The organism is Alteromonas gracilis (genome assembly GCF_002993325.1).
In the GTDB taxonomy this organism is placed as follows: domain Bacteria; phylum Pseudomonadota; class Gammaproteobacteria; order Enterobacterales; family Alteromonadaceae; genus Alteromonas; species Alteromonas gracilis.
In genome coordinates this window covers 1-115,343 of sequence record NZ_PVNO01000026.1, presented here as the reverse complement: position 1 = coordinate 115,343, position 115,343 = coordinate 1, and the positions used below count along the sequence as shown (strand labels likewise).

The 115,343-nt window shown below is 43.5% G+C and carries 95 protein-coding genes (1 of these 95 running past the window's edge); 45 read left to right on the top strand and 50 right to left on the bottom strand.

Annotation, left to right across the window (positions count from 1 at the left end):
• A protein-coding gene (gene glnE / locus C6Y39_RS12385) for a bifunctional [glutamate--ammonia ligase]-adenylyl-L-tyrosine phosphorylase/[glutamate--ammonia-ligase] adenylyltransferase (RefSeq protein ID WP_105931575.1) crosses the window boundary here: on the top strand, positions 1-971 show its 3' end. It extends 2,053 nt beyond the left edge of the window; 971 of the gene's 3,024 nt are visible here — the last part of the coding sequence; its start codon lies beyond the left edge, outside the window; the stop codon is at positions 969-971.
• Positions 972-1,148: 177 nt separating this feature from the next.
• On the opposite strand, the gene C6Y39_RS12380 is transcribed toward glnE, so the two are convergent.
• The 7 genes from C6Y39_RS12380 to C6Y39_RS12350 form a co-directional block, all read right to left on the bottom strand.
• On the bottom strand, positions 1,149-1,766 hold the full coding sequence (locus tag C6Y39_RS12380; protein WP_105931574.1) for a TcpQ domain-containing protein: 618 nt from the start codon (positions 1,764-1,766) through the stop codon (positions 1,149-1,151).
• Positions 1,767-1,949: 183 nt separating this feature from the next.
• A complete protein-coding gene (lpxL, locus tag C6Y39_RS12375; protein WP_105931573.1) occupies positions 1,950-2,885 on the bottom strand; it encodes an LpxL/LpxP family Kdo(2)-lipid IV(A) lauroyl/palmitoleoyl acyltransferase in 936 nt (311 codons plus the stop codon).
• A gap of 160 nt (positions 2,886-3,045) precedes the next feature.
• Positions 3,046-3,303, bottom strand: coding sequence for a DUF3081 family protein (locus C6Y39_RS12370; RefSeq protein ID WP_105931572.1), 258 nt, complete (start codon positions 3,301-3,303; stop codon positions 3,046-3,048).
• Between the two features lie 72 nt (positions 3,304-3,375).
• Positions 3,376-3,906: an outer membrane beta-barrel protein gene (locus tag C6Y39_RS12365; RefSeq protein ID WP_105931571.1), complete on the bottom strand. Its 531-nt coding sequence runs from the start codon at positions 3,904-3,906 to the stop codon at positions 3,376-3,378.
• A 13-nt stretch (positions 3,907-3,919) separates the two neighbouring features.
• Positions 3,920-5,104: a hypothetical protein gene (locus tag C6Y39_RS12360; RefSeq protein WP_205664198.1), complete on the bottom strand. Its 1,185-nt coding sequence runs from the start codon at positions 5,102-5,104 to the stop codon at positions 3,920-3,922.
• Positions 5,101-5,895, bottom strand: a complete 795-nt coding sequence (locus C6Y39_RS12355) for an outer membrane lipoprotein-sorting protein (RefSeq protein WP_105931570.1) — start codon at positions 5,893-5,895, stop codon at positions 5,101-5,103. Before C6Y39_RS12355 ends, C6Y39_RS12360 begins: the two co-directional genes overlap by 4 nt.
• A gap of 1 nt (position 5,896) precedes the next feature.
• Positions 5,897-8,191 (bottom strand): efflux RND transporter permease subunit, encoded by a 2,295-nt coding sequence (locus C6Y39_RS12350; protein WP_105931569.1) that lies wholly within the window; start codon positions 8,189-8,191, stop codon positions 5,897-5,899.
• 258 nt (positions 8,192-8,449) lie between these two features.
• Here C6Y39_RS12350 and C6Y39_RS12345 point away from each other — a divergent pair, with 258 nt between their 5' ends.
• Together C6Y39_RS12345 and C6Y39_RS12340 are read left to right on the top strand one after the other, a co-directional pair.
• Positions 8,450-10,699, top strand: coding sequence for an acyl-CoA dehydrogenase (locus tag C6Y39_RS12345; RefSeq protein WP_105931568.1), 2,250 nt, complete (start codon positions 8,450-8,452; stop codon positions 10,697-10,699).
• 137 nt (positions 10,700-10,836) lie between these two features.
• Positions 10,837-11,550, top strand: coding sequence for a hypothetical protein (locus tag C6Y39_RS12340; protein ID WP_240618886.1), 714 nt, complete (start codon positions 10,837-10,839; stop codon positions 11,548-11,550).
• Between the two features lie 77 nt (positions 11,551-11,627).
• On the opposite strand, the gene C6Y39_RS12335 is transcribed toward C6Y39_RS12340, so the two are convergent.
• Positions 11,628-14,138, bottom strand: a complete 2,511-nt coding sequence (locus tag C6Y39_RS12335; protein WP_105931567.1) for a TonB-dependent receptor domain-containing protein — start codon at positions 14,136-14,138, stop codon at positions 11,628-11,630.
• Positions 14,139-14,596: 458 nt separating this feature from the next.
• Between C6Y39_RS12335 and C6Y39_RS12330 the strand changes: the two genes are divergently transcribed.
• A complete protein-coding gene (locus C6Y39_RS12330; protein WP_105931566.1) occupies positions 14,597-16,615 on the top strand; it encodes a putative bifunctional diguanylate cyclase/phosphodiesterase in 2,019 nt (672 codons plus the stop codon).
• A gap of 5 nt (positions 16,616-16,620) precedes the next feature.
• Positions 16,621-17,208, top strand: coding sequence for a thymidine kinase (locus C6Y39_RS12325; protein ID WP_105931565.1), 588 nt, complete (start codon positions 16,621-16,623; stop codon positions 17,206-17,208).
• Between the two features lie 407 nt (positions 17,209-17,615).
• Here the strand turns inward: C6Y39_RS12325 and C6Y39_RS12320 are convergent, their stop codons facing one another.
• The 12 genes from C6Y39_RS12320 to C6Y39_RS12265 all read right to left on the bottom strand — a co-directional run bounded on the left by C6Y39_RS12320 (position 17,616) and on the right by C6Y39_RS12265 (position 30,425).
• Complete coding sequence (locus C6Y39_RS12320; protein ID WP_105931564.1) at positions 17,616-18,641, bottom strand: LacI family DNA-binding transcriptional regulator; 1,026 nt, start codon at positions 18,639-18,641, stop codon at positions 17,616-17,618.
• A 185-nt stretch (positions 18,642-18,826) separates the two neighbouring features.
• On the bottom strand, positions 18,827-19,456 hold the full coding sequence (upp, locus tag C6Y39_RS12315; RefSeq protein ID WP_105931563.1) for a uracil phosphoribosyltransferase: 630 nt from the start codon (positions 19,454-19,456) through the stop codon (positions 18,827-18,829).
• 213 nt (positions 19,457-19,669) lie between these two features.
• Complete coding sequence (locus C6Y39_RS12310; protein ID WP_105931562.1) at positions 19,670-19,891, bottom strand: helix-turn-helix domain-containing protein; 222 nt, start codon at positions 19,889-19,891, stop codon at positions 19,670-19,672.
• Between the two features lie 385 nt (positions 19,892-20,276).
• Complete coding sequence (locus tag C6Y39_RS12305; protein ID WP_105931747.1) at positions 20,277-20,807, bottom strand: WbuC family cupin fold metalloprotein; 531 nt, start codon at positions 20,805-20,807, stop codon at positions 20,277-20,279.
• A gap of 125 nt (positions 20,808-20,932) precedes the next feature.
• Positions 20,933-21,838 carry a hypothetical protein gene (locus C6Y39_RS12300; protein WP_105931561.1) on the bottom strand — a complete coding sequence of 302 codons (906 nt, stop codon included), beginning with the start codon at positions 21,836-21,838 and terminating at the stop codon, positions 20,933-20,935.
• Between the two features lie 11 nt (positions 21,839-21,849).
• Positions 21,850-23,484: a galactose oxidase early set domain-containing protein gene (locus C6Y39_RS12295; protein WP_105931560.1), complete on the bottom strand. Its 1,635-nt coding sequence runs from the start codon at positions 23,482-23,484 to the stop codon at positions 21,850-21,852.
• Between the two features lie 101 nt (positions 23,485-23,585).
• Positions 23,586-24,122, bottom strand: coding sequence for a hypothetical protein (locus tag C6Y39_RS12290; protein ID WP_105931559.1), 537 nt, complete (start codon positions 24,120-24,122; stop codon positions 23,586-23,588).
• A gap of 145 nt (positions 24,123-24,267) precedes the next feature.
• Entirely contained in the window at positions 24,268-25,275 is a 1,008-nt protein-coding gene (gene ylqF / locus C6Y39_RS12285; protein WP_105931558.1) for a ribosome biogenesis GTPase YlqF, read from the bottom strand.
• Between the two features lie 32 nt (positions 25,276-25,307).
• Positions 25,308-26,111, bottom strand: coding sequence for a TrmH family RNA methyltransferase (locus C6Y39_RS12280; RefSeq protein WP_105931557.1), 804 nt, complete (start codon positions 26,109-26,111; stop codon positions 25,308-25,310).
• Positions 26,112-26,239: 128 nt separating this feature from the next.
• The gene (locus C6Y39_RS12275) at positions 26,240-27,061 is read right to left on the bottom strand and encodes a transglutaminase-like domain-containing protein (RefSeq protein ID WP_240618885.1); all 822 of its coding nucleotides are present in this window, start codon (positions 27,059-27,061) and stop codon (positions 26,240-26,242) included.
• 39 nt (positions 27,062-27,100) lie between these two features.
• On the bottom strand, positions 27,101-28,336 hold the full coding sequence (locus tag C6Y39_RS12270) for a hypothetical protein (RefSeq protein ID WP_240618884.1): 1,236 nt from the start codon (positions 28,334-28,336) through the stop codon (positions 27,101-27,103).
• A gap of 58 nt (positions 28,337-28,394) precedes the next feature.
• Positions 28,395-30,425, bottom strand: coding sequence for an aminotransferase class I/II-fold pyridoxal phosphate-dependent enzyme (locus C6Y39_RS12265; RefSeq protein WP_105931555.1), 2,031 nt, complete (start codon positions 30,423-30,425; stop codon positions 28,395-28,397).
• Positions 30,426-30,719: 294 nt separating this feature from the next.
• Here C6Y39_RS12265 and C6Y39_RS12260 point away from each other — a divergent pair, with 294 nt between their 5' ends.
• From C6Y39_RS12260 to C6Y39_RS12250, 3 genes are all read left to right on the top strand, one after another.
• Positions 30,720-30,962, top strand: a complete 243-nt coding sequence (locus C6Y39_RS12260; protein WP_240618883.1) for a hypothetical protein — start codon at positions 30,720-30,722, stop codon at positions 30,960-30,962.
• Position 30,963: 1 nt separating this feature from the next.
• Positions 30,964-31,170, top strand: a complete 207-nt coding sequence (locus C6Y39_RS12255) for a hypothetical protein (RefSeq protein ID WP_105931553.1) — start codon at positions 30,964-30,966, stop codon at positions 31,168-31,170.
• Between the two features lie 106 nt (positions 31,171-31,276).
• The gene (locus C6Y39_RS12250) at positions 31,277-31,933 is read left to right on the top strand and encodes a crotonase/enoyl-CoA hydratase family protein (RefSeq protein ID WP_105931552.1); all 657 of its coding nucleotides are present in this window, start codon (positions 31,277-31,279) and stop codon (positions 31,931-31,933) included.
• A 72-nt stretch (positions 31,934-32,005) separates the two neighbouring features.
• Here the strand turns inward: C6Y39_RS12250 and C6Y39_RS12245 are convergent, their stop codons facing one another.
• Complete coding sequence (locus C6Y39_RS12245) at positions 32,006-32,521, bottom strand: Mpo1 family 2-hydroxy fatty acid dioxygenase (protein ID WP_105931551.1); 516 nt, start codon at positions 32,519-32,521, stop codon at positions 32,006-32,008.
• A gap of 266 nt (positions 32,522-32,787) precedes the next feature.
• Between C6Y39_RS12245 and C6Y39_RS12240 the strand changes: the two genes are divergently transcribed.
• The 5 genes from C6Y39_RS12240 (at position 32,788) to C6Y39_RS12220 (ending at position 39,682) form a co-directional block, all read left to right on the top strand.
• On the top strand, positions 32,788-33,609 hold the full coding sequence (locus C6Y39_RS12240) for an META domain-containing protein (protein WP_105931550.1): 822 nt from the start codon (positions 32,788-32,790) through the stop codon (positions 33,607-33,609).
• A 641-nt stretch (positions 33,610-34,250) separates the two neighbouring features.
• A complete protein-coding gene (betB, locus tag C6Y39_RS12235) occupies positions 34,251-35,717 on the top strand; it encodes a betaine-aldehyde dehydrogenase (RefSeq protein WP_105931549.1) in 1,467 nt (488 codons plus the stop codon).
• A gap of 21 nt (positions 35,718-35,738) precedes the next feature.
• Positions 35,739-37,391, top strand: a complete 1,653-nt coding sequence (gene betA / locus C6Y39_RS12230) for a choline dehydrogenase (protein ID WP_105931548.1) — start codon at positions 35,739-35,741, stop codon at positions 37,389-37,391.
• 158 nt (positions 37,392-37,549) lie between these two features.
• Positions 37,550-38,767, top strand: coding sequence for a choline transporter (locus C6Y39_RS12225; RefSeq protein WP_105931547.1), 1,218 nt, complete (start codon positions 37,550-37,552; stop codon positions 38,765-38,767).
• A gap of 192 nt (positions 38,768-38,959) precedes the next feature.
• Positions 38,960-39,682 carry a TorF family putative porin gene (locus C6Y39_RS12220; protein ID WP_105931546.1) on the top strand — a complete coding sequence of 241 codons (723 nt, stop codon included), beginning with the start codon at positions 38,960-38,962 and terminating at the stop codon, positions 39,680-39,682.
• 24 nt (positions 39,683-39,706) lie between these two features.
• Here C6Y39_RS12220 and C6Y39_RS12215 read toward each other — a convergent pair whose 3' ends face one another.
• The 3 genes from C6Y39_RS12215 to soxR form a co-directional block, all read right to left on the bottom strand.
• Positions 39,707-42,739, bottom strand: a complete 3,033-nt coding sequence (locus C6Y39_RS12215; protein ID WP_146128604.1) for a ligand-binding sensor domain-containing diguanylate cyclase — start codon at positions 42,737-42,739, stop codon at positions 39,707-39,709.
• A gap of 151 nt (positions 42,740-42,890) precedes the next feature.
• Positions 42,891-43,856, bottom strand: coding sequence for a 23S rRNA (adenine(1618)-N(6))-methyltransferase RlmF (rlmF, locus tag C6Y39_RS12210; RefSeq protein WP_105931544.1), 966 nt, complete (start codon positions 43,854-43,856; stop codon positions 42,891-42,893).
• Between the two features lie 6 nt (positions 43,857-43,862).
• Entirely contained in the window at positions 43,863-44,327 is a 465-nt protein-coding gene (gene soxR / locus C6Y39_RS12205; protein ID WP_105931543.1) for a redox-sensitive transcriptional activator SoxR, read from the bottom strand.
• 76 nt (positions 44,328-44,403) lie between these two features.
• Here soxR and C6Y39_RS12200 point away from each other — a divergent pair, with 76 nt between their 5' ends.
• The gene (locus C6Y39_RS12200; protein WP_420808486.1) at positions 44,404-45,741 is read left to right on the top strand and encodes a M24 family metallopeptidase; all 1,338 of its coding nucleotides are present in this window, start codon (positions 44,404-44,406) and stop codon (positions 45,739-45,741) included.
• 202 nt (positions 45,742-45,943) lie between these two features.
• Here the strand turns inward: C6Y39_RS12200 and C6Y39_RS12195 are convergent, their stop codons facing one another.
• The 3 genes from C6Y39_RS12195 to C6Y39_RS12185 all read right to left on the bottom strand — a co-directional run bounded on the left by C6Y39_RS12195 (position 45,944) and on the right by C6Y39_RS12185 (position 48,694).
• On the bottom strand, positions 45,944-46,411 hold the full coding sequence (locus C6Y39_RS12195) for a DUF3718 domain-containing protein (protein ID WP_105931541.1): 468 nt from the start codon (positions 46,409-46,411) through the stop codon (positions 45,944-45,946).
• Positions 46,412-46,732: 321 nt separating this feature from the next.
• Complete coding sequence (locus tag C6Y39_RS12190) at positions 46,733-47,845, bottom strand: hypothetical protein (protein ID WP_105931745.1); 1,113 nt, start codon at positions 47,843-47,845, stop codon at positions 46,733-46,735.
• A 48-nt stretch (positions 47,846-47,893) separates the two neighbouring features.
• On the bottom strand, positions 47,894-48,694 hold the full coding sequence (locus C6Y39_RS12185) for a PaaX family transcriptional regulator (RefSeq protein ID WP_105931540.1): 801 nt from the start codon (positions 48,692-48,694) through the stop codon (positions 47,894-47,896).
• Between the two features lie 235 nt (positions 48,695-48,929).
• On the opposite strand from C6Y39_RS12185, the gene C6Y39_RS12180 reads away from it, so the two are divergent.
• The gene (locus C6Y39_RS12180) at positions 48,930-50,609 is read left to right on the top strand and encodes an acyl-CoA dehydrogenase family protein (protein WP_105931539.1); all 1,680 of its coding nucleotides are present in this window, start codon (positions 48,930-48,932) and stop codon (positions 50,607-50,609) included.
• Positions 50,610-50,746: 137 nt separating this feature from the next.
• On the opposite strand, the gene C6Y39_RS12175 is transcribed toward C6Y39_RS12180, so the two are convergent.
• From C6Y39_RS12175 to C6Y39_RS12165, 3 genes are all read right to left on the bottom strand, one after another.
• Positions 50,747-51,898 (bottom strand): GGDEF domain-containing protein, encoded by a 1,152-nt coding sequence (locus C6Y39_RS12175; protein ID WP_105931538.1) that lies wholly within the window; start codon positions 51,896-51,898, stop codon positions 50,747-50,749.
• A gap of 270 nt (positions 51,899-52,168) precedes the next feature.
• On the bottom strand, positions 52,169-52,720 hold the full coding sequence (locus C6Y39_RS12170; protein ID WP_105931537.1) for a DsrE family protein: 552 nt from the start codon (positions 52,718-52,720) through the stop codon (positions 52,169-52,171).
• 28 nt (positions 52,721-52,748) lie between these two features.
• Positions 52,749-53,810, bottom strand: coding sequence for an L-dopachrome tautomerase-related protein (locus C6Y39_RS12165; RefSeq protein WP_105931536.1), 1,062 nt, complete (start codon positions 53,808-53,810; stop codon positions 52,749-52,751).
• 424 nt (positions 53,811-54,234) lie between these two features.
• Here C6Y39_RS12165 and C6Y39_RS12160 point away from each other — a divergent pair, with 424 nt between their 5' ends.
• The 6 genes from C6Y39_RS12160 (at position 54,235) to C6Y39_RS12135 (ending at position 63,561) form a co-directional block, all read left to right on the top strand.
• A complete protein-coding gene (locus C6Y39_RS12160; protein WP_240618882.1) occupies positions 54,235-54,825 on the top strand; it encodes a DUF4136 domain-containing protein in 591 nt (196 codons plus the stop codon).
• 213 nt (positions 54,826-55,038) lie between these two features.
• Entirely contained in the window at positions 55,039-57,024 is a 1,986-nt protein-coding gene (locus C6Y39_RS12155; RefSeq protein ID WP_105931535.1) for a class I adenylate cyclase, read from the top strand.
• A gap of 278 nt (positions 57,025-57,302) precedes the next feature.
• Positions 57,303-57,695 (top strand): BlaI/MecI/CopY family transcriptional regulator, encoded by a 393-nt coding sequence (locus C6Y39_RS12150; protein WP_105931534.1) that lies wholly within the window; start codon positions 57,303-57,305, stop codon positions 57,693-57,695.
• The gene (locus C6Y39_RS12145; RefSeq protein ID WP_105931533.1) at positions 57,688-58,929 is read left to right on the top strand and encodes a M56 family metallopeptidase; all 1,242 of its coding nucleotides are present in this window, start codon (positions 57,688-57,690) and stop codon (positions 58,927-58,929) included. Before C6Y39_RS12150 ends, C6Y39_RS12145 begins: the two co-directional genes overlap by 8 nt.
• A 314-nt stretch (positions 58,930-59,243) precedes the next feature.
• Complete coding sequence (locus tag C6Y39_RS12140; RefSeq protein ID WP_105931532.1) at positions 59,244-59,834, top strand: DUF2780 domain-containing protein; 591 nt, start codon at positions 59,244-59,246, stop codon at positions 59,832-59,834.
• 130 nt (positions 59,835-59,964) lie between these two features.
• Entirely contained in the window at positions 59,965-63,561 is a 3,597-nt protein-coding gene (locus C6Y39_RS12135) for a DUF748 domain-containing protein (RefSeq protein ID WP_105931531.1), read from the top strand.
• A gap of 114 nt (positions 63,562-63,675) precedes the next feature.
• Here the strand turns inward: C6Y39_RS12135 and gloA are convergent, their stop codons facing one another.
• From gloA to C6Y39_RS12120, 3 genes are all read right to left on the bottom strand, one after another.
• The gene (gloA, locus tag C6Y39_RS12130) at positions 63,676-64,224 is read right to left on the bottom strand and encodes a lactoylglutathione lyase (RefSeq protein WP_105931530.1); all 549 of its coding nucleotides are present in this window, start codon (positions 64,222-64,224) and stop codon (positions 63,676-63,678) included.
• Positions 64,225-64,256: 32 nt separating this feature from the next.
• Complete coding sequence (locus C6Y39_RS12125; RefSeq protein ID WP_105931529.1) at positions 64,257-65,204, bottom strand: alpha/beta hydrolase; 948 nt, start codon at positions 65,202-65,204, stop codon at positions 64,257-64,259.
• 93 nt (positions 65,205-65,297) lie between these two features.
• Positions 65,298-66,044, bottom strand: coding sequence for a YehS family protein (locus C6Y39_RS12120; protein ID WP_105931528.1), 747 nt, complete (start codon positions 66,042-66,044; stop codon positions 65,298-65,300).
• Between the two features lie 258 nt (positions 66,045-66,302).
• Here C6Y39_RS12120 and C6Y39_RS12115 point away from each other — a divergent pair, with 258 nt between their 5' ends.
• Genes C6Y39_RS12115 through C6Y39_RS12105 form a run of 3 tightly spaced genes read left to right on the top strand, consistent with a single transcriptional unit; the run spans position 66,303 to position 70,010 of the window.
• Positions 66,303-66,800 (top strand): (2Fe-2S)-binding protein, encoded by a 498-nt coding sequence (locus C6Y39_RS12115; protein ID WP_105931527.1) that lies wholly within the window; start codon positions 66,303-66,305, stop codon positions 66,798-66,800.
• Positions 66,800-67,825, top strand: coding sequence for an FAD binding domain-containing protein (locus C6Y39_RS12110; RefSeq protein WP_105931526.1), 1,026 nt, complete (start codon positions 66,800-66,802; stop codon positions 67,823-67,825). The genes C6Y39_RS12115 and C6Y39_RS12110 overlap by 1 nt, the downstream gene beginning before the upstream one ends.
• Positions 67,812-70,010 (top strand): xanthine dehydrogenase family protein molybdopterin-binding subunit, encoded by a 2,199-nt coding sequence (locus tag C6Y39_RS12105; protein ID WP_105931525.1) that lies wholly within the window; start codon positions 67,812-67,814, stop codon positions 70,008-70,010. Before C6Y39_RS12110 ends, C6Y39_RS12105 begins: the two co-directional genes overlap by 14 nt.
• Positions 70,011-70,115: 105 nt before the next feature.
• Here C6Y39_RS12105 and C6Y39_RS12100 read toward each other — a convergent pair whose 3' ends face one another.
• Positions 70,116-71,045, bottom strand: coding sequence for a dienelactone hydrolase family protein (locus C6Y39_RS12100; RefSeq protein ID WP_105931524.1), 930 nt, complete (start codon positions 71,043-71,045; stop codon positions 70,116-70,118).
• 294 nt (positions 71,046-71,339) lie between these two features.
• Between C6Y39_RS12100 and C6Y39_RS12095 the strand changes: the two genes are divergently transcribed.
• Positions 71,340-71,897, top strand: a complete 558-nt coding sequence (locus C6Y39_RS12095) for a PepSY domain-containing protein (RefSeq protein ID WP_105931523.1) — start codon at positions 71,340-71,342, stop codon at positions 71,895-71,897.
• Here the strand turns inward: C6Y39_RS12095 and C6Y39_RS12090 are convergent.
• The 5 genes from C6Y39_RS12090 to C6Y39_RS12065 form a co-directional block, all read right to left on the bottom strand.
• Positions 71,892-73,904 carry a TonB-dependent receptor gene (locus C6Y39_RS12090; protein WP_420808485.1) on the bottom strand — a complete coding sequence of 671 codons (2,013 nt, stop codon included), beginning with the start codon at positions 73,902-73,904 and terminating at the stop codon, positions 71,892-71,894. The genes C6Y39_RS12095 and C6Y39_RS12090 overlap by 6 nt on opposite strands.
• A 173-nt stretch (positions 73,905-74,077) precedes the next feature.
• Entirely contained in the window at positions 74,078-77,332 is a 3,255-nt protein-coding gene (locus C6Y39_RS12085; protein WP_105931521.1) for a VPS10 domain-containing protein, read from the bottom strand.
• Positions 77,333-77,582: 250 nt separating this feature from the next.
• Positions 77,583-78,470 (bottom strand): SDR family NAD(P)-dependent oxidoreductase, encoded by an 888-nt coding sequence (locus C6Y39_RS12080; protein WP_105931520.1) that lies wholly within the window; start codon positions 78,468-78,470, stop codon positions 77,583-77,585.
• A 340-nt stretch (positions 78,471-78,810) separates the two neighbouring features.
• Positions 78,811-79,503, bottom strand: coding sequence for an SDR family oxidoreductase (locus C6Y39_RS12070; RefSeq protein WP_105931518.1), 693 nt, complete (start codon positions 79,501-79,503; stop codon positions 78,811-78,813).
• Between the two features lie 162 nt (positions 79,504-79,665).
• Positions 79,666-80,220 (bottom strand): type 1 glutamine amidotransferase domain-containing protein, encoded by a 555-nt coding sequence (locus C6Y39_RS12065; protein WP_105931517.1) that lies wholly within the window; start codon positions 80,218-80,220, stop codon positions 79,666-79,668.
• 440 nt (positions 80,221-80,660) lie between these two features.
• Between C6Y39_RS12065 and C6Y39_RS12060 the strand changes: the two genes are divergently transcribed.
• From C6Y39_RS12060 to C6Y39_RS12045, 4 genes are all read left to right on the top strand, one after another.
• The gene (locus tag C6Y39_RS12060; protein WP_105931516.1) at positions 80,661-81,611 is read left to right on the top strand and encodes a YihY/virulence factor BrkB family protein; all 951 of its coding nucleotides are present in this window, start codon (positions 80,661-80,663) and stop codon (positions 81,609-81,611) included.
• 164 nt (positions 81,612-81,775) lie between these two features.
• A complete protein-coding gene (locus C6Y39_RS12055; protein ID WP_105931515.1) occupies positions 81,776-82,936 on the top strand; it encodes an MFS transporter in 1,161 nt (386 codons plus the stop codon).
• A gap of 132 nt (positions 82,937-83,068) precedes the next feature.
• The gene (locus tag C6Y39_RS12050) at positions 83,069-85,507 is read left to right on the top strand and encodes a marine proteobacterial sortase target protein (protein ID WP_105931514.1); all 2,439 of its coding nucleotides are present in this window, start codon (positions 83,069-83,071) and stop codon (positions 85,505-85,507) included.
• Complete coding sequence (locus C6Y39_RS12045; protein ID WP_105931513.1) at positions 85,500-86,063, top strand: class GN sortase; 564 nt, start codon at positions 85,500-85,502, stop codon at positions 86,061-86,063. The genes C6Y39_RS12050 and C6Y39_RS12045 overlap by 8 nt, the downstream gene beginning before the upstream one ends.
• Positions 86,064-86,188: 125 nt before the next feature.
• On the opposite strand, the gene add is transcribed toward C6Y39_RS12045, so the two are convergent.
• A complete protein-coding gene (gene add / locus C6Y39_RS12040) occupies positions 86,189-87,193 on the bottom strand; it encodes an adenosine deaminase (RefSeq protein ID WP_105931512.1) in 1,005 nt (334 codons plus the stop codon).
• A gap of 224 nt (positions 87,194-87,417) precedes the next feature.
• On the opposite strand from add, the gene C6Y39_RS12035 reads away from it, so the two are divergent.
• The 4 genes from C6Y39_RS12035 (at position 87,418) to C6Y39_RS12020 (ending at position 89,908) form a co-directional block, all read left to right on the top strand.
• Complete coding sequence (locus C6Y39_RS12035; protein ID WP_105931511.1) at positions 87,418-88,314, top strand: hypothetical protein; 897 nt, start codon at positions 87,418-87,420, stop codon at positions 88,312-88,314.
• 141 nt (positions 88,315-88,455) lie between these two features.
• Entirely contained in the window at positions 88,456-89,004 is a 549-nt protein-coding gene (locus tag C6Y39_RS12030) for a YaeQ family protein (RefSeq protein ID WP_105931510.1), read from the top strand.
• Positions 89,004-89,312, top strand: coding sequence for a hypothetical protein (locus C6Y39_RS12025; protein WP_105931509.1), 309 nt, complete (start codon positions 89,004-89,006; stop codon positions 89,310-89,312). Before C6Y39_RS12030 ends, C6Y39_RS12025 begins: the two co-directional genes overlap by 1 nt.
• A 185-nt stretch (positions 89,313-89,497) precedes the next feature.
• A complete protein-coding gene (locus tag C6Y39_RS12020) occupies positions 89,498-89,908 on the top strand; it encodes a hypothetical protein (RefSeq protein ID WP_105931508.1) in 411 nt (136 codons plus the stop codon).
• Positions 89,909-89,989: 81 nt separating this feature from the next.
• Here the strand turns inward: C6Y39_RS12020 and C6Y39_RS12015 are convergent, their stop codons facing one another.
• Positions 89,990-90,460, bottom strand: coding sequence for a retropepsin-like aspartic protease (locus C6Y39_RS12015; RefSeq protein ID WP_240618880.1), 471 nt, complete (start codon positions 90,458-90,460; stop codon positions 89,990-89,992).
• A gap of 326 nt (positions 90,461-90,786) precedes the next feature.
• Between C6Y39_RS12015 and C6Y39_RS12010 the strand changes: the two genes are divergently transcribed.
• The 3 genes from C6Y39_RS12010 to C6Y39_RS12000 all read left to right on the top strand — a co-directional run bounded on the left by C6Y39_RS12010 (position 90,787) and on the right by C6Y39_RS12000 (position 93,332).
• Complete coding sequence (locus C6Y39_RS12010) at positions 90,787-91,146, top strand: hypothetical protein (protein ID WP_105931507.1); 360 nt, start codon at positions 90,787-90,789, stop codon at positions 91,144-91,146.
• Between the two features lie 137 nt (positions 91,147-91,283).
• Complete coding sequence (locus C6Y39_RS12005) at positions 91,284-91,958, top strand: nitroreductase family protein (protein ID WP_105931743.1); 675 nt, start codon at positions 91,284-91,286, stop codon at positions 91,956-91,958.
• 201 nt (positions 91,959-92,159) lie between these two features.
• Positions 92,160-93,332, top strand: coding sequence for a sugar efflux transporter (locus C6Y39_RS12000; RefSeq protein WP_105931506.1), 1,173 nt, complete (start codon positions 92,160-92,162; stop codon positions 93,330-93,332).
• Between the two features lie 45 nt (positions 93,333-93,377).
• Here the strand turns inward: C6Y39_RS12000 and C6Y39_RS11995 are convergent, their stop codons facing one another.
• From C6Y39_RS11995 to C6Y39_RS11985, 3 genes are all read right to left on the bottom strand, one after another.
• Positions 93,378-94,310 (bottom strand): helix-turn-helix domain-containing GNAT family N-acetyltransferase, encoded by a 933-nt coding sequence (locus tag C6Y39_RS11995; protein ID WP_105931505.1) that lies wholly within the window; start codon positions 94,308-94,310, stop codon positions 93,378-93,380.
• Positions 94,311-94,406: 96 nt separating this feature from the next.
• On the bottom strand, positions 94,407-95,228 hold the full coding sequence (gene nei, locus C6Y39_RS11990) for an endonuclease VIII (RefSeq protein WP_105931504.1): 822 nt from the start codon (positions 95,226-95,228) through the stop codon (positions 94,407-94,409).
• A 210-nt stretch (positions 95,229-95,438) separates the two neighbouring features.
• A complete protein-coding gene (locus tag C6Y39_RS11985; protein ID WP_105931503.1) occupies positions 95,439-96,560 on the bottom strand; it encodes a zinc-binding dehydrogenase in 1,122 nt (373 codons plus the stop codon).
• A gap of 304 nt (positions 96,561-96,864) precedes the next feature.
• Here C6Y39_RS11985 and C6Y39_RS11980 point away from each other — a divergent pair, with 304 nt between their 5' ends.
• The 3 genes from C6Y39_RS11980 (at position 96,865) to C6Y39_RS11970 (ending at position 100,336) form a co-directional block, all read left to right on the top strand.
• Entirely contained in the window at positions 96,865-97,458 is a 594-nt protein-coding gene (locus tag C6Y39_RS11980; RefSeq protein WP_420808481.1) for a hypothetical protein, read from the top strand.
• Positions 97,459-97,619: 161 nt separating this feature from the next.
• The gene (locus tag C6Y39_RS11975; protein ID WP_105931501.1) at positions 97,620-98,345 is read left to right on the top strand and encodes a transposase; all 726 of its coding nucleotides are present in this window, start codon (positions 97,620-97,622) and stop codon (positions 98,343-98,345) included.
• Positions 98,345-100,336 (top strand): RecQ family ATP-dependent DNA helicase, encoded by a 1,992-nt coding sequence (locus C6Y39_RS11970; protein WP_105931500.1) that lies wholly within the window; start codon positions 98,345-98,347, stop codon positions 100,334-100,336. Before C6Y39_RS11975 ends, C6Y39_RS11970 begins: the two co-directional genes overlap by 1 nt.
• Positions 100,337-100,431: 95 nt before the next feature.
• On the opposite strand, the gene C6Y39_RS11965 is transcribed toward C6Y39_RS11970, so the two are convergent.
• Positions 100,432-100,872 (bottom strand): SRPBCC family protein, encoded by a 441-nt coding sequence (locus C6Y39_RS11965; protein WP_105931499.1) that lies wholly within the window; start codon positions 100,870-100,872, stop codon positions 100,432-100,434.
• 177 nt (positions 100,873-101,049) lie between these two features.
• Between C6Y39_RS11965 and C6Y39_RS11960 the strand changes: the two genes are divergently transcribed.
• From C6Y39_RS11960 to C6Y39_RS11950, 3 genes are read left to right on the top strand one after another with little or no spacing between them, the layout of a single operon-like run.
• Positions 101,050-101,895 (top strand): SAM-dependent methyltransferase, encoded by an 846-nt coding sequence (locus C6Y39_RS11960; protein WP_105931498.1) that lies wholly within the window; start codon positions 101,050-101,052, stop codon positions 101,893-101,895.
• A gap of 13 nt (positions 101,896-101,908) precedes the next feature.
• The gene (locus tag C6Y39_RS11955) at positions 101,909-102,112 is read left to right on the top strand and encodes a hypothetical protein (RefSeq protein WP_105931497.1); all 204 of its coding nucleotides are present in this window, start codon (positions 101,909-101,911) and stop codon (positions 102,110-102,112) included.
• A gap of 16 nt (positions 102,113-102,128) precedes the next feature.
• Complete coding sequence (locus tag C6Y39_RS11950) at positions 102,129-105,347, top strand: tetratricopeptide repeat-containing hybrid sensor histidine kinase/response regulator (protein WP_240618879.1); 3,219 nt, start codon at positions 102,129-102,131, stop codon at positions 105,345-105,347.
• Between the two features lie 131 nt (positions 105,348-105,478).
• Here the strand turns inward: C6Y39_RS11950 and C6Y39_RS11945 are convergent, their stop codons facing one another.
• The 3 genes from C6Y39_RS11945 to C6Y39_RS11935 form a co-directional block, all read right to left on the bottom strand.
• The gene (locus C6Y39_RS11945) at positions 105,479-105,931 is read right to left on the bottom strand and encodes a DUF3010 family protein (protein ID WP_105931496.1); all 453 of its coding nucleotides are present in this window, start codon (positions 105,929-105,931) and stop codon (positions 105,479-105,481) included.
• Positions 105,932-106,051: 120 nt separating this feature from the next.
• On the bottom strand, positions 106,052-108,706 hold the full coding sequence (locus tag C6Y39_RS11940; protein ID WP_105931495.1) for an ATP-binding protein: 2,655 nt from the start codon (positions 108,704-108,706) through the stop codon (positions 106,052-106,054).
• Between the two features lie 194 nt (positions 108,707-108,900).
• On the bottom strand, positions 108,901-110,097 hold the full coding sequence (locus C6Y39_RS11935) for a PQQ-dependent sugar dehydrogenase (protein ID WP_105931494.1): 1,197 nt from the start codon (positions 110,095-110,097) through the stop codon (positions 108,901-108,903).
• A 569-nt stretch (positions 110,098-110,666) separates the two neighbouring features.
• Between C6Y39_RS11935 and C6Y39_RS11925 the strand changes: the two genes are divergently transcribed.
• Together C6Y39_RS11925 and C6Y39_RS18765 are read left to right on the top strand one after the other, a co-directional pair.
• Entirely contained in the window at positions 110,667-111,545 is an 879-nt protein-coding gene (locus tag C6Y39_RS11925) for a hypothetical protein (RefSeq protein ID WP_105931492.1), read from the top strand.
• Between the two features lie 135 nt (positions 111,546-111,680).
• Positions 111,681-111,818: a hypothetical protein gene (locus C6Y39_RS18765; RefSeq protein ID WP_167390654.1), complete on the top strand. Its 138-nt coding sequence runs from the start codon at positions 111,681-111,683 to the stop codon at positions 111,816-111,818.
• A gap of 75 nt (positions 111,819-111,893) precedes the next feature.
• Here the strand turns inward: C6Y39_RS18765 and C6Y39_RS11920 are convergent, their stop codons facing one another.
• Positions 111,894-112,265, bottom strand: a complete 372-nt coding sequence (locus C6Y39_RS11920; protein ID WP_105931491.1) for a VOC family protein — start codon at positions 112,263-112,265, stop codon at positions 111,894-111,896.
• Positions 112,266-112,504: 239 nt separating this feature from the next.
• On the opposite strand from C6Y39_RS11920, the gene C6Y39_RS11915 reads away from it, so the two are divergent.
• Complete coding sequence (locus tag C6Y39_RS11915) at positions 112,505-114,022, top strand: serine hydrolase domain-containing protein (protein ID WP_105931490.1); 1,518 nt, start codon at positions 112,505-112,507, stop codon at positions 114,020-114,022.
• 97 nt (positions 114,023-114,119) lie between these two features.
• Here C6Y39_RS11915 and C6Y39_RS11910 read toward each other — a convergent pair whose 3' ends face one another.
• Positions 114,120-115,280 carry an IS30 family transposase gene (locus C6Y39_RS11910; protein WP_105929651.1) on the bottom strand — a complete coding sequence of 387 codons (1,161 nt, stop codon included), beginning with the start codon at positions 115,278-115,280 and terminating at the stop codon, positions 114,120-114,122.
• Positions 115,281-115,343 lie beyond the last annotated feature (63 nt).

The window sequence follows — 115,343 nt, the reverse complement described above, 5'->3', positions numbered from 1 at the left end:
AGCTTCGCATTGCAGCCAGCGACATTAGCGACTCGCTCCCTATAAATAATGTAAGTGATAAGCTTACCGTTTTAGCCGAAGTTATCCTTGAGCACGCCGTAAATGCTGCTTGGATGCAGATGCGTGAGCGCTATGGCGTTCCTTCACATTTGGAAGGTAACGAAAAAGGCTTTGCTGTTATAGGATATGGCAAGCTCGGCGGTTATGAATTGGGCTATGGCTCTGATTTAGACTTGGTGTTTTTGCATAACGCACCTCGTGGTATCAGTACCGACGGTAAAAAATCACTGGAAGCTCAGCAGTTTTATATAAAGCTAGCTCAACGCATTATGCACCTGCTCAACACAAAGACATTATTTGGGCAGCTTTATGAAACCGATTTACGCTTGCGACCATCTGGAAATGCAGGGCTGCTTTGCTGTCATATTGACGGATTCGAAAAATATCAGACAGAAGAAGCATGGACTTGGGAGCATCAAGCATTGGTTCGCGCTCGTGCTGTTTGCGGTGACGCTGAACTGTTAGAGGATTTCAATCGCGTAAGAAGCACGATTTTAACCCAAAAAAGAGACAAACAAGCGCTCGCGACAGATGTGTGTAAGATGCGCCTTAAAATGCGTGAACATCTACTCGCTAAAAACAACGAAAAAGTTGATTTAAAACAGTGCGTGGGTGGGATTACTGACATCGAATTTATGGCGCAATACTTCGTACTTGCCAATGCGCAGTCGGTAGAAAGTATGACAACGTATCCAGATAATTTGCGTATTTTTGATAGCGCTGTCCAGAGCAATATTATTTCTGCTGAGACCGCTACGAAGCTGCAACGGGCGTACTTAAAACTGCGGGAGCAATACCATCATCTCACGCTTGCAGATACAAAATATGCAGACCAAAGCGAAGAGTTAGACGCAATACGCGAGGAAGTCACACGCCATTGGGACAACCTTTTCGGCAAATGCAGTGAGTAAGTTAATGGATAAAAGGTTTGCGACTAATCGGTATTTTAAGAGCGGTGTTTATTAAGCTACCTTATAAACGCCGAATCGTTTCACACTTGGAGACTTCTACGGGTTCTTAATCAAGAGCGGTTAAGGTTAAAGTAACTATCCGTCGTATTAACCTTTTTACTTTAAGTCGTTTGGACCTTAAGCCCTCAGCAGTCGACAATTCTTAGAAAGGAAATCTGTTTCCTCTGCAGTGACAACCAGAGAGCGCTGTTCAGCACATAAGTAAGCTTTCACTTCGCCTTCAAAGCTACTATCGATAGCACTAGCGATTTTTGCTAGCGAGCCAGAAACCGTATTATCGAGCTGGAACTGATATTTGATAACAAAATCTTGCTCTAAATTCCAAATTACCTGCATGCCTTCAGCCTGGGCATACTGGGAAATTGCTTCGCGCAGAGTATTGCCTTCTCTAAACGCACGATTTTTGTACTCGCCTGTCCAGTTTTTCTCTACCGGACGGGTTTGACTCGACATTTTGGCTAACTTGCTATCTAAATTCGCATCCACACCGGCGATATCAATAACAAAATCGCCCTGCTCCTCTTCTTTAGGATCGGTGGCAGACATACGAAAATCGCGATAGAACTCGCTCAGCCCTTTTGACACTGATTTCTCTTCTTTCTGCGAAGCGGGCGCCGGCGCTTGTTCATTCGTTTGTAAAATATATATAAGAACACCTGCAGCAATAACGAGGACCACCGCAATACCGATTTGTTTAGCCCAAAATGACGAGCTTGAATAACTTGTTTGTCCCATAACGTACCAATCTGTTCCCGCAAAGTCCTCTGTCGCATTTGAACATGCGCATAAACCACTATTTTCGTACTGTTAGTTTAGTCTACCAACAACGAGTAATCCCATTATCCTATTTATCTATTTTTACCAGCTTTTATCAACCTTTGACCGCTCTGGGCGCACCAGTGTTCGCTTTCAAACAATCTACAATGATTTATACAGAGATTCAGGGTTACTTTCGGGCCTAGTTTTAAAACGCTTATGCATCCAAAGATAACTCTCTGGCTGCTCTTTTACTGCGGCGTCAACGTGCTGGTTAAGCAAGGTTAATGCTTCTGTATCATTCATCTCACCAAGCTGAGATAGCGGTGGATAAATTTTTATTTTATAGCCGCGCTTGGTGTATTGAGACGTTATGATCATAGGCTCTGAATGACTGCGCCTTATAAACATAAGCGTTGCTGTGGTGGTTGCCGTGTCTTTTACCCCACCAAAAGGCACAAAAATACTTTGTTTTGGGCCATAGTCTTGGTCCGGCAGGTACAAACACAATTCTTTATCGTCTAATGCGGCAAGCAGTGCTTTCGCATTGCGTTTATCAATCATGTATTTGTTCGAACGATTCCGCCCATGATACTGAAGATAATCGACCAGAGGATTATTGTGTTTACGATAAAACGCGATACTCGGGTGAAAAAAACCAATGCCCCGACAAGCAAACTCCAAGTTCATGTTGTGAAGCGCCATGCCGAAAACCCCTTTTCCATTAGCAAAGGCCGCTTCTACGTGTTCAGTACCTTCTATTTCGATTGCGCGCTTTACGCGCCAGCTTGGCCACCACCATCCCATTGCCGTTTCGAATAAAGCCATACCGGTACGACGAATATTTTCTCTGTATAGCTTTTCAACTTCACGTTCAGACAATGACGGGTTCCAAAGGGCAAGATTTCGTTTCGCAACTTTGGCACGTTTAGGCACGATTAACGCAATAAGCTTTCCCGTACCACTGCCAATAACGCGGATGACCGGAAGCGGTAACCATGTTATCGAATACAAAATGAATACGCCTAGCCACACAGGCCAGAACTTTGGACCTAAAAATGCCAGTTTGAACTTAGGTGCTTTGATTGCCGCCGCCAATGTTTATTTCCCTTGAAATGAATTGGTCGGCATTGTAGCAGAACGTTTTTTCTGGGGCTAATAACGGTATACAGCCAAGGAGACAATATGAAAGGGCAGTCTTCGAATATAACGGCGATGCACTGGTCATCGCCTTTATTTACTGATCGGCTGTATGCACTTAATACTCTTTATCGATTTCCTTCAGCTTTTTCTCAAATGACTCATATTGGTCTTTTGAGTCATAGTCGAAGTGATACTGGTTGTGAAAACCAAACTGCAACTTAACATGCACGTCTTCGATATAAAGCGTGTAGCCGTCGTGGTCGGTAAAAGCAGTAATACCGTTGAGTTTATACTGCTCATTTTCTTTAGCGCCGTGTTGACGAATCTTGTCGAAAACCTGAAGTAAGAACTTGCTGTCTAATTCGTTTTTCATTGTAAATCCATAATGGTGAATTTACTTGTTTTTACACGAATTAACGGTTTTTGGATTTCACGATTCCAAATATCAATTGAAGTTATACCTAAAACCGACATTAACCATATTTGTAGAGAAACTGTCTTCTCCTGTCATATGAAGGTATTCAATACGAATCATTGACCTTAAACCCACATAGTAATCAAACCCCAGGCCTACTAGCCCTGCCGCAAGAGATTCTGATTGGTCACAATCTGAAGTCACTCCCTCCGTGGCACATTGCGCTGATACATCTATATCAACTCTAGCCACGCCTAACTTGTAAAATAACTCACCTGTTCCGCCGCTCGCTTTTCCAAGCATTGCCAAATAAAGTGAATCTCCGTTAGCGTCAACCTGATTATTTGAGTAATCAAAAAGATTTAAGTACCCAACTTCAGCGTACCACTGTCTATGTATTTGCTTACCAAACGCTAAACTGTATGTGACTTTTTTGTCGCTAGCCTCTGCGTAATCAACGTCGTTGTATCCGACTGTTGCAAGTCCATAACTTTTAGGCGCAGCGACAGACTGAGACAGTCCACATATCATTACACCTGCTATCCATAAAAACTGCTTCATCTATTCCTTAACCTCAAAAATAATACTCTAGTGAAAATTGAATGTGGTCATCCCGCCTCAAAAAGAAAAAAGGGTCTTCTTCATCGTTGGATGAAAAAAAATATCCATCTAGTTTCCAGCGCCAATTGGCCGAAAGCCTGCTGCTCGCTTCAATATACGCTGAATAGGTAGACTCATTATCTAAGTCTTGAATAAAGCCAAACAACGTTTCCGTACCCGCTATATCGTTAGCCATAATACGCAGACCTAACATGATGTCGTTTTGCCCAATCGCAAAGAAGTTATTGTCTCTTTCATCATATTGATATTCAAGCAAATACCCTATTCCATATCTGCTGCCCAATATGCCTTCTTGGGTGTACTCGAAGCCGGTAACCAAAGCTGTAAAATCTTCAGACTGACCTTCGCGATAAATACTTTCTAATTTAAGTAGCCAAGCACCGCTGACTTTGAGTAGGTCAATACCCAGCTGATTTATTTGTGCATAGTAAGGATTGATCGACACGTTTCCGTCTTGTGAAATACTCGTGATTAATTCAGGCTCTCTTGTTGTTCCTGAAAAATAGGACAAGCCGACTTCCCAATCACCAATTGATGATTGCCACCTTAATGCATAATCAAGGTTACTCTGTTCACTAGAAGACTCGTATATAGCGTCAGAGATAGCTAAAGGAGGACGTAATCTACCTTCTACACTTTGGAAAGTTCGTTCTCGAAAGTAAGGCATAACAAATGCTGAAAAATTTCCATAATTTGAAAAGTAGGAAAAATTAAGCATTGGCTGACCTAACTTGGCCTCTCCATCAACAGACTCTACAGAGTCAGTTTGGTTAATTATATCTACAAGATGTATAGACTCAGTTTGACCCCAGAAGACCTTTCCTACACCAATTTTCGTTTCCCAATTGTCTTGATAATGCGCCCATTGTAATTCTCTAATATCACCATGAGATCTCTCTTTATCATGCTCATCGAATCGATAAAAAGGTTTAAAGATAAGGGTATCTTGCCCTTCATTGAACTCACTATAAATCTCTGGGGAAAGAAAAAGCGAACCGTAGGTACGCTCTTGCTCCGTGTATAAAGCATCTTGAAGGTAATAGCGTAACTCTGCGCCTGCAGAGCCCGTAATTTCAAAAGCACTCGCCGTTGAAACCATTACCAGAGAAAGCGAACTTAAAGCTACTTTTTTTATCATCTAACTCTCTTTAAGCTGTTTTTGTCGAAGTCACTCTCTTTTAAATCGGTATCGAATGTTATTTCTTCTGTAATAAGTGAGGTTGATTTGTTTGTCTGTATATTTCTCATCAAACTTTTCATAGGGCGCCAATATTTATCCTTAAATTGCTTATAATCTAATAACGTAAGTATTTTCAGCAACGATTCCTTGCGGTCGTAAAACTCCACTTTCTGCACGCGATAGTGAGCTTTATCAATCCAGACTTTTTGATAGGAATAACCTGAGAAGTCATATTCTGGTACTTGTTTTAAAACGAAACACTTTTCACCGTTCACTTCGTCTTCACCTAGCAAAGAGTAAGAAAATTTCTCCACTTCGTAAGATGTCATATCTTCAAACGCAAATTCACTTCCAACAAAAGGGCCGCTTTTGCTTTGTGATGAAATCCTTTTAACTCGTTTTAATGCAGGCAGAAATATCCACTGCTCATCGGCTTCCAGCGCATGAGAAAAACTTAGAAATGCCGTACCTTTCACGTCACGAGGTGATTCAAATACGGTAAGTGCTTTATCTCCATCATTCTCAACCTCAAGGGACTTTACGTTAAGTTCTCTCGTCGCTTCTCTCCCTTGAGAGTTTTTCAGTACCATGAGGACGTTAGCTTCATTTGTACCCCAGCCTTCATCTCTAGCCTTACGTTCTTTCGCTATAGTAATGGCTTCCTTGTCGCCTTTAATTTCTGCTGCCAAAACAGTGTTTGAAACCAAGCCTATTCCTACTAAGAAAAAAGCACTCAAAAAACTCTTCATATCAAGACTCCTTTTCGACCGTCTTTGCATCCCCTAACCAAATAAGGAGCGCAGGTAAGAAAATAAAATCAACCAGTAATGCAGCTAATATTATAATAATCGTCAACATTCCCATATGAGCATTTAAAACAAAGCTCGACGATGCTAGAACAGCAAACCCGATAGCAAGCACAAATGTTGTAGTTGTAAGCGCCATGCCCACGGTTTCAAACGCATAAGCCACGCTCTCTTTTACAGTGAGTTTTTTTGATTTTGCCACTTGATACTTCGTCAAAAAATGAACCGTATCATCGACAATTATTCCCATAGTCATACTGATCACCACAGACAGGGCCATATTTATCTCACCAGAAATCATACCCCAAACACCAAAACCAATAGCAGCAGGCAATAGGTTTGTAATCATGCTAACGCCGCCTAGTTTTATCGACTTTAAGGCGAATAGTATGAGTATAGATATAAGGATTAATGCGAGAACGCTTCCCCATACCATATTCTTCATATTTCGCTCTCCGATATGAGCGAACATTAATGGAGGACTTGCCGCTTCAATTCGGTAATCGCTTGAAAGACTAGTGAAATATGCTTTTGCTTCTCTCTCTAACGCAGTGATGTCGCGACTTCCCAAATTATCAATGAGGGCAATGACGCGAAGCGCTGACTTATCAATATCAATTTGATTACCTAAGTCTAATCCAAAAGGCAGTGACATCTCGTAGAGAAGTAAGTATTGGGACGCTAGGTCTCCATCTGAAGGAATAACAGAGAACTCTTCATTATCATTGTTCATGTTTTTATTAAGGCGCTTGAGCGTGTCGGTGAAAGTGAGAACATGATTGACTTCTTCTCTGTCTCGTAACCATTGAGCAAAAGTTTCAATTTGGTTTAAGAACTGGGGGTCAGTTATTCCGTATGATTTATCTGTGTATACAACGAAATCTATATTGGACATGCCACCGAGTTTGTCCTCATTTACTTCAACCGCCTGCCTAAATGAGCTTCGTTCATCAAAGTACTTAACAGCAACATCGTTTAACTGGTTATTCGTCGCGAATAAACTAATTGCAATAATAACCAAAAAAGATACAGGCAATAGCAAACGATGATGACGATTTATCATTGACGCCCAGCGCAAGAAAATAGTGTGATTAATAGCAGTGGTCGATTTAAGTGGACGAATGGTGAGTAACGAAGGCAGCATCGTAAGAGAGAAAACACATGCTAACATTACGCCCAAGGCCGTCATATTCCCCAAGTGAGCAAGCACGGGAACGGCTGAAAAATTCAGCATTATGAAACCTATTGCAGTCGTAATACTAGTGATGAATATTGGTTTTCTATTTACCTCTATACTTTTTTGTATCGCATCTTTATTGCTTAATCCCTTCCCGAGATAATATTTGACACCAACAATAATATGGATGCAATCAGCAACAGCAAGGGTAGTTATCATGGTTGGAGCATTCACTGTAGCGGTACTTAAATAAACGCCCAGCCATCCAGTTAGTCCAATGGTTATTGCAACAGAAACGATAACTATTCCTAGCGTGAAAATTGCAGCCCAAAGTGATCTCACAATGATACTAATTGCAATAAAAATAAGTAGGAACATCAGTGGAACTAGTGTCTCTGCGTCCTCTTGAGCCGCAACTGCAAACGCATCATTCATTACGACCATGCCGTTTAAATAAATTTTGTGCCCGGGGTAAAGGTCTTCAAATTTCCGTTTAATCTCTTTTGCTGCGGTCGCAATTTCAATAACTTGTTGGGTCTGATCTCCATCTGGTAGCTGAATAGTTGTATCGATTATCGTAACGTCCCATTCGCGAGAAACTAAACGACCGTAAACCTCTGGACTGTCAGAAAGGACGTCTTTAACGCTGTATATATTGCCTTCGTCCAACGTGCTAGCGGTAATCAAATCCTCGACAATAAGATCCCCGCCATCGTCATAGGTGTTTTGATAATTCGAGATAGATTCCACCCTAGTTGATAGGGGAAGTTGCCAAGCTTCTTCGGTAAGCTCAACGACTAGTTTGAGCGTGGACGCCTTTAAAATCTGTCCATCATCAGGGACCACCATAAATGCAACATTTTCGCTTTTATTAAAAATGTTTTGCATTTCTTCAAACGCTAATCTTTGTGGATTATCTGGTTCAAAAAAAACTTTATAGTCACCACGAAAATATAAATTCTGTGCTCCGAATACGGAGAGCACGGTGAGCAGGAAAACGAGTGCAATCGTAATAAACGGCGATCTTATCGCAAATGAGGTGGGGCTAAATTCGGGGTTCATCACTGCAACCTTTGTTTTGTATAAACAAATTCTACCTTCAAATGAATAAATAACATAACTCGCCGACAAATTTTATCATCTCCCCCCTAATGTAAGGATAAATACTCAAAGTATCTCTACATATTTATGGGCTCTATGACTTTGATATTTAATAACATTAACAGTTATTAATATTAAGCTTAGCGAATTTTTTTGATCTTTTGTAAATTTGTTGTAGTATTAACTCATACAACTGGTCAGATGAGCGGATGAGTTACTATGAGTATCAGAACTAGCTTAAAAAAAGTTTTACCCCCAATTTCAGTTACAGAACAAGAAGCCCTAGATGCGGGTGATGTTTGGATTGAATCGTCTATTTATCAAGGCAAGCCTGACATGCAGGCATTGCGCGACATTCCTCAGGCTAAACTGAGTGCTGAAGAGCAAGCGTTTATGGATGGCCCCGTAGCAGAGCTATTGGCTATGATTGACGACTTCGACTTAGGCAACGGTAAGCACATTCCTCAGGAAATGTTAGATTTCTTGGGTAAAAACCGTTTCTTCTCTATGATCATTCCAAAGAAATTTGGTGGTCTTGAATTTAGCCCATATGCAAACTCGACTATCGTGGCGACAATTGCAGCGAAAAGCGGTGCTATTGCTGTAACCGTAATGGTTCCTAACTCGTTAGGCCCTGGCGAGTTGCTTATGCATTACGGTACTAGCGAGCAACAAGATTATTGGCTACCTCGCTTGGCTGACGGCCGCGATATCCCTTGTTTCGCGCTTACCAGCCCAGAGGCAGGTTCAGATGCAGGTGCAATCCCTGACGCAGCGATCGTTACCAAAGGCGAATACAACGGTGAAGAAGTGCTTGGTCTACGCGTAAGCTGGGACAAGCGTTACATTACACTTGCACCAATTGCGACAGTACTTGGTCTTGCATTTAAGGTATTCGATCCAGACCAACTACTTGGCGAAAAGTTAGAGCTAGGTATTACTTGTGCCTTGTTACCTAAGTCACACCCTGGCGTTGAGCTTGGAAATCGTCACGACCCAATGGGCGTGCGTTTCTATAACGGTACTACCCGTGGCCAAGATGTGTTTATCCCAATGGACTTCATCATTGGTGGCCAAAAGAACATCGGTCGCGGCTGGCAGATGCTTGTTAGCTGTCTAGGTGCGGGACGTGGTATCTCGCTTCCAGCTATGGGTGTTGCGACAGCACAGTCTGCGTTTAAAGGTACGGTTGAGTATTCATTTGTTCGTGAGCAGTTTGGTCTTCCAATTGGTCGCTTCGAAGGTATTCAAGAGAAAATGGCAGATATCGCTGGTAAGACGTTCTTACTCGAAGCGATGCGCGTATTAACCACCGAAGGTTTAGGTTTAGGTGTTAAGCCATCAGTAGTAACAGCGATTGCTAAGTATCACATGACCGAGCTGGGCCGTGATGTAATGAACTCTGCTATGGATATCCAAGCGGGTAAAGCAATTCAGCGTGGACCTCAAAACACACTTGCGGGTGGTTATGCGGCACTTCCTATTGCAATTACAGTAGAAGGTGCAAACATCCTTACTCGTAACCTGATGATTTTCGGTCAAGGTGCAATGCGTTGCCACCCTTACCTTAAAGATATGGTTGACTTGATTCACAGCAACGAAAGTTCAGCGGATGCAGAATTCAACAAAGTCCTTCGTAAGACTGTGGGCTTCAGCGTTAAAAATGCATTCCGTAGCTTAGGTAAAAGCTACCTTCCTTTCCTACGTGAAAGTGAATCAGCACTACCTGAAGTACGTAAATACGAGAAACGTGTTAACAGCATCTCTGCAAAACTAGCGCCGCTTGCCGACCTTTCACTTGCGGTTCTGGGTGGAGACCTTAAAAAGGCTGAACTTCTTTCTGCGCGCCTTGGCGACGTAATGAGCTATCTATACGGCGCAATGGCAGCAATTCGTTTTTACGAGCAGCGCATTGAAGACAGAAAACTAGCTCTACCGTATTTTGAGTACGCAATGCAGTGGTCTTTACAACAAGCTGACCAGGCAATTGTTAACTTTATTAACAATTTCCCTAACACTGCTACACGCGGTCTGATGCGCCTACTTACCAACACCTACACAAACAGTGTTGCAGGTATTAGTGACGACCTGGTACGCGAGCTTTCAATTGCGTCAATGCAGGATAATAGCGTTAAAGAGCAGCTTACCCATCTTGTACGTGTTATCCCTGGTGATGGCAATGATATAAATGAGCAAGCATTTAAAGCTAAGCACGCTGTTGCACACCTGTTAGGCAAAGTGCAAAAAGCACTGCGCAAGGAGCCTGTTGTGCCGTTTATTTCTTTTGAGCATGCACTTAACAAGCTACAAGAAAAAGGCGTAGTAACAGCTGACGAAGCAGCGAAGCTTCATGATTACAATGAGAAGCGCAAGTTAGCAGTACGTGTAGACGAATACACATTCGATTTAGAATTGCTACCAGCTTCACAAACGCTAAAAGCGATTGACGGTGGTCAAAACGCCGCATAAATATTGAGTTTTTTAGCTTAACAAATTAAAGCCCTGTCAGTCGATGGGGCTTTTTTGTGTTATTTGCCATTTCTTTTCATTGTTCATTTTGTGCTCTACCATTAAGGGATTAGGATAATCGCTGAAAGGATCGCGCAGTGAAAAGAAAGTGTAAGTTTCTCGCTTCAAGCGCTAAGAAGATCTTTCCTCTTTTTATTACACTTCTATTCTCACCATTTAAAGTCGTTGCGGAACACGATGATTCGCATTTTGTAATTGGTGAATTAAATCATCCGCGCGTAAACAATTTTTATAAACCTCTTATTGAGCGCGCATATCGCAGTATTGGAATTGAAGTGACCTTCGAAAAGGTTGGAGGGGAGCGCGGCCTGCGGCTTTTAAATCAAGGTATGACTGATGCAGACGTCGTTCGTTTTGACGTTGTTGCTCAGCCTGATAACAATATCGTTATTGTTCCTCCCGCGCTTTCTCATGGCGCATCTTTTCTGCTGTGCATCAGGGGAGCGAAATGTAGTAAGGATGTTATTGAAAACCCTGACAACGCCATAGCAGCTACTACACGCTTTTTCTTTAATATGGGTAAGCAATCCCGTGCGTTAAAAGCCAATATCTTTGAATTTGACGACTTTCATCATGTTATTGATTTGCTGCTCAGCGGACGCTTTGATTATGCGATTATGCCAAGTGATCACTCTGAAGAAGACATTTTCAGACGATCAGGAATAGAGTTTATTCCCCTCGTCGAACATGAGATTGTGCATGTAATACACAAAAAGCATAGTCACTTAGTTGGCGATTTATCAGAAGCTATCGCAAAGCAGCTCGCACTTTTAGACCAACAGCAAAACTAAAAAAACGCCCACTTTGAAGAGTGGGCGTTTCAATACTGAGTATACTCTAACGTGCTTCCACGTTAAAACACTCGTTATTAGTCAAACATATACTTTAGAGAAAGTACTGTTGTACGACCGTTCAGAGGACGTGCACGTACATAGCTACCTACTGCAGCAGAACCTTCTTCTGATTCAGTAATGATAAACTCATCAGTCGCATTGTTCATGTTAAGTGACACTGAGAACTGGTCGTTTACCCAATAAGTAGCAAATAAGTTTACAAGCGTGTAGCCATCTTGCTTAAGGTCATTATTGTCTTGTACGAAGTACTCAGTAGAGCCTTGTAGTGAAGCACCAACAGACCATGTGTCAGTAACGTACTCTGGAGTAATAGTCCAGATCCAATCCGCTTGACGGCGCGGCGTGTTACCAACCAATGCAGGGTTATTAACGTCATCGCTAATTTCTGCATCTGTCCACGTTAAGTTACCAGACATGACGAAGTTATCCGTTGCATTCCAGCGACCTTCAAGTTCAAGACCTGTCGCTTCGTACTCACGCATAAACGTAAGACCGCTAGTTACCTCTGCTTGTGTATCTTCAGTGACGGTGTCGAACAAAGTTGCATTAACCATTAGGTCTTTTGTGCCGTACTTATAACCGATTTCAAACTGCTTCGTTGTGTCATAACCTGAGGTAGTGCTTGTTAAGCTACCATCAGCATTCAACGTACCACCGATCTGAAGTAAACGGTCAGCAATTGCACGGCCACCTTTTGAGTAGCGGGCAAAAAACGTTTGGCTATCAGTAAGCAGGTATGAACCACCGATAGAGTAAGACGTGTTGTTAGCGCTGTAATCTACGATTTGAGACGCTGCACCAGCACGGTTTAGATTAATCACACCACCTCTGATGAAACCACTGTTTGTAGCAGACGCATCTTCGATTTGCTCGATAACGCCGTTACCGTTTAAGTCAAAATCAGTATTACCGCCACAGCAAGAGCTGATTAGTTCACCAGACGCTTCAGTAGTGTCATGACGTACAGACGCATCAATAAGAATGTTGTCAGACAGTTCAAAACCAATGTTCATGTATGGCGCTTTAGTAACGTAGTTAAGATCCCATTCCCATGAAAGGAAGCTTGGAGAAAGCAAGCCATTCGACACTAGCTCAACACCGTCACCATCTGTGATAGTTAATAGCTGAGAGTTGTCGCCATCAAGCGTTTGAATAAATGTCTGCCAGCTAGACCAGCTTGTTGCGATGTCTTGGTTTGAGTAGTAGTAACCTACTGTTAGGTCGATACCGTTATCAAACTCTTTACGCAAGCTGAAATCGTTGATCATGTTGCCAAGGTCATTGATTCGCGTATCAAATTGTAAGTTAGTGAACGCTTGACCTGTATAAACTTCACCAGCACCTGGACCATTGGCTAAAGTAACCGTTGTACTGTCACAGTTTAGTGCATTGCCATCACCGTCTGTTGCGCCAGAGCAAAGTGCTGAAGCAAAGTTTGCAACATCACCAGGGCCTGCTGGGAAACCATCCGTGAATGGTGCGATGAAACCGCCAGAAATGTCTGAGATACGGAACTTGTTAAGTAAAAACAGGTTTTCCGCTACTTCTAAATCAACTTCTACACCGAAAGAGCTAACTTTAGACTCGATACCGTCACGTACGTCGCGGTTTTCAGGGTTTCCGAAGCTGTCAAAAGTAGAAATGTTTGTGTTATACGCAGAATTCAGCGCTTGTGAACTTGCATCATAGCCAGGTACTGGGCCGTACTCACCATCACCTTTTACAAGCACTGGTGAAGGAAGATATGTTGATACCTTGTCATCCAAGTTTTTGTAGTGGAAACGGATGTGGCCGTTATCTAGCATTTTAGTGATGTTAAATTTAACCTGACCGCCTTGATCTCCATTGTAACCAGTTTCACGAGGACCTTCACCGCCACGAGCGAAACCTGCAATGTGATAAAATAGGTCATCAGTGATTTCGCCACCGTAGCGGAAATCTAAACGGAACTCTTCATAGTCAACACCGAATGATGTACCGATAGCACCACCACCTACTTCACCCGTGTTGCTGATCATGTTGATAACACCGCCAGGCGAGTTACTTGCAAACGTTGATGCTGAACCACCACGTACTGCTTCAACATTCGCCACTGACCAGTCGTAACGTAGGAAGTTATCTGCGTTACCAAAGTTAATGTCACCATATTCTAGTACTGGTAAACCGTCTTCATGAAGCTGAAGAAACTTAGAGCCGCCTGTCGCTAGCGGAATACCACGAATTGTAATGTTTGCGTTACCGCCACCACCTGATGATTCAGCACGAATACCCGGCAAAGCTCGGAATACTTCAGCTGTTGAGCGAGGCGCTAGCTTAAGAATATCTTCTTCATCAAAAGCGCTAACTGAAACACTCGCTTCCTGCATTGTTGCGCCACCTGGCGCTGCAGTTACAACGATTTGCTCGAACTTCTCTTTAGATTTTGCTTCAGTCTCTGGTGTCGCAGATTCTTGAGCGAAAGCCGTGCCAGAAAGTGCTGTACAAACGGCTAATGTTAGTGCGTTGAGTGTGTGATGTTTTTTCATATTTTCTCCGGTAATGTGTTGGAGTTGTTAAATCCTAAGTAGCCGCTACCCTAACTACTAGGGTTGATGGCAACACAAACATACTTAATCGATTAAGAATGTATAACAAAAAATCAACATTGTAAACAACCTGTGAAAAAAATTACTTCGAAAGTATTACCTGACCTTTCGAAAGTGTTAATACTTAGGTTCCTTGTCGTTAAACACAAAGAACAAATACGACTGTAAAAAACTAAATATCGATTAAGAAAGGCAAAGCTATTTGAACAGCAAGAAAAGCAAATTGATTAATGATTTCATTCAAAATCTACCAAACCGATAGCATGATTATTGTTCTTTGCTAAATTAAAATGTAGTGTAAAAATTCGAAAAACGCCCAGGAAGAAACAATATAGTTTGTTAGTTTGGGTTTCATCGGACGCGCTTAACGGCATCAAATTGTTAAAAGGTTTTTCTCGTTGAATATAGAGCAAGAGTCAATATCGCAAATTGAGATAGAGCGAGATACAACTGATATGCTCATTGGCAACAGTTTCATTGGTTTTCTGATGACCATGTTTGCTTTTTCTGGTTTGTTGTTTTTCTTCGAAAGTGACTCTCCTTCAATATTTGCTCAGAAATTTCAGGTTTGGATGGTAATGATGGGCGTGTTGATAGCACGTCTCTTAGATGCCATTTACTGGCGTATTAAACTTGTAGGCACTAACTACAACCCTAGACCAGTTTTGATTAGGTTCTCAATTGGATTGTTTACAACAGGGAGTATTTGGGGGCTCTATTCTATTTTGCTCTATCCAACCATGGCAACCGTTGAGCTTGCAGCGACCATGGTGGTACTTTCAGCGATGTCGGGCGGAGCAGGAACCGTTTTATCACCCAACAAATACCTTGTTGGCTTTTACACGACTGCGCTTCTTATTCCTATGTCTTTATGCGCTATCTTAGATAAAAATGGCGAGTTTTTTGTTTTAGGTGTGCTCGGGCTTGTATTTTGGTTTGGTATTTTTACTAGTGCATTTCGCTACCACCAGTTTTTTATCAACACCTTATACATCAAGGCTAAAAATAATAAGCTAATGGAGCAAATGAAAATAGAGAGGAATGAGACAGAGAAAGTAAACCAGTTGCTTATCGCTTCAAACCAAAAGCTAGATGCTTCTAATTTAAATCTGGAAGCAGAGGTCGAGCGAAGAACCGCTGAATTATATCGTCTTTCGAACAGAGACCCTCTTACAGACCTGCCCAACAGAAATGGTTTCTTAAAGCATTTGAACAATCTTTTAGATACAACGCGCGCCCTGGATAACTCCCTTGCGGTTCTGTTTATCGACTTGGACGGCTTCAAACAAGTGAATGACAGCCTTGGACATAAGATTGGCGATATTGTACTGGCCGAAATTGCTAAAAGACTTCGTAACTACACAGAAGATAATCACTTAGGCCGCTGGGGGGGAGATGAGTTCGTCGCTGTCATCCCCTACGCGAATATTGATACGGCCAAAGCCGTCGCGCACGCCATGCGAAGTGGGGTCACTATTCCTATCCTTGCGGATGACAACCAAATTACCCTAGATGCCACCATAGGTATTGCAATGTTTCCTTCGCACGGTGATGCTGCTCTTGACCTAATTCAACACGCCGATCTAACCATGTACGACCAGAAGCGCAAACAGCGTGGGTCGGTAAGCGTCTTCAATGAAGCCCTCCATGCTGAAATAAAGATTGAGCAAAAACAATGTGAAAGGCTTCGCACAGCCATCGAAAACGGTGAATTGAGCGTTTTCTATCAGCCAATTATTGATGTTAATACGAATACCGTGTTCACTGTTGAAGCGCTGTTAAGGTGGAAGTGTGAGGATGACTATATTTCCCCCGCCGTGTTTATTCCACTTGCAGAAAGAAGTGGCTTAATGCCTGAAATCGGAGCATGGGTATTAAACAGAGCCCTAATTGACCTGTCTCACTGGTCGTTTGGTAACGAAATATCCATGTCAGTAAACGTGTCAGTAGCGCAAATGTTAGACGACGGTTTCTCCAAAATTTTAGACAGTGCGCTTAAATCGACACAAATAGCCCCAACGCAACTGCACCTAGAAATTACTGAAAGTGTATTTGCGATAGATAAAAAACTTATAGGCGAAAGAGTAAGTGAACTGGTTGATAGAAACGTGAAAATATCTATTGATGACTTCGGAACCGGCTACTCCTCACTAAGCAGACTCCAGTCGATCCCATTCGACTTTATCAAGATTGACCGCTCTTTTATACAGAATAGAACTGAGGAGAGTGATACCATAATAAGGGCAACCATATTAATGGCAAAAGAGTTTGGCTGTAAAACTATTGCAGAAGGCATTGAAACTGCAGAACAAAAAGCACATGTTTCAGCGCTCGGTGCAGACTACTTGCAAGGTTTTTATTATGCGAAACCTATGGATGCTAATAACCTTATTTCTTGGTACAACGAAAATTATTAATCACCATGGCTCAACTTTATTTTTACTATTCTGCGATGAATGCAGGAAAATCAACCTCTCTTCTTCAATCAGCCTATAATTATCGCGAGCGAGGCATGCACTCTATTATTTACACTGCGGCCCTTGATGACCGCTATGGTGTGGGTAAAGTTACCTCAAGAATTGGATTGCAAGCAGACGCTAAGCTCTACAACAAAGAAGATGATTTATTCTTATCAATACGCCAAGACTGCGAAGAACGGAAGCCTGACTGTGTATTCATCGACGAAGCCCAATTTCTTACTAAAACGCAGGCTCGGCAGCTGGTTGAAGTGGTAGACGAATTGGACGTCCCGGTGCTTGCCTATGGTTTACGAACGGACTTTTTGGGAGAAACCTTTGAAGGCAGTCATTATCTGCTCGCATGGGCAGACAAGCTTTTCGAGCTTAAAACAGTATGCCACTGCGGCAGAAAAGCTAACTTCGTTGTAAGGCTAGATGAAAATGGAAACGCGGTTAAAAATGGAGACCAGGTACAAATCGGCGGGAACGACCGTTATGAATCAATGTGCCGAAAACATTTCAAAGCCCTTGTTTGGGATGAACAGGCTTAATTTGGGCTAATTTGTTCTTAAAGTAAATTCACTGCAATTCAGGTTCCGGCTATTAGCTTATTTAATAGCCTCTTCACTCTTAATCTAAACTGTTTTGGTAATAGCAGCTTACCACTAGATTTCTTGCGATACTGTTAACATTTCTTTTGAAACTCTATATCTTGATGTTTCTAACCAAGAACAACAAAAGAAGCATCTTAAATAATTAAGATGCTTTAACTACGAAATTCACCCGTATCAATGTTGCATAGTTGTAAACAGAAAAACCTTAAGCGATAAAAGGCAGGGAGCCTAGTCAACACAAATACTTATTTAAATTGTAACCGCTGTTTAGCCCTTTGTTTACTCAACACATTTGAAAATACATGCCCTTTCAAAGCACATTTTTTCACAGGCAAAGCGTTTTTCTAGACCGTTTCGCCTAACCGTACTTCAAACGGCAGCGTATTTTTAGATTTAACATGGTCTAAAAGCGATTTTGCAGCTTCTACGCCCTTTTGAGAGCTAGATTGACATACCGTTGTTAAGCTTGGACGCGCCCTCTCGGCTTCTTCAATGCCGTCGAAACCGGTAATCTTTAATTCTTGTGGAACCTTGATGCCCATTTCAAGTGCCATATGCAACAGCTCTAACGCTATGATGTCACTCATGCAAAGGACAACGTTAGGTCTAGGTGAGCTAGTAAGCACTTCTTTTGCAGCTTGCCGCGCGAAGTGCCTATCACTTTCTGGTAGATGCCAAATGGCTTCGTCCGTTACGACCACATTTCTATCTTCAGCAGCCCTTAAATAGCCATCTAAACGTCGGTGAGCAATAGAGGTTTCAACATCAATAAGAGGGCTATCATAAATACGGCACGTTGCAGGAGAGTCAATAAGTCGTAATCCTAGAATTGCGACTGAATCGCCTTTATTTAAAGCATGACTCGCCACCTGATAAGCTGCTTCCTCATTATCAATATTGATTGAGGGCTTATTATCAATATCAAAATCGACCGTAACTACAGGCTTAGGTGAGGCAGCCAGTTCTCTAATAAGGTTTACATTACGAGGTTGACCATAGCAGATAAATCCATCAACAAAGTCTACAACGTCAGCAATACTATTCGAGTCGCCTGCATAGAGAAGCAAGTGTTTACCATTTTCCTGTAACGCAGAGGAGGCGCCCTTTATGAAGGTACTTGCTACAGGATCACTAACCATATAGGAAATGCTGTCTGCCAGTACTAAAGCCACAATATTTGAAGTACCTTTTCTAAGAATTTGGGCGGCTTTGTTTGGACCGCTGTATCCAATTTTTTTACATTGCGCCAGGATTTCTTCGCGCTTTGACTTAGATAACTGATCGGGACGATTGAAAGCATTTGAAATTGTCGCTGTCGAGACACCTATTTGCTCAGCAACGTCTTTAAGGGTTAGTTTTGTTTTGTTCATTAATTTTTAACTCATTTAACGAAGCTGAGTGCCCTACGCTAAAACAATGAAGGGCAGTCAGCGCGCACGTTGACTACCCTTCGATTGTAACACCTTCTTAAACGTTTAACTCAATAATTTTAACGTTTAAAAGGTACCTGATCTAACAAACTTTTGAACAACTTAATGTTAAGTTCTTAATAATGTTATCGAGTTCCGAAGATTTTATCACCCGCGTCGCCTAGTCCCGGCAATATATAGCCCTTTTCATTTAATCGCTCATCGATAGCCGCGGTAAAAATATCAACGTCAGGGTGTGCTTCAACAACAGCCTTAATGCCCTCAGGAGCTGCAACAAGAAAAAGCCCCATGATTTTGGTACAGCCTTTCTCCTTCAGCAGGTCAATAGTGGCAATGAGGGTTCCGCCGGTGGCAAGCATGGGGTCCACAATAAGTGCTGTACGCTCATCAATGTTTTTTACTACCTTGTCAAAATAAGCCACCGGTTGCAGCGTTTCTTCATCACGATAAAGCCCTACTACACTAATCTTGGCGTTCGGAATAAGCTTGAGTACACCTTCAAGCATTCCCAGACCTGCGCGAAGAATTGGCACAACCGTTATTTTCTTGCCTTTAATCTGTCTTACTTCAACATCGTCACCGGACCAACTCTTTATCGTTGCTCTTTCAGTAGGTAAGGTTCGTGTCGCTTCATAGGTCAGCAAGTTGCCTACTTCTGAAGCTAATTCGCGAAAATCTTTGCTGCTTATTTTAGCGTATCGCATAAGCCCAATTTTATGTGCGATAAGCGGGTGAGTAATTTCGTGAACGGCCATGTAAGACTCCTTGTAATCGGTTTAACTATATTTTACCCCATGCGTATTTTAGTTAAAGCGATTGGTCATAAAAACATGTCTATTCGTTTAATTAAAATTGATTTTCATTGCTACACGCTATTTTTTAAAAGCTTTCATGCAGTATAAATTAACAGACTAGGAACTTAAGCTATTGAAGAAAACTCGGTAGACACTATTCACAAAAAGCAGCCGCTACCCTACTTGTAGGGTAGCGCCATCTGGCATCGTCACTTCAATCTTCATAGTGCCGCCAACCGCGGCTAAATAAGCCGCAGCCCGCTGCAATGACACGTCTTGAATTCTCTTCGACTCTAATTTGCTAACGCCCGAAGCGGTCACTGATAGCGCCATTGCTACCACTTCTTGTTTAACTCTATGTTGCTTTCTAATGTCACCTAATGTGATTTCTTTCATTGTTTTTTACCGAGAATTACGGGCATTAAAAAAGCCCAGATGGTGATACCCTCTGGGCTTTTGCAAAACGTTCTACCTGCAGTGCCCAGAAGCCAATACTTGCCCCTGAACACCGACGGTCAGGTGCAATCAGTAATTAAAATTATAAAAATAACCAGTTGAAACGTTTTGCATAATAATTCTCTTTGTACAATGTGCTTATAACTGCGGCCTTTTGCCGCAACTAAACGAAAACTGAGGCGTAGGTGTTTTTAACAAAAACAGTAGCCGCCCCTTGTGACTTATCCTTAACCATACCATGTCGTTAAGCAATAGCAACGACTTTCCAAAAAGGAAAGTATTTGTGTGCGTCGTTCACGCCTTTCATATTAATTTTAAAAAACATCTAAAGAACACCGACGAGGTCCCCTTCCTCGGCACGCTTTAGCGCATCCAAAAACTGTGGAACTAAATGACTTCCTTCCTTGGGCGACCAGGGTGCAAACCCCTTATCGTCTGTGACCTCATAGGGGCCCTGTTTTACCTCCATAAAAACGACCGGGCTATGGCAGACTGTTGCATGCCAAACATTTGGAGGTATTTCCACACCGCTAGTCTCTCCGCCTGCTTTTAAGGTAATTCTTTCAACCAACTGTCCTTCACTCTCGTCATCAAAAAAGAGAATATCCAGCTGACCTTCAAGCACCATGAAAAACTCCCATTTGTGTGGTTGTATGTGCCGGTGAGGACGTACATAAGAGTCAGGCATCATGGCAATAAAAAGACGCTGGACGACATCTTGATATGTTTTGTGAACATTAAAGTGGGCGCGGCGGCGTTCGTTAGTCTCGGCTTGGAATTTTAGCTTTTCAAACAGTTCTTTATCAAAGCGGGTTGCATTTTCATGGTGAGCATTGCTCTGATTTTTATTACTCATGTTTGTATCTGACAACATCTTCCCCTTTGACTGCTTGAAAAAGCGAAAAGCGTTTGCGCAAAACAATTGCGCAAACACCAAAAAGCTATCGCTTACGTTACTTTTGCAAAAGGAAAGTTGCAAGCTTAAAGGCGAGCTATCTCTACCCAGCCTCCCTGAATAAACTTCACTTTTTTATCTTGATGACAGAAGACAGGAATTTTCCATTTTTCTTGTTCATCTTTATCTAAACGACTATCTGGCCATGTATACGCTGCTTGTGTAGAAAGCTTCACCCATTTAGCGTCAGAATCCACTGGCGAGCGACCAAGTTGTTTCCAGCCTTTACTTTGGGTGTTTGCCTCTACGCCCTTTGGACTAAATCTCAACATGGGCTCGTCGTATTCATCAAGTACTACCATGTGATGGTCGCCCTGATAACTTACCCTTATCGCTCGTTCAGGACCAGGAATTACCATCGCTGTCAGGTCTGCAATAGGCGCCGCTTTATTGTCTACCGTAACTAATGTGCGCTTACTCGGTGGCGTCAGTGATTTGAAATACCCTGAAAGGTCTTGGCGCTGGCCGTTTACCGCTAGTGCGATATTCCAGCGTTCTGCGTGTTCATCAGTTTTTTCCAACCGTTTGTCATACCAACCATAGTAGTTTCGCTCGCTAACTTGGGTCCATTTTGATTCGAGCTTTTGATCTGTTACCCACTCCGGTAAAGGTCTAGGCCCTGCGGTTTGTACTTTAAACCACATAGGGTGGTCCCAGTTGGCATAAACCCCGCTTTTTGTAATGCGAATAAAAGGCTCATTGTCATCGCCTAGCACTTCTAGTTTTCCCTCGCCCTCATATTGCACAAGTATTTCGTTTCCCAAAGGCGAACTTTGTATTTGGGATAAAATAGCGGCTTCGCTTTTACCCTGCTCATCAATAACAGGGAGCCACTCTCCAGCGACAGCTGACGCTCCATGCGCGTAAACGTTTGAGGATATAACAAAAGATGCTAGAAAAAATGCTAACACGGTAGTTAATGTCTTAATCATGATTACTCCACCTAGTTACACATTGCAGAAAGTTCGCCCGTCACCGTGATGGTCTTTGACGCCGATGGAACTAATTCACCATTTTCATCACGAGCGTTAACAAAAAGCATGTAATCGCCGGGTGGCACTACTGCTTGCTGCGATGGCATTTGTACGACAATCCTATCTGTATTGTGACGCACTATGGGAAGCACTACACTGCGCTGGTCACCATCAATAAGATGGGTAATGTTTGTTCTTCGTATCAGCACCACTGACTCGATATTGGCATTCATTTTGGCGGTTGCTGCATCTGTGTTTTTCAAGCCAATTCTAAGACGTTCGCCCACACCAACAGCCTTGTTTTGTCTTCCTATAGCGGGTCTATCGCCAAACATATAGGCAGGTTTATAGATTTCAAAAGAAGGATCTCTGCCATCGTTTGGTGAAAAGCCCGGTAGCGTAACGCTGTATGCATAAGCGGTATTAATGGGGGCATGTCCACCTATTAAGACACTACCATCTGGCAACAATGCAGCAGAGTTGTGATACGTACGCGGTCGATTTTGCTCGGCAACCTGCCTAAATGTTTCTGTTTCAGGGTCGAAAATTTCGGCTTTCAGAATAGGTTTCCCAGCGCCAGGTAGCACCACCTCATCCCTGTCAGCCCCTGATACGACTAAGACTTCTCCGGTGGGGAGCAATACACCTGTACCGTACCAACGACCTTGTTGAAGGCTTCCCGTTGAACGTGAATCATAAAGCACTTTTTCCCCGTCAATGGTCACCGAATCAATACGCGCCAAGTTTGTACCAACATACAAACCAGGGCTTGTTGCAGCAACTCCTGTTAATACACCACCGGCGGTGAGAAACTCTGCTTTACTGTAAACCCCATTATCGTCTGGCGTTAGTGGCATCATCATAGAGAATGTGGAACCTCTGAAACCAGCCCCTAACAGAGCCTGCACATCAGCAAGCCTGTATGGGTCGTCAATGATGGGGGCTAGCGCGTCAAATGGATTAGCAATAAACTCTTCTGTTAGACCGGTAAGCAACCCATTTAACGATGTGCTCGATTCCGTATTGGTTATATTAAGAAAACTTGTAAGATCTCCTATACCCGCTTCACTTAGGTGAAGCGGTAGCCCTGCAAACCCAAGGTCAGCCCACGTTTTAGACTGAGGGTCGTAAGCCGCTACTATATTCCAAAGCGCTTGATCGTAACTCTGCCCAAATGGATTAAACGCCTGTCCGCCCCCGTTGTAGAAGACGTGGCCATTAGGTAGCAAGTGTAATCTTGGATATAAGGGTAATGAACGTTCTGCTAACGGGCCGTTGTCCTTCCACTCGCCGCAAGATGTATCGTATGTTTCTGTAACGGTGACATTTCTGCCTGAGGTTTCTGGTCGGGTTAAATAAACTGGCTTCACGAGCTTAGTGACGCCGCTAGCCACTAAGACGTTACCGTTAGCCAAGGATAACGCGCTTGGATACCAGCGCCCAAAATTCATATCGCCTGTTTTTCGCCAGCTATTATCTTCGGGATTAAAAATACGACTGTTTTTCAAACCTTCTAGTTCAGACAGTCCAAAATTAATCGGCTCGCCAAGTAAGCTCGTACTTACTCCTGGTTCGTGATAGTAGTCAGTGCCGCCTACCGCCATAAGTTCCCTGGTGGGCAAGCCCACTAAATCAGCGCAGAAAAGAGCGCCGTCGTTGTTGGTTCTCTCGTCATCTGTGTTTAAATCAATTGGCAGAGACGTGCCTAAAAAACCGGTAATGTCACCAATGAGGGTTTCAGAATCATTCCATCAGGGTTGGCGCCAGCGTCTACGGGAGAAGGCGCAATCCAACTCGCATTGTCATTTTTCATGGTCAATACGCGAGTTTGGTCGTTAATAATAGCAGAGCCTATTTCTAGTAACGCGTTGTACTCAACGTTTTCAGTACCCTCCAATGCATTGAAGTAAAGAATACGCCCATCGTTCAGTAGTGCCAAACTGCCTGCTGCAGGTTTGCATTTAAGCACACCATCTTCATTCTCTTCGCACTTTCCGTTATCTGGGTAATTATTGAGAGGATTAGTTATGTTGGTGTTGTCTTGATCGGGAAACTCACCCGTAACCAGCGGCTCTTCGAATGGGTCAGTGAAGATACCCTGCTGTTTACACACAGCAATATTTGAGCATTCTGGAGTGACTATTGGCACTTTACCTTTGTTGCAATCAGCAAGAGCAAAGTGAGAAGTGATACTAAGAGTAAGTAGTGTAAGTGTGGGTACTAGCAGTGGACGTTTGTGCATTGTGGCATCCTATTATTGTTGAGTTCACATGCCGTTTAATTAGAACGCACCCTGTTCAGGAAACACTCAAATGTAAACAACATGTAAACCAGACGACTAAGACGGATGCTTGGATGCAGTTTTTTTAAAATTAGTTTTTAATTTTTCATTTTTTGTTACCCGCGCGCATTCTACGGCTCTGTTCTTGGCGCTTTTCTTCTCGCTTCTCTTTTCGATCCTTTTTGTCTGGTGTCAGCGAGCCTGTTTTAAATTTTGCTTTACGATTAGCTTTTGCTTCAGCCTTCTTAATCGCTTCAAGCTCCATTTCTTTTTTCTCAACTTCTAGCATTTCAGGGGTTTCTAAAGTAATTCGCCCTAGCTTGCCTGACTGCAGTTCTTTTAGCAGAATTTCACAAATTTTATGTAGGTTTACTCGTCCACCTGCCTGAATTGCTCCGCGGTTTCTCGCGGCGGCCTCTAAAAACTCAATCTCTGTATCCGGCAGCTCTTCAAGCTTATAACGCTCTTTCATAACGTCGGGATACGCCTTAATGAGATAATCAGCAGCAAAAAAACCAACATCATCGTATTCCATTGCTGTATTTTTTACGGCTCCCGATGAAGCCAAGCGGTAAATAGAATGCGGATTTTCTAATTTCGGCCATAGCACCCCTGGCGTATCAAATAAGATAATGCCACTGCCCAAATTAATACGCTGCTGACTTTTAGTGACAGCAGGCTCATTGCCGGTTTTTGCGATAATACGCTCAGCTAATATATTGATTAGCGTTGACTTACCCACATTAGGAATACCGGTAATCATTGCTTTTATCGCTTTGGGTTGGCCTTCTTTATAAGCACAGATACTCTTAACAAGCTGCATTATCTGCTTACTGTTACCAGGGTTGTCACTTGATGTTGTAATTGTTTTTACGCCGCGCTCTTTTTCCAAGCTTTCCTGCCAGCGGGCAGTTATCTCAGGGTCGGCTAAGTCATATTTATTCAGAATTTTAATACAGGGTTTATCACCGCGTATTTTTGCAATTTCTGGGTTTTCACTAGAATACGGAATGCGTGCATCAAGTACTTCAATAAGAATGTCTACTTGACTAAGCGACTCTTTAATTTCTTTCAGGGCCTTGTGCATGTGCCCAGGGAACCATTGTAATGCCATGGTTAATTCCTATCGTGATCGAGTTGTAAACGCTATGCTGAACGGGTTAGTTCATATGCGCAGACATTGACAGCGCTAGCTAAATTTAATGAGTCTATTTTGCCACTTCCGGCAATGGTATATGCCGTTGCGTTAAGCGCTGAAAGCGCATTCGACGGCACTCCACGTGCTTCGTTGCCAAACAAATAACACTGATAGCTACCAAAGGTCTCTGAGGTGATATTTCTACCATCCATGTCTAAAAAAGCGAAGCGTTCAAACCGTTCTGCCAAACTTTCAAGCGGTACATTTAGTTCCATTTTGACGTGGAAAATAGCCCCCATGCTAGAGCGCACGACTTTAGAATTGTATGGGTCTACGCTGTTTGGACTAAGCAGTAACGTGAAATTACCAAACCACGCCAGGGTCCTTAGTATGGTGCCTAAATTGCCCGGGTCTTGAACCTCATAGAGGTAGATGTACTTTTCGGTGCTGGAACTGTGTGCATTATTGCTAGTTGTTGACTGCTCTGTACTTAACGTAGCGTTGGGAAGCGGAACACGAGCAATAATACCTTGTGGTGACTTGGTGTCGCTTAGTTGCTGCATTTGTTGCGACGATATCGTTTCAATGTTCATCTGAACATTAGATGGAAGTACGTGTTCTTTCACCCACGGCTCATACTCAGCCGTAATATAAAGGGAATTCTCGCCGGAGTTTGCAAAAGATTTACTTTCAGTATTTCTTTTCGCAGCTTTAAGCATCTCCAAAACTAAGTGCTCACCTTCCACCAAATAGAAGCCAAATTGAGTTCTGTACTTCTTCTGATGAAGCTTCTTCACGTCACTTAATTTCATTCGCACTGCCCTTTTAGTTACTTTCGGCGCAAGTGTAAGGTATACAGCGCAAAACGCAAAGTGCCATATCTGAAAGCACCTTTATGAACCAATCGCGGTACAGCGATGTTCTTTTAAATGTGTCCACATCATGAACGGATCGTGATCTGTTCAGGCATATTAAAAATAGCTTTCGATAAACCAAGGGCATAACCCAACCCTTCATTATCTAAAATATGAGCTGGTAAATAAAATTTTTTAAGTGCTTCTGCACTGTACATGGCGGCATCAATTCGAGACCACTGCCCGTCTAGCCACAGCTCACTCCATGCATGTCCATAGGCTTCTACACCGTCTTCACCCTCCACAATAATCGTACCTATGATTACCCTTGCAGGTATCTTCAGTGCGCGAGCTAACGCAGCAGTAAGAACTGAATATTCTGTGCAATCTCCGCTCCTAGACGTAGCTACTCTGGATGCAAAAGAGAAACTATGAATATAAGTAGGTTCTGAAATGTAGCCGGCGACAAACTTTTCGATACTTTTTCCAATTGTCGTCAATTGGTTAGCGTCGCTTTGCTCACTACTATATTCTGTTGAAAAATCCGCTAGCACTCGTTGTACTGCCTCTTCTTCAAAGTCGATAACAAAAGTGTTGGCTTTGAACTTGGTGAGAGCCTCGGGAGTTGGCTTCGATACATCTGTTGATGAAACACTAATAGACAAAGACAACAAGTTGCCTTTTCGATCAACCGTTTCTATGCCATCCCAATTATTTAAAACGGCAATTGCTGTATCGGCATCGTACACTTTTATATCCATCACTACTCTGTGATCCAATGGCAGTTGACGTTCTTTATCTACTTTTAACGGAATAAGGGCAAAGTTAGGAGCGCTTTGCGCGTAAGAAAAACGACCACACGCTAAGCAACAAGACATTACTGAGATGACCAGTAGGGTTTTAAACATTTTTAAATCTACACGCTTCATTTTAGTAATCTGATTATCTTATAAATTGGTAGGATTTCCGAATACATACAAAGGCGTCATGAAAAATTTTACTGGGCCCATATTTATTTGAGCCTCTTGTAAGACAAATTCTTCATCAACTGAGTACTCAACCTCTATATTTTCAATCTCCGCCGATAAAGCTAGCAAACCGTCTTTCTGACCCCTCTTGTGCAATATAGTACGAGTTGGTTGCGTTGGATCTGTATCAGCATTCCACATGTTATAACTTAAGGAATTATTCTCAGAATTGGCTAGCCTCTGCATCTCTAGATAGGCACCAAAATTAGATACAAAAGCGTCATTGAAAGCAAGCTCAGAATTAACCGCCTTTCCTTGAACTTCACCTTCTATAACCCACTTCTCCTCTGGTTTCGAAATACCGAGAGATGAACTAAGCTCACCATTTTCGACAGTGTATGAATAAGTGTTGATCAAAGTACCATCAGCGTAACTCCAAGAACGTACCTGAGAATCTGAAGCCGAGACCGTATTTGCGTCTACAGGCAAAATTAATGATGTCGTTTCAATGATTTCTATATCACCGTCAGCGTCTTTAGAGAATTTTTCAGATACAATACCCACTAATTCGCCCTGCATTTTCATTCCATTAATCGCAAAATAGAAAGGTTGGATATCAGCAGCTCTATCTAAGGCGTTAACAAATGAAATAAAAACATCTTTGAAGGTTTTTCGATAACCAATCTCATTATGCAAGCATACTTGCAGGCCGTTAGGTGACTCTGCGGACAAGCCCTTCATTAAGCCTGAAGCTCGTTCACTGGACTCGCCTAAATTGTACAAAATTTCGTAACTAAATACTGGAACGCGCTCCAGCGTGGAGATATCTAAGCTAAAGTTGTAACGACTTTCCAACGTTTTACCTTGCTCTTGTGAAACATTGGTCACTGCATAATTCATCATGTTAACAAGCGAGTTTGCCAAGCCATCATAATCTTTGAAAGCCCAACATTCTATTGGGGTTTCAGAGCCAATATCGACTGTGAAATACCAGTAATCTTCAACTTGTTGAGGTTCAGACCACGAACCTAAACCCTTAGCGTTAATCGGAAAAGATTGAAGAGACAACGGAGTTTGAGGCAGCTCGTTTGATTCTCTAGCTAATGACAAACTGAACCACTCGGGCAACTGTTCACTCGTTACATAATCTTTAGCAACCACAGATATCGAAATAAATAACGCTGTTAATAAACAAAAAAGTGAAGAAGGTTTCATAATTCTTTTTATTTCCTTTTAATATTCTTCATTAATTCAATGATTCCATTTAAGCAGTTTACTCTTCATCAACAACATAAATTTCGCCGTCATAAATTCCTTGCACGGTAAGCTTCTGACTTGCCAATGCCTGAAGATAATCAATGTGCGCCTGCTCTACTTTCTGCCCTGGAACAATTAGTGGAATGCCAGGCGGGTAAGGTGTAATTAAGCCAGCTGCCGTGCGGCCGATACTGTTCTGCCATGCGATAGCCTCGCGCTTACTAAAAAACGCTTTTGATGGTAGATCATCTAGTTGAATGGGTGGAATATCTGCTGGCAGCGGGCTTTTATTTTTGCGCTTACTTAAATTAACTGCACCATCGTCCAGACGCTTTAACGCGTTATATAGTCTTACGATTTTAGAACGCATTCCGCCAAGCGTGAGCAAAACTAAAATCGTGCTATGAGTAAACTTCTCTATTTCTAACCCGACCTCATCCATCAGGAATCGATGTATTTCTTGGTTTGAATACTCAAGCGCAGACACATCGATAAGTATTTTAAGCGGGTCATGCCCTATGTTGTCACTTTCAAAATGAGAAAACATTTTTGCGAAGTCGTCCGGTGATAATACTTTCAGGCGCTTGAATTTAGCCATTTGGGATTTAAGCTCGGCTACATTACTTAATAACTCATTGAGTATTTTGTAGCCTTCCATTTCCAGCTGCTGACGACACACATCAAGAGACGCAATTAACTGATATTTAGGCGACGTACTGGTGTGAATGGCAAACACTTCTTTAAAGAAGTCCTTATCAAAATCAGGATCGTTAACGTGGATAAACGATGCTTGAGAAAACGCCGACACCACCTTGTGAGCGGAGTGCGTAATATAGTCTGCGCCAGCGGCAATTGCAGAGTAATTTCGTAGTGCAGGATGAAATAGCGAGTAGGCAAACCATGCTTCGTCAATGAAGACTTTGATATCGTGTTCATGGGCAAGTTTAACCACTTGCTTCAAATCGGTTAGCAAGCCGTCATAAGTACAACCGGTCAGCACAATGAGCTTAGCGTCGGTATTCTCTTCTATTAACGCCTTAATTTGTGACATTTTAGGTGGTGAGAAAATCCCATATTCTGGGTTGAACACACTATCTAAGTACACCGGCATGGCGCGGGCCTGAATAATGCCGTAGTGCACTGACTTATGGCAATTTCTATCGGCAATGACTTTGTCGCCCTCCCGTAGCAGCGTTTGCAGAATAATCTTGTTAGATGTCGACGAACCGTTCGTTACGAAATAAGAATGTCGTACTTCAAATGTATTCGCAACAGCAGCTTGCGCCTTGCCGATAGCGTGAGTGCCATCAGATAACGACCCCAAAGAATCAACGCTTACCGATAAATCGCTTACGAATACATTGCGCCCGAAGAAGCGGTAAAAGTCGCTGATATAAGGTGAATTTCTGAAGCTTGCACCGCCGCTATGTCCTGGCGTGTGCCATGAATCATTCGCTTCTACAACGTAATCTTTGTATTCCGTCCAAAATGGTGTTTCGTTCCTATCATCAAAATCGTTGATGATGTAACCGAGGATAGATTCCGGATCTGAAATTATATCGTTGCGATAGAAGAACGACTCAATACCGTTAGCTTGGTTTACGATATCCAAGCCCTTTACCGCATCACCCAACACATAAACGGGCAGTTCTGGTCTAATACGTTTAATAGCATCAATGACTTTGGCGTTATTTTCAACGGTAGCGCCAGTGCTTGAAAGCTGCTCTTCACCGGTCTTCTCGTTATCAACCGTATCTTTTGCCTTACTACCTTCCAATTGCTGATTTCCTTGCGTTGGAAAGTTGAGTAGGCTTGTTTCTGAAAGTTCACTGATTCTTGCGACTACATCCCAACTAAAAACTACCGCCTGAATATCACCGTCTTCACGAACAAGCTGCAGCGCCTTTGCTACTGAGCTTGCCTCTAACAAACTTATTTCAACATCGCTCCTATCAAAGTAGTTGATAGTATTACCTATGCTTGAGGTAATTTGTTCGAGCAGGTCAACAGCATCTTCTATAACGAGTATTTTCAAATGAGGGCGCATTAAACAACCATGTAGTAAAAAAGAGCAAATAGCTCTGAAACCAAAAAACTAAAATTAGTGTAACGCTGAAATTCTTCGTTGTCGTGTAAACTCTTAATAAAGCTAACGGTATATTTTATCGACTCTTCTAACTAGAGCCGCAAGCGACACACTTTTTAATTAAACGGTGTTTTACAGAACCTACTTTCAAACGCTATGAAAACAAGCCACAGGCCTTTTGAATCTAGAGAACATGAGGAAAGCCTCAATCAGTTTTTGCATTACGCAAAAAGTGTGTTGCCTTCAATTGCGGCTATGAAGAAAAATACCTGGCCAATACACAATGACCACTGCTTCATGCGGGTCATTTTGGATAATGTTTGCGGGTGCGCGTGGTACGACGTTATTCCCTCCCCCGCTTATCAAAACCTCTCAGAGGAATATGCAATTGCTGCGGCGCAGCTTGCTAAGCGCATAGCTTGTGAAAGCGTATCACTTCACACGCTAAACGAACGCTCTAAACACTGGCGAAAAAAGCAATACCGTTTGGATTTTTGATATGCCAAGAAGAACGTCTCTTTTCGATGCAAGTAGAATTGAAGATGCGCAAGACTTAGAGGATGTCGTGCAAGATAAACGCGCTTCCTGGCGAGCTAATAATGCAAAGGCACGACGCAGGCAGCGCCGATATAAAAAGAAGCTTATTGCAGAACTTCCCCGAATAATCTCGGATAATCAGGGCTCTTACCCCGAAGATGACACATAAAGCACTATCATAATAGATATCAATTACCTACAATCACTGTTAGAAAGTTGCGCTTAAAAAAGTGTAACGTACATTTATTCCTACCTTGAAAGTTACAGGACATACCATGGCGTTTAATTTAGCTATTAATAATGATATTGCAGTGATCACCTTTGACGACGGAAAAGTTAACGCTGTGGGCTTTACACTCATCCAACAGTTCAACGACGCGCTTGATGAAGCCGAGAAGAATGCAAAAGCAGTTGTGCTTCATGGGGGTGAAGGTAAATTTTGCGGTGGATTCGATTTATCGGTTATGAAAGCCGACGACAAAGCAAAGCAGCATGAGTTAGTCTCAAAAGGGGCTGAACTTATCGTCAGACTCTACAGTTTTCCTCTGCCGGTTATCGTTGCGGCTGAAGGTCATAGCATTGCAATGGGTGCAATTATGCTAATGGCGGCCGATTTACGTATCGGTAAAGATGCAGATACTAAATATGGCTTAAACGAAACTGCAATTGGTATGGTACTTCCGCCGTTTGGCATGGAATTGGCAAAAGCAAGGCTGGCGAATACGAGCCAAACAGAAGCGTTGCTTTTCTCTCGAATTTATCAAGGTGCCGAAGCTGTTAAAGCAGGATTTCTCGATGCAGCCGTACCACAAGATCAGGTTTTGGCAACGGCAATGGGTTATGCGGAAAAGCTTAAAATGTTGCCTAGGCAGTCGTTCGCTGAGTCAAAGCTACAGCTGCGCAACGAGACTATAGAAAGAATGAAAGCCTAGGGTTATTGATTGGGTGTTCGGAGCAACGCGTTAACGTTTATAGGGTTAACGCGTTTTATCCGAAAGTCACCACTACTTTACTGGGCCAGAGCGGCGCTCTATTTCTTCTTTGAGTGCCTTTCTCAAACCTAACTCAAAGCTCAGTTCCGCAAGAACAAACAACGGCCCGATCGCTAACCCCATAATGTCGTCGACAAAGGCCGGTTTTTTGCCCTCAAAATGATGGCCAACAAACTGTAGCACCCAGCCTCCAACAAAAATTCCGAGTGATACAGCGAGCCATGCGCCAAGCCCAAGCTGTGCGATGGGTTGCGCAAAGTAGACCATGGCCCCCGTGATTACTGTCATCATTAAACCCAGTTTTACATCTAGAGCGACATAAAATGCATTACCGATAAGCCAAACGAACAACGCAGGGCTTATCATCAAGGCTCCGACGATAGGCGCTTCTATAAAAAATGCGGGCTTACTTAACAAGCAAAATACGGAAAAAACGATAAGCGGTATTCCGACATAGTGTGTGTATATATTTTTTTGGTCCCTGTGATACTTCGCGTACTCACTTAAGTGCTCTTCTAAATCTTTCATTTGTTTGCCGCCCAATAGTTCTTATTAGGTCTTAGTTTACTCTGTTCATATTTACCTAAACTGTCGTGATGACGACAAACCAACCATCAAAACCTTGCCCTTCTGGATCTGCAAGATGGCGTAGTTCATACACAAGCAATTGGCAGAATCAATAAACAATGCCGACGTTCGTGGCCTTCTTTAGCCTCTAACATAAACGAGTCCTAAAGGAACTAAGAGGCATAACGAGACTCATAGCGCTAGTAGAACAACTAAATGGAGTCTTGATGACTAATAAGATGTACTTTGGGGCACTGTTTTGCACAGGCTTACTATCGCTGGCGGGGTGTAGTTCAAGCTCTTTTTCTGACTCGGTATCTCCTTCAAGTTCCGAAAAGCCTTCGCACGCCGTCTCTGTTATTACAATGAACGACAGCTATTGGCAGGTTGAGAGCATTCAACAAGGCGGAATAATAGACTATAGCCATGTAACCATGAGCATTGACGATGGTCAGATAAGCGGAAGCACGGGTTGTAACCGTTATACGGGGGCGGTTACCTTGGATGCAGTAAACGAAGGGCTCTCAGCATTTACCGTCGACAATATTGCGTTGACCAGAAAGATGTGTGCACCAGCCCTTATGAAGCAGGAGCAAAAATTCGTTGAAGCACTTAACGAAACACAGTGGTATTCCATAGACAGCGGTACGTGGCTAGTTATTCTCAATGGCGATAAATCAGAAACCATCAAAGCAATTTCAACGTCTAACAGCACAACAACTACTGCTCCCCGAGCTTCACATAGTGAAAAGAAACTAACGGCACCTGTTAGCCAAAAGCAAGACGTTATCGATACAAAGCAGACAAACAATACGAAACGCTATACATGCGAGACCCCTAGCGCGAACACTACCACCATTGAAGTAAGTTCACTAGGCCCCGATACGTTAGGGCTATCGCTAAACAATAGTCTTCACATTGTTCAGTTATCCCGCTCTGCTTCTGGGGCGAAATACACAAATAACAAGAATGTTGTTTATTGGAACAAAGGTGATGAGGCGATCCTTTCGATAAACTCTGGACGCTATCACTGCAATCTTCTTAAGTAATCAAACCCATCTTGTATTAAACAATGCCTATTACGTATGAAGGCGCTTTGCAAAACGCGTCTTCATTTATTTTTGCGTTGCAATTCGCGTCATATACTCAGCACAACCTTCTGTATTAACACATTTCATTATACTACTTCGTCACTATTGGCTTTCTCCTTAATTAGTTTCAGCTAAACATTTCTATCAAGGTATCGACCACTGCCTTACCACTCCTCATACAACCAAAAATATTCGACATTTTTTAATGTTTGCAATTTTATGCATATAAATCTGCAACTTATAAACCAAACTACACTACCAAACATGCTCTAAACCACGACATTTACCTGAACCCAAGTTGAAATAATAGTTAGAGCACTATACAATTTATTTTTATTGAACAGCCAATTAAAATAAAGTCACTATCGACAAGTGTTGATCTTGACGTCGAAAACGGCCCTCAAGGGCTCGAAAAGGCGTTAAAAGTAATGGTGATTTTAATATTGCGTGAACCGTTTGATACTAACTAAGCGTCCTTCGTATAAAGAAATAGTTTCAGCACTATTCATTGTTTTGAAACGAAGTTCGTGTATCAGGTTTTTTCTCGCAATCTATTGGTGAGTATATTCAGCACCTTTTTTTAAAGTAGGAGTTTATGCATGTCATTACCGACTTATCAGAATTTCATTCACGGCAAGCCGATGGCAAACAAAAGCAAAGAAACCTTTGCAGTAACCAACCCCGCAACCGGTGAAGTAATTTACCACGTAGAAGTGGCTGATGAGTTCATTCAACAAGAAGCAATCAAGAGCGCTAAAGAGGGATTTGCGGTGTGGTCGGCAATGATGCCGATAGAGAGAACCCGCATTCTAAATAAAGCGGTTGCTCTGCTTCGTGAGCGTAATGACGAGTTAGCTAAACTTGAAGTCCTCGATACCGGAAAACCCATTCAAGAAGCGGACTGTGTTGACATTGAAACTGGCGCTGATGTTATTGAGTATTATGCAGGACTTGCCCCTACTCAGTTAGGAACTCAGCAGCCTGTGGGCGGCGACTTTTTCTATACTCGTAAAGAAGCCCTAGGTATTTGCGCTGGCATTGGCGCATGGAACTACCCTATTCAAATCGCCTGTTGGAAGTCAGGTCCAGCACTTGCTGCAGGTAATGCCTTTATTTTTAAGCCGTCTGAAGAGACCCCAATGGGTGCACTTAAGTTGGCGGAAGTCTTTATTGATGCAGGCGTACCTGCTGGCGTATTCAATGTAGTACAAGGCGCAGCAGAGGTCGGTCAGTGGCTGACAACAAGCCCTGACATTGAAAAAGTGTCGTTCACCGGCGAAGTAGGCACAGGCAAAAAGGTAATGCAAAGCGCAGCCGCATCTAACTTGAAAGACGTTACGATGGAGCTTGGTGGTAAATCGCCGCTGCTAGTGTTTGAAGACGCTGATATAAGCCAAGCCGTAAGTGCAGCTATGTTAGGAAACTTCTATACACAGGGTGAGATTTGTACAAATTGCACCCGTGTTTTTGTTCAGCGTTCTGTGTATCAAGCCTTCATTGATGAGCTTAAGACTCGTACTGAAAACAACATCATCATGGGCGATCCATTAGATCCTAATGTAAACCTTGGCGCTCTTATCTCTAAGAAACATCAAGAGTTAGTACTTGGCTATATAGCCAAAGGTAAAGAAGAAGGTGCAACACTACTAACCGGTGGTAACGCGGCGTCTCCTGAATCTGCACCCAATGGCTTCTTTGTAGAGCCCACCATTTTCACAGATTGCACCGACGATATGACCATCGTTAAAGAAGAGATCTTTGGCCCGGTGATGAGTGTGTTGGTTTTCGATGATGAAGATGAGGTGATAGAACGCGCCAACGGCACCGAGCTAGGTTTAGCCGCCGGTGTGTTTAGCAAAGATATTCAGCGCGCGCACCGCGTTATCCATCAGCTACAAGCTGGTATTTGCTGGATTAATGCATATGGCAACTCTCCTGCTGAAATGCCCGTAGGCGGTTATAAACAGTCAGGTATTGGCCGGGAAAATGGCGTCGAAACGCTTAATAGCTACACACAAACCAAGTCGGTTTACGTGGGTATGAGCCAAATCGAAAGCCCGTTTTAAGAAGCCATTTTAGGAGTACATATGCAGACATTTGATTACATTATCGTGGGTGCAGGTTCAGCCGGCTGTGTGCTGGCTAACCGCCTGTCAGAGAATCCGAAACACAAGGTGCTGCTGCTTGAAACCGGTGGCTCAGACAAAAGCATTTTCATTAAGATGCCAACAGCGCTGTCTATTCCTATGAATACCGACAAGTACGCGTGGCAATTTAACACTGAAAAAGAGCCGTATCTAAACAATCGTGAAATGCACTGTCCACGTGGAAAAGTGCTGGGCGGTTCATCATCCATTAACGGAATGGTATACGTTCGCGGCCACGCTAAAGACTTCGATGAATGGGAAGCTCACGGCGCAGAGGGCTGGAATTATCAGGCCTGCCTACCTTATTTTCAAAAAGCGGAAACCTGGTATAAGGGCAACGACGCTTATCGTGGTGGCAATGGCGAACTCGGCGTTAACAACGGCAACGAAATGAAGAATCCGCTTTACACGGCCTTCATTAAAGCTGGCGAACAGGCCGGATACGACATCACTAGCGATTATAACGGCAAGCAACAAGAAGGCTTTGGGCCGATGCATATGACCGTGAAAGACGGCGTGCGCAGTTCAGCAAGCCGTGAGTATCTTGACCCGGTTAAATCGCGCAAGAATTTAACGATAGTTACCGGCGCGCTAGTTACTAAGGTAGTGCTAGAAGATAAGGTCGCGAAAGGTGTTGAGTATGTGGTTAATGGTAAAACCGAAACTGCAGCTACTTCGAATGAAGTGATCTTGAGCGCAGGCTCTATCGGTTCGCCGCACATCCTGCAACTTTCCGGTATCGGCGATAAGGATATTCTTGAAAAAGCAGGCATTGAGGTTAAGCATCACCTGCCGGGTGTGGGCCAAAACCTGCAGGATCATTTGGAATTTTATTTCCAGTACAAGTGCAAGCAATCCATTACGTTAAATCGCAAGCTGGGCCTAATTTCAAAAGGGCTTATCGGCGCGCGCTGGCTGTTAAACCGTTCTGGCTTAGGTGCAACGAATCATTTTGAATCTTGTGCGTTTATTCGCTCGAAAGCAGACGTAGAATGGCCTGATATCCAGTACCACTTTTTACCCGCGGCTATCCGTTATGACGGTAAATCAGCATTCGACGGTGATGGCTTTCAAGTGCACGTAGGTCATAACAAACCCAAAAGTAGAGGTAGCGTTACCATCCAGTCGGCCGACCCGACGGTACCGCCTAAAATCCTGTTTAACTACTTGCAGCATCAAGATGATATTGAAGGGTTTAGAGCATGCGTAAGACTTACAAGAGAAATCATCGCACAGTCAGCATTCGACGACTTCAGAGACGGCGAAATTCAGCCTGGCGAGCACATTCAGACGGATGAAGAAATAGATGCCTTCGTGCGTGAAGCCGTTGAAAGTGCTTACCATCCATCATGTTCATGCAAAATGGGCGAAGATGACATGGCGGTAGTAGATTCTAGAACCAATGTGCATGGCATTGAAGGTTTGCGCGTAGTGGATTCATCTATTTTTCCGACGATTCCTAATGGAAACCTAAATGCGCCAACCATCATGGTAGCGGAAAAGGCCGCGGATATGATTTTAGGCAAACCAGCTTTGCCACCACAGAATGTAGCGGTTGATATTCATCCGAAGTGGCAAACCGAGCAACGCTAGTCTTTAAATAATTTTGCACCAGTGTGCCTGATCGCGCACCTTCCACAGTGCTTTTACGCTACTGTCTTAAGGCTGTAACGTTTAATTGGGTGGACAGTTTAATAACGAAAAAAAAGGAAAAAACATGTTTTATTTTTATCAATACTGGGAGGGTGATAATGACAGTATGGCTTAGTGCAGGCATTATTTTCACTCTGCTTTCTGTAGCCTACATTTTATATAAATGGGGCAATATGAAAGTGGTTGGCGTAACGCCAGTCAGAACCTTTACCTTTATCGCTATTCTTTTTACCTCGGGTTTAGACGTGGGCCTTATCATGTTCCCGCTCACTGAATTTGCGGGTTATGCTGACATAAGCGCAAGTCCTGAATACGCATTCACCAATCCACTGGCTATCGAGTTTGGTTTTTGGGGTTTCTTAATTTGGGGGTTTTACTTTCTTACTTGTTTTTATTTCTGCGTAATCGAGCCAAAAGTTAAGTTTTTTGAGCTACCGCTAGTTAAATTCGTCAACAATGTGGTGATCATCGGCACCTGTGCGTTCACAGCGTTCTTACTCCTGTCAAATTTACCGTGGTATTTACCATCGATGGGAGACGGTGAATCAGTAGTCCCCGCGTTCTATTTGATTGTATTTGCAGCTATCGCCTTTGCCGTTTATTCAAGTACCAGCATTAAATATGTTCGTATTTTAAGCCTTACCACCACATGGGTATTTATCGCCTTAATTGTCGGCATGTGGGCGGCGGCCTTTGTATTTGGTGAAAGTGAGATGTCGGCGTACTTCGCTAATTTAGGTTTGATTGGCGGTTATTTTGCCAACATCGACAACTTTGTATTACCTATTAACGAATACCACGAGTTTTACTTATTCTGGTGGTTTAGTTGGAGCATCATGATAGGCCAATTTACGTCGCGCTTTGTGGGTGGTCTCAAAACCTATCAAGTCATGTTGGCAATGATGGTCATTCCATCTATACCAATCGCAGCCTGGTTCTCCGTCCTTTACCACTACCATAGTGCAGGTATCCCAACTGAAGGAATAACGAACATGGCGATGGTATTTGTCGGTATTGTCTTTGTGATCAACTCTCTCGATTCACTCATAAGGCTCTACACTGATAATCTCAATATGACCGTTGAGCGCATAGGTAAAGGTAACTATATTGCGTTAAATATTGTCGCACTTTCGCTGCTTACTCTTTTATTTAAGCTAGACTTCTTACAAATACAATGGGTAGGTGCGCTGGTTATCGCCGTCTTCTTTAGCTGCTTTGGTTTTATATTGAGTCAGAAGTTTAAATCAGTGACGACTATCAAAACCTCGCCAAAAGAAAACAAAATCGACTTCACAAAAATAGAAAACTTAAATTAGTGAAATAGCGTCTACTGACCTTTGCAACGCGGTAAAGGTCAGTTACGCGAAAGAACAGCACGGTTCCTTATCTTATATTGAGTAGTTTACCTTTTAGATAAACGAGCGTAGTTGCGCCTATAGCTTGGGTATAAGCGCAATTGAAATAAGGGATCGTGGATAACACAATAACGAAAAAACAGGTGTTTAATAATGAAAAAACGCAATGCTTTTCAAGCATCCATCCGCATCGTTACTAGTGCTATTGTTGCAGTGCTATACTCATCAGGGTCGCTTGCTGACTGGAGCGCAAATATTTCTGCTGTCTCTGATTACACCTTTAATGGCTTAAGCCAAACTCAAAATGATCCTGCACTTCAAGGTGGTATCGATAAAGCTTTTGAAAACGGCATGTATGCTGGCACATGGGCATCTAACGTAGATTTCGGTGGCGATACCAACCTTGAGTGGGATGCCTACGTAGGGCGCTATCAAATGCTTACTGACGCTATCAGCATTGACTATGGTATCGCTTATTATTCTTACCACGGTGGTGACGACTCAAGCGACGGTAATTATCCAGAAGTTTATACTAAGTTTGGCTATGCAAGCGACTACGGTAATACAGAGCTTAATGTCTGGTACACGTGGGATTACTTCGGGACAGGCTCAAGACATACCGTTGCAATGGTTGCCCATACCTTCGAACTTGCGCCAAACCATAACTTACGCGCAAGCTTTGATGTGTCTAACTCGCTAGATAGCGACACCTGGGTGTGGCGTGATGACAATACATCGTTTTATCACTACCGTTTAGCGTACCAAACAAGCTATAAAGGTTTAGATTTCGAAATTGCCGCAGAAAATACGAACCTTGATATAGATACCGCTGACGAACGAATTGTGTTCGGCGTAACCAAAACGTTTAGCTTCTAAACAAAATAAGCAGTCTAAGGTCATTTAAAAAGGGCTATTACCGCCTAACAAGGTCAACTGTAATAGCCCTCTCTCTTTTGCTGTGGAAAGCCCCTCCACACCCCAGTCAGGCCACAAAACCATTTCTTGAGATGCAGTCACTAAAGACGTTCCATCTCTACCGTTGTTCTTGACTTGGTATAAAGCCCAATCAGCAATTAATACTGCATGTTCCCATAACCTTGCATCGACAGCACTGTCATCCCAAGGAAGCGTTGTTACCCCTATCGACATAGTAATTGAAGTCGGTAATTCGAGCGCAATATGAAGGTTTTCAATTGACTCATGCAAGCGCCTATTGAATTTGTTTATATCGTCTTTATTTATTGATGGGACTACCAATAAAAACTCTTCACCGCCCCACCTAACGAGCTTATCAGTGCTTCGGCACACCAGTTGTAATGCTTTAGACACGCTGTATAGAACCGCGTCTCCTTTATCGTGACCAAAAGTATCATTAAGCTGTTTAAAATTGTCTAGGTCGATGAGAAAAATGGCGCAGGTTTCACTATTTTCGTTAGTGTGTGCATGCTGTTCGGCCCTTTCATTAACTATGCTTAAAAGGTTTGGCAAGAAGCTATTAACCGCTCTACGATTGTATAAACCGGTGAGTGGATCAGTTAACACTGCTTCCTCAAGCGCTTTATTTTTTACCTTTAGTTCGTTATTCACTCGTTCAAAAGCAAGGGTTCGCTCTTTCACCCGAGCTTCCAACAATTCGTTTCGGCGCCTAAATCTGGCTATTCTGTGAAGATATAACGCATACAACATTGCAACAGTAGCAAGCAAACCAAGCGCTTTTGCCAACGACGATTCCCACCAATGAGGCTCTACGTAAAAAATAACGCTGTCTGGTTTTGACCAGCCTGCCCCGTTAATTTTTGATGACACTTCGAAGCGCGTTTCACCCGCGGGTAGTTTTGCCAAAAAAGCCTCTTCTCTATGCCCAGCATAAACCCAATCGCTGCTATCTAATCTGTATCGATATTCTGGGGTTGTCTCGCTTGAAAAGGTCGCTACAGAGAAATCAACTTCAACGTTTTGCTTTCTTCCTAGATTGAGTTTTTCATATTTTTGATTAAGCCTCACGCCCTCGACATAAACACCAGTGATGGTCGTTTGACCGTTGTGCATAGGGGCTATTGTATCCCCCACTGAAAGAACGCCTTCAAGGGTAGGTAAATATAACTTATCTTTAAATACGATTGCTCTGTGGTTTCCTGCCCCATTGCAGCACCTGAGATCAGAACGGGCGCTAAATGTCCCGTCATCACGCAAGATTACATCGCTGGTCAATTGCTTGTTGCCAAGTTCACTAAGCGGTATAGAAGCAATACCGCTCGCGCCGCTAAGCCACAGTTTGTTACCGCGTATTTGTATAGCAAAGAGGTCTTGAAAAGGCAGACCGTTTTTCACGTTAAACGCCTGCCAACTATTATTATCAAGCAGAAATAACCCTTTGCCATAGGTGGCGACTAACAACTGCCCATCGCCATATTCAAGCAGTGACGACACGAAGATATTGCCGCTATTAAGAACATCAACTTCAGCCCAAACGCCATTCTCTTTTTTAAATAACCCCGCTTCTGTGCCTACCCATAAAACCTCGTTTTTAGTTTTAAGAATACTGCGCACAGATTGGCTTTCAAACGTTGGTATCGAACTTACATCCATGCCATCAAAAGAAAAAAGCCCTTTCGTTGTAGCGACATAAACTACGTTTTCATCTGCAAAGAGCGTATTAATTTGCAATCCTTCCAGCTGAACATCTGAGCGAGAAAAGGCCCCCTCCGTTGACCTTATATAAAGGCCATTTCGAGTACCAACCCAGTAATCATTACTATCAGTAAAGAAACTATATGCACTGTTTCCCTCTAACTCATCGGCTGGAATCAATAAACGCCATTGTTCTCCGTTATTAGTGGCGAAAACGCCACTATCTGTAGCCGCATATAAATTGTCTTCAGTTGCGAAAAAAGACCACACACGAGATTGAGATATGTCTTGGCTTTGATCCACCCGCTTTACACTGGTAGGCCAATACAGTTGAAGACCTTTTGTTTTGCTTCCTAAAAACCACGTTCCATTATCATCAAAAAGTACGCCGTCATCCATCAGCGCTGCCTTATCTAAATAATCCGTCAACGCTTTGCGAACGCCGCTGCCACTTGTATCTACGTCAAACAATTCACCCTTGTTGGTAACAGCAACAATGCCATCCGAGTGACTGTTATGAATACTTACGATTTCTAAGTCATCTAAACGTTCGAGTTTTTTGATAGCGCAGTTTGCTGATGAAACTTCATAACGGTGTAGCGACGTTTTACTTAGAATAAATGCAGTATTCTGTTTTACGATAAGTCCATCAACGGGTGTTGTCAGCCCAAGTTGATATCGGCAATCAATATCTATTGACGCGCCGACTGACGCTTGTAATAAATTATTTGCTGCATCAATAAACCAGAGATGTCGATTATGATAAACAGGATGATAGATTTGCTCTGAAATAGCTTTAGTGTTCTGAAGTGTGTTTTTTTGTATTTTCCACAAAGATGTCGTTATCGCCCACGCTCTGTCTTTCTTACTTGAAACAATTAGCTGAACAGGCTCGCCATTCAAATCACTAGCAATAGCGGAAAATTCGCCGTTAGAGTAACGGACAAGCCCAATGCGGGTGGCGATCCAAACATCACCTATATCGTCAAGGAAAAGACCCTCTATCCAATTTGAGCCAAGCTCAGGCGTGTTAACCGTATTAAAAAATTCAAAATTTCGCCCATCAAAACGCGCCAGACCATTTTCGGTCCCAATCCATATGAAATTCCGGCTATCACGGACGATGGCTTTAACAGAAATCTGCGGCAAACCTTTGGCGCTAACACGTTGCCCAATATCATAAGTTGGCGCGCCAGACACAGACCATTGCTCCACCCGGTAGCTTTCACTGCCCGAAACAGTAGATGCAAAAAGAACACAGAGGCAAAGAGCGTATCGAATAAAATAAAACGAATGAGACAATTTCCTAGTGCCTTTTATTCTGAAGGTATAAAACGAAGTGTAGAATTAAGAAGACCACAACAGAGTTCATGAACACGGGTACATAAGTGTTTAAAATTTTGTAAAGTTTTGACCATTCATACTTATCTGTCAAACCTACATTGGTATAACCTTAGTTAGAATACGACCAGGCTATAAACCTACTAATTTTACTACCCTGCTCCATTTCTATAACCTCACACGAAGTAGCGCCATAGTAATTTATACTCGTTCTAATTGGCTTTACGTGTGCACTTTTAGACACTAAACAAGTGAACCACTGCACATTAGTTTTTACCGAAACGCTTTCTTGCACCATTCGCTGAATGAAGGCAAGCTCTCCACCTTCGCACCACAATTCATTGGCCTGACCCGCAAAATTTAAGTTAACGGCCTGTCCTCTGGCAGCATTATTCTTGAGTTCTGCTGATGACAAGCGACGCTCAACACTTTGCGCCTGACTACCAGCAAACTTGGCTCCGCTTCGCTTTTGTTTATTTCGGCTCAAATTAGATGTTTTTCGACGGGTGCCAGACAGCGCCTCTTGCGGGGATTTATGAAACGGCGGGTTACACATGGTAAAGGTAAAGCGATCAGATTCTTCGATCACCCCCTTAAAAATATGCGCGCTGTTAGTTTGTTGGCGAACGCTGAATTTACTGGCTAACACACTATTTTTACCGGCAATGGCTTTAGCACTTTTTATTGCGGCATCGTCCACGTCACTTCCTACGAACGACCAATTATAAGATGAGACACCAATAATTGGATAGATAGCATTAGCTCCAACGCCAATATCCAATCCAAGAACCGGCTGTTGGTCTCTGCCTGATGTTTTTAGTAAGCCTGCAATGCCGTGAATGTAATCTGCTCTGCCAGGTACAGGGGGACACAAGTAGCCATCAGGGATATCCCAATATTCTAGTTTGTAATAGTGGTGAAGCAAGGCAGCATTAAGCTTTTTCACCGCTTCGGGGTTAGTAAAATCGATACTTATATTGCCGCTTTTGGCACGCACGAGAAACGGCTTAAGCGCCGGATATGACTGGCACAGCGCATCCATAGGATAGCCGTTCTTATGAAGGTTTTTTGGGTGCATGAAGCGCTACTTTTTATGAGAAACTAAAAACTGAGATTGCACGTTTTCATCGAGCAACTGGGCGCCACTACCTTGGGCTGCCACTTTATCGTCGGTATTGTAAAGCCTACAGCGTTCTAATGACAAACCCCCACATCCAATACACCCTTCTAATGACGTTTTTAGACTGGTCAGTGCTGTAATTTTTTCCTCAATATGCTGATTAAACACCCTGCTTAATTGCGCCCAATCAGATTGGGTCGGCGTCCTGTTGTCAGGAAGTGTAGACAACAGGTTCTTTATTTGAGCAAGGGAGTAACCCATATTTTGCGCAATTAAAATAAAAGACACCCTGCGAATGACAGAACGAGGGAATACTCTATTTCCTCCACTAGTGCGAACAGAAGGAATTAACTCTTCGTTAGCATAGTAGCGGATCAATGAAACGGCATTGCCAGTGCGCTTCGCAATAAATTTATTCAGCTGATATATATGTACAAACCGTAATTTACATGTTAACGGTATAAAGAGTAGCCAATAATAAAAAAATAACTTCTAAAACAACGGAATGCATATGAAAAAAACGTTATTTCTTCTACTCACCCTTGTTGGTTTCAGTGTACAAGCCAGTTCGGTGCTGTCGATGAAAGAAAGAAGTGTCTTAATTGATAAGATTCTTGAACAACGCTTTAGTGATGTACTGCCCCACATTATGGAACGCGAGGGCATCGATATGTGGGTGTTAATGTCTCGCGAGTACAACGAAGATCCCGTCTTAAAAACTATGCTGCCCTCTACTTGGATTTCCGCAAGGCGTCACACCATGTTAGTTATTTACAATCCCGGAAATGGCCAACCGCTTGAACGTTTGGCTGTTGCAAGGTATGCGGTAGGAACTCTATTTAAAAAAGCGTGGGATAAGGAAGCGCAACCCGACCAGTGGGGAGCATTGAAGCACATTATCGAAGCGCGAAACCCTTCAAAAATTGCTATTAATACATCTGATGCATTTGCACTTGCTGACGGGATGACTTCTACTGAACATCAAAAATTTATGGCTGTGCTTCCCGAAAAGCTGGCAAGCCGTGTTGTAAGTGGCGAAAGACTTTCTATTGGGTGGTTAGAAACGCGCAGCGACCTGGAAATGCAGTATTATCCAGTACTCGCTCAAATTGGTCATTCGCTCATAGCAACAGCATTTTCAAATGAAGTTATTACACCAAACGTGACCACCACTGACGATGTTGTGTGGTGGCTTCGAGATCAAACTCGCGCGCTAGGGCTTACTAATTGGTTTCACCCCACCGTCTCTATTCAACGCCAAGACAATGAAGTGTTCGATCAAATCAGGGCATTTAGCAAACGCCCTGGCGAAAATATCATTCGGCCGGGTGATCTCATTCATGTTGACTTCGGCATTACCTACCTTCGCCTTAATACCGATCAACAGCAACATGCCTATGTGTTAAAACCGGGTGAGAAAGACGCACCAGCTTCACTTAACAATGCGCTAAAAGCGGGTAATCAGTTGCAAGACATTCTAACCAATAATTTTAAGGTAGGCAGAACGGGAAACACCATTTTAAGTAGGTCTCGTGAGCAAGCTATTGAACAAGGTATCTCGCCCGCTATTTATACGCACCCGCTTGGTTTTCATGGCCATGCAGCCGGCCCAACCATAGGAATGTGGGATGCGCAGGAAGGAGTACCCGTTCAAGGTGACTATCCAATGTTTGCAAAAACGGCCTATTCAATAGAGCTCAATGCAGCAAGCTTTATTGAAGAATGGAACAAAGAGATAAGAATTATGCTGGAAGAAGATGCGTTTTTTGATGGCGAGCAAGTAACGTATTTAGATGGCAGACAGACTGAATTTCATTTGATTTACTCTAATGAAAGTCAATAATCATTGGCAAAACGTTACGCCTATTTAAGTTTTTTTGTGAGTTAAAAATGAACTGGTTGGCTGGAATATTAGCCGATGTGAAAAAATTTAAGCAGAGATAAAATCGGTAAAGCGTAAAGTGTCAGGCCTTTCGCCTTTTCAAGTGAAAGGCCATGAAACTGTACAAAATATTAGCAGTAGGTTGCTACCCTAAAACGAAGTCTTATTCAGCTGCAGTACGAACTACTACGTTTTCAGCTTTGTATTCACGAACAAAGTCAGAAATTGTTTTGTGGTTACAAATGATGTTTTCACCTTCCAAACCAAACTTCGCCAGTGCTGCTTCTTTACCTAAAGAAAGAGCTTCTAAACAAGCTTGTGACGCTACGTCTTGATTCTTTGCAACAAGCGCTACGGTTTTTGCGTTTTCAGTCGCTTTATTGTTTCTGTACATATAAGCGAAAGTACGCAGAGACTCACCGTTACAGCGAACAGATGCGCTAAATTCTTCGGCATTAAAGCCATTTGCGCGAATAAGGCGCAGCGCAGGAGCAAAACCTTCTTCGGCCGCAGTCAAACACGCCTGTGTTTCAAAATTTTCGTTAATTGGTTTTAGTACCACATCTTTTGCGAAAGATTGTGTAGCAGCAACAGTTAGTGTTAGAGCAATAGCGAAAGTAGACAGTTTCATTTTTTAAATTCCTATTTTGTAACTTAATTAGATATCACCTAGATGATGCGTACATTATGAACAACACTTTCAAAAAATAAAGCATTTTTCGTAATTTAATTACAGAAAACAAGAATAAAACAGACAGATCACGCCTAAACTGAAAGTTATTTACAAAAAATAACATGTTTCACATAGAATTTTACATATAAGTATTTTTAGTTACAGGTGTCTGGGTACAGTGAAACAAAAAAGCGCGCATGAAATTGCTCTCAGCGCACTTGGTTCAAAAAATCACAACGGGGTAATAGCCGTTTCCAGCGTAACCTTTACAGTCTCGACCTATAAAATGAGATCATGCATCCAGTTAAGTGATGGCAACTGCTGTTCTGGCTGGTAGAAGAGTCGATTTAGCCTACCCAACAAGTTAACCGAGCGACTTGGATCGTGCGCTTTAACCCTATGATCACTCTCGGTAAGCATGAATTCCCATGGCTGAAGATTGAGGTCGTCTACTTCTTCTTGCCTAACGCCCAGTGACTGCAGCGTTGACAGAATTCGTTCGGTTTTGCTTTCAGCAATAGGAATAATCTCGTTGCCGTATAAATTATCAAGCGGCTCGTTTATAGCTTCTAACGTATGATTTATTGCTGCCCACACCTCGTCGTGCTCAAACGCCCACCCTCTAGGCGCATAGTACCCTTCAATCTCCCATTCAAATTCAGCATTGCTAACAGCAATGGAACTTTCCGCTTCAGGAGAATAGGCTAAGTCGGGTTTCGCCCCAATATTGTAGGCATCGACACTCATAGCAACGCAAATAATCAAATCACCACAATGTTGTTTGTTTGTGTAAAGGGCTTCAAATGCCGCTCGCTTAACCCCCATCCAACCGTGAACTTTAGATGGTTGTTCAACAAAGTGCCTTACATCATTAGGTAAATCCTCGCCATAGGCATTGATGAGAAGAGGTAAGGGATTTTGATCTGGCGCTTCATCAGGCATCCACACTTCGTATTCTTGTCTGTTATCGGCTTTACCACGACTTTTGATACCGTAAGACAAATTCACAGGGCGGCAAATACTTCTGTCTTCATCTATTTTGTGAAAATACTCAGAACGCATTCGCTTTATGAATGGCGCGTCTAGACCAGCCAACGCTGCCGTTGGGTAGCGATAGCCTATTTCACTATGCTCAACCATGTGTAACGTGGGAATAGCCCGTGTCAGCTTATTCTTCAAGCCCGATAACGCATTAACTCTGGGTAGAACAATACTCCTCTCTGGCTCTATAGTGAGCCTGCTTCCATCTTCGGTTACGAACTTTGGTGTTTTGTGAAACTCATAACCTGTGAAACCTAAAGTGCTCACCGCGGCGTTTCGGTATTGAGACAGCTCACTGAAAAGCGCGGTGTGATTGCGTATATGCTTAAACAAAGGTCTTGATGCGGTCATATTTACTTCCATTTCGGCTACTTCCGTTTTAATTCCAAGGCTACTAACCTAATTTAGGTTCAAAAAGCGATGCCATATCTCTGCGCCCATATCATCATAATGCTTTACCAAATTACGATAATGCTCGCGCATCGTCACATCAACTAGCGGCGCAGGCAATAAGGGGTCAAACACCAGGTGATATAACGCTCTATCTCCTATCACATAGGATTCTTTGGTTGCATCTTCAAGGGATAAAGACGGTAATCGAGCAAGAGATTCCTCTATTTCACGGCATCCGTCTTTATACAGCGACGCAAGGTTTAGATGGCGCCATAGTCCCATCGCCTTACTTTGTGTCTTACTGTCAAAGTCGCTGGCGCTAAACACTAGCGCTTTACCCGACAAGCCAAGCGTGTGAAGCCTTTCTCGAACTTCGCCAACGCCGCCTGAAAAATTGTTAGGCCTAAGGTAAACGTCGTTTGCCAGCTTTTTCATCCCCACAAGCTTGAGTGCACGTTCGTTATTTCTGTACTGCTTTTTATCACTTTTAGGAAGGGGACTGGTTTGAGCAACAACCCAATCGTTTTGCCAAGGTACCAGGCCGTTCTCATCCTCTCGCCACTGATGTATTTCTTTAGCAAAACGAATGCCTTTGTCGCCCAGTCTGTAATAGCCTCGCTCAACCAAGGTGATGAGCTGCGCAGACTGTAAACGCGTGAGCGTAACGCGAATGTTGTTTTCAGAAATCCCAAACAGCGCCCCCACGCGAACCGCTGCACTGGCATTCATCTGAATATTGTCACGGGATCCCAATAGCTTTAGCAAAAGCTTTCGTGCTACGGGCTTTCTCTCATTTTCTACTATCAAATTCTTATTACTTCTTTATCTCAGATAGGGACAAGGTTTTTACGCAAAATCTCAGGTGGCGTCAGGCCAAATACATATTTATTCATCATCATACAAACATGCGTCAGGCACAAACATTACATTAATTGTTAATTCTTAAATATTAATGTAATGTTTAAACAAAGTGTTTTAAGATTGCGCTCTAAAGTAAAAGCACAAAAAAGATGTACCTTTTCTATTTATAAGTGGAAATGCCATGACCTCATCAAATCGATTTGTAACGCACGTTGTAGAAAACCAGCCCACCATACCCGCCCCCTACAATTTGTGGCGCAATGATGCCTTGTTACGTCTATTGGTAAACCACCATTTACCTTCATCACACCAGCATGACGAAGGTTTATTAGATCAGTATGGCCAACTTGCGGGTGATACACTTATGGTTCACGGGGAGCTCGCTAATAAGAACAAGCCAACGCTTCATACATTCGACCGTTATGGCCGCCGCACAGATAATGTAGAATTTCACCCGAGCTATCACGCACTAATGGAAAGTGCGATGCAGCACAATGTTCACAACTATTCGTGGACGCACGAGGGAGTTGAAGGAGCCCATACTGTTCGCGCAGCGCTGATGTATATGCATTATCAAGCTGAGTCTGGTACATCTTGCCCACTAACCATGACCCACGCGGCAATCCCAGCAATGCGTTATGGAGCAAACTTACCGCCCTACTACCTAGATAAAACCATTAACGGCGTATACGACCCTCGTTCTCTTCCCGCTAGTCAGAAACACGGGCTCACCATAGGCATGGGTATGACCGAGAAACAAGGCGGGTCGGACGTTAGGCGAAACACCACGACAGCAGTGAAACAGGCTGATGGCAGTTACCATATTGTAGGGCATAAATTCTTTTTCTCAGCCCCCATGTGCGACGCTCATCTTATACTTGCACAGGCAGAAGGCGGACTAAGCTGTTTTTTACTACCAAGAATGCTTGAAAACGGTGAACTTAATAACGTGCGCATTCAGCGTTTGAAAGACAAGCTAGGCGATTGGAGCAATGCATCATCTGAAGTTGAATTCCAGGAAGCCACCGCATATTTGATTGGCGAAGAAGGCCGCGGCGTGCCAGTTATCATAGATATGGTTTCGCTTACACGATTAGACTGCATGATTGGATCATCCGCTCTTATGCGGCAGTCACTGGTTCACGCATTACATCACGTGAGTCATCGCGACGCTTTCGGCAAAACATTAGTCAATCAGCCCCTAATGCAAAACGTTCTGGCAGACCTTACCATTGAATGCGCAGCCGCCACCGCACTGACTATGCGAGTAGCAAAAGCAGTTGATAGTGCATCGAATAACAACCATGAAGCCGCACTGGCAAGGCTTGTCACGGCAATTGGAAAATACTGGATTTGTAAACGCACGCCCATGTTTGTTAACGAAGCCCAAGAATGTTTAGGCGGCATTGGTTACGTTGAAGAAAACCCCATGCCCCGTTACTACCGTCAGGCCCCGCTTAACTCTATTTGGGAAGGCAGTGGAAACGTGCAATGCTTAGATGTACTGCGCGCACTTGCCAAAGAGCCCAATGTGAAAGAGGTCTTGTTTTCCGAGCTTAAGACCCAAACTGGCAAAAATAAGCACTACGATATTCACTTAAGTAAGCTATTTGACGAGCTATCAAATACGCAGAACATGGAAATGCGAAGCCGCTATTTAACAGAGCAGATGGCGCTAGCGCTTCAGGCTTGCTCTCTTCTTGCTACGTCAATTGATAACGACAACGCCCTTAACGACATTGCCCACACGTTCTGTGAATCGAGGCTTGGTAATGGAAGTGGTTTTGCTTTAGGTACACTGCCGGATACCACGCCGTTTGAGAGAATTATTGCGCTTGGGCGAGTTTCCTCGACTAACTAAGAATGCGGGAAATTATTCTGGTTGAGATTGTATTATTTGAATAATTTAAACATTTTAGTTTGTTTGTAACTGCGTTAAACAAACTGCGCTTAAATACAAGATTGTGACATGGCGTGTTTGTTAAAATAAGACTAATTTTATTCATTTAAATCATGAGTATAGGTCTCAACACGATTTCGGCCTTTTCGCTTTGCTTGATAAAGCGCGATGTCAACATTGTGAATAAGTATAGTACTCGGTTCACCATTATTATGCTTGGCCACCCCAAGACTTACCCTAACTTCGCCAGCATCACCAAACTTATGATACGCAACCAGTTTTCTCAACTCTTCAGCTATCGTTTCACTTTCTTGAGTGGTTGTGTTTGGAAGTAGAATAACAAATTCTTCTCCTCCCCATCTCCCTAGGACATCAGATGCTCTCACTCTCTTAGACAGAATCTTGGATAGCTGTTTCAGTACCTCATCGCCAACTTGATGCCCTAATGTGTCGTTTATCAGTTTGAAGTGGTCGATATCAACCATAATGACGCTTAAGTCTGAGTTATACCTATCGGCATTTGTGACCTCTTTCGCAAATGCCTTATCTAAATGACGTCTATTGTACAATCCTGTTAGTGCATCAGTATGAGCTTCATCATATAGCTGTTGTTGTAGATAATTATTCTTATCAACTGTTTCGTTGAGTTGTTTTACAAGTTGCTCTAACTTTTCAGCATGTTTATGTACTAACTCTTTCTCAGCTTGAAGTTGACGTGTCTTTCTATTTACTTCATCTTCTAGTCGCTGGTTGTAGCTTTCTAATTTTTCTTCGTATTGTTTTGCCAAAGATATATCGGTTACATAAGCAAACAGCAACTCTTTGCTATTTATATTGATGTAATGACCTTTGATACGTACTGGAAAAATGTTTCCATCTTTACTTTTGTGCAGGCTCTCAAAATCGACAGATTGCAAGCTTTTAAGCTCTTCCCAAAAGGCAGGCCAAACTTCTTTTGGAAACAGAGGGTCCCATTCCCAAACCTTCATCCCAATGAGCTCATGACATTCATAGCCAAGTTTAAGACACGCAGATTGATTTACGTAGATAACAGTGGAATCGGTGTCCATCCAGAACACTTCGTCAGCTGAGTACTCTGTTGAAAGCTTCAAATAGTCGATGAGTATTGAATCATCGATATCTTTTGGAAACTCAAAGCTTTTTGAGAACTCACTTCCCTTAGTAAGCGCTACGTTAAAATGGGTGTCTGTGTTTTTGCTCATGCCCATGGCGTTTGAATTTAATTGCACTTAATAAATTAGCCGTTGGTTATATATATAGTTCTTAAAAGAAGCGCTTGCAAACTTCGTTTGCCCCCTAAACCTAACATTATTGGTGGAGTAACATTGAACCGAAGAAGTTCGATCAAACCTGCTTTAGGGTGTTGATGTAAATAAATAGTAGTAGCTGTTTTAGATCCATACGAACGAGTGCTTGCGGCCTCAACCAGATGAAAGTAATGGCCAAAGTTTATTCTTTTTCAAGCTAATGCATTGTCATTTTTGACAACAAAGAGACACTCAAAAAGGATTCACCGAATACCCTTCTTGCGCTAAGCGCGCATGAGCTGTCATGGCTGACAAGTCCATTTTAACTCCGTCTATCAATGCACTTTTTTCAACGCCATGGGCGACAGCAGACTGCCCGCATACTATTACTTCAACACCTTGTTCCATAAGTGCTGTAAGCAGTGTTTCATTTCCGTTAGGCTGGCCTTTGCGCTGTTTAAAGTTCGCCGTCTTAAGCATTTCTTCGGTAGCAGAGCCGTGCACCACAAGCGCGAGCGAGAGGTTTTCCTGTTTTATGCCGTTAGCTACGTGCATATTAATAAACCGCGCCAGCGACTCAAACTTGCGGTTAACCTCACCGGGGTTTGCCGCTTTGGCGACATCAAAAGCAATCTTGAATGTCTGATTTTCAGGAAAGCGTACGCCCTCGACTGATGCATGCTTCCCAAAAGTGCTAAACACTGGGCCATATTCAAAATCTGATTTTGCTGAGGTCTGCCCTGCGAAAAATAATAAAGCTGCCAAACCGAGTGATGCCTTACCTGTTCTTTTAATCATGCTCATGTTCTGTTCCTTACCTATTACCCGTACTTTAACGGGCAGGTAACGCTGTTTTGTAAACCTCAAACGTCATATTGCTTACATCACTGCCCGCATCTTGTATTTTGCTGTTCGTATAGTAAAGCGAACCGTTATAAATGCTAAAAGTATCGGCCCAGTTAACCACCTCGCCTTTTACAAGGGTACGAAGGTCAAGACTTGGCGTAAGGTACTGCACTTCTTGCTTTTCTAAGTCAGCTAAATAAACGTTACCTTGATGATAAATCATGCCATCTGGCGCGCCTGTTGTTGCGACTTTTCGCACTTTTTTAGCCAGCACATCATTTGAAGCCTTGTTGATATCAGCGGTATTGATGGCATATAACGAGTAGCCTGATAACGCATGAAAATATAAAGTATCATTTAACGTATCTAGCGCTAAACCGTCTGACTGAACCGTCATTTTGAAAGGTTTACCCTGAATACTTAAGGCGTCAACCTCAGCTGTTGTAGTTTCATGATTATCTAAAACACGGTAGCTGCTATCATCTTCAAGGTTATACACGACTAATCCAGCATGTGCTGAGTCTGTCATGTAGATACGATTCATTTTCTCGTCTAGGCGCAAGTCATTGATATATGAATCAGGGTGATAGGCTTCTTCACTGAGAATTAATGCGCTCTCTACTTTGTTTGTTGCTAAATCAACAACAAACACACGAGGAGCATCAATCACACCCTGAAACTTTGGGTTGCGGGTATCCAATACGTAAAGTTTCTCGTTGTGTGCAACTACTGACTGCACGGCTAAAAAACAATCTTTACGCACTTTACTTTGCGCAACGCACGCGTTTGTCTCTGCATTAGGGTAAGCAGTGAAATCCCCATTGTCGGAAACTAACCCAACCGAAAAAGGCACGCCATCACGCCAATTTGGCGCACTGACAAATACTCGCCCCTTATTGCTAACGGTAACACCAGTTATCTGAGTTCCTTTAATTTTACCAACCAGCTCAACTTGGGCCTCTTCTGAACTGTGTGCAGTTGCGCTGAATGAAAAAAAGGAGGCCACTACCGCTGCTAGTGCACCGTGTTTTAGTAACGTTGGTTTCATGTTCACTTTCCCTTGATTTATTGCCGCAATCTTTCAGTCTGAGTGAAAATACAGTCGTAAAAGATTTCATTGAAACGAGTTATAAGCCATTTCATACGGCTCATCCTTCTATGTGGAGCACCCAGCTGCAATTAACTTAAGTTGACTGGCTAGCAAATGAAAAAATCACTCGTGGTTTGTGCCCAAAATAAACGACAAATTGATGATAATGCCGAGCTCTCAAACTTGTATGATTATACAGCGAGTAAAGACAGAACGGCTTTTTCTTAAACCTTGGAAACAGCAACGATTTTGCCAAGTCTTGCTAAAACAGTCTGTTTTATGCGATCCAAAGTAAGTGATAGCGACGTTTAAGATATTTATAGTCGAACTTTGCTTTACAGCAGATGTCTTTAAAAAAGCAATATTTTACAGTGAGTAAGTTATGTTTAGCGGCACCTCAACAGGTTTTATGAAAGAGACAGCACTTTCAGTGAATAAAATAAAAGCGGTTTTATTAGTAGCAATATGTGTGCTTGCTTTAAGTGCCTGCAGTAGCAATAAGCCTCAGGTAAGTGTCGATGGCACACAGAATTTTGCTGATATCAAAACCTTTCACATTCCCGCTCCGGTTAAACCAATAAATGCAACGCTGGCCAGTCATCTATCCTCTACCATTACACAGCATTTAATAGCGAAAGGGCTGACACCGGCCTCAGAGGAAAACGCTGATATTGCTGTAGTCTATTTACCATCTAACTCAACGAAGGAAGATGGCACCACGTTAAATCTTGGGTTGGGAACCGGTAGTTTTGGACGCTCGGGTGGTATCTCTCTCGGCAGTATTTTCAGTATTCCCGTTGGAGAGCAAACCACATTACAGCAAGGCCTTCAGATTGATTTGGTTAAAGACGGAAAATTCATATACAGCGCATCGGGTGTGGTAGAACTTGAATCAAAAGACAGTATAAGCATTCAAAATAAATTGGATGAGCTTGTAATTAGATTACTTGAGCAGTATCCGCCGAAAAAATAAAGCACGTTATTTCGAAATTAAAAATACTGTTATACGTAAATTATTTAAACGTTATAGTGATGTCTCACGAACATCTTCAAAAGAGATTGTTTTTGCGTGTATCGTCCTTTTCATTCGCTGTTGGGAAAGATGCTCACTTTGCGATGAAAATTTGAGGAAGTTGGAACAAAATAGCGTTATGCTTGGCACCATGATGAAGTGTAGATTGACATAATGGCAGCGCCACAGACGCTCTCAGTTAAGCAAAACCTTACAATAAGGTTGTTGCGAGTTCTCAGGTATAATAAGTCGCGTATCGAACGTGCACTTACCCTTATGCCTGAAAAGCACAAGCCACTTTTTCACGTTTTACCTTTTCTAGTGCACGTTAATCACGAAGCACTTCCTGGCTATGTAGCGCCGATTCCATCAGGTGAGAGTGTTCCTTTCGGGATAAATAATTACTCTTTCAGAAATGATATAGAAAAAGCTTTATTGCGTTGTTTTCCCGCACAAAGCCACTTGTTTACCGAAGTAAAACAGATTTGGCCAAGGCAACGCGCTATCGATGCACTGGTATTGATGGGCAGTGTGGGAACCATTGCACAAACCGACGACTCAGACTTTGACTTTTGGGTCTGCATTGATGGTAAACAATTCACGGCAACGGAACTCTCGTTACTACAGCAAAAACTTACCGCAGTTGAAGAATGGGCAGATGAACGCTTCGGTATCGAAGTACACTTCTTTTTGTCTGAAATTGATAAAGTAAAAGAAAATGATTTTGGAATTGCAGAGGGTGAAAGTGCCGGTTCAGCCCAAGCATTATTATTAAAATCTGAGTTTTACAGCACAAACATTGTGGTAGCTGGTCGAGCGCCTTTCTGGTGGCTAACCCCTGATAAAACGTCTGACAAGCAGTATAGAGCGATCTATAGCAGTTTAGAAAAAGGGGGGTCGCCCGACCTAGACTGGTTTATGGATTTAGGTAACGTAGAAAAGTTAGACGCCAGCGAGCTATTCGGTGCTGCGATTTGGCAGCTAGGAAAAGCCATGGACTCGCCTTTTAAATCCGTTCTCAAAATGGCGAAGCTTGAGGTTTATCTGGCCAATATTGACGAAGGTCAGCCCCTATGCAACATCCTAAAAAGGCACGTTCACAGGGCTAGTGAAGCACCAGGGCATGTCTCTGAAATTGATCCCTACTCATTGATGTTTGACGAGCTCATCGCTCATTACAAAACTCATGGGCAAGCCGAAGACGTTGCCGTTTTACAGCAGTGTTTATACTTAAAGTGTGGCTGTGCACTCAGCGAGCCGCTTTTTGAAGACGAAAAACCTAATTTTAAGCGCAAAATTATGGCGTCTTACGCCAGGCAGTGGGGCTGGAGTCGCAAGGATCTTGCACATTTTGATAATCAGCAAACATGGAATTTCAGTGAGCGGGTCCAGCTAAGCCGACGAATTCATCGGTTTTTGTTGAAGTGTTATCGCCGTATTTCAAAAGAATTAGGCCACTATCAGCAGGTCATGGACGAAAAAGACATGACGGTTTTGGGTAGGCGGCTGAGCACGTACTACGCTAAAAAGCCGGACAAAATTGAGTTTTTAAGGCGAGCTTTTGACGAAAGCTTGTATTGCGATACCGTGACGATTGCCATGCGTCAGCTCAAAAACGGTGACGAGGTATGGTCGGCCTATGCAGGAGACCTTCTTAGCAAATCAGGCATTATCGACGAGTCGCAGAAAATTTCTCAAGCGCCCAGTGCTATCGCGCTGATGGTGTGGTGCGTTTCAAGTAAGATTATCGACACAAATACGAAGGTATTGCTCGACTACAATTATGGCGAAGTCAGTGAGCTAGATTTAAACGACCTACTTAAACATTTGTGTAAATACTTCCCGCCTGTAAAAGTAGCCTCATTACCTCGAAATGACCTACTCGCTCCTGAGAGAATTACGGCATGTTTTGCCGTGGTTAACTTTCCTACGCTTAGACAAAAGGCAACAGTCGAGGACGTGTCTATTCTTTACTCTACGTCTTGGGGCGAAACCTTCCTTAAAAACGGTCAAGATGTACTTGATACCCTGTGGTACGAGTTACAGGAGGTCACCCCAGCTCCGCCCTGCTATGTCATGGTCCCACGAGGAAACCAACAAGCCCGAATTTTGGGTGAGTTTCTGGAAGCCAATGAACTTAGCTTTACCGTTCTGTACTGAAAAATTAAAGGTACCTTAGACTTTTCTGCCTCGGTTTGCTTTCTCGCCTTTCTTTCTACTCTTGCTTGTTACTCTCTTTCATCTTGTTCAACTACTTTCTCACTTGCACCATGTGTGATTTAAAGGCCTCAAGTCTATTTATACCAATCCGCATCGATAAGTACCCACTCTTTGAAACTGCTCTAAAAACACGCAAAAAATTCTTGCACTTTAAAATTACAAGTGTAATCTAAATATATCGACTACAAATGTAATCAAACATAAAAGACGTTAATACTATGAGCAACATGCAGGAAAAACCTGAAATTTCGAACGCTGAATTTGAAGTGTTAGACGTACTGTGGGACGACCATCCTGCAACGTCAAATGATGTTGTAGTGCGGCTTAATGATAAAAAAGATTGGCATGAGAAAACAGTAAAGACGCTGCTTGGGCGCCTGGTAAAAAAAGGTGTGTTAGGGTTTGAAAAGCAGCAACGCCAATACCTCTACTACCCGCTCATTGCGCGCGAGGATTATACAAAGAAAGAAACGACAAACTTCGTTAGTCGCTTATTTAAGGGCAAAATTGCTCCAATGGTCGCCGGTTTTGCCAATCAAAACTCGCTTTCTAAACAAGATGTGAGTGAACTGAAAGCCCTTATAAAAGAATGGGAACAGAAAAATGATTGATTGGCTCATTGCTCAACAAGGCGTTTTATCACTAGCGCTTGGCTTACTGATTATCTGCGAGCACTTTTTTACTAATAAGATTGGCGTTTCTCTTTCATATAAATTGTGGGCGTTAGTGCCTGCGTGCTTGATTGTTAACAACCTTCCCATGTCGTTAGTGAGTATCCCATCGAATACCTTCACTCGATATATGGTTGGTGTAAAGCCCACGCTTGGCACTGACCACTTTGCAACTTGGCTTACTCTCTGGGCGATAGGTGTGACTATTATCACTACCTATGTATTGGTCCATCATTTCGCAACCTGGACTTCTATTTCAAAACGCCACGCATTACACACCAATGCGTATTATTCTAGCAAAGCGCCCATGCCCATGTTGTTTGGTTTTATTAAACCCAAAGTACTTATACCCTTCTCATTTAAAAGCACGTTTTCAGTAAAGCAACAAGCCTTGGTGTTAGAACATGAAAACGTACATCGCAAACACTGTGATCATCTGTGGAATACCTTAGCGCTTATTCTCGCCATTCTATTTTGGTTTAACCCCCTCGTTTGGCTAGCACTGAAATCCTTCAGAATAAATCAAGAGTTGGCTTGCGATAACGCGGTACTGAAAGACAAAACAGACAAAGAAAAACTCACCTATGCAAAAGCACTTGTGCAGTGTGCTGAGCATTGTTCAAACGCCCTGCATCGTAATATAGGGCTATACCCAACCTTTGGAGAAAAAAGGACTATGATCAAACGAATAAACGCCATTAAACAACCTATTCAGAGCAGTAAAGTGCTGGCAGCAGGGATGCTTTCCATTGCCGCGCTACTGACTATAAATACGGCATTGGCAAATTCACCCGTACCGTCAGCTAAAGCTGAAGATAAAATTAACATGGCGTCACCTATAAAACGTGTTCCACCCGCCTACCCGGAAAAAGCGGCACAAGACAATGTAGAAGGCTTTGTTGTGCTTTCTTTCGATATCACTGAAACCGGCGCGACCGATAACGTAACCGTGGTCAAATCGAAGCCAGCAGGTGTATTTGAAAAGAGCGCTAAAGTTGCCCTTGAACAATGGGAATACAAACCGCGTATTCAGGGCGGAAAAGGAGTAAAGCAAACGGGGCTTCTCGTTCAGTTAGACTACCAACTTAGCGCCAGCCTTGATACCGCGAGTATTGAGAAGAATGCCCTCCCAGACGCAGAGCGCATAATTATTCCGCCAAAACAAAGCAAGTAAGCACGAGACTTGTCAGAATACTAAAAGGAGCGCACCGCTCCTTTTAGTGTTTTGTCTAATTAGCTTAAATGCTGTCTGATTTACGCTTATTTTAGTATCACTACTTTCTGGCCATGCAAGGTTTAGTGAAAGCGTAAAGTGCCTTTACATTTCATCTAAAGAAAATACCTCTGCACTACGGTAGAATACAAATACTCATTTATCTTCTTAATTCTAATTTATGGACGGCTTAGATAATCGATAGCTAATTATCGGCCATCACATTGCGCTAAGAGGGGCTTTTACTCCCTCGGTGTACAACAAGGAAATCTATTATGAACCGCTTCGCTCTAGCTCCCGCAATTTTTGCCCTTGCGTTGGTTACACCAAACGCAAATGCCAACATCGACCAGCTCAAAGGTCTTTTAGGCGATAAGAAAGCTGACTCGACTGTTACTTCTAGTAGCCTGACTGAAATGGCGACAAGTGCTGCGTCTGCTATCGACTTATCCAGCCTAGTAGCCACAGTCTCTGACACTCTTAATGTATCTGAAACGCAATCAGAAGGCGGTATTGCGTCTATTATGAACTACGTTCAAGGAAACCTTTCTAGTGGTGACTACGCGGAGCTGGCGAACAGTATTCCTGGTATTGATGGTCTTCTTGAGAACGTACCTTCACTTAGCAGCGATAAGGCAGCAAGTTCTAGCTCGTCATTATCAGGCTTACTTAATAAGGCATCTGAATATAGCTCGACACTTAAATCTGTAAATGATTTGAAGCAACAGTTTGAGGCGCTAGGCCTATCAACGGATATGATTGCCAGTTTTGCCACGCAAATCAGCTCATACCTAAATGTAAATGCCGATGAAGAAACACAAGCGCTCTTTAAATCTGGCCTAGATAATTTGCTAACGGCTCTGTAATCTGTTGAAAGCGTATTGAGATGTGCTGTCTGGCATAAATCAATACGCTCTAAATTTTTTGCAAGGTTGTACTTTTGCTAATAGCGACTTTGCTCATCTTTTCATACTCAATTACGCAGCCTAATCGTCTATGCAAAACGCAATATCTTGGTTTTCAGCGAAACCAAAGTGGTTTCGACTTTCTAGCTACCTTGTCCTTTTCTACCTTACCTATGCCCTTTTTTTAGGTGTAGTGATTCCTGCGGTGTTAGAGGCAAAGTTACCTAATCTAGTAAAAGAAAATACAGGGCGAAGTGCTGCTGTTGAAGATATTGCTATCAACCCCTTTCTGTTGAAATTAGACATTACTGATTTTGTCGTCTATCCAGAATCTAAGCCATCAGCGACCAGTATTAGTGACAACAAGAGTAAGAACAGCAATGAAAGTGATACCAATAATACAGAGGTAAACAATCGCTTTTTTAGTGTAAATAGTATTTCGCTAGATATTGGCTTTTGGAAAACACTGTTTACTCTCACTCCTGCGATTGAGTCATTAAGCATCAATGCGCCATATGCAAAAGTAGCACGTTTAAGTACCGGTAAAGACACGCAGACGTTCAACTTTTCTGACATCCTTGCTCACCTTGAAAAGCGCAGTACGCAAGATAAAAATGAAAAGGAAGACGTATCTCAACGACTGGTCCCTCGAATAACACTAGGTCAGTTTTTACTAAGCGACGGACATATTGTTTTAGAAGACAAAGTTACCGATACCTTGCTGGATTACCCAGAATTGAATGTGGTACTGCAAGACCTAGATACGCACGCTGTGATCAACATTAACGATAGCGGATCAATCGACATCAACGAGCAGGATGTAAGCACAGCTTCTTCGGGTAAAAACCCAAATACCGAGAAAAACAACTCGCCCTACGAAAGCCAAGCCGCGTTTAATCAATATCAGTTTGATTTGCTCACCGCCGAGAGAGGCAAAGTTTCCATCAAAGGTGAGTTCCAACTATCTCCGTTTAAAGTTACCACCGACGTTGCAATAAGTGACGTGGCGCTTACACCGCTTTGGTCGCTATCAAAAGATATGATAGAAGCGACACTGGTAAACGGTAGGGTTAGTCTAAGCCTTCAGGCAAAAGCTTTTGAAGAGGGAGATGCGTTTCAGTTTTTACTAGAGCGGGGGGAATTTGCCGTCAACGACTTGGTGTTTCATGCAACTGCGTCATCGAGTGCGCCAGATAGCGCTAGTACCTCGAAAGAGATCCTGGCCATTCCCGCATTTGCTATTCACGACATAAACGTCAACGGTGCAGAGCAGCAAGTAAATATTGCTGAAGTTTCGCTGAACGATATAAGGGTGTCGGGTTTATTTGATGAAACCGGGCTAGATCTACAACGCCTGTTTACACCTAAAGGCCTCGCTTCCTCTACATCGCAAACGAGCACCAATACAAACACCCATGTTCCCTCTGGGTCTCAAATAGAGAGTGAAAGTGCTGAGCAAGTAGGTGTGAGTGAATCACCTGAGGCAAACAACAGCATTCATGCAGAGACCGCCTTGCCTGCACCAACAGACGAGGAAATGCATAAAAAAACAAAAACTTTCAATAGCTCTACAGAGTTAACCAAAGAGTCCAGGTGGCAGGTTGCGTTACAAAAGTTTGGGTTCAATAACGGCACCATTGATATGCTAGAACGAAGTGTAAGTGATGGCACCTATTACAGAGTTAGTCACTTCGATATTGAAAGCGGTGAAATCACCACTGACTACTCTAAGCCCATTTCTTATACCACAAGCCTGGAAATTTCTGCCGACACCCAGTCCTTTAGCAATACGTCAAAAGGCACTATAACAAGTAGCGGAAGTCTAGTTATTGCAGAGCAAACGGTGAAGGGCAAAGCTGCCGTCGAGCAATTAGTGCTTAATCAATTTCAGCAATATATTTCCCCCTACGCCAATGTCACCCTTGAAAAAGGGCTATTTAATCTGGATGTTGAATTTGACGCTGCAATGGGTGATGGGGGTACTGATACATTAAACGTTAAGGCCAGTACGAAGGTGACTGACTTAAACATTCTGGATGATGCGAAAGAGCCGTTGTTGCAATGGCAGTCGTTAATGGTGGACGATATCAATTTTAATCACGCTTTAAACCAGCTAAGCGTAGACAATATTAAGTTACTGTCCCCCTTCGCTCGACTCATTGTCGATGAGGCTAAGCAGACCAATGTGAGCAAGCTAGTTGTTGCTTCAAAACAAGACAACGATGCAGAGCAGTCCGCTAAGAGTGATATCGCTGACGAACCTCGCAGCATGAACTCAACAAATTCGGCTACATCTGAAACTCGTGAAAAGACGCCTTCAAACGCTGAAGAGCTTGCTGTTGTAGTGAATGCCATATCAATTGAAAACGGTAAAGCCTACTTTGCTGATTACTCATTAACACCGAAATTCGCTTCGGCCATAGAAAGCCTAAATGGAAAAGTATCGGGCATCGACTCCCGCTCAGACACGCCAGCGAACGTGGATGTCACTGGAAAAATAGATAACTACGCACCAGTAAAATTAGCGGGTACCATTCACCCGTTAAAAAGTGACCTAGACCTAGATTTAAACTTCTCAGTAAAAGGCGCTGAACTTACTTCTGTTAACCCCTATTCTGGCACTTACATGGGCTATTACATTGATAAAGGCTTGTTGTCATTAGCCGTGCAATACAAGCTTAACGGGAAAGCATTGGAAGGTAAGAATCATGTAGTTATCGACCAGCTAACCCTAGGCAAAAAATCTAATTCTGACCAAGCGCTAAGTTTGCCGCTTGGGCTCGCTATCGCGCTTCTCGAAGATAGTAACGGCGTTATAGATTTAGGTTTAGATGTATCTGGAGACGTAGATAGCCCAGATTTTAGCTTTGGTTCTATTATCCTCAATGCTATTGGCAATATTATTACCAAGGCTGTAACCGCACCGTTTTCGCTACTAGCAAATCTGGTTGGCAGTGACGATGAGCTCGACAGTGTTACGTTTATGTTCGGGGAACACAAGCTAGATGCCCAGGCTAAGGAAAAGCTTAACACTCTAGCTGAGGCCTTAAAAAAACGCCCTGGGCTTAGAGTAAACATCGAAGGTACGGTTAATGCGGTATCAGATGCAAGTGCGCTGGCACAACGTCAGCTAAACACCACGCTTTTAGCGAAAAGCGGACTTATTGAACCATCTGCTATTTCAGACAATGAGAGTACGACCGCGAATACTTCTGCTGGCGGAAAAAATGAAAGTCTCAGCGACAGTGGAAGTTCGCAAGATGAGCCATTAACCGGCAGCCGTATTCCATTGGAAGGCCCATTAGCCGACGCCCTTTTATCACACTATGTTGAGGTGTTTACACCTGACCTTAACCAAGAATTTGAAAACATGATGGTGCAGCTTTACCCTGAACTCGCAAATTTAGGTGATGAAGATAGCCCAAAAAGTGCTGATGGCATCAAGGAAATTGTCAACGAAGATAGTGTAAATCGCGCATTAAGCATTGCGCGATACAACAGACTACGCAACAGCATCGATATTTCAGAAAGTGAATTAATTCAACTGGCTGATGCGCGGAGCAAAGCGGTAAAACGCTATTTAGCTAACGAAGCTAACGTTGAAGCGAACCGTTTATTCTTATTAAATACTCAGCACGACTTACATACTGAATTTAGCGGTGTAGAGTTAACCCTTGAGGCGAATTGATAAACAAAAAGGGTAGCCGACTTCCATGGGCTACCCTCGTCTAGTGATGCTTTATTGAAATTCTCGACTAGCTAAGCTCTGCGAGCAGCATGCACAACCTTCGAAACCTCTAAGCTACTTTTTCAAATGCGGCGCACAAGTTTCAGCAACTTTTGATGCGTCGAAAATCTCAATCCAGTAGCCGTCCGGGTCTTTAATAAACGCAATACCTTTCATAGAGCCATCATTCAGGCCTTTTTGAAAAGGAACGTCTAGGGATTCGAATCTGGCGCAGGCTGATTCAGCATCGGGTACATGAAAACCAATATGACCAAATCCCTTAGGTTCGGTATTGCCGTTGTGGTAGCTAACCGTTTCTGGCGTATCACCCCAGTTATGGGTTAATTCAAGCATTGCGGGGCGACCAAAAGTTTGCTGGGTACGCTCATCGGCATCGTCGGAAATATCCGAGAAATCGTCTCCTGCAGCCAAAAAATAAAGGCTAAACTTCATTTCTTCAAAATCCAACCGCTTAATGAGTGTCATCCCCATTACGCGAGTGTAAAAGTCTAGCGAGCGCTTAGGGTCTGCAATGCGCAGCATAGTTTGATTGAACACAAAGCCTTGGGTAGCAGCATCTTTCTCTTCATACAGGCCTTCGGCCTTATCGAAATGTCGGCTCATAATTTTTTTCCTTTTACCCTATTGAAATGAAATCAGTTATTTTCTTTTTTAACGTCTCTTACAAAGCTAATTACTTTCGACACAAACTCGTCGGTATCAAATACCGGATCACCGTGGCGCTTACCTTTAACGAGGAACAACGCGTTTGGCACGCCAAATTGGTCTAAATGGCGACTCAATAATTCGCTTTGCGAAGCGGGTACTACACCATCATCAAGTCCGTGGAAAATAATAAAAGGCGGCGTTTCATCATCTATATAAGTAGTTGGCGATGCTTCTCGCGCTAAGGCTTCGTTGGCCAGTGGTGATTCACCTAAAAATAAGGCCTCGGCAGCGTCGGGAGCATCGTGGTCAACCTTGCCGCTGTTTCCTCTTAAGGCAACAAGGTCAGAGGGCCCAAAAAAGTCAACCATACCAATAACACTGTAGCGCGGCTTTGCATTAAGAAATGGCACGTCGTCGTTGTTTGATGTGGTCAAGAGCGAGGCCAGATGCCCTCCCGCGGAACGCCCCATCATTATTACACGGTCAGCACTCAGCTTAAGCTCATCTTTATTATCAACTAAAAAATTAATCGCATCGTTTATATCATTAGGGGCGGCAGGATAAATGGCCTCACCGCTAAGTCGATAATTTACTGCCGCAACGGCCACACCTTCATTGAGCAAAGAGGCGACCAAGTTACCGTTTTTGGGCATGGTTTCATCTTTACTCCCTCTCATCCAAGCTCCTCCATGCACCCACAAAGCGAGTCTAGGAGTTGTTTCGGAGAAAGCTGGCATGTATAGGTCCAATGCTAAACCTTTGCCATTAACTGTTTTGTAAACGATAGACTGGGGTTTAACTTTGTCAGCATTTAGATATGTCGTTTCGGCCCTGTTAGTATCAGTATCCTTATTGCTGCTATTCGTCATATCGCACCCAGTTAGCGTTGCTGCTATACCAAAATAAAAGATTGTCAGCACCACAGATAAACGCATAAATAAAGATTCCTTCCACCTTTGATTGATATCGATTAGCCTAACAACGCCTCAAACGCAAACAAATGAAGACCATCTAGTGGTTAACTTTATTCACCGCTTTTTAGCAGGTAGTTCGCCCCACACAGATGTATTGGTTTGCTTTTTGCCTTTTTGAGACTTATCGTTAACTCTTCGGCTAGCTGCGCTCTCAACCTTTTTAGAAGGTGATGCCACAACGCCTTGTTTATTTGTATGAGGTTTGCTCTCGTTTGGTTTACCGTTTTTTGGCGTAATCTCTGCCGGTTTGATCTCTTTAGGCTTATTAGCGCCCGGCGTACTAGTGGCTGGCTTTTTAAGGCTTGTTTGCGCGCTGCGACCAGCGCCAGTTGAGTCAGGTCGATATTTTTTCACCATGCCCTGCAGCAGGTTGCGAACGACCTGGTCGCCGGCAGGTTTGAAATTTCGATGGTCAGGCTTTCTGAAAAACGCAGATAGCTCACCCTTGCTCATCCTAAAGTCTGCGAGTTTAAGCACGGCAATCATATCTTCATCTTTATAACTCATTGCAATGCGAATTTTTCGCAGTACTTCATTATTACTCAGACGCTCTTTAGGCCCCAATTCTTGAGGCTCCTGCCCTTCTTGTCGACCGCGATTTTTAATTATTAGTCCGTCAAGAAATAACGAGATAATTTTATCGCGACAAGGAAGGTACCCTTCTTCGCCCTCTCGCTTCATCACAGCATGCAAATAACCTATCTCCATGTCGTAATTAACCAGTTTAAAAATACTAATAGCGGCAGTGTCATTTATGGCTAAAGCGTAACGAAGGCGACGTAAAACATCGTTGTGGATCATGTATATAGGCCTGATGTGAAATTGTGAAAAAGGGATGTGGCAGTAAAAAAGCGTAGAACAAGATGCTTCAAGTAGTCATTTTACACCACTTAGGATGAAGCATCTATCGCCGCTTTCTTTGTTTTGAAGGTAAAAGCAAAGATTAAATTATGTTCGAACTTAAAACTAAATTAATGATCGCGGCGTAACGATTGGTAATCTCTTCTCGCTTAATTCACTGGAGTACCGAATTGAGCTCATTGGTAAAAGGACACGTCCATGGCAACACTGAACTTAAACGGGAACGATGTTAGTCTTCCCGACGACCCTCGAACAACGCTTCTCGACTTTCTTCATCAACATCTTTCTCTATTTGGTACAAAAAAAGGGTGCGATCATGGCCAGTGCGGTGCATGCACTGTCCTTGTCGATGGAGAGCGCGTCAATGCATGCTTAGTTTTCGCATTTCAACTTGAAGACTGTGAAGTTACAACTATTGAAGGTATTGGACAAAGCGATAACCTTCACCCTCTCCAGCAAGCGTTTATTGAAAGAGATGCTTTCCAATGTGGATACTGTACGTCTGGGCAAATCTGCTCGGGCGTCTCTTTGTTGCAAGAATTAAGAAATGGCGATCCGAGCGCTGTGTCTTATAACAGTAAAGTTTCATTGAAAGAAGACATCAGCGAGCGTATGAGTGGCAACCTATGCCGATGCGGCGCTTATCCCAATATTGTCGACGCTATTACAGACGTGATTGCACTGGAGAGACAATAATGCAGCCCTTCGATGTCCATCATTTTAACGACAGCACTCCACTAAATACGTTTCCAGCGGCAAAAACATCACGTTTTTTAGCCGGAGGCACAAACTTAATCGACCTTATGAAGCTGCAGGTAGAAACACCTAAAACGCTTATTAGCTTGGCTAAATGGAAAAGTGCGAACGCTATTTCCCAAGATGATGCGCACTATCATATTGGTGCCATGGTAAGCAATTCTGACTTGGCTAAGTTTGCCCACTCAGAGCCTTCGTTGTCAGTATTGTCTCAAGCGCTTTTAAGTGGCGCCACAGTCCAGTTGCGCAACAGAGCAACAACCGCTGGGAATTTGCTTCAGCGCACGCGCTGTTATTATTTTTACGATACAACCAAAGCGTGCAACAAACGCGAGCCGGGTTCAGGTTGCACAGCATTAAACAGCATGAACCGGATACATGCGATATTTGGAACAAGTGACAAATGCATTGCCACGCACCCTTCGGATATGGCTGTTGCGATGATAGCGCTAAATGCCGTCGTGAACACACAGCTACCAGATGGCACTGAACGGAAAATCGCGCTGCGAGAATTCTATCAGGCGCCCGGCGATTCACCTCATATCGAAAACGTTCTTCAAGACGGCGAACTCATTACGCACGTTAGTATTGAGAAGAAAGAAAGAGGAACGCAGTATTATCATAAAGTTCGAGACCGATCATCGTATGCATTCGCACTCGTGTCTGTGGCAGCGGGACTGACAATAAAGGACGGAAGAGCTCACAATGTGGATCTAGCCTTTGGTGGCGTGGGCACTACACCTTGGCATCCAGAAAAAGCAATTCGTGTTTTAGAAGGCGCTGAAATTTCACCCGAGGTTATATCGCAAGCAGCAGACGCTGAGCTTGCTGGCGCCAAAGTATTCGGTAGTAACGACTTCAAACCGTTGCTGTTGCGCCGCACTTTAGAAAAAGTGCTTATGGAAATATTTACTCATCAATCGGACCACCCACACCAAGAAGGAGCATTACATGACAACGCCTAATTCGAAGATAGTGGGTTCAGCGGTCAATCGTATTGATGGCGTTCAAAAGGTCACCGGACAGGCAAGATACGCTGCGGAACAAATGAGCGAACATAAACCACTGGTAGGCTGGATTGTTGCTAGCGATACGGCCGTAGGTAAAATTATTTCGCTTGAAACTGGTCTTGCTGAACAGTCTGAAGGGGTTCACGCCGTTGTTACCTATAAAAATGCGGGGCCAATGAAGCCTTTTAGTAATCCTGAAGATGAAGGCCGGTTTACTCAAAGCCGAGCGGTATTGAATGAACCGTATATTCGACATTTTGGAGCACCAGTCGCCCTAGTGATTGCTGATACGCTAGAGCAGGCTCGCTACGCAGCAAGCTTGGTTGACTATACCATTGAAGGTCAAACACCTGAGCTTCTCACACACTTTGAGGGTGCAACCGAAGTACCAGATTCATTAGACGGTGGGTTCGAGCCTGATGCCAACAGCGGGAATAAGCCTGACAATAATGACGTGAAAACCTCGGTAAACAGTACCTACACTACACCGTCTCAAATATCTGCGGCGATGGAACCTCATGCTACTGTGGCAGAGTTCAAAAACGGTAAACTAGAAGTGTTTACCAGTGTGCAAATAATTGCCCCCGCGGTTCAGGCGCTTGCTGTTACCCTCGAAATGGACCCAAAAGATATTGTTGTTCAAAGCCCTTTTATTGGTGGAGGATTCGGGTCCAAATTGGGTTTACATTACGATGCAACCTTAGCCTGCATAGGCGCAAGGTACGTAGAGCGAGCCGTTAAAGTGGTGCTGAGTCGACGCCAAGTGTTTTACAACACGCCCCATCGAGGTCATAGCACGCAGCAAATGACCCTTTCCGCGAATTCAGACGGCGCGTTAGTAAGTATTGTGCACAGAAGCGCAATGCCCAAAGCAAAAGGCTACGAATTTGCAGAAGCAACGGGCGCTGGAGCCCGAGTCACTTATCAATCTCAATATATTGAAAGCACGCATAGAGTAAAAGACGTTGATCTACCGCTTATTGACTCAACACGTTCACCTGGTGATGCTATTGGCTCCCTTGCCTTTGAATCGGCTATTGATGAGCTTGCACACGAGGCTGGTGTCGACCCCCTTACCTTTCGCTTAAATAATTTACCGGTAGTTCATCCGATGAAAGGAACCCCATTTACCAGCCACAATCTGGGTGAGTGCCTTCGTCAGGGCGCGCAACAATTTAAGTGGCAACACAAGCCTCAGCCTAGCAATGGCAAGGTAATTGGGCACGGTGTGGCCAGTGCGATGCGAATGAATATATTTGTTGAGAGTTCAGCGCAAGTTGAAATAGATGAACAAGGCAAGGTGACCGTATGCACCGATATGACCGACATAGGTACTGGTACCTATACCATTCTTGCGCAGATTGCCGCCGATGCACTACAGACATCGGTAAATAATGTAACCGTGCAACTTGGCGATAGCCGTTATCCGGCCTCTTGCGGTTCGGGCGGTTCTTTTGGTGCAGCAAGTACAGGTTCTGCGGTTAAAAGAGCCTGTGAGGCCCTTATTGACTCAATACAAAGCCAACTCCCGGCCGAGTTATCTAACGCCAAACTTTATGTGGAAGAAGGTAAGATTAAGGCAGCAAAGCCCAACGCAGAAGATTCGGCAACACCATTTCTTATCACAGATTATATTCCTACGAATACATTTCCAATCTCGGCGATAGGTAAAGTGTCTGAGGATGATACTAGCGACGATGAGCAATACTCATGTGGCGCGCACTTTGCCGAGGTAGAAGTAGACACCTATACCGGCGAAGTAAGGCTTCTTCGTCAATACGGCATGTTTAGCGCAGGGCAGATTTTAAACATCAAAACGGCCTCTTCTCAAATTAAAGGCGGTATGGTGTGGGGAGCAGGCTACGCCCTCACTGAAGGTATTCATCACCACGAAGATAGTGCTAGCTTCGTTAACCCAGATTTTGGTGAGTATCATATTGCTGTGAATCGAGACATTGCTGAGATGAGCTTAGATTTTCTTGAGGAGCCGGATTACGCCGCATCACCTGTAGGGGCAAAAGGTATTGGAGAGCTAGGCATAACCGGTGCAGGCGCTGCCATCGCTAATGCAATATTCGATGCAACAAAAGTAAGGGTGCGAGACTTTCCTATTACCATGGACAAAATTATAAGCGGATAGCCAATGGCGTTTTAAATTTTGTAGGCGTTTTAGCAAGAAATGCCGAAAGCAGTTGTATCAAAGCGGCCTTAGCGGGCCGCTTTTTTGTGAATGAATGAGCAGTAGCTAAGCCAAATGCTGCTTAAAGAAGGCTATCGTACGTTGCCACGCTAACTCTGCATCCTTCGGGCTATAACGGCTAGTTGAATCATTGTGAAAGCCATGCTGCGCCTTCGCATATTCAAAGGCTTGATAATCTGCGCTATTGGCTTTAAGCGTTTTTTCATACTCTGGCCACGTAGCATTAACCCGCTTATCGTTTTCTGCAAAGTGAATGAGTAGTGGTCCCTTCACGTTTTTCGTTAACTCTGGGGCTGCTGGTGTACCGTAAAAAGGCACGGCGGCATCGACTTTATCTGGTATTGATGCGGCTAAAAAGTTAGTAATGTAACCACCAAAGCAAAATCCTACTACGCCTAACTTACCTGACGATTTTTCATGGCTTTTAAGCCATAACGCAGCCGCTGTCATATCCTGTTCAATTTTGTTCTTATCCAAACTTTTTTGCATGGCGCGGCCGTCATCGTCATTGCCAGGATAACCCCCTAGAGGAAACAAGGCATCTGGCGCAAAGGCTAAAAAGCCCTTCATCGCGAGTCGCCTAGCAACATCTTTGATATAAGGGTTTAGCCCGCGATTTTCGTGTATAACTAAAACACAAGGCGCGATACCAGAGGCAGGTAATGTGGTGGGTTGCACAAGATAACCACTTCCTTCACCATGCCCGTCGGGAGATACGAAACCCTCATAGGTTGCTTTTATAGCAGGGTCGTTGAACGATACCTGTTCTGCCTTTGCATAGTCAGGAATAAGTGCTCCACCAATGGCGCTTACCGTTAATCCAGCAACCGAGAGCGACGCCAACCGTGTTAAAAAAGTGCGGCGGTCAATATCACCATGAGCGTATTCGTCGTACCAATCAAACGCCTCCTGCGGTATTTCAATTTCATTTACTGTTCTATCGTTTTGATTAGCACCTGCACTTTCTGTCGTCATGTTTTTGCCTTTTATTTGGAAAGATTTACTGAAAAGAACTGTGCAAAAAAGCCACAACCTCTACTGTATTACGAATTGCCTGCTGCACAAGTATTTATTTCCTTATTGTCCGTTCGATATTGGACGTGTTTACGTGCATAGCCTGCGTATCGACTCAAAATTATTAAAGCGCAGCACAGAACCTGCTTTTTCATTCGTTTAAATGCGCAAACCTAGCGCTGGAGTGTTTTTACTGACAGCGCCGTTTCCCGTATAGTTATGTGTGTTTTCACTCTTTGTTTTAAGTGTTGGTTGATGTCGGGTTCCTTTCGCAAATACGGTCGTAAATACAGTCGCAGTATTCATTTGTGGCTCTCGCTTGTTATATTTATCCCCGTTATCATTGTTATCGCGAGTGGCCTTTTACTTCAGGTTAAAAAGGAATTTGACTGGATCCAGCCACCTACGCAAAAAGTGCAGCACGCAGATCGTGGCATTCCGACTATCTCGTTTGAAACCCTACTAACCTCGGTGCAGCAAGTCTCCGAGGCAAACTTAAAAACATGGGAAGACATTGACCGGCTAGACGTGCGTCCCGATAAGGGCATCATAAAGGTCCGAGGTAAAAACCATTGGGAAATACAGCTCGATGCTCAGACCGCTGCAGTGCTTCAAGTGGCGTACAGACGAACAGACACCATTGAAGCTATTCACGATGGAAGTTGGTTTTTTGAAGGCGCAAAGCTCTGGCTCTTTTTGCCAGCGGCCATTTTACTTTTTGTACTTTGGATAACTGGGCTTGTGATGCTAATCACCACGTTGAAAAGCAAATACCGCAAAAAGAAACACAGACGACCGCTCAGTAATTTATAGCGAATAGGTTATGGCTAGCTGAAGGCTATCGCCTTGTGCAAACGCTGCTCTGTCATCTGCACTAGTAAAATATTGCTGGTTCGTGAGATTGGTCCAACTGGCTTGAAGTTGTACGCGCTCACTCACTTGCCAATGGGCGCCAAAATCTACTGTAAATACGCTATCAAGCGCCCTTTCTCCGTTTGCTACATCTGTTTTACTTGCACGATACGCTAGCACTGTAAAAAAGCGCATATCGCTCCAATTGAGGCCAATATCGACTCGCTGATTATGGGGAGGAATATCGGCAACCGTGTTCCCTAGGTTATCTTCGCCCGCTATCCATGCACCACTTAATCTTGCGTCAAACCCAGCATCTTTCGATTGCCAGTTAAGCTGATAGCTCGCCCCTTTGATCGTAGCAGTATCAAGGTTCACGTATTGAAGAATATCTTCAGAAACCGTGAGGCGTTCAATGTAGTTATCAACTTGCTGATAAAAAAGCTCCACCGAACCCTGAAGTTGTTCGCTACGATATGCCAGCGTAGCTTGCGTATTAAGCGCTTGTTCTGTATCCAGCGACGTATTTCCTAGTACAGTACCGCGAGGTGTTTCCCCTGCGAAAAAACGCTCCGTAAGCGTTGGATTTCTAAATGCACTAGAGAAGTACAAGCTTGCGTTCCAGTAAGCCGACAACCGATAATTAGCGCCCGCATAGGCACTTATATTTTTTGCAGTTACGCTGCTTATTACACCAGCATCATCCGACTGGCGCTGCCAGTCTACCCTTGAGCCAACTGCAACCGAGGTCTTTGTGTACTGCCGCGAGGCATCGAAAATAGCTGCTACATTTATCTCGCTGGCATCTAGCGTTCGAACCTCATAGGCTAGCTCGGCTATTGATGGGGCTCCATTGAACGCTAATGGAAGGGCGGTAAGACTAAATTCCCTTTCGTCTGCCACTACGCCTTCACGCCCAGAAACTTGAAGTTGAAAGTTTACCAACCAGCGCTGCCATGCCATGTCACTTTTTACATCAAAGCCATAATCGAATGCGTTATTTTTGCTGTTATTAATTCTGCTTGAGGGGCGCAATACTGAAGTTTCTAGGCGTGACTGATGCCACCATACGTTGCCTGAAAAATCGCCGGTTGCAAATGCAAGTTTACCCAACCAGTGACGGTTATCTGGATAGGTTGTTATCCTGTTTTCTGGATAATCACTGCTCGACTTTCCAATATCGTTGTTATCTGAATAAAGGGTCCACGCTTCTTTGACTATTCCACTTGAAGGACTGTGGCGTAGATAAAATGCGGTTTGCTCGAACTGATCGAATAATGAATTATCCTTACCATCACTGCCATTATTGGCATTGCGGTGGGCAATGCTCCAATCGGTGTTCTCGACATTACCTGCATAACTCACCGTCTTCATTTGTTGGTTACTACTATAACCACCTTGTACATAGGAATGTTGAGGAGCGTCCATATGCAGGTTCACCGCACCACCTAATGCACCCGAGCCAAAATAAGTAGAGGCAGCGCCGGGTAACACAGAAACAGAAGAGACAAAACTTGGAGGAATAAAACCTATGCTTGAGCCCGCCCGTCTGTCACTAACAATTGGCACACCATCTAACAGAGTTTGTATACGCCAGCGAGCATAACCGCGAAGGCTGATACTCTGTATTTGCCCGCCCTGGCCATTTAAAGAGATGGATGGAGATTGCAATAACACGTCATTGGTATGCAGTGGTGTTACTAGACTCCGCTTATCGAACTCGTACTGCGGAAAAATGTTCGACAGCGTTTCGTCATAATACGGTCGCACAGCGGTAACGGTATAGCGCTCTAGCGTCTGAGGTTCATTACTTTGCGCGTAGCCTAAAGGTGAGGCGATAAGAAAAATAAAGCCTAAACGAAAAAAGTAAGATGACAACGGCGAACTGTAAGATGTAGAAAATTTAAACGCGTGGATAGTAAGCCCAGTAAAGAATAACGAAGAAAACGTTGAGAAAAACAAAAGCACTCTCTTCAAGCAGTAAAAAGAAAAAGTAAAAAACATGCGGCAGACAAAGGACTACCGCATGTCATTTAAATTAAAGAGAAGCGCTTGTTTCCTTTTCAGCTTTATAAATGGGCATAAAAAAGAGAAGGCGCTTCTTTAAAGGGCATAGAAACTATACCCTAACGGCGAATCAGCTATTGAGCTACAACGGGTAAGCCCGGCGTCCACGGGCCACCGGCGTCGACAACAGCTTGCTGTAGGGCTGGCACCGAGCGGCTTTGAAGCGCGCTAATTCGTGTTACCGCATCGTTCAGGCTATCGTTGGCGTAACCAAGCTGGTCTTTATGCTGTGCTGTAGGGCCATATGATGAACCCAGTGCAGAACGTGCATAGCCTAAACGGCTCATCACGTTTGCCGGCTTGATACCCATTTTGTCGCGAGACTTAAGACCGAAAAATACCTTATTCAAGGCGTTTAGCTCGTCTTGGATTGCCGCATACTGAGACTCAAGATTGCTTACGTCATTAGGCGTACGTTCAATGGCCGTGCGCAGCAGCGCCATTGTATCTGTTAGCGTTTTAAGTACCGTGGTTGAAGAAATAGCACGTTTTTGCGCGTCGCTTACCGCTTTACCATAAGCCTCAATTTCACTTTCGGTTGCACCTTTAAGCGCTCCCTCATATATAGGCGTTAACTCAAACGACACTGGCTCAGAAAGTGGCGTCACCTTCGCACCTACCCGTTTAAACAGGGTAGCAGTGTACTGACCAGGCAATGCCATTAATCCCCTGTCCTTACTGTCTTTGTCGGTAAGGGGGTTAGTCGATGAAAACTTCATGTCCCATGTTAAACGATGCAGGCCTTTCTTTGTCTTGCCTTCAACGCGTTTAACTACGTCACCTTCGCTATCGCGAACCTCAACGTAGACAGCGGGCGCAGCTTCTTGGTTTTCAGCTTCAACCGCTTCCCAACTTGGATATTTAGGGTATTTCTTATCTTCTATTAACTTCTTCTCTGCTTCTTGGCGTTTTTCTTTTGCCGTGAGCAAGCTGTCTTTCAGATAATAGGTAAAAGTCGCACCGTGCTCGGGATTTTTGGCAACAAAGCGGTCGTCGCCATCAGAGTCGGTGTGATTATCATCTAGCTGGAACCACTTAACCGGGCGGCTCGGCCCAAATAAAATGGCGTCTTGCTGCATCGATTTTTCAGTTAATGAACGAAGTGGAGCATAATCGTCAAGTATGTAAATACCGCGACCAAAGGTTCCAGCTACCAAGTCGTTTTCTCGGCGCTGAATTTTTACGTCACGGGTTGAAATGGTTGGCATGCCGCCATCTAATTCTACCCAATCTTTACCACCGTCTACCGAGAAGAACACACCAAATTCAGTACCAATAAACAGCAAGTCTTTGTTTACATGGTCTTGCACAATACGCCAAACCAGATGCTTTTCAGGTAAATCTTCTGCCAGCGAAGTCCAGCTTTTACCCAAGTTTGTCGATTTAATTAAATACGGCTTGTAGTCGCCATATTTGTGGTTGTCAAGCGCCACATAGACGGTATTAGGGTCGAACAAGTCAGCGCGGATATCATTGACGTATGAGTTAGCTGGAATGCCTTTAATGTCGCCTAGTTCAATCTTCTTCCAAGACTTACCGCCGTTGGTGGTGACCTGAATAATGCCATCGTCAGTCCCTGCCCATAAAATGTTCTCATCCACTGGGCTTTCAGCGAAGTTTGCAATGGTGTGGAACTCGGTCATGGCATACAGATCCCACCCCGCTTCTACCGACCAGGTACGTCCCATCAGCGGCGAGTGCATTCTATTGCCATTTTTTGTGAGGTCACCAGATACGGGGGTCCAGCTGTCGCCGCGATCGTCGCTTCGCCATACGCGCTGTGAAGCAAAGTAAATACGTGCCGGGTCGTGCGCTGACACATTAATCGGCGCGTCCCAGTTGTAACGCTCCGCAGGATCGCCAGGAAGAGGCTGCGGTTTAATATAAACCCCTTCTCGGGTTTTCATATCAATACGGGTTAAATTACCCTGCTGCCACTGAGAGTACATAATATCTGGGTTACCTGGCTCTGTAGCAGGGCCATGTCCGTCACCACCAAGGGTTAAAAACCAATCTTTGTTTTTAATACCCTCTTCTCGTCGAGTACGCGACGGGCCGCCCTGGGTAGAGTTATCCTGTGCACCCGCGTAAATCTTATAAAAAGGTTTCGAGTCGTCAGGCGCCACTTTGTAGAACTGTGTAAGTGGCAAGTTGGCCATAAAGCGCCAGTTCGCCATTCTGTCGTGTGACATATAAATGCCACCGTCAGACCCCATTAAAACAAAGTCTGGGTCAGTGGGATGAAACGCCATGGCGTGGTCGTCTACGTGTTTGCGTTTAGTATTAATGGGCGTCCAAGTTTTTCCGCCATCGTCCGACACTTTACTGTAGTTACTGGCGATATAGACACTGTCAAACTGATGTTGATCTGCAAAAATTTCTTGATAGTAATGAGGGCCGGTTCCGCCGCCCACTTCGTCAGACATTTTAGTCCAGCTAGCGCCCTGATCTGCCGAACGATAAAAACCACCGCCACGGTTGTCCGTTTCAATAGTGGCATAAATAACATCTGGGTTCATGGGCGATATGGCCATACCAATTTTACCCATATTGCCTTCCGGCAAGCCGGTTTTAAGCTCTGTCCAGGTTTCGCCACCATCGTTTGACGTATGAATACCTGCCCCTTCATTGGTGCCGACATAGGCGCCAATTGAGCGTTGGCGAGCCCAAGTAGCCGCATAGAGTTTATCCGGGTTGCGCGGGTCAATTAGAAGAGACGTTACCCCAGTCCACTCATCAGCGGGCTTAAGTACTTGCTTCCAGGTTTCACCACCATCAGTAGTTTTATATAAGCCGCGTTCGCCGCCACCGCTCCACAACGGACCTTGCGCAGATACCCAAACAATATCGGGGTTGGTTGGATGGATAATAATGTCTGAAACGTGCTCTGACTTCGACAGCCCCATATTTTTCCAGGTTTGACCGCCATCTAATGACTTGTAAACACCGTCGCCGAAACTGATGTGTCTACCACCATTATTTTCACCGGTGCCCACCCAAATAATATTCGAGTTACTTGGTGCTATGGTGACATCGCCCGTTGAATAAACGGGTTGGTCATCGAAGATAGGCTCCCACGTTGTACCAGCGTTGGTGGTTTTCCAAACCCCACCCGAGCCAACCGCGGTGTACCATGTAGAGGGGTTATTCTGATCAATAGCGATATCAGCGATACGCCCAGACATGTAAGCAGGCCCAATGTTTCTGAGCTCCATAGCTTTAAACGTTGAACTGTTGAAGATTTCATTTTTGTCGTTTTTATCTGCGTAGGTGGGAGTGCACGCAAGTGCAACTGATACAGCAACTGCCGCTCTTAGAAGCTTTCTCATTATTATTGTCCAGTGTGTTTATTCGGGCAAAGCCCGTTGTGAATTTGTAGTATTACCACTGTATAGCATTACTAATAAATGCTTAAAGTTACAATGTAGCACACGACCAACTGCCCATTACAAAAGTTAAAAACTAGGAGATGTAATAGGCGTTAGTCACCACCTTTCACCGACGATAAAAGATGGCGACAATTTATGAAATTTAATTTTTACTGATCTCAGTCAAATCCAACTGAGTTGTTGTAACGTGCTAAAACGTGACAATCTCATCATTGATTAGATGACCGACCACAGCGCTTTGTTCTGCATCTTCAAATGCGCTATCAATCGCCTTAAATCGCCCACTTGTGACCTTACGATAATTTGGGTGAGTGTAAATATAGGTTTGCTCAGACTGAAGGGCCTCGACTACTCGTTCAGCAAGCATGGTTGCCGGGATACCCGATTCCACCGCCTTGGTGGCAGCTTGTGCTCCAGCTTTAAGTTTTTCTTTATCGATGCGCTTTTCAGCCGCCACAGCATACTTTTGCTGTCTATTTCTGTACGATTCATGAATGCGGGTTTTCACAAATGCAGGGCACAATACAGAGGTATGAATACCAAAGGGCTTTAGCTCAGCCATCCAACTTTCGGTCATCGAAACTACTGCGGCTTTCGACGCGCAATACGCACCGGCATATGGCATGCCCATCATCCCAGCCATAGACGCTACATTTAACACCCAGCCTCCTTCACCGTGCTCTTTTATAGCAGGTACACATGCCTGCGCACCGTAAAGTACGCCCATCACATTGACATCCATAACCCAACGCCACGTTTCATGCTCAGCATCTTCTACTTTACCTGGTGAGCCTCCCACGCCGGCGTTATTAACCACCATGTGCACTTTGCCAAACTTCTCTTTTGCACTAGCAACAATATCTTCCCATTGGGAATAGTCGGTAACATCGAGGGCGCAAGTCAGGACATCAAAACCTTGCTCTCGCAGTGCGCCACCAGATTCTGTTAGCGCCATATTATCAATATCACCCATGACGATGTTCATGCCCTGTTTTGCCAATGCTTCAGCCAGCGCAAAACCAATTCCACCTGCGGCACCTGAAATGATGGCGGTTTTACCCGCAAACTCGTTAGACATTCTACTCTCCTGTTATTGTTTTAGCGCGAAAAAGGCTTAGTGCTTGAAACCATTCATAACAAGGCTTTGAGACTTTAACGCCGCTTTGTCGGCTATGGCCTGTATGATTTTTTTGACGCTTTATTAGACATAATCAGATTAGGAGCAATACAGTGAGAAAAATACTTTATTTGGCTAATTTACATAGCTTCATGAAATTAATAGGGAAGGCGCGGGAAAGAGAACGGAAAGGAAAAACGACAAAGTCAGTTGTAATATTTGGTGAAAAAACAAAAAAGGGGCGGTTTCTACACCAGCCCCTCTTCTTTTTTCATTTTTTCGTTTGCGTAAAAAAACCTGACTAATTGGCAGGCATGACATAAACTTCACGCACGCATGCCGAGTCTTCAGCGCTTAGTGCAAACAATACTGATTTCGCGATATCTGCTGGCTGCAATTTATCCTCTTTCGGCTCGTCGAAAAATGGCGTATTGACCATGCCTGGGCATATTGTTGTGCATCGTCCGCCCCACTCTCTCATTTCTTCAGCTAAATTCTGCCCAAAGCCATAAGCGAACCATTTACTTGCACCATATACAGAACCTTTTAGTGCTATACGTCCGGCTACAGAACTTGTAATGATAAAGTGGCCTTTCGTGTCGCGAAGATAGGGAAGACCAGCTTTTGCAGTATAAAGCAGACCATTAACGTTAGCGCCTAACATGCCGTCCCAATCTTCTACATCACCCTTTTCAATACCTGCGGCTTTTGCCCCGCGCCCAGCATTTGCGAAAATACCATCAATGCGGTCGAAGTGTTCGTTAACATCTTTAAAGGCTTTTTCCATTTCTTCAAAATTACTCACATCGGCTTTAACGGCGAATGCGTTATCTTCGCCAAGCTCATCTACGAGTGCTTTTAGCTTATCTTCGCTTCGCGCCAACAGCGCAACCTTAAAGCCTTTGCCTACAAGTTGCCTCGCGGTTTCTTCACCAATACCACTAGATGCTCCGGTAATAGCGATAACTTTGTCATTAGTTTTTTCGTTCGACATAAATCCTCCTAACTTACTAAGCGACAGTGACGAACGCTGAATGGCAGCGTTACGAATACCATCGCTTATTGCTTTTCCCGCTTAGGGTTAATTCAAAACAGTTCGCTAACGTCGCTTTATCGTTAATTTGCTTAGTTAATAACTACTGTAGCCTTTGAAACGCTACTGGATGAGCATTTCGCTAATCTTGTTAACAAAAGCAGGGATGTCGTTTGGGTTTCTGCTAGTCACCAATTTTTCGTGAACAACCACTTGCTCATCAACCCATGTGGCACCAGCGTTTTTTAAGTCGGTTTGAATACTTGGGAAAGATGTTAACTTAGCGCCTTTCGCTAAGCCAGATTCCACCAGCATCCATGGACCGTGGCAGATTGCCCCTATCGCCTTGATGTTTGAAGCGTCATTCGCTTGCTTAATAAATGTCACAGCATCCTTGTTCATACGCAGTACATCTGGGTTTATTTGCCCGCCCGGTAACACAAGAGCATCGTAGTCTTGCAAGTTCGCTGACGTAACTTGAACATCAACCTCGACGTCCTTTCCCCAATTATCTTCGTCCCACGCTTTTATCGTAGACTGGTCGTCAATGGATAAAATGTCGACCTGAGCGCCTTGCTCAGTCAACATGTCTCTAGGTTGAATTAACTCACTTTGCTCGAAACCGTTAGTTGCAAGAATAGCGACCTTTTTACCTTTAAGATTATAGGTATTGCTCATTGGTTTACTCCTTTTTAAAACTGAACTCATAACGGCAAATCAGACACGTCAAACCCTAAATGAAAATCTAATTAAAAGTTCGGATCGATTTGCTACATATTACTGACCGGTGCAATTAGCAAACCACCAACAAGAAGCAAGCTTAAACAACTGTTTTAATTGAACATTCAACAGAGTTAAATAACGAAAACATAACTTACTATCACGCAGAAATGCAGGGGTTATGAATGATTTACAGAGTAGATGCCTGTTATTTAATAGACATTAACACGCCCAAGAAGCGCCGCTTTCGCTACACGTTGTACTAAGGAACAGCACTACATAAAGAACGCTGCTTTAATAATCTTTTTAAGCCGAGTTCTCACATTTTGTGTATTAATACCAGTTCGCATAGATAATTACTTACAAGCAGTAAGCTGCGTAAAAAAAATCGAGGAAATATGAACACGGAACGATTAGACCACGCAAAGTCAGCTTTTGAGATTTCTCTTAAACATTGGTGGAGTATCTTAAAACGTATTTTCACGAGCCTTCAAAAAGATAATATTCCTCTTATCGCAGCTGGCGTAGCTTTTTACTGTTTACTTGCCATTTTTCCGCTATTAGGTTCGATTATCGCACTATACGGGCTTATGGTTTCTCCTTCTGAACTGCAAAATCATATGGCACTTCTTGTTAACGTAGTACCTAACGAAAGCCGATATATCATTGAAGAGCAGCTTACTAACTTAACTGAAAAGTCGAATTCGGCATTAGGATGGAGTTTCTTGTTTACGCTTTCTCTGTCTTTGTGGAGTAGTAGCAAAGGTGCGAATGCACTTATCAAGGCGTGCAATATTACCTATAGCGAAGCGGAAGGTAGGAGTTTTTTAAAGGGTATTTTGGCACGCATCACTTGCACCATATTTATGATCCTGACCGTCATCGTAGCCCTTGCCTGCATTACTATTTTACCCGAAGCAATAAACTGGATGACGTCTAACGCAATAAGTACCGAGCAAGCCATGTGGGTGACGTGGCCGGTAATGTTAGCGTTATTTAATATTGCGCTGTCTGCACTCTATCGCTACGCCCCGCATAGAAGAGAAGCCCAATGGCGCTGGGTCACGCCAGGCTCGATATTTGCCACAATATTGTGGGTGTTAGCGTCGTACGGTTTTTCGGTATATCTCAATGAATTTGGAAACTACAATAAAACCTACGGTTCTGTAGGGGGCATTATTATTTTGCTTATGTGGCTATACTTAACGGCATATATCATTCTTATTGGAGCGGAAGTAAACTCGTCCATAGAGCTTCAAACCACGGCCGACAGTACAAAAGGCGAAGAAAAACCTATGGGTGAAAGAAACGCCTTTGTGGCCGATCATACGCCAAATGACATAAAGTAATTGCGCAATTTGTCTTGTGGTGCTGACACCAAGGGTCAGCACCGTTTTCACAATTAATTTTTAGCATCTTTACGAGCATTTCTTTTCATTTTACCTGCATCAAAAATTACCTCATATTCGCGCCGCGAAATTCTCTTCTCTTTCTTTTGATGTAAGGCAGTACCTTGGACAATCACCTTATTGCGCCGGCCAAAGCGCGCGTTTCTGTTCCCGTTATCGCGCTCGGATTTTACGCGGTTGCGTCAGGCTACTTAATGAGCCTAATCCCCCTCATGCTTAGCCACTATGGCCTAGACACCGCTATTGCAAGTTGGCTGGCCAGTAGCTTTTATGCAGGTTTACTCGTGGGCGCATTAAGTATAGAGCCGCTTGTTACCCGTATTGGTTACAAACACGGATTCGCGTTGTGTTTAGCTGTATTGGTACTAACTGTTGCAATAATGCCTTTATTTGCTCACGCCACAGTTTGGATTGTTGCTCGATTAGTGGCAGGAATAGCGGTAGCAGGTGTATTTGTTATTGTCGAGTCGTGGCTTTTACATGGAGATGAGGGCGACAGAGCAAAACGTTTAGGCCTCTATATGGGGGCATTGTACGGCGGAAGTTCTCTAGGGCAATTAGGTATCGGCGCTATCGGCGTAAGCGGCACGCTACCCTTTGCAACCATTTTTACTATGTTGATTTTAGCCATTGGCGTACTTTTGTTTGCCAAGAGCGAACAGCCTGAAACAACACAGAGTACCTCTCTGACGTTTAAACAAATATCAAAACTAAATCATGCTGCAATTATAGGCTGTATAGTGTCGGGTTTGACCCTTGGTGCAATCTACGGTCTTATGCCCCTTGAGCTGTCGAGCCGAGGTATCGCTCATGACGATTTGGGAAGTTTAATGGCGCTTATCATTTTGGGTGCGATGGCTGTCCAACCTTTAATTCCGTTTTTATCAAAGTATTTAGGGCGTACATTACTCATGGCGCTGTTTTGTCTGTTCGGTGTTGCTGCAATTACACTTACCGCAGCATTCAGCAACATTTATGCTTTAGGAGCAGGCCTGTTCCTGCTGGGTATGGCCATATTTGCTCTTTATCCGGTGGCGATAAATTTGGCCTGCGACAATTTAGACGCCAATTTTATAATAAGCGCAACACAGGTCATGCTGTTTAGCTACAGCGTAGGTTCAGTACTCGGCCCCCTCGTTGCCGACAACTTTTTAGCAGGCCCACAAGGGCTGATGGGCTATTTGTTTTCTTGCCTACTTGCCACCAGCATTTATATGCTCATCGCCAGTGTAAAAACGAAAGGCCGCGCCATGGCTGGCGAATAAGAGCTAGCCTTAGATACAGTCTCTGTGCGCTTTCGCCATCTTTCTTCACCAGTTCGCCATAATCACTGTTCATAATTCGCCCTATTCAGGGCGTTTAATAATAAGCATCGTCATCTATAACTAGCTTATCCTATGCTATTTTCTAAAACACCTAAGCGCGACTACTTCAACCCTCCGAGTACGTATAAACCGTGGTTTCGAGACCGGCAGCGTGCGGCCCAACCGCGCAAACATAGGCTGCTTATTCTTGTCTCTTTTCTGTGCTTTTTGCTTGGGTTGATGATAAGCCCGCTAAGTCGCGCTGAGTCTGGCGAATTAATATTGAAAAGTGAAGACGGCGAGCCTTCACCCGCTCTTTTGCATTCAACTGACGTAGATTTAAAGGTGAATGGCATGATTGCGCACGTTACCTATTCTCAAAAATTCACCAATAACAGCAATAAATGGACGCATGCCGTTTACACCTTCCCGCTTAATGAAAACGCAGCGATTAACAGCATGGAAATGCTTATCGGCAAGAGAATAATCCGAGGCAAAATCAAGCAAAAAGAAGAAGCTAAAAAAGCTTTTGAAACAGCTAAAAAAGCAGGAAAGAAAGCCAGTTTAACAGAGCAACAACGCCCGAACTTGTTCACACAGCACGTTGCGAATATAGCGCCAGGCGAGGATATAACGGTGACACTTCAGTATATTCAGCAAGTAGCATATCAAAATGGAGAGTTTAGCTTTCATCTTCCTACTACTCTTACCCCTCGATACATTCCAGGCATACCCACAAAGGATTTGAGCGATACCGTGTTAGTTGAACACGCATACGCTGGCGGCAGCGAAACAAACAACGCAAACGAGGAGCATAGACATAGTGAAAATAAAAGTGAACGAGGCTCTCATAGCCGTAGGCATATAACTACCGACAACACCTTTATTTCGGGCTGGGCTCTACCCACAAATGAAGTCAGTGACGCTGATAAAATTACCCCGTTTATGATAGATACGCTGCCTCAAAACAACCTTACCAACCAGCTTTCCTTAACGGCAACAATTAACGCAGGAATGGCTATAAATTCCATTTGTAGCAAAGGCCATCAAGTACAATGGCATTCTATTGACGACACCAAGTATCAATACCGAGTTTTACTTGATGACACACAAATAACCATGGATAGAGATTTGTGGTTGCACTGGAGACCACTTAACACTGCGACTCCACAGGCAGCCTATTTTGCAGAGAATATAGATAACAACCACTATGCGTTAGTTATGCTAACACCACCACAAGTAAATCCTAAGGATCTGCAAGACTTTCCACGAGATGTCACCTTTATTATAGACACGTCAGGATCTATGGGGGGTCGCCCAATTGAAGATGCTAAAGCCGCGTTGAAACTGGCTATCGAAAGACTAGACACTAAAGACAGATTTAACATCGTGGCCTTTAGTTCGAACTACACAAAGTTGTTCAGCCAGCCCACAAATACTCAGCCACACAATATAAACACGGCCCTATCCTTTATATCTGGGCTACGCGCAAATGGCGGCACTGAAATGGCAGGCGCGCTTCATGAGGCATTAAAAGCCGAGCCACAGGAAAACTTCATTAAACAAGTGGTGTTTATTACCGATGGCGCGGTTGGAAATGAAGCGGCACTTTTCTCGCTGATTAAACAGGAGCTAGGTAGCGCACGGCTTTTTACTGTGGGGATTGGCAGCGCACCAAACAGCTATTTCATGACCCGCGCTGCGCAATTTGGTCGCGGAAGCTATGTCTTTATTCACGATACAAATAATATACAAAAAGAAATGCAGCGTTTGTTCACTAAGCTTGAAAGCCCAGTTTTAAGCAACCTTTCACTAATCCTGCCCAAAAATATGCGGCTTAATAAAAGCGTTGAGGTGTTCCCTAAACGTTTACCTGATTTATATGCTGGTGAGCCTTTACTCATTAATATAAAAGTGCCTGACTTTGATAGCATAAAACACATCGACAACGTTAAAGGGAGTGGAAACAACCTAGACAACAATGTGGTGCTTGCAGGCACATTAACCGACACAAACGGTAATATTCTTAAGTGGCAGCGCAGTGTGCAGGTGCAATATTTGACGGCGCCCTCCCCAAATAACGCAATCGATAACGCAGTGAATAGCCCCCCTGCTCACTCAACTCAAACTACAGGTATCGCTACCGCCTGGGCTCGTAAAAAAGTTGCAGCGTTAATGGATGAAAAGGCCCTCGGAAGGAATGAAGAAGACGTTGAAAAAGACATACTCAAGGTAGCGTTACCCCATAAACTCATTACGGCTTATACCAGCTTTGTTGCCATTGAAGAAACGAAATCAAGGCCTGAATCGACAAATGCTAGCCCACAGCATGTTAAAAACCTCATGCCGCAAGGTATGCAAATGCGCGCCATTAGCTATCCGCAAACCTCTGCCGGAATTAACCAGCACCTAGTGATTAGCGCACTTTCGCTATTTTTATTGATGCTGCTCAATATGGGAGAAGCTCGACGTTATCTCTTCGCGCAATATCGCATTTTTAAAGAAGACAAAGGCATAACTCACAATGGCTAAACCAAAATTACTCGTAAGTTTGTTGCTCATTGTTATTACGGCTATTGGGTTTGGAAATGCCGCTTGGTTGTCAGTAAAAGCAGAATTAGCACAGGTGCTAATTAAGCGAGCGTGGACCGAGACCTTGCAAACGGGGGATCAGGTTAGGCCTTGGCAGTGGGCAGACACGTGGCCAGTAGGGCGAATGGTGCACCCAAACAGCAATACAGACTTGTATATTCTGGAAGGCGCTCAGGGGAATGCACTTGCCTTCGGCCCGGGTAGGCATGCTAACGCTGGCGAATTAGGCAGTGAAAGTAGCGTTATTGGAGGCCACAAAGACACACACTTCGCTTTTCTCGAGAAGGTAAATGTTGGCGACGCGCTACAGCTTCAAACATTAGATGGGGTTTGGCATCCCTATCGAATTTCGGCAAAACGAATTGTCGACATACAAGACCAAGATCTGCACGTTCAGCTCAATCAGAAAAGGTTGTATTTAGTCACCTGCTATCCATTTCATACAATCTCCCAAAATAATCACGTAAGGCTAGTTGTAGAGCTTGAACCTTCATAAAACCGCAGTTATGGGGTCAGAGTCGTTACACTGACCCCACTTTTTTCGTGTTCGTCACACCAAGGTAATCAAAGCTGGTGTAACACCTTTAACTTTTTGGATTTCAATACTTAGATTAGGGTGACCTAATTACGCTGACGCCGCTGGTCTTTTAATGCGGCTTTTTCGCTTTCACTTAGAAACGCAATTGCTAAGGCATTTTCTTGCGCTTGTTTAATATGCGAAGGGGTTAGGCCTGCTTGCTTAGCGGCAACAGAGAATTCATGATCGAGTTCTACACCTTGAACTGCGGGGTCATCGGTATTTAGACAGGCGAGTATTCCGTGCTCCAAAAAGGTTTTCAACGGATGTTCTGAAAGTGTGGCTACCGTATTCGTCAATATGTTGCTGGTTAAACAACTTTCAATACCAATGCGATTGTCACGCAAATAATCCATAAGATTTTCATCGTGAATGGCATTAACGCCGTGCCCTATTCGAGTAGCCCCCAAGTGCTTTATGGCTTGCCAAATACTTTCTGGGCCGACGGCCTCGCCAGCATGTACTGTGACATGCAACCCTTCGCGCTGAACTTGCTTAAAATGTTCAACGAACAAGCTTCCAGGGAAGCCCTTTTCATCACCCGCCAAGTCAATTGCAGTGATGTGTTCTTTATAAGCCAAGATTGAATCTAACTCATGCTGACACGCTTTTTCGCCATAAGAACGTGACAGAATACCAATCAGATTGACTTTGATATTGTGTTTTTTTGTTGCGCTTTCTATCCCATCGATAACGGCTTCCACCACACCTTGTGTTGGCAGCCCGTGACTTTCAGCCATGAAGTAAGGACTAAAACGCAGTTCTGCATAGTCAATCCCTTGCTTAGCCGCGTCTTCAACATTTTCGATCGCTACACGTTTGCACGCTTCAAGGTCGCCTAACACCTTCACACCCCATGTAAGTTTGTCTAAAAACGATACAAGATCTGGTGCAATTCTCATTACCTGTGTATGTGGGCGCAGTCCTTCCAACGAATAGTCAGGTAAGTCGATGTTGAATTGCTGACCAAGTTCCAGAATTGTGCGCAGGCGCACATTCCCATCTAAGTGACGATGTAAATCTAGCAGCGGTAAATCTTCAATAGGCATGGCAATACTTCGTTATAAAGCGCGAACTTAACTATAACACTTAGCGTTTGAAACCTCCCTTTGTTAGCAAAAATAACTTTTTTATGGCGGGACAAAACAGTGCTTTTTTTAATACATATTTTGTTTTATGGTTCGATTAAGCATCAACCTTTCCCCCAACGATGCTCGCTTTTCAAAACACTTTCAAAATCATTCTTTCTACAAAATAAAACAGGAGCACAACCATGTGCGGAAAATGTATTGAAGGCTGCTTTTTAGCAGGCTGGCGCGATGGCACGTATTCGTTTGATCTTATGCAAGAAACACCTGACTTTATGGGCAAAGATGTGATGGCCGCACACAGTTTAGTAGAAATAGTAGCGTCTCCCGGCCATAACATAGAAAGCTTGCATAACCATGACTTTAACTTTTCACCAATGATGGCGTGGGCGGCATGGTTTTATTCGCAAAACACTTCCTTTGCAAACGCTGAACTGACCGACTATCAATTTCACCTGGAAAACCAGAGAGCCAAAAGGTATGCAGAGCAAAGTGATTGGGCAGAATTAACTCTATTATTTCCAGAAATCGCAGCATTCCTCGATACGTTAACATTAGACCAGGTTGGTAACATGCCTGACGAGAAACTGCTCAATGAAATTGAAACGTGTTTATTATTTATTCATGGCGACGGCTTCTATAAGTACGAACTTATAACGTCGATGTTCGATGACGAGGGTATTTTTCCCGCGATTACCTTAAGCGATACGGCAAAGCCCTCTGTGTTTATTACCCACGCGCTTGAGATATTTCTTCTGACAGAGCACCTATTGCGCTACCGTCCAACATCTTGGCTTCTACGCGTGACATTAACTATTGATCTCACCTGTGACTTTGATAGCTTTCATATGGCGTGGCGTCGCTATGTTGCCAACCGCATTTTTGGCAAACTAACTAATGATGAACAGCTTGCCTTTGGCAGTACATTGCCACTTAATACAATACGTGCCATTTGCCAACGAAATGCCAACGACAAGCCCTTACTTAGACAAATGCTCGCCATCGTAAAAAAATGCAAAGGCGATGAACAAATCATACCGGAGCAATTGGTTGAGCACATAAAAGCGCTACTGTTGAAATAGCCATTACTGCACAAGACAGTGCGCTCAACTAAGGCGTAACTATTTATTTGCTGGTACTATATCGCCAAATTTTGCTATGTCAGTGTTGCCATAGCACGAGAGGATAAAAAATATACCTCATTTAAATTAAGCAGGAACATCATGGCTCTCAAAGCGACCATTTTTAAAGCTGACATATCCATAACCGATATGGACCGCAATTACTACAACGACCACAACCTTACTATTGCTCGTCACCCATCAGAAAACGACGAGCGCATGATGCTGCGAATCATCGCATTTATCGTAAATGCGCATGAGCGTCTGCAGTTTACAAAAGGGCTATCTGACGACGACGTTCCTGATTTGTGGCAGAAGAGTTTCAGCGATGAAATAGAGCTGTGGATTGAATTGGGCCAACCATCTGAGCAGCGCATTAAGAAAGGGTGTAATCAAAGCCAAAAAATGATGATTTATTCTTACGCCGATAACAGCTTCGACGCGTGGTGGAATAAAGAACAAAATAAACTGCAAACAAGAAAAAACTTGTCAGTGTTTACTTTACCGGAATCGTTATCTACTACACTTGCTAATGCTGTACAGCGCTCTATGCAAATTCAGGTCACCATACAAGATGGACAAATGTGGCTGACTATTGAAGGCGCGGAAGTTACTGAAAGTGTTGAAATTGCAATTGAGAAAAAGATGTAATGAAAAAGCTATCTGCTGTTCAGCTAAAACAAAAAGCGTTGGTACTCGATATTGCTAACACGTTGGAGGCGCAAGGCCGCAACGAACTTGAAGGAATGCTGCAGTGCTGGTTTGACGTTCAATATCACCAGTTTCCGGGGTCCCTTCTATTACGCTTTCAATTCGACACAGAAGAAGCCGTGCTGCGGGCAGAACCAGAGTTGAAAAAATGGCAGCGTCGTTTGAGTTCCGCCCTTTTAAAAAAAGGTGTAGTTTTAAAAGGCATGCGTCGACATTTAATTTTTACTACAGATTCTCCAGAAGAATAAGCGTTTGTGCATAAAGTCTACTTACATATTCAAAGATAAGTAGGCTAGACTGGGGGTGTTCAATATTTAGCTAGTCGAATTTCTAAAATAGAGACACGCGCTACATACAAAAACACTAAACAATTGAACACACCATGTTGACCGGCTGTTAATTCAGCCACTATCCCGGTAAAAGGAGCTTCACAATGAAAACTAAAGCAATGGCGTTAGCACTACTACTGTCTTTAATGGGCTGTACAGAATCTAGCGAAGAAACGAAAAGTGATGTAAAAAAAGAGATGGAAAAAGCAGGCGAAACAACGTCTGAAGCGTATGAAGAAGCAAAAGAAGATGCTGCTGATTCTTGGGATGATACAAAAGATGCGACCTCAGACGCCTTAGATGATGGCAAAGAGATGGCTTCAGACGCCTATGAAGATGGTAAAAAAATGGCTTCTGATGCCTACGAAGATGGCAAAGATATGGCATCTGACGCTTACGATGCAAGCGTCGAGAAAGCGGGTGAATGGAAAGACGCAGCCGCGAAGAAAGCATATGAAGCCTGCGTAAAAATGAAAAAACAAATGGGCGGAGATGTAAGCGAGTGTGACGATTAAGTCGTAGCCCGCTACTCCAGCTTTTAAAGCGAACCTTTCGGTTCGCTTTTTTGTATCTTACTTTTCAAACGAAATGCTACTTTACTCACATCCTGCAAGTATCACTGAGTTTGCCGTAATCGTTAATGGTGCCACCCTCAGCAGCGTGTTTATGCCAAGGATATTATTCCCCTTTGGAAGCACGGCGACCTCTACTGGCCCTACTTCACACGTATTGCCAATACGCACTGAATTGATTTGGTACTGCGATACCTTAAGAATTTTTCCGTTCGCCATTCTCGCTGCCGACGTTCTGGTAGCAAGTAGCGGTTGATTTTGAGTAAGAGCCTTAAAAGTGGCTTGATTAAGCGTTAACAAACTCGATCCCGTATCCAGCAAAAACGATGCTCTCACATTAGATTCAAGCGTAGCTTCCAGATATAAGGTTCCGCCTTTACTTTGCGATAGTGGAATACTTTGCTCTATGGCCAATGTTGGCGAGACAAAACCTAAATATGCCATCAACAGCACTGAGAGTGATAACGTCACTGCTTTTTTTGCCGTTCTGTTCATTTTATCTACACCACACGCTTTAAAAGAAGACGTAGGAGAACAGCAAGATAAAGACCATATGTTAATTATTTGATTTTCTTCGATCTGCTCGAAATGACCACACGTTCAAGCACCTTATTGGTGCACTAGCGCTGGGTATTATGCACCATACATAGGCATGCATTGGTGCATATTGTGCTTCTCAGCGAGCATATTGATCCATCTGATTTAGCGCCTGCCACTAATAACCAAAACTGATAGCTTATGACTATCACCAATCAGTATTGTTTGAACCAAATTCGTTCATACAATATACAAAAGTAGTAAGTTTAATATGAGGACACGATATGAAATTACGCTATGTTTTGGGAACGCTCATCACTGCCGTTTCGCTTGGATTTACCGCGCAAGCAATGCCAGTTTCATCTGATGACACTGTAGAAGTGCAAGTGGTAGATTATTCTGGTAAACCACCGTTTAAACGCAAAGTAGTGACTATGTCGGTTAACGACGTTGCGCAGTTGGAGTCAGTAGGTCAGGAAGCTATCGAGTATGTTGAGGTTAAAGAGGTGATTATGCGTGGAAAGCCTCCTTATCGCAGGACAACTACCATGATGCCTGTTTATGACGTTGCTCAACTTGAAATGCTAGAAGAGGAAGACGACAAGCAAAGACGTGGCACGCGCCCGCCGTTCAAACGTAATTAACCCGCTTGCACTTTTAGTTAAGCGTTTAATCGAAGCGATTTACTTTTGCCTGAGTGAGTCGCTTTTTTGTAGCGTTTTATTTTGAAAACGATGGCCAAAAAGATAAAGTGAGGAAAACAACAAAAAAGAGAAAACCAATGCAACCTCACGACCACTCTCCTCTTACTGATTTTATTGAATACCCAGAAGACAGTATGCTTGCTCGAAGTGCAGATTTTTTAAAAAACATGCAGCGTCGCCATAGTATTCGACACTTCAGTGACAGACCGGTCGATAAAACCATCATTGAAAACTGCATACTCACTGCCGGTACGGCTCCTAGCGGCGCAAATCATCAACCCTGGCATTTTACCGCTATCCAGTCTACCCACGTAAAACAACAAATCCGCGAGCAAGCAGAGGCACACGAACAAGGGTTCTACAATGGACGCGCTGGTCAACAGTGGCTCGATGACCTCAAGCCTTTAGGCACAGATGCCAGTAAACCTTATCTTGAAACAGCACCCTGGCTTATTGCTGTATTCAGTCAAAAATTTGGTGAAACAAAAGCGGGTGAAAAAAGCCAAAACTATTATGTTCATGAGTCGGTAGGTATTGCGGTTGGCATGCTTATCACATCGTTACACAACGCTGGTCTGGCAACCTTAACCCATACTCCAAAACCTATGAACTTTTTAACCGAAATATGCCAACGCCCAGATAATGAGCGGGCTTACATGCTAATTATTGCAGGCTACCCTGCCCCCAATGCCACTATTCCAGCACATGCTCAACAAAAAAAGTCGCTTAGCGAAATTTCGAGCTTTCTCTAGATTTAAAGCGCGCCCTGGGGCTGTGTACTTTTTAAAGAAAAGTGTTAATGCAGCATAATTTTAAAAGATAGCTTATAAAAGCTTCGTCATAGACATGAGACACGCAGCACTTATAATGCGCCCTCGTTATTAAGGGCTGTGACCTTTTGTTTACGAGTTTGGGTCAACCACGTTTAATAGCCCTCGGGAGCTAATAGTCTCATGTCATCGCGATACGCATTCTCTCCACAACTTCCTTTTCTGTTGCTAAGCCTTTTAACTGGCTTAACCTCCTCGTTTGTTACGCCTCTTATGAGCTATTTTCTCATTGACGAGATCAACGTTGAGCCCATATACATAAGCATTTACATGGTTTCTGTTACGCTATCAGGGTTGGTGATCAGTCAATACCTGGGGCACCTGGCTGATAAAGGCTTTAACGCAAATCGTCTTTATGGGCTAACCATGCTTTGTGTAGGCATTGCGATGGTCGCCTTCATCTTTAGTAACCAGTTTTGGCACGTATTTCTTGCTGGCGTTTTATTTATGTCAGTGGGTGCCGGGGCAGTGTCTCAGATGTTGACCGTTTCAGGGTTATGGGCAAAGAAACAAGACATCGACTTAGCCGCCTTTAACTCAAAAGTTCGCGCTGCCATCTCTCTTGCTTGGGTGGTTGGCCCACCGCTAGCGTTTACTTTAGTCGCCAATTTTGGCTTTGCAGCATCTTTTTCGGTGGCTATCGCATGTGTGTTAGTTGCAACGCTTTTTGTGGTAAAGGTTGTACCGCCTCAAAAAGCTAATCAACAGTCGCTCAATACGACTTTAAAAGGCTCGCTATCGCTGCCTTTCTGGCTGGTTGGGCTGGCTATACTTGCTGGTATGGCTGGCAATGTTATGTATTTATCATCGATGCCCTTATACGTCATGAATGAACTGGGGTTGGCAGAAAATTTACCCGGGCTGATGATGGGTGTAGTGGCCGCACTTGAAATCCCGACTATGTTACTGGCGGCCAAGCTGGCTCGACGCTTTCCACCCGCAGGTATCATGGCCGTAGCATTCATTTTCGGCTGTTGCTTCTACATCGGCGTGTACTTTTCTCAGTCAAGTTGGGAGTTACTTACCCTTCAAATACTAAACGCCCTTTTCTACGGCTTATATGCAGGCATTGGGTTGACGTTACTGCAACAACAAGCGCCCGACTTAACCGGGTTCACTTCAGCCTTTTATTCAAACGCCACCCGCGTAGGTATGATGCTAGGCACAATAGGCGCGGGTACCGTGGCCCAATTTTTTAGCTTTAGAGATGCCACTATCGGGTCGTTATGCATTGCCATATTTGGTTTGAACGTGATGTTAGTGTTTATGTTTGTTAAGAAGCGCGCGCGTCGTTAAAACATTTTCGTGTGTGTACGTTCTTTGTGCTTTTGTACGCCCACACTATTTTAACTGAAGCTCCATCTGCACATCACATCTCGCGTAAGGCGATGACGCCCCCTTGATATGCTTAAACCCTATCTTTTCATACAAACTCAATGCGGGTTTAAGCACCGAGTTACTCTCTAAATAAAGCCGCTTTAATCCCATAATTTTCGCCCTTTCTACAATGCTTTTACCTAACAATAATCCTACTCCTTTCCCTTGTGCTCTTGGCGATACCGCCATTTTGGCAAGCTCAAATGTGTCGGCGGTTTGCTTTATAAGCGCGCAGCAGCCTATAGGTTTCCCCTTTTCTAACGCGATTAATATGACACCCGACTGATTCAAAATGTAGCCTTCAGGGTCGTCGAGCGCTTTAAAGTCGGGTTCCTCTAACTCCCAATATTTGCTTATCCACTCAACGTTGAGCGATTTAAATGCCTCGCGATACTTTGGCGCATAATCTACTACTTTAATTTCAGGAGAGTCTCCGTCGACTCTTGCACTAATAGGCCGATATCGAAGGTGCCTTTCAACTACGCTGACCGCTTCCCATAAATCGATACCCGTTTCTTCTTTTAGCTCACGCATAGCAGCATCTATAGCGTCGCACTGCTTTTCCATTTGGGGCACCATTGCTTTCGCTGTGTCGTTTAGCGCCACCAGCGTAACCCGTGAATCGTCACTGGATTTGTAGCTTTCAATTAAGCCCTTTGCTTTCATTTCTTTTACGATTTTACTCACCGACACATGAGAATGATTTATCTCTTTGGCGATATTCACCACAGAATCTGCACCTTTAGACGCCAGTACATAGAATACAGGGAACCACTTTGGCTCTATTGCAAACCCGAACTTCCCATAAGTATTTTCCGCGTCCTTCGACACCTGCGCCGCTAACTGACGTAAAGCTGTACCTAACGCAATATGCCCCAATTCGTTAAATGACTTCATTTAAAAAACTCCGTAACCAGTTACGGATATAATTCATCGAAATTTGAAACAAGTCAAATAGATTATTAACTGAACATCAAATACCGGAGATATAGTTCACTTGGCCTGGCACTGGCTGCACCAATAGAGGCGTCGCCCATTGTAGGACTGTCGCTTTATTGGCGTGGCGCAGACCCTACAAGGCTGTTCTTCTCTATCGAACACCATAAACCTCGTGCCTTCAAAGTTAACGCCTTTTGCTTCCAGTATTTCGCGTAGTTCGGTGTACACGGTATAGCCACCGGTTTCATAACTGCGTTTGCATATGGCCAAGGTGTGATGCGCTAAGCTGCGAAGCTGCTCATCATCTAACTGCGAGGGTTTAAGCGAAGGGTGAACGCCGGCTGCAAATAGTATTTCGCTACGGAGATAGTTGCCAAGCCCTGCCATAAAGCGCTGGTCTAGATACAAACCGCTTAGCGCGCGGTTATAAAAAGCTTTTGAACGTAGTCGTTCTAATACCAGCTCTTTTGTCACCGAACCGTTTAATACATCAGGCCCTACCCGCTGTAGAAACGGATGTTCGTGAATAGTTTGCGATGGCCAGATACTAATATCAGAGGCGCTATACAAGATAGCGCTGTGCGTCTTAGTATGAAGCCCTACTCTCAACTGACGCTTAGTATCGGGCAGTTCGTTACGTTTACAGGTATGCCACACGCCGTAAAGCTGGTTGTGTGAATACATAGAGAGCGCGTTACTGAAATGGGTGATTAACGCCTTGCCACGGGTTTCCATGCCCAACACTTTTTCACCTTCTAACTGCTTAGCGTAGGGTTTAAGCTGAGCTAAGCCAAACTCTACCTTTTCTAAAGGGGTATCTTTTATTACCGCTTCAACTTTGTCTGCAGCGCGACGAATCTCTGGACCTTCAGGCATGCTATCTTAACTACCTTTTATCTGGGTTACGGTTTACTTCACATCTTCTTGAGCGTATTTCCAGCTTAATATCAGCTGAATGATAATGAATACAAAAAGGGTCTGTCGCCCTTCAATGTACTTTAAACCGCAGTTTGTACATCAAAGATCAACAGACCCTTTTATTGATTACAATTAAGCTAGGATCGCCGTAGTTAAACGTCCCGCAGATTAGCCCTTGCTCGGCACAATAAGGTATTTTGTGCCGGTCTTTTTCGCATTATACAAAGCCACATTCTCTGGCTGAAGCGCTTCCTCAAGACTTAACTCTTTGCTGTAAGACGACGCAAACGTAGTGTTAATTTCCGTAGCCACTTTCTGGTAAAGCTCGCCTACACGCTTCTTATCAAGCTTGCCTAAGAAACGCATTAGCAACCAACCACCAATACTCCACGTCATGCCATAAGCGCGGTTTAAAATAGTTGGCGAGAAATCTAAGCCGCCGTAGATATACACCTGTTTGTTGCTGTCAGAACCATAGGTGTTGAACCCTTTTGCATCTTTACTGCCCGATGCTTCCATCATAGTAAGAATATCGCTCACTAGCTCACCACCGCCAATGGCGTCGAATGCTAGCGTTGCGCCTGTGCTATCAATGGCTTGATAGAGTTCGGCCTTGAAGTTCTCGCTACTTGAATCAAGTACAATTTTTGCGCCTATGCCTTTGAGAATATCAACCTGCTCTTGGCTACGTACAATATTTACTAATTCTACGCCCTGCTCTAGACAAATCTTGTTCAACATTTGCCCTAAATTAGAGGCTGCAGCGGTATGTACAAGCGCCTTGTGGCCTTCCATTCGCATGGTTTCAACCATGCCAAGTGCTGTAAGCGGATTTACAAATGAAGATGCAGCTTGCTGCGGTGTTGTACTATCCAGATGTGGCAGGCAAGCCTGTACTGGGACGCACGCAAATTCGGTATAGGCTGCGCCGGTAAGAATAGATACCGTCTTGCCCATTAATGCTTGTGCTTCTGGACTATCACCCGCCTTAACAACCGTACCTGCGCCTTCATTGCCGATAGGTAAGGTTTGATCCAGACGTGATTTGATGCGACTTAGCAACGGCTTGTGTACTGGTGCTACTAGTGCTTTTTTATCTTCGTCAAAGGTTGCCTTATCAAGGCTTGCAGGGCCGAACATGGGCCACATATCTGAAGGATTTATAGGAGAGGCTTCCATTTGAACTATTACTTCGTGTGACTTAGGTTCTGGAACATCCACTTCTTTTAGCGATACCTGTAACTCACCTTCTGAGGTGATTAGCGTAAATAGTTGTTTTGATTTATCCATAGTGTTATTTCGCCCTGAAAGTTAAACGCTGAATGTAACAATAAGCTACCACGCACCCACTATCAGTAATATTTATATTTCGAATACATAAGCGTTTCGACCATTTATACACCCTCAAAAAATGGGGTCAGAGTACATTTCTTTTTGGAGCCTCCGCGCATCGCCCCATCATCTGCATCAAGTAATTCTGCCACTTTTCCATCGCACAGTGCGACGTGAGGTTCATCAATAAAGTACTCTGACCCCATTAACTAGATAGGTTACACTGCTAAGCCTGTATCAGCTTGCGGTGACGAATTATTAAATGAAAAAGTTTTGTGGATACTTCTTTCTTGGACTTATTGGAATAAGCAACATGGCGCTTGGTGAAGATGCGCCTTTGGTCTCAATTCCTACTCATGATGCATTTTTTAATGCTATAAAAGCCCATTGTGGTAAAGCATTTCAGGGCGATGTTAGCAAAGACAATGTGGGTAATACGTTCGGTGATGCGAAGCTTGTTATGCACGTAAGAAAGTGCACAGACTCGGAAATTCAAATTCCTTTTCACGTGGGTGACGATGCATCCCGCACTTGGATTCTAACGAAAACCGGCGCAGGTCTTATGCTGAAGCACGATCATAGAAATGATGATGGCAGCTTTCATTCTTCAACCATGTATGGCGGCCACACTGTCGATGAAGGATATGCCCAAGTACAGTCATTTCCAGCAGATGCTTACTCAAAAGCGTTATTTATAGAATCTGGAATTGCAGCATCAACGGATAACGTCTGGCAAATGATGATCTACCCAAGTCGCTTTAGCTATCGCTTAGTTCGCCCTGCGCGTGAAATACAGGTAGATTTTGATCTCGAAAACCCTATAGCAACGCCAAGCGCCCCATGGGGATATGAATAATGGGGTCAGAGTACATTTTCTAAATTAAGACAGCCAGCTAAGCCATTTATCTCATCCTTTCAGCTTGCCCGTTAGACCAGTTTTGGCAGGTACAGGGTTGTAGCCTTTACTCAATTCACTCATTTTAGTAGAGAGTATATAGAAAGGGATTTGGTAAAAATATGGCAAGGAAACCTCGTTTGGCTCCCGCGGGCTATCCTCAACATGTTATCCAAAGAGGCAATAACCGTTCAATTTGCTTTAAGTGTGAAAACGACTATATCGCTTATGTCAGCTGGCTTAAAAAGTTCTCTGCAAAATTTGATGTAGGCATACACGCTTGGGTATTGATGACCAATCATGTTCATTTACTTTGCACACCTAAGCTTGATAACCTTGGCGTAAGCAAGATGATGCAAGCGCTTGGTCGCATGTATGTTAGGTACTTTAACCACAAATATGAACGCTCTGGGACATTGTGGGAAGGTAGGTTTCATTCCAGCCTGGTCTCTAACGACGAATATCTTCTGACGGTTTACAGATATATCGAGCTGAACCCTGTAAGAGCAAACATGGTCGAGAAGCCGGTTGAATATAAATGGTCAAGCTACAGAATGAATGCGATAGGCATACCTTCGTCACTGCAAAGCCCTCATCCTGTGTACCTAAATTTAGGAACTTCGGAAAACCAACGTCTTGCGGCTTATCGCGCATTATTCGATGATGAACTGCCTCAAACTGACATTGATAAAATTCAAAGCGGCACTAGAAGAGGACTAGTGCTGGGAAGCGATGCATTTAAACAGCAAATTGAAAGCCTAACTGGACACCGTTTAAAGCACGAAGCGTTGGGTAGACCACCGCAAACCAGTCAACAGTTAACCACTCACCGTTCGGAAATAGCTTAATGTACTCTGACCCCATTATTTTACAGCAGTTGTTTGGTTTTTCGGCATTTCGCGAGGGCCAGAAGGAAGCGGTGGATTTACTGCTCAGTGGTCATTCAACTCTAGCAATATTTCCTACTGGTTCGGGTAAATCACTTTGCTATCAGTACGTTGCTACACAATTGCCGCATTTAACCTTGGTGGTGTCGCCATTATTGGCGCTGATGAAAGATCAGCTGGAGTTTCTTCATAGCAAAGGCATTGCAGCAGCCAGTATCGACTCCACGCTAACACCTGAGCAAAACAAGCAGGTGATGAACGATGTCCGCTCTGGTCAATGCAAAGTTTTGATGGTGTCTGTGGAGCGTTTTAAGAACGAACGTTTTAGACAGTTCATTGAGTCTGTTAGGGTGAGTATGTTGGTTATCGATGAGGCCCACTGCATCTCGGAATGGGGTCATAATTTTCGCCCTGATTATCTAAAGCTTCCAGCTTATCAGAAAGAGCTAAACATTCCTCTGGTTTTACTGCTAACTGCGACTGCTACTAAAAAAGTAAAAATGGATATGGCTGCACGTTTTGATATTTCTCCAGCTAGCATTATCCAAACGGGGTTCTATCGTCAGAACCTTAATCTAGAGGTTCGCCCTGTTCTTGAACCCAATAAAAAACAAGCTTTGCTAGAAGAAGTTAAGAAACAGCAAGGTGCGGGCATAGTCTACGTCACACTGCAAAACAGCGCCGGGGAAGTAGCTCAGTTTCTGCAGCAGCAAGGGTTTACTGCAAAGGCTTACCACGCTGGGCTCGACAGTGAGGTCAGGCAACGCATTCAGCAAGATTTCATGAACAACAAACTTCAAGTTGTGGTGGCGACTATTGCCTTCGGCATGGGTATTGATAAATCGGATATTCGCTTTGTTATTCACTACGACCTACCAAAATCTATAGAAAACTATAGTCAGGAAATTGGCAGAGGCGGGCGAGATGGTGAGGTAGCAAACTGCACAGTATTAGCGAACCTCGACGGGTTAGTCACCATTGAAAACTTTGTTTATGGGGATACGCCCGATAAAAGCGCAATTGAGCGCGTAATTACCGACATTAAATCACAAGCTCCGGTTCACCTAGATACTGCTCAAGAAGTTCAACCTCCAGCTAACAGCGACAACAATGTTTACCAGTGGGAAACCCAAATTAACAGCTTATCGAGCACAAGCAATATTCGTCAGCTTCCCCTTAAAACCCTTTTAGTGCAGCTTGAACTCGCAAATGTTATTCGACCGTTGTACGCCTACTTTGCAGAATACAAGTTCCGGTTTATTTCTGACAAAGCCATCATACTCGGTTTATTTTCAGAAGAACGTTCGCGCTTTTTAGATGCGGTATTCACGCACTCCAACATGAAAAAGGTATGGGGCGTTGTAGATTTTGACAGTATTTATCAGCATTACGGTGCAGAGCGTTCTAGAGTAGTTGCGGCATTGGAGTATTTGCATGAACATAATCACATCGAGCTTGCATCACGCTTAATTACCGATGTTTACCGCGTTAACAACAAACAACTATGTTCGGAAAACTTAGCAGATAAGTTAGCGCAGTATTTTACTGAAAATGAATACAAGGAAATAGAGCGTATAGCGGCGCTGGTAGGCTTCTTCGAACTCAACACCTGTTTAAGCTATAGCCTATCGGCGTATTTTGACGATACCAAAGCGCCTTTAAAATGTGGCCACTGCAGTGTGTGCCAAGGTAAGGTGGCTAAGCTTAGTTACTCAACCCCTATTTCCAAGCCAGATATGACACAAGTGGCTGAAGCTATCTCGGCACTACAATCTCATTTAGAAGGAAAGTTTGAAGGCCCTATTAGCCAATCCATCTATTGCCGTTTTCTTACTGGCATGACGATGCCTTTGTTTACGCGCTTTAAAGTAAAGCAAGTGAAAGGCTTCGGGAGTTGTGAAAACTGCCGCTATGCGGATGTAAAAGCAGCCGTATCTTCTATAATAGAGTAAAAAGGGCAAAGCAATTATCGCTAAGGTAGGCGCGATGAATATCCTAAATCCCACTCTCGGCTCTGCCTCTTTCACTGCTTTAAACGTGCGTACTTTTAGGCCATATTATCAATGTGTTTTAGGATACTACCAAAGGCGCGGCTTCCCACCTTTTGAATTTGTTTGTCGAAATATAAGGTGCCAAGAATAAAAATAGAAATGTGCCCTTTCGAGCGCCACGTTACGTATGTTTTACCCTCTCGGTCTTCCAAGAGAATTTCTCCAAACTCATGTTCGTAGGGAAGCGGGCTGGATTTCACAACCTTGTAACCCAGTTTGAAAGGCGGTTCAAAACAGACTATCTCTTCATGGAGATTTGAGTCGCCAGAAATAATCTCACGAATAGCCCCTACTCCATTTTTATTCTCGTTTCCTTCTCTTAATACGTTCGACGCATCAATGGCCTTAAACTGTGAATAGTTCCCGTGGTCGCTTAATATTTCAAACACGGTTTCAATGGGTTTATCGATGGTTCTTTCCACACTAATTGAAAACACTTTAAGCCTACACCTTTAACGTTGATTTATGAGTTTCATCGATAGTACATCAGGTTTAAAGAATAATTTACTTAAGAAATGATTAGCCGTGTAGATAGTCTTTTTACAGCATAGTAAATAGGCAAGAACTAATTTATAGTGAGGTAGAATATTGATTGAACAAACAGTAAAGGAAAGATGGCGCCACTTCAGGGAAAAGAAAACTCCAAACAAGGCTCGCTAGTTATTGTCGGCACAGGTATCAGTGTTGCCGGTCAAATGACGCTAGCAGCTAAAAGCTTCATAGAAAATGCTGACATTGTATTTATGGGTATCATGAATAAGGTTGGCGAGCATGTTGTATCCAGTTTGAATCCGAATAGCTTTTCCTTAGATGACCTTTATGAAGAAGGTAAATCTCGCGCGGTCACCTACTCTCAAATGACTGAGCGTATCGTAGAAGCAGTAGTAAGTGGTCAAAATGTTTGCGCTGCTTTTTACGGGCACCCCGGTGTTTTTGTTACCCCGTCCCACGAAGCTATCCAAAGGGTAAAAGCACTCGGCCTTGAAGCTCACATGCTACCTGGGGTATCTGCAGAGGATTGCTTAATAGCAGATTTAGGCATAGACCCATCGCGATATGGCTGCCAGTCTTATGAAGCTTCGCAGTTTTTATTTCGCGATTACCGCATAGACCCTTACATGACACAGATAATCTGGCAAATAGGCTTGGCTGGCGAGGCCACATTAAGCGTGCTAAATGCCAACCATAGTCAGTCAGGGCTCACTATGTTAGCCGACATTTTGTCGGAGCATTATCCTGACGATCATGAACTTATTATTTACGAAGCGGCAACACTGCCTATTTGTGAACCGAAAATACAAAAAGTATTGCTTTGCGAACTTAAACACGCGAAACCCACACTTATTTCAACCCTTGTTGTTCCCTCCCTTGGCATGCCAGCATATCGTCAAGATCGCCTTGCAAAGCTCGGTTTAACAGAACAACAAGTTATTAACTATAGAAACCCAAGTATAAATTAAAAAGGACAATTAAATGGCTAAATCTATTGAAGATTTCTTGGTTGAACTCGACACAAACAGTAAGCTTTTGGAAGCCTATAAAAAAGACCCAGTGGCAACCGCTAAGAAATATGGTTTACCTGACGATGAAGTGCAAATCATTGCAGATAAAAAGTGGGATGAACTCTCTAAGCGATTCGACGACACCAGTAAAACAATCCGCGTCATCAATTATTAGTCAGTAAGCACTAGCAATGAAGCACTTGTTCAGCGTTTTGGTATGTATGATTGCAATGGCAATGGCAATGGTACGGCCCAGCTATGCCGTGGATAACGCTTTAACTAGTGCTTCAAATTCTCAAGAACTGTTAAAAGGGCTTAAAGCGCGCGTACAAGAAAATGACCCGTCTGTTGAAGAAACGTTTTCTCAATTAAACCAGTTTTTCATGGACAATCCCGATGAAACAGGCAAAGCGCGCTTTCAAAATATCAAGGCTTACTACTTCATTCTGAAACAAGATTACGTCTTGGCATATGAAGCACTCTTATTAGCCAGAAAGCGCGCTAACGCAATCGATAACGCTTCTGCCCTTGCTGAATCTTACCGATTAGAGGGTTTAATTTTAGATCTGTCTGGAGAGCATGCTAACGCGTTAGAAGCTATGCACCGTGCTCTCGATATCTTTAACAAAGAAGAAAGCGATCGTGTTTTACTTGTCTATAGCTCAATGGGCAACGTTTACATGTCGCTCAAAAATTATGAATTGATGTTAACGTTTGGGCATCAATACCTCGCGTCAGCCCAACGATTTAATAGTAAGCAAGATGAAGGCATCGCCTACTTTTACCAAGGTTATGCGCAAAGAGCATTGGGCAAATATCAAGATGCTAAAGTGAGCTTATTGCTTGCTGAAAGCCTTCTCAAAGAAGTCGGTTATCCGTTTATTGGTATTGTTTATGGCGCGATGTCCGAACTACATATAGCAGAAGGCAATCTCAACGAAGCGCTTAAAAGACTGAATCAAGCGTCAGAGGCAGACCGGCAAGTAGGGTTCCGCTACAGCGAAGGTTCACACCTTATCCACTTAGCAATGATTTATACACAGCGCGGTGAATTAGACCTTGCTATTAACGAGCTTGAAGCGGGGCTTAACAAGGACATCATTAAAAATGACAAGGTGCTGCTGCTTGATGTATTAGAGCAATTAATTACGCTTCATGAAGAAAAAGGAAATTTAGCAGCAGCGTTGCAATATGCAAAGCAATATAAGGAAGCTTACAAAGAAAGCTTTAACGAACAGCAATCAAGGTTATTAGCACTTAACCGAGTTCGTCTTGCTATCTCTGAAAAAGAAGAGACGATAAAGCTGCTAGAAAAAGATAACCTGCTAAAAGAGCAGCGCAATCTTATCCAAAAAAAGAAAAATACATACCAACTGTATTTTATCGGCGTAGTTATTCTTTCTCTTATTCTAGTGCTCGGCCTTTGGCTTAGAACGCGCCACCAGCGTAAGAAATTAGATTCCCTCACCCAAGACTTACAGAAGGCAACTCAAGCTAAATCTGATTTTCTGGCGCGCATGAGTCATGAAATTCGTACGCCTTTGAACGCTATCATCGGGTTAACTAAACTATCTCAACGTGCAGCAGAAGATAAAGAACAACAAACCAACCTTATTCAAATAGAAGGGGCATCGCACACCCTGCTTAGCGTTATTAACGACATACTCGACTTTTCGAAGATAGAAGCAGGCAAATTGGACATTGAGTCTACGCCGTTTAACTTAGATTCACTGGTTAACCAAACTATCCGTCTGCATCAAGCTCGCGCGGAAGAAAAGCATATAGAGCTCATTCAGCATATTTCTCGAGACGTACCTTTAAACCTGATAGGTGATCCGCTTCGCATACAACAAATCTTGAGCAACTTGGTTAGCAATGCAATTAAGTTTACTGAAGATGGGCTGGTGTCAGTAAGCATTCGGGCCACGCAAAACGGTGATCACATTCAACTTGAGTTTGAAATAAAAGATACCGGCATCGGTCTAACCACTAAGCAAAAGGCGCAATTGTTCCAGCCATTTAATCAGGGTGATGAATCGATTTCCAGACGCTACGGCGGCACTGGCTTAGGGTTGGCTATTTGTAAACAACTGGCCTCGTTAATGGGCGGTAAAATTTGGGTTGAAAGCCAAATTGGTAAAGGCGCAAGCTTTCACTTCACCGTAGTTGTAAACGCCGATCCTTCAAATCAAATTGTTTCTCCTTCAAATCAGCTTGCCGCGTTGAAGGTACTTATTGCTGACGACATAAGTGCTTCACGGGATGCAATATCCGAAGCACTTTCGATTTGCAATATCAAAGCAGACATTGCTGCTGGCGGAAAAGAAGCGGTGGCAAAAATTAGAGCGTCCACCAACGAAAATGCTCCATACGATATACTTATTCTAGATTGGAATATGCCAGATATTGATGGCTTAGAGGTGGCCGCCATCATGAATCAAGAAGCTTCGGTCAAGCCGCCTAAAGTGATCATGCTTTATGCATTTGAGTCGCCCAATATGCGTCAACAAGCCAAACAGCTTGGTATTAGCAACTTCATTAAAAAGCCGTTTAGCACAAGTGAACTTGTCGATAAGCTGCAAGAGCTTTGCTTAAATGTTAACACTAAATCTTTACCAGCAGATGCAGCGCCTGTACCCAATTTACGGGGCACGAAAATACTTTTTGCTGAAGACAACGCGCTCAATCAAAAAGTGGCGCTTGGGTTATTAGCAGACACCCATGCAACAATTGAGGTGGTAAATAATGGCTTAGAGGCATTTAATACGCTTCGTAATGACAGTTCGTTCGACGTGGTATTAATGGATATCCAAATGCCAATAATGGACGGGTTAACGGCAACTCAACGAATTAGACAGGAACTGCAACTTCGCTTACCTATTATTGCGATGACGGCCCACGCCATGCAGCAAGATATCGATAAAAGTTTAGAAGCCGGCATGGACGGCCATATTAATAAACCCGTGGATCCAAATCGCTTCTTTGATGTGCTTGTCGAAATACTCAACAAGCAACAGACATCGGCAACCACCGAGATTATTGACGAGACTTTATCCGAGCCCACCCCACTGGATTACATAGATAAGCATCAAGCAATGCAAACGCTCCTTAACGATGAAGCGCTATATCAAAGTTTATTAGAAGATTTTGCTGCCTTGAACGGTGAGCTAGATGTGCTTCGTAGGGCGATAGATGAAAAAGACTACATGACCATTGTAAGGGTAGTACATATTTACGTTACCGCCCTCAAGTACATTGGTGCTTACGCTCTAGCGGACTTAGCAAGCTCTGTAGAGCGCACGATAAATCAAAACGAAAGCCAAACAACCCAGGCATTTGATGAACAGCTAGAAACGCTATTTACGGCCCTGGTCGAGATGAATGCAAGAGTTGAGGAAGTGATAAGCTAGTTATTACGAAACGAAGGTTACCGTTAGAAAACCATACTGCAGCGGTAATAAAAGGGACAATGCTTTTTTCTTATGAAAGCCTGCGTAGATTGCGCAGGCCTATCTATTTGTAAAGCGCAGGATATCAGGCTTTATTTTTCATCTTCGTCATGCGAGGCGTATTCATTTTTCATCAGCCATGCATAAGCGGTGATAAAAGCCGTTTCTTGGAACTGCTTTAATCCCGTTTCTGAAAATGGCACAGCTAATGGATTTTTTCGTAGGGCCTCTTTTATATCCGTAGGACTGAAAACAATTACCTCTAGCCCGTCAATCAATTCAATCGCGGCTTCGAGTTTAAAGCCAATAGCGCTTCCCGCGAATTTACCTTTGGTTTGGCGCTGACGAATTATTACAGCATCAATTTTGTAATCTTCAACAAGCTTAGCAAAGGTGCTTTGAAAGCTTTTTAAGCCCTTGGCGCTAGTATCGGCAAGGGTTAGACGGCGCGTACGGCAGTCTGGCAAATGAAACAAACCATCAGCAAGCGACGCCAAACTAATAATTGCTTCATTACCTTTTAAATCTATACCACAGACTTTCATATTTATTCCTAATTACGTTTGCCTGCTATTATAACCCGTTTCGCGGCTGTTATTCACTTGCGAGTATTTTTCTTTACTCACCGCCAATCTTTAGTTCCCGCACTGGCGGGACCAACAAAGCTAACTTAGCACAGACTTAATAGTGTCCTTCGACAAGGGCTTTACAAAATGTTCGTCGAACCCTGCGGATCTAGAATCCTCTACGTATTTTTCAGACCCCCACCCGCTTTGAGAATAAAACTTAACATTCTCAGCCTCTGGTAGCGCTTTCAGCATTTTGACCAGCTCATAACCGTCTATGTCCGGCATGCCTATATCAAGAAATACAAAGTTTGGTTTAAAGGCTTTAAATGCATCAATCGCTTCTTTCGGAGACGTAATTCCTAAAGCGCTAACCCCCATCGATTCAGCCAACAAACAATAGGCGTCGATCAGGTCCGCATTGTCATCTACAAACATCACTTTACTTTTGCTGTGCACAACAGACTCTATTTCTGTACTTTCCGACAGCTCATAGGCAGTTTTAGAGATCGGCAACCTCACTTCAAAGGTACTTCCTTTATCGATGCCTTCACTCATCACAGACACCTCTCCATGATGCAAAGCCACTAGCTTGCTGACTAGCGTTAGCCCTATACCCAAGCCTCCCTTGGTATGCGTAGAGTGCGCTTCAATTTGAGTAAACATGTTGAACACATCTTTCAGCCTGTCTTCCGGAATGCCCATGCCGTTATCTTTAACAGAAACGACAATCGTGACCCCTTCTTTTCTGATATCTACAGCTATCTTTCCTGACTCTTTCGTGTATTTAGCTGCGTTGTGAATAATGTTGGAGAAAATCTGGCTTAATCGCGCTTTATCTCCATAAACAGTTACATCCTCTTCAAGACAATTTACCGTTATGTCGTGATTCTTTGATTTTACCTGCTGTTCAACAATTTCAAGAGAGTCTGACAGCACGTCTTGAATACTTAACCGTTCAAACTCAAGCTTAACCTTGCCTCGCGTAATACGAGATACATCCATTAAATCATTGATAAGTTTGGACATATATTCAGCTTGACGGTTAATAATAGCGGTCACTCTTTTACGCGTTTTGTCATCATCAACGGTTTCTAAAATGCTTGCCCCAGACATGATTGGTCCTAATGGATTTCGCAGTTCATGGGCTAACGTAGCAAGAAATTCATTCCTGTAGTTGTCTTGCTTTTCAAGCTCTTGAATACTGATGTGCATGCGTTCTTGTACATCAAGCGCATACACAAGAAACATTCTATTTAGGCGGTTAGCGGTATCAATATCAGTCCTATCAAAAGCGGTTGAGCGCCCTTCAATAGTGCGGGTATGGATAGTAAACGCAGAGCGAGGTTTAAGACGCTCAGCTTTTGGCGCATCTTCAGATTTCTCATCATCAGCACCTATCCATTTTTGAACTCTATGGGTTTCTTTTCTAAACCATGCGGTAAAATACTGCTTTTTTTCAAACAGCGGGATGATCATAATACCCGCTATGCCGTGCTCTCGCGCATCAGGGTAATCGTCATAGAGCGAATCGTTTGTGTAAGGAAAACCGCCTTCGCTAACCGCTTTAGAAAAGATGTCTTTAATCAGCTCTATGGGTAAGGTAGACCCAAGAGTGATGGTCTCGTACTGCGAATAATAAACAAACCCCGAGCTATTGAGCGCATTTAAAAACGCCCTTTCGCCGCTCTTAACCACGCGACTAATTGGGTTCGCAGGGCCTATTTTGTCGAGCATAGCGTCAACGGCTTTGTCGGTAACATCCTTTTTGCGTTTCGCAATCTCCTCTTCTTTAGCCAACAAATGCCAGCTAAACAATTGGCTCAAGTTTTCACATTGCAGCCTTACGTTTTGAGGAATATAACAAGCCTCGCGATGATGACAGGATATAAGGCCATAAAGCTCTCCATCCGTTACCAACGATATGGAGAACGATGCTCGTAAACCTTGATTCCTGATATATTGAAGGTGTATGGGCGAAAACGTTCGTAACAGTGAACGCGAGAGGTCTAAACGCTCTCTCCCCGATTCCTCTGCAGAAGGAACTAATCTGGCAGGGGGCAGTTCTGTATCAGGGACGAGCCTTACCCAATTGGTTTTATAAAGCTCTCGAGCTTGCTTAGGAATATCTGAAGCAGGAAAATATAAATCTTGATAAGACTTCATATCTTCTGCTTTGGCTTCCGCTATGACCTTGCCTGAATAGTCTTCATTAAATTTATAAAGAACCACTCTATCCATATTAGTGAGATATCTAATGGTCGAAACCATTTCTCGCGCCATCTCGCCTAGCGACGTCATTTCTTTGAAGCGCGGCGCGATAGACATTGAATAGAGCTTTATAAATTGCTCTGCGCTATAAACGTCTCTAAATTCTGTAGCGGGCTCTAGCTCAACCACATAGTGATCACCAGAATCGTAAACTACCGCTAGATAGTCTATTTCCTCGCCTGCTTTTAAGAGCGCCCCCTTAAGATGAAGTTGAATGGGCAGTCTTATCTTACTTGCCGATACTCTGTCGAAGGTCTCTTCAAGGAACGTGCGCTCATCAGAATCGGAGGATAAAATATCTAAAAAGTTTTCCCCTATGATCTCGTCTGCGAATATCGAATTGCAATTCTCGCTTACAATTTCAATTTTCAAATCCTTGTAGCTGAATGCGATAAGAAAACCGTAACTTTGGACACTTTCGGGGATATGTATAGGCTCATCTTCACAGCGTTCAAAGTTAAAGTTTTGGGGGAATTGACTCATAGGGTTCCTAAGGTTTGTATTAGCTAAGCCTTTCTTGGCTTAGAATGGCAACGTATCATATTGATATTCAGATTTATAATGCTCTCTCTATGAACTCGCTGAATTTAATGTTTGTAAAATTGCAAAGTGGAAACGCCACAAAACACTGTGTTTAACGGAAATATCAACCTTCAACGCTGCGTGTTTTATGGCGTTCACCATAATTCAGGCAGCTGAAGCTTAATTAAGCGCGCGCCTTCCTTATCTTCAAGCACATAGATATTACCCATGCTGTCTTGCTCGACTTCGCGTACGCGCTTGCCCCATTCGTAACGCTCTGCTTCTTCCACTTTCCACTTGCCTTCATCATCTTTGCCAAAAGCAACGCGAACTAATGCTTTTGAAGACAGTCCACCGATAAAACCATTCCCGTTCCAGTCACTAAACTTATCGCCTTTATAGATGATAAAACCAGCCGGGCTGATAGCGGGCACCCAAGCTAACTCGGGCGATTTAAAAATAGGAATGTCTTCGTGATTAGGAATTTTTACGCCCGAGTAATGGTCACCCTGCGACACCGTTGGGTAACCATAATTGCGACCTCGTTCTATTAAGTTGAGCTCATCACCATGGCGAGGCCCCATTTCGTGAGCCCATAAATTACCTTGCTCATCGAAGTCTATGCCCAGCGGGTTGCGGTGACCAAGTGTCCAAATCTGTTCGGTTACGCTACCTTGACCATAAAACGGGTTATCTTTTGGCACGCTACCATCGTCGTTTAAGCGCAGTACCTTACCTAAGTTCATCGCCATGTTTTGTGCCGGCGTGAATTTCTGGCGCTCGCCAGAGGTAATAAACAAATGGCCGTCAGGCGAAAATGCCATGCGATGAGAGTAATGACCATTGCCGGTCATCTTCGGCGATTGACGCCAAATTAGCTTTCTATCAGACAGCTTCGCACCGCTGTCAGAAATAGTAAGCGTGGCGCGCTCTATTACCGCGCCGCTGAAGGCATCGTCTTTCTCATCTCGCTCAATGTAAGAAATATAAATAGTGTTGTTTGACGCAAAGTCAGGGTGAATGATGACATCACCTAGCCCGCCCTGCCCGCGTGCAGTAACGTTTGGCACATTACTAACTTCAAAACGCTTTTGCTGGTTTTCATCAAGCAGCCATAATGTGCCGGCTTTTTCCGTTACCAAGCTATGCCCATCTGGCAAAAAAGCCATGGCCCATGGATTGTCGAAGGTCGACTGCACACTCCCCATTACCGAAGTGCCTACAGTGCCTTTCATCTCAACTTGTTCAGATGAGTCTGACTGGGCAGACGTAAAAAATGAGGTAGTAAATAACGTAACCAATAGTACGGCCTTTCGGTTCATGCTAGCTTTGTGCTTATTTGTTGTTTTCATCGACGTTCTAACCTTTTCGAGAGTTTGCGTACTGCTGGTTACACGGTGAAGCGTTTGTTACACATCAACGGGTGGCGCAAAGAGTTTCAGTTAGCATTGGTTACGTAGATTTAATTAAACAGGTTTATATTGTTGCTTTTGATTTGTTATTCGTTACGTTATTGGCACCGTGTATTTATTCGCACGCCCCTAAACTTTCTTTAATGAAGCTATGCTTTACTTCAACACCACCTATGTTATTTTCGATTCAGTTTTAGCAACAAAGATAAGGAGGTGATCATATGTCGAAAGTTAAGGTATTTGAACAGGCAGCTATGAGTGAGGGTCGTTCTAGCTAACCCCTTTAACGTAATTGCTCTAGAAGGCTGTCTTTCAGCCCAGCTCGGAAAGCCGCATCACGTTGCTGAATGCGGCTTTTTTCTGCCTTTAAAAAGGTATACAACAAAAGACTATATTTTCAGTTCGGTTCATTCCAAAATGTGTATATCTCTTCGACATTCACATAATTTAAAAATACGAATTGCTCGCCACAAGTGAGTTACAGTAAGGTTTTGCCAAGGATTAAGACGTTGGTCAGGGTTGGACTATTTATATCTTTAATAACATTTGCTAGTGCAAATGCAACCGGCATCGGTGATCAAAAAAACGCATTCGCTTTCCACGCTGACAATGCGTTTCTAACTGAACGAGTAAATCTGGACGACCAGCCTTTTTCAACCTCGGTCGATACAGTACAAATGCTCGTTGATGAGCTAGGGTATGAAGAACCTGTTCTTCATGTCCCCCTTGTCCGTTCCTTCGCCTATATGCAACATGGCGAAAACATTTGCGTACTCAATAAAATAAAAGCCCCTGAACGCGAAAAAAATCACCTATATTCATTACCACTCAACTTTTTTCAAACACAACGTTTTTATCAACTAGCGTCACTGCCACCGATAGATAAATACCTGTTAAACAAGGAAGGTCAGCTATTGAGTGTATCTCAGGTAATGGAAGCCTACCCCGACGCTTTTATTGTGCTGCCAGAAGAGTTCTCATTCGGTGAAAAGATTGACGAAGATCTAAAGCTAGTTAGTCGAGAGCAAATACATCGTGTCGCAAATGATGTTTACTACTCTCGGTTTATGGACATGTTTGCAAAGGGAAAATCTGATTTTGCGCTAATTTTTCCTGCCAGTATTTACCTAAGCTATGGAGAGCAGATGCCAGTTGCAGTCCGCAGTTATTCCATTGCGGGTAACCCAAGCCATGTATCAGGCCACGTTATCTGCCCTGATACACCACAAGGAGCGAAGCATATAGCGCGGATAAACACCGCAATAAAACGCATTTATTTAAAAGCTGAATTTATTGATGCACATATCCGATATTTACCTGCGCAGGACAGGCAAAATTTGCAGGCTTTTATTAAGCAAACAGTTCAACAGCTATTGCTGGGCGAGTGATTAGGCGACCCCGCCCCTTATTAACAAACCACAAACAAATATTAAAAAATATTGTCTTAAAATCAGCCGTATACCTCTAAAAACCGTTGTCTAACAAGCTGTATAATCTAGCGACAAATTAACGAGGTATCAGACATGAGCAAACACAAAAAAGACGTGAGTAAAGAAACAGCGAAAGTGGTAGCTACAATGATGGTGCCTTTGGTGGCACTAGGCCTTGTTTGTTTATCAGTAGGTGCTTATTTGATGAATAATGTCTTTACTGGAATTTAGTACATTTACGTTCCTAGTAAGAAATAAGCAGTATCCGTGGCCCAGCCCTAAGAAACGAATACTGCTTCACTCGTTTTACCCGAAGAAGTTAAAGCAAATTTTGTTGCCGTCTAAGTCGCGCACATAAGCGCCATAGAACAACTTCGGTACGCGCTGCCCTGGTTTGCCATCGCAGGTAGCGCCTAGTGATATTGCTTTTTCGTACATGACGTCAACTTTTTCTTTGCTGCCAGGTGCAATTGCAAACATATTGCCATTACCCGGGCGCGGGTCTTGCTCATCGTATGGAATACACACTGCTACCATTGGCTCTTTCATATTTTTGCCGATGTACTTTATTCTATCCATGTTTACCAAACGCTTAGCGCCAAAATCTTCTAACAACTTCTCGTAAAACTGTGCAGACGCCTCAATGTCCTTCGTACCTAGAGTGATGTAATTAATCATTGCGAACCCTTTGTTGATTGCTTTTTATTGTTTGTAAAATGATTACGAAGTACAGGGGAAAAAGTTCGTGCTACGAAGCCTATACGCTGCGGCGTTTATGTGTAACAGCCTAGTCTTTGCTAATAAAAGCAGGATCTATTTAGTAGGTTCTACCTCACAGTAGATTAATTGACAGCGTAGCCATAGCAACGTAGCCTGAAGTTAACTTGGAAAAGAAATTGGGTAATGGAATACTTCTAATGAAACCAACTAAGGTTCTGCTCACTTTAACAATCTCTATTTGCCTTGTTTCACTTTTAGGCTGCACGGAATCTAAAACCCTACCTGCCTCTCCTTCTGCTGCCCAAGAATCTCAAGAAGCCAACCTTTTAAAAACTGGGCTTACTGAACGCATTCGAATTGAAGGGCAAGAGGTTGATTACCAATCTTTAGAGCAAAGACAAGCGCATTATGATGTACCTGGTGTATCTGTCGCGTTTATGAGAAATGGGCAACTAGCATGGACCATGCAAAGCGGTGTTAAAGACGTAACGACCGAATTGGATGTTGATGAAAACACGGTGTTCCAAGCAGGCAGTATTTCTAAACCCGCATTTGCGGCAGTATTGATGAAATATCGCGAAGATAACCCGATAGATTTAGATGCAGGTGTTAATACCTTACTCACCAGCTGGCAGTTGCCTGAACATAAATGGACAGAGCAAGACGTTGTTTCTTTACGCAGATTGTTAAGCCACACGGCGGGTACCACAGTACATGGTTTTCCTGGTTACGCAGCGGGCGAACCTGTGCCTACGTTGCAGCAAGTGCTAGAAGGTGCATTTCCAGCCAATACCGACGCTGTTGTTGTTGATATTAAACCAGGCACGCAAATGCGTTATTCAGGTGGCGGTACTACGCTTGCTCAACTTACCTTGCAAGACGTAGCTAACGAATCCCTGCCAACTATGTCGCAACGGCTTTTGTTTAAGTCTTTAGGCATGACCCGCTCTGGCTTCGAACAACCCATATCGAAAAACCTATCAAACAACATGGCTACGCCGTACGACGGCGACGGTGCGCCAATTAAAGGTGGCGCCCATACCTACGCCACATTAGCAGCGGCAGGCATGTGGAGCACGCCATCAGACATGTTGAAAATGGCAAGCAGCGTTCGCAGTGCCTATTTAGGGCAAGAAACAGGCTGGATATCGCAAGCTACCGCACAAGAAATGTTAACCAACAATACGCCAAGTATTGAGCCGCCTAATGTAGGAATAGGCTTTTTCATCAATATGGATGATAACGGTGAAATTTTAGGCTTTGGGCACGGCGGCGCAGATGCTGGGTTTATGTCGCAGCTATACATTGAACTAGATACCGGCAACGGCTACGCTATTATGACGAACGGTAATAATGGTATGCAGTTAATTAGTGAGCTAGAAATACGCTTAAAAGAAGCGTTGGACGTTGGCTACTCGAAAGCTGAAATTAAAAAGTTAGTACCCATAAACCAAAAGGAGCTAAGTAAACACATTGGAACTTACGTGGTAACTACCCCTGTTAACGTTGATGTGGTGCTTGAAAAAACAGCCAGTGGTTTTGTGCTTAACGCCTTACCTTACGTTGAAAATGAAGAATATTTTCATGAGGGTGACGGTCGATTCTTTGCTAAGAATGGCAGTAGTGTTCGTTTTGAGGGTGATGCTGAAAGCGAAGGCGGATCGGTTAAGACGCTTGTGATGGATGGGAATATTCGGGGTGTTAGGAAAGAATAGATTCTAGGGTGTGAACTGATACATGCCCCTAATCCTTTTTGTGCCAGTTACCACCCTTAGTATATTCTAAGCTAGACGGCTGCTATGTACCTTGAGTTCAATCAATGGGCGCAACACATTGGTTAAATCTCTGTGCTGGTGTTTCATAGTCTAACGTTTTTCTTGGTCTTTCGTTAAGTTGTCTCGCTACACTGCTAAGTTTTTGTTGGCTGTGTACTGATAAGTCGGTACTTTTTGGAAAATACTGTCGTAGTAATCGATTGGTGTTTTCATTGGTACCACGTTGCCACGGTGAGTAAGGATCGCAAAGATAGACTTTTATATCCGTGGCTAGTGTGAATTGTTTGTGGTCTTTAATTTCTCTCCCCCTGTCCCAAGTTAGAGATTTATATAGTTCCTTAGGTAGCTTTTGAGCGTGCTTGATAAGTGCAGCAATCACGGTCGACGTTCTACTATCATCCACTTTCGCCAGCATTACGAATCGAGAGTGCCTCTCTACTAGTGTCGCTATGTAACTGTTGTTGGAGCCACATATTAGGTCGCCTTCCCAGTGACCAGGGATCGCTCTATCTTCAACTGATGCAGGTCGTTCACTTATAGAAACAGCATCAGGGATTTTGCCTAGACCTAACCTTTTCAGTGAAGATTGACGAGATTTGCGAACCGCTCTTTTTGACCGCAAAAACTTTTGTAGCTCTTTCTTTAGAGCGCCTCGCGTCTGAATGAAGAGTGTTTTATAGATGGTTTCGTGAGACACGTACATTTCCTGATTATCGGGGTATTGTCGCTTTAACCAACCCGCAATTTGTTGTGGCGACCATGCCCTTTTAAGCTTAACAGCTATTAGTTTACATAACTCTGGGGATCCAATTAACTTACATGGCTTAGGTCTCAATGCTTCATCCCATGCTCGTTGTTCAGCTTTCACGGCGCGGTAGTGCTTCAACCCACCATTTCTTTTTACTTCACGGCTAATTGTAGATGGCGCTCTGGACAAACGTCTGGCAATTTCTCGAATGGATTGTTTACCGACTAAGCATCGTGATATTTCTTCTCTTTCATCAAGCGAGAGAGACTGTGGATGTCTTTTTCGTTCTGGTGGCCGAAATCCACCAGTTTGATAAATAGTTGGCATAATAGAAGAGTGAAAGCGATCAAACATTCTAGCTATATCATGCAGCGAATCACCTCGCTTATATCTGTCCCAAATAAGCGCTTTCTGTTCTGGTGAGTAATAGATACGTTTTCTTTGTTTCATGGCAACATTCCTCCTTTAATAAGGATAGCGTTGCACTCACCAATTGAACTCAAGACGTAAAGC

What these genes read in the sequence shown, in the direction of transcription:
- C6Y39_RS12150 (WP_105931534.1), top strand. Translation starts at nt 57,303, where the DNA reads ATGAGCAACATGCAGGAAAAACCTGAAATTTCGAACGCTGAATTTGAA.
- C6Y39_RS11975 (WP_105931501.1), top strand. Translation starts at nt 97,620, where the DNA reads ATGGCAAGGAAACCTCGTTTGGCTCCCGCGGGCTATCCTCAACATGTT.
- C6Y39_RS12085 (WP_105931521.1), bottom strand. Translation starts at nt 77,332, where the DNA reads ATGAGAAAGCTTCTAAGAGCGGCAGTTGCTGTATCAGTTGCACTTGCG.
- C6Y39_RS18765 (WP_167390654.1), top strand. Translation starts at nt 111,681, where the DNA reads ATGAGCAAACACAAAAAAGACGTGAGTAAAGAAACAGCGAAAGTGGTA.
- C6Y39_RS11950 (WP_240618879.1), top strand. Translation starts at nt 102,129, where the DNA reads ATGAAGCACTTGTTCAGCGTTTTGGTATGTATGATTGCAATGGCAATG.
- C6Y39_RS12200 (WP_420808486.1), top strand. Translation starts at nt 44,404, where the DNA reads ATGCATATGAAAAAAACGTTATTTCTTCTACTCACCCTTGTTGGTTTC.
- C6Y39_RS12220 (WP_105931546.1), top strand. Translation starts at nt 38,960, where the DNA reads ATGAAAAAACGCAATGCTTTTCAAGCATCCATCCGCATCGTTACTAGT.
- C6Y39_RS12320 (WP_105931564.1), bottom strand. Translation starts at nt 18,641, where the DNA reads ATGAACAAAACAAAACTAACCCTTAAAGACGTTGCTGAGCAAATAGGT.
- C6Y39_RS12015 (WP_240618880.1), bottom strand. Translation starts at nt 90,460, where the DNA reads ATGAACAGAACGGCAAAAAAAGCAGTGACGTTATCACTCTCAGTGCTG.
- C6Y39_RS12080 (WP_105931520.1), bottom strand. Translation starts at nt 78,470, where the DNA reads ATGTCTAACGAGTTTGCGGGTAAAACCGCCATCATTTCAGGTGCCGCA.
- C6Y39_RS12105 (WP_105931525.1), top strand. Translation starts at nt 67,812, where the DNA reads ATGACAACGCCTAATTCGAAGATAGTGGGTTCAGCGGTCAATCGTATT.
- C6Y39_RS12305 (WP_105931747.1), bottom strand. Translation starts at nt 20,807, where the DNA reads ATGAGTAATAAAAATCAGAGCAATGCTCACCATGAAAATGCAACCCGC.
- C6Y39_RS11935 (WP_105931494.1), bottom strand. Translation starts at nt 110,097, where the DNA reads ATGAAAACAACAAATAAGCACAAAGCTAGCATGAACCGAAAGGCCGTA.
- C6Y39_RS11910 (WP_105929651.1), bottom strand. Translation starts at nt 115,280, where the DNA reads ATGAAACAAAGAAAACGTATCTATTACTCACCAGAACAGAAAGCGCTT.
- C6Y39_RS12300 (WP_105931561.1), bottom strand. Translation starts at nt 21,838, where the DNA reads ATGATTAAGACATTAACTACCGTGTTAGCATTTTTTCTAGCATCTTTT.
- C6Y39_RS12350 (WP_105931569.1), bottom strand. Translation starts at nt 8,191, where the DNA reads ATGAACCCCGAATTTAGCCCCACCTCATTTGCGATAAGATCGCCGTTT.
- C6Y39_RS12335 (WP_105931567.1), bottom strand. Translation starts at nt 14,138, where the DNA reads ATGAAAAAACATCACACACTCAACGCACTAACATTAGCCGTTTGTACA.
- C6Y39_RS12260 (WP_240618883.1), top strand. Translation starts at nt 30,720, where the DNA reads ATGAAGAAAAATACCTGGCCAATACACAATGACCACTGCTTCATGCGG.
- C6Y39_RS12355 (WP_105931570.1), bottom strand. Translation starts at nt 5,895, where the DNA reads ATGAAGAGTTTTTTGAGTGCTTTTTTCTTAGTAGGAATAGGCTTGGTT.
- rlmF (WP_105931544.1), bottom strand. Translation starts at nt 43,856, where the DNA reads ATGCACCCAAAAAACCTTCATAAGAACGGCTATCCTATGGATGCGCTG.
- C6Y39_RS12030 (WP_105931510.1), top strand. Translation starts at nt 88,456, where the DNA reads ATGGCTCTCAAAGCGACCATTTTTAAAGCTGACATATCCATAACCGAT.
- C6Y39_RS12290 (WP_105931559.1), bottom strand. Translation starts at nt 24,122, where the DNA reads ATGCACAAACGTCCACTGCTAGTACCCACACTTACACTACTTACTCTT.
- C6Y39_RS12125 (WP_105931529.1), bottom strand. Translation starts at nt 65,204, where the DNA reads ATGCGTTTATCTGTGGTGCTGACAATCTTTTATTTTGGTATAGCAGCA.
- C6Y39_RS12295 (WP_105931560.1), bottom strand. Translation starts at nt 23,484, where the DNA reads ATGGCGGTAGGCGGCACTGACTACTATCACGAACCAGGAGTAAGTACG.
- C6Y39_RS12070 (WP_105931518.1), bottom strand. Translation starts at nt 79,503, where the DNA reads ATGTCGAACGAAAAAACTAATGACAAAGTTATCGCTATTACCGGAGCA.
- C6Y39_RS11945 (WP_105931496.1), bottom strand. Translation starts at nt 105,931, where the DNA reads ATGAAAGTCTGTGGTATAGATTTAAAAGGTAATGAAGCAATTATTAGT.
- C6Y39_RS11920 (WP_105931491.1), bottom strand. Translation starts at nt 112,265, where the DNA reads ATGATTAATTACATCACTCTAGGTACGAAGGACATTGAGGCGTCTGCA.
- C6Y39_RS12050 (WP_105931514.1), top strand. Translation starts at nt 83,069, where the DNA reads ATGCTATTTTCTAAAACACCTAAGCGCGACTACTTCAACCCTCCGAGT.
- C6Y39_RS12190 (WP_105931745.1), bottom strand. Translation starts at nt 47,845, where the DNA reads ATGACCGCATCAAGACCTTTGTTTAAGCATATACGCAATCACACCGCG.
- C6Y39_RS11960 (WP_105931498.1), top strand. Translation starts at nt 101,050, where the DNA reads ATGGCGCCACTTCAGGGAAAAGAAAACTCCAAACAAGGCTCGCTAGTT.
- C6Y39_RS12145 (WP_105931533.1), top strand. Translation starts at nt 57,688, where the DNA reads ATGATTGATTGGCTCATTGCTCAACAAGGCGTTTTATCACTAGCGCTT.
- C6Y39_RS12115 (WP_105931527.1), top strand. Translation starts at nt 66,303, where the DNA reads ATGGCAACACTGAACTTAAACGGGAACGATGTTAGTCTTCCCGACGAC.
- ylqF (WP_105931558.1), bottom strand. Translation starts at nt 25,275, where the DNA reads ATGGCATTACAATGGTTCCCTGGGCACATGCACAAGGCCCTGAAAGAA.
- C6Y39_RS12225 (WP_105931547.1), top strand. Translation starts at nt 37,550, where the DNA reads ATGACAGTATGGCTTAGTGCAGGCATTATTTTCACTCTGCTTTCTGTA.
- C6Y39_RS12000 (WP_105931506.1), top strand. Translation starts at nt 92,160, where the DNA reads ATGTCATCGCGATACGCATTCTCTCCACAACTTCCTTTTCTGTTGCTA.
- C6Y39_RS12155 (WP_105931535.1), top strand. Translation starts at nt 55,039, where the DNA reads ATGGCAGCGCCACAGACGCTCTCAGTTAAGCAAAACCTTACAATAAGG.
- C6Y39_RS12310 (WP_105931562.1), bottom strand. Translation starts at nt 19,891, where the DNA reads ATGAAAGAAATCACATTAGGTGACATTAGAAAGCAACATAGAGTTAAA.
- C6Y39_RS12240 (WP_105931550.1), top strand. Translation starts at nt 32,788, where the DNA reads ATGACTAATAAGATGTACTTTGGGGCACTGTTTTGCACAGGCTTACTA.
- C6Y39_RS12065 (WP_105931517.1), bottom strand. Translation starts at nt 80,220, where the DNA reads ATGAGCAATACCTATAATCTTAAAGGTAAAAAGGTCGCTATTCTTGCA.
- C6Y39_RS12245 (WP_105931551.1), bottom strand. Translation starts at nt 32,521, where the DNA reads ATGAAAGATTTAGAAGAGCACTTAAGTGAGTACGCGAAGTATCACAGG.
- C6Y39_RS11980 (WP_420808481.1), top strand. Translation starts at nt 96,865, where the DNA reads ATGAAAAAGTTTTGTGGATACTTCTTTCTTGGACTTATTGGAATAAGC.
- C6Y39_RS11970 (WP_105931500.1), top strand. Translation starts at nt 98,345, where the DNA reads ATGTACTCTGACCCCATTATTTTACAGCAGTTGTTTGGTTTTTCGGCA.
- C6Y39_RS12165 (WP_105931536.1), bottom strand. Translation starts at nt 53,810, where the DNA reads ATGAAACCAACGTTACTAAAACACGGTGCACTAGCAGCGGTAGTGGCC.
- gloA (WP_105931530.1), bottom strand. Translation starts at nt 64,224, where the DNA reads ATGAGCCGACATTTCGATAAGGCCGAAGGCCTGTATGAAGAGAAAGAT.
- C6Y39_RS11955 (WP_105931497.1), top strand. Translation starts at nt 101,909, where the DNA reads ATGGCTAAATCTATTGAAGATTTCTTGGTTGAACTCGACACAAACAGT.
- C6Y39_RS12120 (WP_105931528.1), bottom strand. Translation starts at nt 66,044, where the DNA reads ATGATCCACAACGATGTTTTACGTCGCCTTCGTTACGCTTTAGCCATA.
- C6Y39_RS12095 (WP_105931523.1), top strand. Translation starts at nt 71,340, where the DNA reads ATGTCGGGTTCCTTTCGCAAATACGGTCGTAAATACAGTCGCAGTATT.
- C6Y39_RS12265 (WP_105931555.1), bottom strand. Translation starts at nt 30,425, where the DNA reads ATGCGCCCTCATTTGAAAATACTCGTTATAGAAGATGCTGTTGACCTG.
- C6Y39_RS12325 (WP_105931565.1), top strand. Translation starts at nt 16,621, where the DNA reads ATGGCTCAACTTTATTTTTACTATTCTGCGATGAATGCAGGAAAATCA.
- C6Y39_RS12170 (WP_105931537.1), bottom strand. Translation starts at nt 52,720, where the DNA reads ATGAGCATGATTAAAAGAACAGGTAAGGCATCACTCGGTTTGGCAGCT.
- C6Y39_RS12275 (WP_240618885.1), bottom strand. Translation starts at nt 27,061, where the DNA reads ATGTTTAAAACCCTACTGGTCATCTCAGTAATGTCTTGTTGCTTAGCG.
- C6Y39_RS12255 (WP_105931553.1), top strand. Translation starts at nt 30,964, where the DNA reads ATGCCAAGAAGAACGTCTCTTTTCGATGCAAGTAGAATTGAAGATGCG.
- C6Y39_RS12360 (WP_205664198.1), bottom strand. Translation starts at nt 5,104, where the DNA reads ATGATAAAAAAAGTAGCTTTAAGTTCGCTTTCTCTGGTAATGGTTTCA.
- C6Y39_RS12010 (WP_105931507.1), top strand. Translation starts at nt 90,787, where the DNA reads ATGAAATTACGCTATGTTTTGGGAACGCTCATCACTGCCGTTTCGCTT.
- C6Y39_RS12005 (WP_105931743.1), top strand. Translation starts at nt 91,284, where the DNA reads ATGCAACCTCACGACCACTCTCCTCTTACTGATTTTATTGAATACCCA.
- C6Y39_RS12370 (WP_105931572.1), bottom strand. Translation starts at nt 3,303, where the DNA reads ATGAAAAACGAATTAGACAGCAAGTTCTTACTTCAGGTTTTCGACAAG.
- C6Y39_RS12380 (WP_105931574.1), bottom strand. Translation starts at nt 1,766, where the DNA reads ATGGGACAAACAAGTTATTCAAGCTCGTCATTTTGGGCTAAACAAATC.
- C6Y39_RS12345 (WP_105931568.1), top strand. Translation starts at nt 8,450, where the DNA reads ATGAGTATCAGAACTAGCTTAAAAAAAGTTTTACCCCCAATTTCAGTT.
- C6Y39_RS12160 (WP_240618882.1), top strand. Translation starts at nt 54,235, where the DNA reads ATGTTTAGCGGCACCTCAACAGGTTTTATGAAAGAGACAGCACTTTCA.
- C6Y39_RS12180 (WP_105931539.1), top strand. Translation starts at nt 48,930, where the DNA reads ATGACCTCATCAAATCGATTTGTAACGCACGTTGTAGAAAACCAGCCC.
- C6Y39_RS12195 (WP_105931541.1), bottom strand. Translation starts at nt 46,411, where the DNA reads ATGAAACTGTCTACTTTCGCTATTGCTCTAACACTAACTGTTGCTGCT.
- C6Y39_RS12025 (WP_105931509.1), top strand. Translation starts at nt 89,004, where the DNA reads ATGAAAAAGCTATCTGCTGTTCAGCTAAAACAAAAAGCGTTGGTACTC.
- C6Y39_RS12110 (WP_105931526.1), top strand. Translation starts at nt 66,800, where the DNA reads ATGCAGCCCTTCGATGTCCATCATTTTAACGACAGCACTCCACTAAAT.
- C6Y39_RS12270 (WP_240618884.1), bottom strand. Translation starts at nt 28,336, where the DNA reads ATGAAACCTTCTTCACTTTTTTGTTTATTAACAGCGTTATTTATTTCG.
- nei (WP_105931504.1), bottom strand. Translation starts at nt 95,228, where the DNA reads ATGCCTGAAGGTCCAGAGATTCGTCGCGCTGCAGACAAAGTTGAAGCG.
- C6Y39_RS12045 (WP_105931513.1), top strand. Translation starts at nt 85,500, where the DNA reads ATGGCTAAACCAAAATTACTCGTAAGTTTGTTGCTCATTGTTATTACG.
- C6Y39_RS12140 (WP_105931532.1), top strand. Translation starts at nt 59,244, where the DNA reads ATGAACCGCTTCGCTCTAGCTCCCGCAATTTTTGCCCTTGCGTTGGTT.
- C6Y39_RS11985 (WP_105931503.1), bottom strand. Translation starts at nt 96,560, where the DNA reads ATGGATAAATCAAAACAACTATTTACGCTAATCACCTCAGAAGGTGAG.
- upp (WP_105931563.1), bottom strand. Translation starts at nt 19,456, where the DNA reads ATGGCCGTTCACGAAATTACTCACCCGCTTATCGCACATAAAATTGGG.
- C6Y39_RS11940 (WP_105931495.1), bottom strand. Translation starts at nt 108,706, where the DNA reads ATGAGTCAATTCCCCCAAAACTTTAACTTTGAACGCTGTGAAGATGAG.
- C6Y39_RS11915 (WP_105931490.1), top strand. Translation starts at nt 112,505, where the DNA reads ATGAAACCAACTAAGGTTCTGCTCACTTTAACAATCTCTATTTGCCTT.
- betB (WP_105931549.1), top strand. Translation starts at nt 34,251, where the DNA reads ATGTCATTACCGACTTATCAGAATTTCATTCACGGCAAGCCGATGGCA.
- C6Y39_RS12365 (WP_105931571.1), bottom strand. Translation starts at nt 3,906, where the DNA reads ATGAAGCAGTTTTTATGGATAGCAGGTGTAATGATATGTGGACTGTCT.
- C6Y39_RS12060 (WP_105931516.1), top strand. Translation starts at nt 80,661, where the DNA reads ATGAACACGGAACGATTAGACCACGCAAAGTCAGCTTTTGAGATTTCT.
- C6Y39_RS12135 (WP_105931531.1), top strand. Translation starts at nt 59,965, where the DNA reads ATGCAAAACGCAATATCTTGGTTTTCAGCGAAACCAAAGTGGTTTCGA.
- C6Y39_RS12100 (WP_105931524.1), bottom strand. Translation starts at nt 71,045, where the DNA reads ATGACGACAGAAAGTGCAGGTGCTAATCAAAACGATAGAACAGTAAAT.
- C6Y39_RS12035 (WP_105931511.1), top strand. Translation starts at nt 87,418, where the DNA reads ATGTGCGGAAAATGTATTGAAGGCTGCTTTTTAGCAGGCTGGCGCGAT.
- C6Y39_RS12250 (WP_105931552.1), top strand. Translation starts at nt 31,277, where the DNA reads ATGGCGTTTAATTTAGCTATTAATAATGATATTGCAGTGATCACCTTT.
- C6Y39_RS12020 (WP_105931508.1), top strand. Translation starts at nt 89,498, where the DNA reads ATGAAAACTAAAGCAATGGCGTTAGCACTACTACTGTCTTTAATGGGC.
- C6Y39_RS11995 (WP_105931505.1), bottom strand. Translation starts at nt 94,310, where the DNA reads ATGAAGTCATTTAACGAATTGGGGCATATTGCGTTAGGTACAGCTTTA.
- betA (WP_105931548.1), top strand. Translation starts at nt 35,739, where the DNA reads ATGCAGACATTTGATTACATTATCGTGGGTGCAGGTTCAGCCGGCTGT.
- C6Y39_RS12280 (WP_105931557.1), bottom strand. Translation starts at nt 26,111, where the DNA reads ATGAAATTAAGTGACGTGAAGAAGCTTCATCAGAAGAAGTACAGAACT.
- add (WP_105931512.1), bottom strand. Translation starts at nt 87,193, where the DNA reads ATGCCTATTGAAGATTTACCGCTGCTAGATTTACATCGTCACTTAGAT.